At 44.8% G+C, this 115343-nt stretch carries 105 protein-coding genes (1 of these 105 running past the window's edge); 77 read left to right on the forward strand and 28 right to left on the reverse strand.

What is annotated here, in order from left to right; translation table 11 throughout:
• The coding region (locus M3636_RS29780; protein ID WP_353056303.1) for an IS3 family transposase at positions 1–131 on the forward strand (131 nt) is incomplete at its 5' end.
• Between the two features lie 457 nt (positions 132–588).
• Here the strand turns inward: M3636_RS29780 and M3636_RS18535 are convergent.
• The 3 genes from M3636_RS18535 to M3636_RS18545 form a co-directional block, all read right to left on the reverse strand.
• Positions 589–1935 (reverse strand): DNA cytosine methyltransferase, encoded by a 1347-nt coding sequence (locus M3636_RS18535; protein WP_251383553.1) that lies wholly within the window; start codon positions 1933–1935, stop codon positions 589–591.
• A gap of 614 nt (positions 1936–2549) precedes the next feature.
• Positions 2550–2954, reverse strand: a complete 405-nt coding sequence (locus M3636_RS18540; protein WP_128100469.1) for a hypothetical protein — start codon at positions 2952–2954, stop codon at positions 2550–2552.
• 199 nt (positions 2955–3153) lie between these two features.
• Positions 3154–3531: a hypothetical protein gene (locus M3636_RS18545; RefSeq protein ID WP_251383554.1), complete on the reverse strand. Its 378-nt coding sequence runs from the start codon at positions 3529–3531 to the stop codon at positions 3154–3156.
• A gap of 389 nt (positions 3532–3920) precedes the next feature.
• Here M3636_RS18545 and M3636_RS18550 point away from each other — a divergent pair, with 389 nt between their 5' ends.
• Positions 3921–4655 (forward strand): restriction endonuclease, encoded by a 735-nt coding sequence (locus M3636_RS18550; RefSeq protein ID WP_128100471.1) that lies wholly within the window; start codon positions 3921–3923, stop codon positions 4653–4655.
• Between the two features lie 58 nt (positions 4656–4713).
• On the opposite strand, the gene M3636_RS18555 is transcribed toward M3636_RS18550, so the two are convergent.
• Complete coding sequence (locus tag M3636_RS18555; protein ID WP_128100472.1) at positions 4714–5073, reverse strand: helix-turn-helix domain-containing protein; 360 nt, start codon at positions 5071–5073, stop codon at positions 4714–4716.
• Between the two features lie 144 nt (positions 5074–5217).
• On the opposite strand from M3636_RS18555, the gene M3636_RS18560 reads away from it, so the two are divergent.
• From M3636_RS18560 to M3636_RS18600, 10 genes are all read left to right on the forward strand, one after another.
• A complete protein-coding gene (locus M3636_RS18560; protein ID WP_128100473.1) occupies positions 5218–5739 on the forward strand; it encodes a hypothetical protein in 522 nt (173 codons plus the stop codon).
• Positions 5740–5919: 180 nt separating this feature from the next.
• Positions 5920–6357 (forward strand): WXG100 family type VII secretion target, encoded by a 438-nt coding sequence (locus M3636_RS18565; RefSeq protein ID WP_251383555.1) that lies wholly within the window; start codon positions 5920–5922, stop codon positions 6355–6357.
• Positions 6358–6390: 33 nt separating this feature from the next.
• A complete protein-coding gene (locus tag M3636_RS18570) occupies positions 6391–6744 on the forward strand; it encodes a hypothetical protein (protein WP_251383556.1) in 354 nt (117 codons plus the stop codon).
• Positions 6745–6762: 18 nt separating this feature from the next.
• Complete coding sequence (locus M3636_RS29785) at positions 6763–6939, forward strand: EndoU domain-containing protein (protein WP_353056304.1); 177 nt, start codon at positions 6763–6765, stop codon at positions 6937–6939.
• A gap of 110 nt (positions 6940–7049) precedes the next feature.
• Entirely contained in the window at positions 7050–7361 is a 312-nt protein-coding gene (locus M3636_RS18575) for a hypothetical protein (protein ID WP_251383557.1), read from the forward strand.
• A gap of 219 nt (positions 7362–7580) precedes the next feature.
• Entirely contained in the window at positions 7581–7910 is a 330-nt protein-coding gene (locus M3636_RS18580) for a hypothetical protein (protein WP_251383558.1), read from the forward strand.
• A 62-nt stretch (positions 7911–7972) separates the two neighbouring features.
• Positions 7973–8608 carry a hypothetical protein gene (locus M3636_RS18585; protein ID WP_251383559.1) on the forward strand — a complete coding sequence of 212 codons (636 nt, stop codon included), beginning with the start codon at positions 7973–7975 and terminating at the stop codon, positions 8606–8608.
• 17 nt (positions 8609–8625) lie between these two features.
• Complete coding sequence (locus M3636_RS18590) at positions 8626–9003, forward strand: hypothetical protein (RefSeq protein WP_251383560.1); 378 nt, start codon at positions 8626–8628, stop codon at positions 9001–9003.
• A gap of 191 nt (positions 9004–9194) precedes the next feature.
• A complete protein-coding gene (locus M3636_RS18595) occupies positions 9195–9521 on the forward strand; it encodes a nucleoside triphosphate pyrophosphohydrolase (RefSeq protein ID WP_251383561.1) in 327 nt (108 codons plus the stop codon).
• Positions 9505–11958, forward strand: a complete 2454-nt coding sequence (locus M3636_RS18600) for a DEAD/DEAH box helicase family protein (RefSeq protein WP_251383562.1) — start codon at positions 9505–9507, stop codon at positions 11956–11958. The genes M3636_RS18595 and M3636_RS18600 overlap by 17 nt, the downstream gene beginning before the upstream one ends.
• Positions 11959–12118: 160 nt before the next feature.
• On the opposite strand, the gene M3636_RS18605 is transcribed toward M3636_RS18600, so the two are convergent.
• Both M3636_RS18605 and M3636_RS18610 read right to left on the reverse strand, forming a co-directional pair.
• Positions 12119–12463 (reverse strand): outer membrane protein assembly factor BamD, encoded by a 345-nt coding sequence (locus M3636_RS18605; RefSeq protein ID WP_145410465.1) that lies wholly within the window; start codon positions 12461–12463, stop codon positions 12119–12121.
• 22 nt (positions 12464–12485) lie between these two features.
• Positions 12486–12848 (reverse strand): hypothetical protein, encoded by a 363-nt coding sequence (locus tag M3636_RS18610; RefSeq protein WP_251383563.1) that lies wholly within the window; start codon positions 12846–12848, stop codon positions 12486–12488.
• Positions 12849–13047: 199 nt separating this feature from the next.
• On the opposite strand from M3636_RS18610, the gene M3636_RS18615 reads away from it, so the two are divergent.
• Positions 13048–13530 (forward strand): copper amine oxidase N-terminal domain-containing protein, encoded by a 483-nt coding sequence (locus tag M3636_RS18615; RefSeq protein ID WP_251383564.1) that lies wholly within the window; start codon positions 13048–13050, stop codon positions 13528–13530.
• A gap of 182 nt (positions 13531–13712) precedes the next feature.
• Here the strand turns inward: M3636_RS18615 and M3636_RS18620 are convergent, their stop codons facing one another.
• Entirely contained in the window at positions 13713–14189 is a 477-nt protein-coding gene (locus M3636_RS18620) for a hypothetical protein (RefSeq protein ID WP_251383565.1), read from the reverse strand.
• A gap of 183 nt (positions 14190–14372) precedes the next feature.
• Here M3636_RS18620 and M3636_RS18625 point away from each other — a divergent pair, with 183 nt between their 5' ends.
• The gene (locus tag M3636_RS18625; protein WP_251383566.1) at positions 14373–15179 is read left to right on the forward strand and encodes a hypothetical protein; all 807 of its coding nucleotides are present in this window, start codon (positions 14373–14375) and stop codon (positions 15177–15179) included.
• A gap of 93 nt (positions 15180–15272) precedes the next feature.
• A complete protein-coding gene (locus M3636_RS18630; RefSeq protein WP_251383567.1) occupies positions 15273–16568 on the forward strand; it encodes a galactokinase in 1296 nt (431 codons plus the stop codon).
• A gap of 94 nt (positions 16569–16662) precedes the next feature.
• Here M3636_RS18630 and M3636_RS18635 read toward each other — a convergent pair whose 3' ends face one another.
• Complete coding sequence (locus M3636_RS18635) at positions 16663–16926, reverse strand: hypothetical protein (RefSeq protein ID WP_251383568.1); 264 nt, start codon at positions 16924–16926, stop codon at positions 16663–16665.
• Positions 16927–17465: 539 nt separating this feature from the next.
• On the opposite strand from M3636_RS18635, the gene M3636_RS18640 reads away from it, so the two are divergent.
• The 4 genes from M3636_RS18640 (at position 17466) to M3636_RS18655 (ending at position 21132) form a co-directional block, all read left to right on the forward strand.
• Positions 17466–19124, forward strand: coding sequence for an AraC family transcriptional regulator (locus M3636_RS18640; protein ID WP_251383569.1), 1659 nt, complete (start codon positions 17466–17468; stop codon positions 19122–19124).
• A 61-nt stretch (positions 19125–19185) separates the two neighbouring features.
• A complete protein-coding gene (locus M3636_RS18645) occupies positions 19186–20229 on the forward strand; it encodes an ABC transporter substrate-binding protein (protein ID WP_251383570.1) in 1044 nt (347 codons plus the stop codon).
• 258 nt (positions 20230–20487) lie between these two features.
• Entirely contained in the window at positions 20488–20694 is a 207-nt protein-coding gene (locus M3636_RS18650) for a hypothetical protein (protein ID WP_251383571.1), read from the forward strand.
• A gap of 156 nt (positions 20695–20850) precedes the next feature.
• Positions 20851–21132 carry a hypothetical protein gene (locus tag M3636_RS18655; RefSeq protein ID WP_251383572.1) on the forward strand — a complete coding sequence of 94 codons (282 nt, stop codon included), beginning with the start codon at positions 20851–20853 and terminating at the stop codon, positions 21130–21132.
• A 98-nt stretch (positions 21133–21230) separates the two neighbouring features.
• Here M3636_RS18655 and M3636_RS18660 read toward each other — a convergent pair whose 3' ends face one another.
• Entirely contained in the window at positions 21231–21767 is a 537-nt protein-coding gene (locus M3636_RS18660) for a hypothetical protein (RefSeq protein WP_251383573.1), read from the reverse strand.
• A 140-nt stretch (positions 21768–21907) separates the two neighbouring features.
• Between M3636_RS18660 and M3636_RS18665 the strand changes: the two genes are divergently transcribed.
• The 11 genes from M3636_RS18665 to M3636_RS18715 all read left to right on the forward strand — a co-directional run bounded on the left by M3636_RS18665 (position 21908) and on the right by M3636_RS18715 (position 33559).
• The gene (locus M3636_RS18665; RefSeq protein ID WP_251383574.1) at positions 21908–22270 is read left to right on the forward strand and encodes a hypothetical protein; all 363 of its coding nucleotides are present in this window, start codon (positions 21908–21910) and stop codon (positions 22268–22270) included.
• A 31-nt stretch (positions 22271–22301) separates the two neighbouring features.
• Positions 22302–22646: a hypothetical protein gene (locus M3636_RS18670; RefSeq protein WP_251383575.1), complete on the forward strand. Its 345-nt coding sequence runs from the start codon at positions 22302–22304 to the stop codon at positions 22644–22646.
• A 15-nt stretch (positions 22647–22661) separates the two neighbouring features.
• Complete coding sequence (locus M3636_RS18675) at positions 22662–23243, forward strand: hypothetical protein (protein WP_251383576.1); 582 nt, start codon at positions 22662–22664, stop codon at positions 23241–23243.
• Between the two features lie 235 nt (positions 23244–23478).
• Positions 23479–24369, forward strand: coding sequence for an NAD(P)-dependent oxidoreductase (locus tag M3636_RS18680; RefSeq protein ID WP_251383577.1), 891 nt, complete (start codon positions 23479–23481; stop codon positions 24367–24369).
• 293 nt (positions 24370–24662) lie between these two features.
• Positions 24663–25388, forward strand: a complete 726-nt coding sequence (locus tag M3636_RS18685) for a nuclease-related domain-containing protein (protein ID WP_251383578.1) — start codon at positions 24663–24665, stop codon at positions 25386–25388.
• Between the two features lie 356 nt (positions 25389–25744).
• Positions 25745–26626, forward strand: a complete 882-nt coding sequence (locus M3636_RS18690) for a hypothetical protein (protein ID WP_251383579.1) — start codon at positions 25745–25747, stop codon at positions 26624–26626.
• A gap of 200 nt (positions 26627–26826) precedes the next feature.
• Positions 26827–28647, forward strand: a complete 1821-nt coding sequence (locus M3636_RS18695) for a cache domain-containing sensor histidine kinase (RefSeq protein WP_251383580.1) — start codon at positions 26827–26829, stop codon at positions 28645–28647.
• A gap of 5 nt (positions 28648–28652) precedes the next feature.
• Positions 28653–29729 carry a response regulator gene (locus M3636_RS18700; RefSeq protein WP_251383581.1) on the forward strand — a complete coding sequence of 359 codons (1077 nt, stop codon included), beginning with the start codon at positions 28653–28655 and terminating at the stop codon, positions 29727–29729.
• 308 nt (positions 29730–30037) lie between these two features.
• Positions 30038–30955: an ABC transporter permease gene (locus M3636_RS18705; RefSeq protein ID WP_251383754.1), complete on the forward strand. Its 918-nt coding sequence runs from the start codon at positions 30038–30040 to the stop codon at positions 30953–30955.
• A gap of 19 nt (positions 30956–30974) precedes the next feature.
• Positions 30975–31844, forward strand: a complete 870-nt coding sequence (locus M3636_RS18710; protein WP_128100506.1) for a carbohydrate ABC transporter permease — start codon at positions 30975–30977, stop codon at positions 31842–31844.
• A 59-nt stretch (positions 31845–31903) separates the two neighbouring features.
• Positions 31904–33559, forward strand: coding sequence for an extracellular solute-binding protein (locus M3636_RS18715; RefSeq protein ID WP_251383582.1), 1656 nt, complete (start codon positions 31904–31906; stop codon positions 33557–33559).
• Between the two features lie 204 nt (positions 33560–33763).
• On the opposite strand, the gene M3636_RS18720 is transcribed toward M3636_RS18715, so the two are convergent.
• From M3636_RS18720 to M3636_RS18735, 4 genes are read right to left on the reverse strand one after another with little or no spacing between them, the layout of a single operon-like run.
• Positions 33764–34426, reverse strand: coding sequence for a DUF2642 domain-containing protein (locus tag M3636_RS18720; RefSeq protein WP_251383583.1), 663 nt, complete (start codon positions 34424–34426; stop codon positions 33764–33766).
• 13 nt (positions 34427–34439) lie between these two features.
• Positions 34440–35786, reverse strand: a complete 1347-nt coding sequence (locus tag M3636_RS18725; protein WP_128100509.1) for an arsenic transporter — start codon at positions 35784–35786, stop codon at positions 34440–34442.
• A complete protein-coding gene (locus M3636_RS18730; RefSeq protein ID WP_251383584.1) occupies positions 35787–35927 on the reverse strand; it encodes a hypothetical protein in 141 nt (46 codons plus the stop codon).
• A 53-nt stretch (positions 35928–35980) separates the two neighbouring features.
• Positions 35981–36637, reverse strand: a complete 657-nt coding sequence (locus tag M3636_RS18735) for a hypothetical protein (protein WP_251383585.1) — start codon at positions 36635–36637, stop codon at positions 35981–35983.
• 357 nt (positions 36638–36994) lie between these two features.
• Here M3636_RS18735 and M3636_RS18740 point away from each other — a divergent pair, with 357 nt between their 5' ends.
• The 6 genes from M3636_RS18740 to M3636_RS18765 all read left to right on the forward strand — a co-directional run bounded on the left by M3636_RS18740 (position 36995) and on the right by M3636_RS18765 (position 44766).
• Positions 36995–38047, forward strand: a complete 1053-nt coding sequence (locus tag M3636_RS18740) for a CotH kinase family protein (protein WP_251383586.1) — start codon at positions 36995–36997, stop codon at positions 38045–38047.
• Between the two features lie 247 nt (positions 38048–38294).
• Positions 38295–40100, forward strand: coding sequence for an ABC transporter ATP-binding protein (locus tag M3636_RS18745; RefSeq protein ID WP_251383587.1), 1806 nt, complete (start codon positions 38295–38297; stop codon positions 40098–40100).
• The gene (locus M3636_RS18750; RefSeq protein ID WP_251383588.1) at positions 40081–41919 is read left to right on the forward strand and encodes an ABC transporter ATP-binding protein; all 1839 of its coding nucleotides are present in this window, start codon (positions 40081–40083) and stop codon (positions 41917–41919) included. Before M3636_RS18745 ends, M3636_RS18750 begins: the two co-directional genes overlap by 20 nt.
• A 316-nt stretch (positions 41920–42235) precedes the next feature.
• Positions 42236–42658: a MarR family winged helix-turn-helix transcriptional regulator gene (locus M3636_RS18755; protein ID WP_251383589.1), complete on the forward strand. Its 423-nt coding sequence runs from the start codon at positions 42236–42238 to the stop codon at positions 42656–42658.
• Positions 42659–42889: 231 nt separating this feature from the next.
• Positions 42890–44197 carry an MATE family efflux transporter gene (locus M3636_RS18760; RefSeq protein WP_174715330.1) on the forward strand — a complete coding sequence of 436 codons (1308 nt, stop codon included), beginning with the start codon at positions 42890–42892 and terminating at the stop codon, positions 44195–44197.
• A gap of 254 nt (positions 44198–44451) precedes the next feature.
• A complete protein-coding gene (locus M3636_RS18765; protein ID WP_128100515.1) occupies positions 44452–44766 on the forward strand; it encodes a hypothetical protein in 315 nt (104 codons plus the stop codon).
• Between the two features lie 112 nt (positions 44767–44878).
• Here M3636_RS18765 and M3636_RS18770 read toward each other — a convergent pair whose 3' ends face one another.
• Positions 44879–46627, reverse strand: a complete 1749-nt coding sequence (locus M3636_RS18770) for a bifunctional metallophosphatase/5'-nucleotidase (RefSeq protein WP_251383590.1) — start codon at positions 46625–46627, stop codon at positions 44879–44881.
• Between the two features lie 285 nt (positions 46628–46912).
• On the opposite strand from M3636_RS18770, the gene M3636_RS18775 reads away from it, so the two are divergent.
• The 6 genes from M3636_RS18775 to M3636_RS18800 all read left to right on the forward strand — a co-directional run bounded on the left by M3636_RS18775 (position 46913) and on the right by M3636_RS18800 (position 51523).
• A complete protein-coding gene (locus tag M3636_RS18775; RefSeq protein WP_128100517.1) occupies positions 46913–47899 on the forward strand; it encodes a phosphate/phosphite/phosphonate ABC transporter substrate-binding protein in 987 nt (328 codons plus the stop codon).
• 195 nt (positions 47900–48094) lie between these two features.
• Positions 48095–48892: a phosphonate ABC transporter ATP-binding protein gene (gene phnC / locus M3636_RS18780; protein WP_128100518.1), complete on the forward strand. Its 798-nt coding sequence runs from the start codon at positions 48095–48097 to the stop codon at positions 48890–48892.
• Positions 48889–49746, forward strand: coding sequence for a phosphonate ABC transporter, permease protein PhnE (gene phnE / locus M3636_RS18785; protein WP_251383591.1), 858 nt, complete (start codon positions 48889–48891; stop codon positions 49744–49746). Before phnC ends, phnE (M3636_RS18785) begins: the two co-directional genes overlap by 4 nt.
• A complete protein-coding gene (gene phnE / locus M3636_RS18790) occupies positions 49743–50549 on the forward strand; it encodes a phosphonate ABC transporter, permease protein PhnE (protein ID WP_128100520.1) in 807 nt (268 codons plus the stop codon). Before phnE (M3636_RS18785) ends, phnE (M3636_RS18790) begins: the two co-directional genes overlap by 4 nt.
• A 240-nt stretch (positions 50550–50789) precedes the next feature.
• Positions 50790–51209 carry a hypothetical protein gene (locus M3636_RS18795; protein ID WP_251383592.1) on the forward strand — a complete coding sequence of 140 codons (420 nt, stop codon included), beginning with the start codon at positions 50790–50792 and terminating at the stop codon, positions 51207–51209.
• A 53-nt stretch (positions 51210–51262) separates the two neighbouring features.
• Positions 51263–51523 (forward strand): hypothetical protein, encoded by a 261-nt coding sequence (locus tag M3636_RS18800; protein ID WP_251383593.1) that lies wholly within the window; start codon positions 51263–51265, stop codon positions 51521–51523.
• A 125-nt stretch (positions 51524–51648) separates the two neighbouring features.
• Here M3636_RS18800 and M3636_RS18805 read toward each other — a convergent pair whose 3' ends face one another.
• On the reverse strand, positions 51649–54399 hold the full coding sequence (locus M3636_RS18805) for a chitinase N-terminal domain-containing protein (RefSeq protein WP_251383755.1): 2751 nt from the start codon (positions 54397–54399) through the stop codon (positions 51649–51651).
• A 263-nt stretch (positions 54400–54662) separates the two neighbouring features.
• Complete coding sequence (locus M3636_RS18810) at positions 54663–55139, reverse strand: RNA polymerase sigma factor (RefSeq protein ID WP_251383594.1); 477 nt, start codon at positions 55137–55139, stop codon at positions 54663–54665.
• A gap of 214 nt (positions 55140–55353) precedes the next feature.
• Here M3636_RS18810 and M3636_RS18815 point away from each other — a divergent pair, with 214 nt between their 5' ends.
• From M3636_RS18815 to M3636_RS18850, 8 genes are all read left to right on the forward strand, one after another.
• Positions 55354–56067, forward strand: coding sequence for a response regulator transcription factor (locus tag M3636_RS18815; RefSeq protein WP_128100525.1), 714 nt, complete (start codon positions 55354–55356; stop codon positions 56065–56067).
• On the forward strand, positions 56064–57530 hold the full coding sequence (locus M3636_RS18820; protein WP_251383595.1) for a sensor histidine kinase: 1467 nt from the start codon (positions 56064–56066) through the stop codon (positions 57528–57530). The genes M3636_RS18815 and M3636_RS18820 overlap by 4 nt, the downstream gene beginning before the upstream one ends.
• On the forward strand, positions 57527–58684 hold the full coding sequence (locus M3636_RS18825) for a hypothetical protein (RefSeq protein ID WP_251383596.1): 1158 nt from the start codon (positions 57527–57529) through the stop codon (positions 58682–58684). Before M3636_RS18820 ends, M3636_RS18825 begins: the two co-directional genes overlap by 4 nt.
• Positions 58685–59156: 472 nt before the next feature.
• On the forward strand, positions 59157–59840 hold the full coding sequence (locus tag M3636_RS18830; RefSeq protein ID WP_251383597.1) for an ABC transporter ATP-binding protein: 684 nt from the start codon (positions 59157–59159) through the stop codon (positions 59838–59840).
• A gap of 17 nt (positions 59841–59857) precedes the next feature.
• The gene (locus tag M3636_RS18835) at positions 59858–61225 is read left to right on the forward strand and encodes an ABC transporter permease (RefSeq protein ID WP_251383598.1); all 1368 of its coding nucleotides are present in this window, start codon (positions 59858–59860) and stop codon (positions 61223–61225) included.
• A 66-nt stretch (positions 61226–61291) separates the two neighbouring features.
• Positions 61292–62368, forward strand: a complete 1077-nt coding sequence (locus M3636_RS18840) for an efflux RND transporter periplasmic adaptor subunit (RefSeq protein WP_145407224.1) — start codon at positions 61292–61294, stop codon at positions 62366–62368.
• Between the two features lie 625 nt (positions 62369–62993).
• On the forward strand, positions 62994–65441 hold the full coding sequence (locus M3636_RS18845) for a glycoside hydrolase family 6 protein (RefSeq protein WP_251383599.1): 2448 nt from the start codon (positions 62994–62996) through the stop codon (positions 65439–65441).
• A gap of 448 nt (positions 65442–65889) precedes the next feature.
• Positions 65890–68226 carry a rhamnogalacturonan lyase gene (locus M3636_RS18850; RefSeq protein ID WP_251383756.1) on the forward strand — a complete coding sequence of 779 codons (2337 nt, stop codon included), beginning with the start codon at positions 65890–65892 and terminating at the stop codon, positions 68224–68226.
• Between the two features lie 368 nt (positions 68227–68594).
• Here the strand turns inward: M3636_RS18850 and M3636_RS18855 are convergent, their stop codons facing one another.
• The gene (locus M3636_RS18855) at positions 68595–69236 is read right to left on the reverse strand and encodes a histidine phosphatase family protein (protein ID WP_251383600.1); all 642 of its coding nucleotides are present in this window, start codon (positions 69234–69236) and stop codon (positions 68595–68597) included.
• A gap of 455 nt (positions 69237–69691) precedes the next feature.
• Between M3636_RS18855 and M3636_RS18860 the strand changes: the two genes are divergently transcribed.
• The 9 genes from M3636_RS18860 to M3636_RS18900 all read left to right on the forward strand — a co-directional run bounded on the left by M3636_RS18860 (position 69692) and on the right by M3636_RS18900 (position 77494).
• Positions 69692–70705: an AraC family transcriptional regulator gene (locus M3636_RS18860; protein ID WP_251383757.1), complete on the forward strand. Its 1014-nt coding sequence runs from the start codon at positions 69692–69694 to the stop codon at positions 70703–70705.
• A 186-nt stretch (positions 70706–70891) separates the two neighbouring features.
• On the forward strand, positions 70892–72397 hold the full coding sequence (melA, locus tag M3636_RS18865; RefSeq protein WP_251383601.1) for an alpha-glucosidase/alpha-galactosidase: 1506 nt from the start codon (positions 70892–70894) through the stop codon (positions 72395–72397).
• Positions 72398–72720: 323 nt separating this feature from the next.
• Positions 72721–73080 (forward strand): PadR family transcriptional regulator, encoded by a 360-nt coding sequence (locus tag M3636_RS18870; RefSeq protein WP_145407228.1) that lies wholly within the window; start codon positions 72721–72723, stop codon positions 73078–73080.
• Positions 73081–73082: 2 nt separating this feature from the next.
• A complete protein-coding gene (locus tag M3636_RS18875) occupies positions 73083–73778 on the forward strand; it encodes a permease prefix domain 1-containing protein (RefSeq protein WP_251383602.1) in 696 nt (231 codons plus the stop codon).
• Complete coding sequence (locus M3636_RS18880) at positions 73775–74329, forward strand: DUF4825 domain-containing protein (protein WP_251383603.1); 555 nt, start codon at positions 73775–73777, stop codon at positions 74327–74329. The genes M3636_RS18875 and M3636_RS18880 overlap by 4 nt, the downstream gene beginning before the upstream one ends.
• A 131-nt stretch (positions 74330–74460) precedes the next feature.
• Positions 74461–75231 (forward strand): amino acid ABC transporter substrate-binding protein, encoded by a 771-nt coding sequence (locus M3636_RS18885; protein ID WP_145407231.1) that lies wholly within the window; start codon positions 74461–74463, stop codon positions 75229–75231.
• A 141-nt stretch (positions 75232–75372) separates the two neighbouring features.
• Complete coding sequence (locus M3636_RS18890) at positions 75373–76032, forward strand: amino acid ABC transporter permease (RefSeq protein ID WP_145407232.1); 660 nt, start codon at positions 75373–75375, stop codon at positions 76030–76032.
• Positions 76033–76140: 108 nt separating this feature from the next.
• Complete coding sequence (locus tag M3636_RS18895; RefSeq protein WP_285859049.1) at positions 76141–76896, forward strand: amino acid ABC transporter ATP-binding protein; 756 nt, start codon at positions 76141–76143, stop codon at positions 76894–76896.
• 166 nt (positions 76897–77062) lie between these two features.
• Positions 77063–77494 (forward strand): P-loop NTPase family protein, encoded by a 432-nt coding sequence (locus M3636_RS18900; RefSeq protein ID WP_251383604.1) that lies wholly within the window; start codon positions 77063–77065, stop codon positions 77492–77494.
• 83 nt (positions 77495–77577) lie between these two features.
• Here the strand turns inward: M3636_RS18900 and M3636_RS18905 are convergent, their stop codons facing one another.
• Positions 77578–78129, reverse strand: a complete 552-nt coding sequence (locus tag M3636_RS18905) for a DUF2570 domain-containing protein (protein WP_251383605.1) — start codon at positions 78127–78129, stop codon at positions 77578–77580.
• A 270-nt stretch (positions 78130–78399) separates the two neighbouring features.
• Here M3636_RS18905 and M3636_RS18910 point away from each other — a divergent pair, with 270 nt between their 5' ends.
• Positions 78400–79065, forward strand: coding sequence for a DUF6709 family protein (locus tag M3636_RS18910; RefSeq protein ID WP_353056301.1), 666 nt, complete (start codon positions 78400–78402; stop codon positions 79063–79065).
• Between the two features lie 180 nt (positions 79066–79245).
• The gene (locus tag M3636_RS18915) at positions 79246–79665 is read left to right on the forward strand and encodes a DUF4190 domain-containing protein (RefSeq protein ID WP_483311528.1); all 420 of its coding nucleotides are present in this window, start codon (positions 79246–79248) and stop codon (positions 79663–79665) included.
• Between the two features lie 279 nt (positions 79666–79944).
• On the opposite strand, the gene M3636_RS18920 is transcribed toward M3636_RS18915, so the two are convergent.
• Positions 79945–82131 (reverse strand): YhgE/Pip domain-containing protein, encoded by a 2187-nt coding sequence (locus M3636_RS18920; protein WP_251383606.1) that lies wholly within the window; start codon positions 82129–82131, stop codon positions 79945–79947.
• A gap of 72 nt (positions 82132–82203) precedes the next feature.
• Complete coding sequence (locus M3636_RS18925; RefSeq protein ID WP_145407236.1) at positions 82204–82782, reverse strand: TetR/AcrR family transcriptional regulator; 579 nt, start codon at positions 82780–82782, stop codon at positions 82204–82206.
• Between the two features lie 313 nt (positions 82783–83095).
• Here M3636_RS18925 and M3636_RS18930 point away from each other — a divergent pair, with 313 nt between their 5' ends.
• The 3 genes from M3636_RS18930 to M3636_RS29790 all read left to right on the forward strand — a co-directional run bounded on the left by M3636_RS18930 (position 83096) and on the right by M3636_RS29790 (position 87160).
• A complete protein-coding gene (locus M3636_RS18930; RefSeq protein WP_251383607.1) occupies positions 83096–83617 on the forward strand; it encodes a hypothetical protein in 522 nt (173 codons plus the stop codon).
• Between the two features lie 342 nt (positions 83618–83959).
• On the forward strand, positions 83960–84187 hold the full coding sequence (locus tag M3636_RS18935; RefSeq protein WP_251383608.1) for a hypothetical protein: 228 nt from the start codon (positions 83960–83962) through the stop codon (positions 84185–84187).
• A gap of 204 nt (positions 84188–84391) precedes the next feature.
• Positions 84392–87160, forward strand: a complete 2769-nt coding sequence (locus M3636_RS29790) for an S-layer homology domain-containing protein (RefSeq protein ID WP_251383609.1) — start codon at positions 84392–84394, stop codon at positions 87158–87160.
• A 204-nt stretch (positions 87161–87364) separates the two neighbouring features.
• Here M3636_RS29790 and M3636_RS18945 read toward each other — a convergent pair whose 3' ends face one another.
• Positions 87365–89101, reverse strand: a complete 1737-nt coding sequence (locus M3636_RS18945) for a methyl-accepting chemotaxis protein (protein WP_128104327.1) — start codon at positions 89099–89101, stop codon at positions 87365–87367.
• Between the two features lie 489 nt (positions 89102–89590).
• On the opposite strand from M3636_RS18945, the gene M3636_RS18950 reads away from it, so the two are divergent.
• Positions 89591–91603: a CotH kinase family protein gene (locus M3636_RS18950; RefSeq protein WP_251383610.1), complete on the forward strand. Its 2013-nt coding sequence runs from the start codon at positions 89591–89593 to the stop codon at positions 91601–91603.
• A 375-nt stretch (positions 91604–91978) separates the two neighbouring features.
• Positions 91979–93667, forward strand: a complete 1689-nt coding sequence (locus M3636_RS18955) for a methyl-accepting chemotaxis protein (RefSeq protein ID WP_128100548.1) — start codon at positions 91979–91981, stop codon at positions 93665–93667.
• A gap of 409 nt (positions 93668–94076) precedes the next feature.
• Here M3636_RS18955 and M3636_RS18960 read toward each other — a convergent pair whose 3' ends face one another.
• Positions 94077–94277 carry a cold-shock protein gene (locus M3636_RS18960; RefSeq protein WP_128100549.1) on the reverse strand — a complete coding sequence of 67 codons (201 nt, stop codon included), beginning with the start codon at positions 94275–94277 and terminating at the stop codon, positions 94077–94079.
• Positions 94278–94572: 295 nt separating this feature from the next.
• On the opposite strand from M3636_RS18960, the gene M3636_RS18965 reads away from it, so the two are divergent.
• The 6 genes from M3636_RS18965 (at position 94573) to mglC (ending at position 103171) form a co-directional block, all read left to right on the forward strand.
• Positions 94573–96219, forward strand: a complete 1647-nt coding sequence (locus M3636_RS18965) for a response regulator transcription factor (protein WP_251383611.1) — start codon at positions 94573–94575, stop codon at positions 96217–96219.
• Entirely contained in the window at positions 96216–98027 is a 1812-nt protein-coding gene (locus M3636_RS18970; RefSeq protein WP_251383612.1) for a cache domain-containing sensor histidine kinase, read from the forward strand. Before M3636_RS18965 ends, M3636_RS18970 begins: the two co-directional genes overlap by 4 nt.
• Position 98028: 1 nt before the next feature.
• Positions 98029–99153, forward strand: coding sequence for a substrate-binding domain-containing protein (locus M3636_RS18975; protein ID WP_251383613.1), 1125 nt, complete (start codon positions 98029–98031; stop codon positions 99151–99153).
• Between the two features lie 335 nt (positions 99154–99488).
• On the forward strand, positions 99489–100550 hold the full coding sequence (locus M3636_RS18980; RefSeq protein ID WP_251383614.1) for a galactose ABC transporter substrate-binding protein: 1062 nt from the start codon (positions 99489–99491) through the stop codon (positions 100548–100550).
• An 80-nt stretch (positions 100551–100630) separates the two neighbouring features.
• Entirely contained in the window at positions 100631–102136 is a 1506-nt protein-coding gene (locus M3636_RS18985; RefSeq protein WP_251383615.1) for a sugar ABC transporter ATP-binding protein, read from the forward strand.
• Positions 102137–102151: 15 nt separating this feature from the next.
• Positions 102152–103171 carry a galactose/methyl galactoside ABC transporter permease MglC gene (gene mglC / locus M3636_RS18990; RefSeq protein WP_128100554.1) on the forward strand — a complete coding sequence of 340 codons (1020 nt, stop codon included), beginning with the start codon at positions 102152–102154 and terminating at the stop codon, positions 103169–103171.
• A gap of 60 nt (positions 103172–103231) precedes the next feature.
• Here mglC and M3636_RS18995 read toward each other — a convergent pair whose 3' ends face one another.
• Positions 103232–103570: a hypothetical protein gene (locus tag M3636_RS18995; protein ID WP_145407253.1), complete on the reverse strand. Its 339-nt coding sequence runs from the start codon at positions 103568–103570 to the stop codon at positions 103232–103234.
• Positions 103571–103828: 258 nt separating this feature from the next.
• Between M3636_RS18995 and M3636_RS19000 the strand changes: the two genes are divergently transcribed.
• Positions 103829–105400: an ATP-binding protein gene (locus M3636_RS19000; RefSeq protein WP_251383616.1), complete on the forward strand. Its 1572-nt coding sequence runs from the start codon at positions 103829–103831 to the stop codon at positions 105398–105400.
• A 145-nt stretch (positions 105401–105545) separates the two neighbouring features.
• Here the strand turns inward: M3636_RS19000 and M3636_RS19005 are convergent, their stop codons facing one another.
• From M3636_RS19005 to M3636_RS19015, 3 genes are all read right to left on the reverse strand, one after another.
• Positions 105546–107372 carry an ABC transporter ATP-binding protein gene (locus M3636_RS19005; protein WP_251383617.1) on the reverse strand — a complete coding sequence of 609 codons (1827 nt, stop codon included), beginning with the start codon at positions 107370–107372 and terminating at the stop codon, positions 105546–105548.
• On the reverse strand, positions 107365–109116 hold the full coding sequence (locus M3636_RS19010) for an ABC transporter ATP-binding protein (protein ID WP_251383618.1): 1752 nt from the start codon (positions 109114–109116) through the stop codon (positions 107365–107367). Before M3636_RS19010 ends, M3636_RS19005 begins: the two co-directional genes overlap by 8 nt.
• A 64-nt stretch (positions 109117–109180) precedes the next feature.
• Positions 109181–109615, reverse strand: a complete 435-nt coding sequence (locus M3636_RS19015) for a MarR family winged helix-turn-helix transcriptional regulator (RefSeq protein WP_251383619.1) — start codon at positions 109613–109615, stop codon at positions 109181–109183.
• Between the two features lie 375 nt (positions 109616–109990).
• Between M3636_RS19015 and M3636_RS19020 the strand changes: the two genes are divergently transcribed.
• The 4 genes from M3636_RS19020 to M3636_RS19035 all read left to right on the forward strand — a co-directional run bounded on the left by M3636_RS19020 (position 109991) and on the right by M3636_RS19035 (position 112847).
• On the forward strand, positions 109991–110863 hold the full coding sequence (locus M3636_RS19020) for an NUDIX hydrolase (RefSeq protein WP_128104329.1): 873 nt from the start codon (positions 109991–109993) through the stop codon (positions 110861–110863).
• A gap of 84 nt (positions 110864–110947) precedes the next feature.
• Positions 110948–111439 carry a riboflavin biosynthesis intermediates N-glycosidase gene (locus M3636_RS19025; RefSeq protein WP_128100559.1) on the forward strand — a complete coding sequence of 164 codons (492 nt, stop codon included), beginning with the start codon at positions 110948–110950 and terminating at the stop codon, positions 111437–111439.
• On the forward strand, positions 111432–112397 hold the full coding sequence (locus tag M3636_RS19030) for a TIGR02452 family protein (protein ID WP_251383620.1): 966 nt from the start codon (positions 111432–111434) through the stop codon (positions 112395–112397). The genes M3636_RS19025 and M3636_RS19030 overlap by 8 nt, the downstream gene beginning before the upstream one ends.
• A gap of 27 nt (positions 112398–112424) precedes the next feature.
• Complete coding sequence (locus M3636_RS19035) at positions 112425–112847, forward strand: macro domain-containing protein (protein WP_128100560.1); 423 nt, start codon at positions 112425–112427, stop codon at positions 112845–112847.
• A gap of 392 nt (positions 112848–113239) precedes the next feature.
• Here the strand turns inward: M3636_RS19035 and M3636_RS19040 are convergent, their stop codons facing one another.
• On the reverse strand, positions 113240–114193 hold the full coding sequence (locus M3636_RS19040; protein WP_128100561.1) for an iron-hydroxamate ABC transporter substrate-binding protein: 954 nt from the start codon (positions 114191–114193) through the stop codon (positions 113240–113242).
• A gap of 147 nt (positions 114194–114340) precedes the next feature.
• Positions 114341–115343, reverse strand: the 3' portion of a protein-coding gene (locus M3636_RS19045; RefSeq protein WP_483311529.1) for a FecCD family ABC transporter permease. 23 nt of this gene lie beyond the right edge of the window; 1003 of the gene's 1026 nt are visible here — the last part of the coding sequence; its start codon lies beyond the right edge, outside the window — the gene reads right to left on this strand; its stop codon occupies positions 114341–114343.

The raw sequence follows: 115343 nt of genomic DNA on the forward strand, positions 1-115343 counted from the left end.
CAGAAGAGGCTTATAACGCCATTTACCAGTACATTGAGTTCTATTACAACCGCAAGCGAATGCATGGTGCGCTAGGTTATCTTTCCCCTACTCGTTTTGCGAAGAAATTTACGGACAAATCCGTCGCATAAGTGTCTACTTTCTTGACATAGGTCCATACGATGTGTTAAACGAAATATTGTGTGGAACGAGTTTTCTTGTGGCAGCAGTCATGTTTGGAAAAAAAGATTAAGTGGGGAGTCTAGTCCTCCTTCATGTATATCAAAAGGGGATGTTCCATCAGTCATGAATATGACGAGAGACATCCCCTTTAGTATTGTGCTGATGTAATGAACCTGATACACGCTATTGGCTCCTATTTTCCCGGATCTCAGATCTAACGAATCGCAGAGGTGTTATTTCGCCGATTCAGTCGATTTTTTAGGTCTCGTCACCGTTTTATGACGGAATAGCGTTAATGAGGTTCGTAACATTTTGCTAAACGTAGCTAATCCACTGTTTAAGATGTGTTAGGTTCGTTAGCGCTAGGAGCGAAGCGGAATTCCTTTTGAAAAGAGCCTCTCTGAAAAGAATTCCTCTATGATGTACTTAGTTCATCTGATTCAATACATTAACAATGGACAAGCCTACTGCCTTTGCCATGTTCACTGGAACGGCATTACCGATCTGTTTATAGGCATTGTTCATGGAACAATCGAACACCCAGTCATCAGGGAAGCTTTGGATTCTAGCATATTCTCTAACGTTGAATGGTCTAGTTTCGTCAGGATGACAGCGCTCCGTCTGTTTCTGAGCTGGGGAACACGTTAGCGTGAGTGAAGGCTCATCCCAAGATAATCTGCGAGCCATGCCTGTTCTGCCTCCGCCGGAGTAATAACTTTTGCCCATATACTGCATCGCGATGTTATCAGGTAGATCTCTCCAGTATCCGCCAGGAGGCACGAGATCAAGCACTGTGCGTTTGGATTCGGGGTACTTTGCACCTTCGGATTCAGGAACGTTCTGCAGCACATCTTTCAAGGTCAACTGGTAACCATAAGGTTGAGGAAGTTCATATTTCAGATCATATTGTTCAACAAGATCATTCCGAATACCGATCATGACAATGCGTTCTCTTTTTTGAGCGACATCATAATCCAGTGCCCGTAAGACTTTCCATGTTACCGTGTAACCGATCTCGGAGAATACTTTGAGCATAAGCGCGAATGTTCTGCCTTCATCGTGACTAATGAGTCCTCTTACATTTTCAGCTAAGAAGGTCTTTGGTAGAAGCTGCTTAAGGAGCTGTGCATAATAATAGAACATCGTACCGCGCGCATCGGATAAACCCATTTTCTTACCTGCATAACTGAACGCCTGACAAGGGTATCCTCCTGAAAGCAGATCGAGTTCTCCGATCCCAATGTCTTTTACAAAGTTCTTAATACCTTGCTCTGTAACCTCGATAATATCCTTCTCGATGACATTCCAGTCTGGTCGATTCTTTCTCAGCGTCTTACAAGCGTATTTATCAAACTCCACGAGACCTTTGGATTCAAAACCGGCCTGTTCCAGCCCCAGCGCCAGCCCGCCGGCACCTGCGAATAGTTCGATAGCTGAGTATTTTCGATTAGCAGTAATGTTATGGATATCAATGAAATCTTGACCCTCAAAGTCATCCACATTCACTTCTAAATCCTCATCATGGGATTGTTCCACTAGCGTATCCGCTTCAAAAGGAAATTCGATCTGTTCAGACATTAGAATCTCTTCGAGTTCCACATCCAATACTTCACATAAACGCATCGCGTTCGTTTTAATCGGGTTAAAGTTCGGCGAAAGCAGCATCGAAAGCTGATTCTTACTGATGCCTAATTGATCGGCTAACTCCTTCTGTGTGCTAATGCCGTGTTTATTCATATGTTGTCTTACTTTTTCTTTGCTGAGTGTATACAATCGATAACCCTCCAATAGAGTTAAAAAAATATTTAACTTTAATAGGGTTATTATATTGGAGCGAATCGGGATAGTCAATGAAATGATAGAACATTCGTTTGGTTGTTCAACTTGAAAACTAAGGTCAACAGGGGGGGGATTTACACTGGTCACTCCGATGACAGAACAACCTACAGATCGCTGTTACCCCCGGATTTCTCTGATTCCCTTTTACAAAGGGTGAAATCCGGGGATAAAGGCGACCGCTTCGCTTCTTCCGGTTATTTCTGCCCTCTCCGTTAACGTGTAAATGTTAGGGTTGAACAGATTTGTAAGTTGAACTGGATGTGGGAGTAGGGAATTATACGGGTCACCCCGAGGACAGAACAACCTCCAGATCGCTGTTATCCCCAGATTTCTTTGAATTCCTTTGTCAAAGGGGAAATCGGGGGATAAGCTTAAGCTTCCAATGTAGCTTTCTTTCAGAAAGCTTTCAGGCGACCGCTTCGTTTCTTCCGGTTATTTCTGTCCTCTCCGTAAACGTGTAAATGTTAGGGTTGAACAGATTGGTAAGTTGAACTGGAGGTGGGTAATAGATAAGGGGCTTGTAAGGGAGCAATAGGGCAGTGTATCTATCAGTGTACTCTCTTACTAATCGTTGTCCGATTTTCGGATATGATTTTCTTACCTGTGGCGAACTCGAGCAGACCAATCAGCAAGAACACAATTAAGAAGTACCATGATTTAGAGAAATCTGGGATGAAAGCGAGTAAGGATTGAATCACAACAAAGAGACTATCTGCCATGAGACAGATGCCAAAAGCTACGCCTGCTTGAGCACGTTTCCTCAAAAAGGATAGAAACCCGGTTAACACTGCTGCTACTGCAAGAATGACTGAGGGAAGGTACCACAATGTGCTTAATTGCTGATTGTAGAAGGCAAAATAATCGTCCTTAATGAAGTGCATCAGGTCATTATATCCTCTACTAACCACCAAGATCATGACAATAATTTTTGCGAAGAGCCAATCATTCTTCATAGGTATGTACCTCTGCATTAGTTATAATGTTGAGCTGTCTATATTATGCAATGGACTTTAATTAGCGTAACATATGGTGTACAGAGAAACTACCGTTATCCATACATTTTGTTAAAATAATACAAATGGACTAGAGGGTTTATAATTCTACTTTGTCAGTGATAAGCATTAGGATGAGTATCTGATGGAGATGCATGGATCAACCCTCAGGAACAGATTGATACAACGTATACGCACCTCCGTCATCGGAATAGACATACTCAGGTTGTTCGATAGAGCGATATATTTGGGTGCCTTTGGGTAATATAGATGCCATGCCAGACTGGAAGGTTTTGTTCTGTTCATAACTGGAAGTAATACTTCCATAGGGTGCAGTTCGCACAGAGCTGAATTGTTCTTCATTAATTGTCTCGATTTTCTTATACAGGATCGACTCCATTATAAATATGTCATTGCTCTGATCCTCTTTCATAATAGTGCGAGCCATTTCTTTAGTAGCGCTAGTCTCTGTTGTGCAGCCGATCATAACTAATAGGGTAGAGGATATTATGAGAGAATAAAATACTCTGATTAGCATCTGGAGCCCTCCTTTTTAAAATTAAGTAACACATCTGTTTCGGATCTTCCGGCATAGATCGAGAGATAGACAGGATTTTTCAGTAATTTAAAGTGGAAATAAGTGGATTTATGTTAGATAATGATTTTAGGCACATTAATCTTTCTACAGTCCTCTATTTGTTTACTAGAAACACGAGTAATACTGTACATATTAATTGAATGGAGTCAAAGAAGAAATCTTTATCATTATGAGTTGTTAATTGAAATTATAGGTTGTGATGCGAATACGAAGAATGAGAGCAGAATTGAAACGAGAAGATTACTACTCACAATAGCAAAAAGACTTAGATTATTTCTAGTTAGTAGATTAGATTTACCTACAATATTTGAGAAACAGGGAGATTATTAATGAATGAAATTATTTGGTTTGTAATTGGCATTTTAGCTCTATCAGTTATTGCTGGACTACTGCAACCTTCTAAGAAGAAAAAAGGAAGAAGGTCTGGTACCCGAAAGAAACAAGTTCCAAAAAAAGCAGTGAATAGTGGGTTTAATCGAGCCTCTCCTACATGCAGAGCTGACGAAGTAATTCTAACATTGCCATTAGATAAAATGACCGGGGCAGAATTTGAGCGGTTACTTACACTCTATTTTAGGGACAATGGCTATACAGTAAAAGAAGTTGGCGTTGGTGGTAGAGACGGTGGGGTTGATCTAGTTATTACAGATAAGCGTGGTGAAAAAACAGCGGTTCAAGCAAAATGTTATGCAGATCATAACAAGGTTCAAGTGATGACTGTTCGTGAATTGGTAGGTGCTAAGAGAAATCATGACTGTATTTTGTCACTACTTATAACCACCTCAGATCTTACGGGTCCAGCTAGAAAAGAAGCAGATCAATTCAAAGTGGATTATTGGCACGGTGGTTTAGTAGACAGCAAGCTGCGAAGCTGGGGGAAATGGAATCCTTCCAATAAAAAAGCGAAGGCTGTTTCGGTGAGAAAAGAACAACCTTCATCTAAAACAGTATCTTCTATACAGTGTAGCTGTGGTGCTCCAATGATCAAACGTAAAAATAAGGCAGGAGCTGCATTTTGGGGCTGTAGTAATTTTCCGAATTGTCGTAAAACGAAAGCTATCTGAGTATGTCAAATTGACGGAAAAACAAAGGCAAAGCAACCAGTTAAACAGTTGCTTTGCCTTATTTATGATTTGTTCTGTCACTCTTTAATATCTCTTTTAGAATGTTTCTAGATAATTGAATATTATCTAAAGATGCATCTCTCAACATGTCCACTACTTCTTGAATCATAATATCCGTCTCAGTTAAATCAATTTCATCATTCACATAAGCAAAAAGTTGAGAAACATTAACGTCCAAAGCTTCTGCAATTTTGCCAAGATTAATTAAAGAAACATTTTTCTCTCCACGTTCAACTTGTCCAATGTATGTAAAATGGAATCCGCCTCTTTCTCCCAGTGCCTCCTGCGATAGTCCCTTATCTTTCCTTAAAACCTTAATTCGTGCACCGACTAATTTTAGAATTTTTCTATCTTCCACACTATGCACCCCCTATATGTAAAAGTGTAGACAAGATTTTAGGGGGTAAACACAACCATTTAAATCGTATAATTTGTAAAAATTATATCTTTGAGTATTCAATTCAATGTATAATATTGGTATTAACTCTTTGGAGGGATGACAATGGCAAGAAATTGGTTCACCACCGAAGCACATTGTAATCACCAAGTAGATTTTACTCCACGTTCTCAAGACAGTGATAGCTTCATCCTGTCGAAATCACAAGGTATCCCGGAGTATCATACAATACTTACTACCACTGTGGATTATCACCAACTTGCTCAGCATCACCTGAAGCTTGCTGTTATCATGCGTAATCACAATCAGTTCACGACCTGTCTAATCCTCTGTGATTGGGCGCTTATTTCAATGGTTAAGGCATTATATATCCATAGGTATCAAACCGTGCATCCACTTAAGGAACTTACGATGAATGAAATTTTACCTTTAGTGCATACGGACACAGAATCAGGACTAGATATCGCACTATTTATCGGTACGATGCAACATATGTCCTCATTAGAGGAGTGCCCGCAGAATCAGTCATTAAAGCCAAACAACATTGAGAAGCTTCTACAACGAACGGAAGAAATAATAGAGGAGTTAAACAACCGATTGAAGCATGTTCCACCCGATTTGCGATAAAATTGTTTTTTAAAATTTGTTTTTCTGATGTGTGGCTCATTTAATAGGGATGGGACCAGAGAATTATATGTGATGTAATAAAGTTTTTTGCAGGAACGAAAATTCAGGAACATGGGCGGATGTATACAGTATAAACTTCTGCTAACATAGTGAAATTCTATTTTTATGGCGGAGAATGATATGAGTACAATTAAAGTAACACCAGAACAACTACTGCATGTATCTAAACAGATTGAGCAGGGTAGGCAGCAGTTGGAAAGTATCCGCAATGACCTAACTGCACGAATTGGGTTTATTGAATCTCAATGGTCGGGAGCAACACAGGAACGATTTTTCTATGATTTTCAGCAGTCCCGTCCTGTATTGGATCGAGCACTGGAAAGTATGGTAAAGTCCTCTCAGAACCTCGGCACCATTGCCGAGAGGTTTCAACAGGCAGACCAGGAACAAGTGAGCTTAGGAGCTATTGCTGGACAGGTTGCTACAAATGTAAATATAAATCAGGGTACAGGGAATCCAGAAGAGCAACAGCGAAGAATGGTGTGGAATTCTTTGTTGGGAGCTTACATGCCTGCCAGTGAAGCGAAAGATGGAATGCCAGGACAAAAGGAACTTTAGAAATACTGGGAAAACGGTGGATCCTATGAGGAAATGAAGGGTGGCTCGAAAAAACCAGAGTCTAGTGGTGGGGATTTTTATGATGAACAGTCTAATGCATTTATGGCCGGTTATCATCCCACAACTGGGGAGCCCGTACCTGCATGGCAAGCAGGAATTTCTATCGCAGGTCTGCAATTCAGCAAAATCGCGCTAGCTTTTACAGGGTTGTATAATAGAGGGTATAAGGTTCCAAAAGAGGGTTTAGGATTTCCGAAAGGTATGATCGGTGCGAGATTCACAGTGAGTAATGAAAGAATTCACCACGCTTCAGTTGGAGATTTTAATTCAAATAACAGATTGATTAACGGTGGTCATGGTCAAGATAATATTAATTACTTATTTTAAAATAAGGTTCCGTTTAACATCACTAAAGAATATCCAAATGGTGTGCGAGTTGGTAACATTCCAAACCACAAAAACAAAGCAAAGCGAAGCGGAGAGAACCAAGCTTGGTTTCCCAAGGATTGGACAGTAGAAGATATTAAAAAGTCAGGTGAGTATGTAGCAAATCTCCTCAACAACAGAGTTAAATGTGAGTGAGAATGGATGTTTGGAAATTATAAAAATGTCAGAGTAGGAGTCATAAAGAACGATGGTCAGATCAGGACAAGACTCCAGATAACTCAAGAATGCCGTGAGGAAGATTAAGCATGGTAGACTATAGTGAAAAGTTGATTTTATTAGTAGAAAAGAGAACAAAACTACATCCCGATGATCCAGCAATTCAGATGATATGGCATGAGATGGTAGATATTTTGAAGGAGAATGAGCAAAGGACGATTGCATTTTTCAATCAATGTGAAGAAAAAGATTTATATTGGCTAAGCGAGATATTTGAGGATTTATCTTCTGAGTTACAAAGTCGATCATTTATAGATTGTCTCCTTCAACTGCAAGAGAAGTATCCTAACTTGGATATGGAGCACGATATAGAATATGCGATTCAATCAATTCAGGAATAAATACTAACAATATTCATCACGGATAACTTGGCAGATGAACGTATTACCCGGATACAACATGCATCCGGGATTTAATTATGACATCTTTTATTGAAATCGGGTGTAAGGCAGGGGATTGGGTATGCCTCGTTAAATGACTCTTTTCTTGATTCTAAACAAGAACCATTAAATCTTGCGATTCTAAAATTAAATTTACTTTTTGTAGTAGGAGAGATTCTCTTGGCACAGAGTGCGATTCGTTATGCTCAGCGTACACGTTATATACAGGATGCTCACTTAGGTACGGTAATACAGAGCCTTTTCAAAATTGTAAATCAAAATACAACTAAAGTTTCCACCGAAAGTGAGTGGTTATTCAAAGCAATAAGTGAATGGTGGAGTGACTTTGAAGATATGCCACCAGGCCTAAAAGATGTTGAGTTAGACAAATGGTTGACAGTTGCAAGTCGTAAAGAACTTTTTATAGGGTTGTTAGGTGAGGCTTATAAACAATGCGATGAAAATTTAAAGGGTGAACTATTAAAAATTATTGAGATACTACAAGATTAATCTAGCAGCATGAACATAAGAAGAGATATAGACGCTGAGTTTAACTTAATTGGAGTGAGATAATGAGAGTACAGCTTAAAGATACAATTACATTACAAACTAATTTAGCATTAGGTCAAAGATATTTTGTATATGAAATAGAGTATACACCTTCAGGGAATACGTATTACAGGATTGAAAATGATGCTAAGCAGGTTGTTCCGTATGATTCGGCTTTATTTAATGTAGTTTCAGATAAGCTGTATGGTGACTGGACTGACTTAAATAAACCTAATCAATCATCTGTAAAAGTACCTGAAGATGTAGCTTATATAACATTTTGGGAAGAGTTTTATAATGATGATCCTAAAGCTCTACGAGCATTTAGAAAAGTTAAGGCTAGATTGTATCTTGAAGAATTAGAGGAGTCCGAGATCAGAGATATATTGGAAAGTAACAACGAAGATGAAATTTACTTTGTGTTAAATACTTTAATCAGCGTAAAGAGGGACACGTTTACTAACGAAATAATTCAGTTGTCTCAAACGAAACTGGTAGAAAACAACTATCCTGAGGATGATGTGTTGACAGCTTCATTTCAGTATTTGAGTTTATTTCAAGAAGAACATATCAATGAATTTTTTATACACTACTTGACTAACATTGAACTTGGAAATGATAAATTAACAGAAATCGTGAACGATTACTTTGCTTCATAGCAGAAATGGAGATTGAAATGGGAAAGTATGTATCTATTAGAGGTTGGTTAGAGTGTGATGAGAGCACGATTAATGAAGTGAAAAAGATACGGGATGACTTCACAGCCAATTACAATGAAGGTTTGATGGATAAAGATAAATTGGAATTGTATCAGTCGGGTTGGACATCCCCAGAGAAACAAATTAATTGGACAGCTTATGTATTTTATGGGGCAGATATCAGAGAGTATCATCTTGATTTTATGAAGAAACAACTTTCTGAAATGGCTGGTATTCAAGATATATCTGGGTATTTTTTGATAGATAATCATGATGGAGATTATCATTTGTGCTGGCAAATATGCGAGAATAAAATTATTGAAAGTGAACAGCAGAATATCTTGTTCAACAAATAAATAAGATTATGATTGAAAGCCCATATCTACTCCTGTACGAGTAGCCATGGGTTCTATTTTTATTTCCTCGACTTAATCCACCACTTTACAAAATAATCCCATTCCTCTCCAAAGCAAATGGTATAATGGCAAAAAGGGAGATTCTGGCGCGAGGCTTGAAGGCTCGCACAGCAGAAAGGATGTTATACCACATGCCTACATATAACAAGTTAGTACGGGATAAGATTCCGCACATCATTACATCTAGCGGGAAAGAATGCCGTACACGTATTCTTGATCCTGAGGAATATAAGCAAGAACTGAGAACGAAATTGCGTGAAGAAACGGACGAGTATGCAGAGGCAGGTAACGATCAAGACGCACTCGAAGAGTTGGCAGATATGCTGGAAGTGATTCGCGCATTGGCTGAAATGCATGGGGTGAATGTCGCACAACTGGACAAGCTGCGAGCAGATAAGGCAGAGGCACGTGGTGGATTCCAAGAACGGGTGTATCTAATCGATGTCGACGAAGCTTAACGTTAAACTCATCACAGATAACTTGGCAGATGAACTCATTGCCCGGATGCAGCATGCGTCCGGGATTTATATTATGACGTCCTTTATTATGCAATCGGGTGTAAGGCTGCTTGCACCACATTTGAAAAGCGCGGTTGAACGTGGTGCCGAGGTGCGAATGCTTGCTGGAGACTACCTATACATTACTCAACCCGAAGGGCTACAGGCATTATGCGATGTAGATGAACGGATTGAGGTACGACTGTGGCGAAGTATGGGAACATCTTTTCACCCCAAGGCTTATTTGTTTGACTACGATAACGGGGAAGGATTGCTTATTGTAGGCTCGTCCAACTTTTCGCTCTCTGCACTTAAGACAGGTTATGAATGGAATCTAGCAATGAATGCTGAGGCTGAACCGTATACATTCCAGATGGCACTGGATAAATTCATGCAGAGTTTCTATCACGAAACAACCTTACCTGTTAACTCGGATTCTATCTCTCTGTACGAAGGAGAGTACCGTAAATATCATCAAAAGAATCCTGAACTAATTCAGCGGATTACGGAGCTAGAGGAAGCAGAGTTCGGGAATCGACTGCCGGAGGATACGGAGGAAATAACGGCCGAATTATCTTCGGAGATCATTGAACCGAGAGCCGCACAATCAGCAGCTCTGGAAGCACTCGAAGGCATTGTGGAAGAGCAGTATGATAAGGCGATGGTTGTGATGGCGACAGGACTTGGTAAAACGTATCTGGCTGGCTTCTTTGCACGTCGCTTTAAAAGGGTACTGTTCATTGCACATCGGGAAGAGATTTTGTTCCAAGCGAAAAAGTCTTTTGCACGCATCATGCCAGAACGTAGTTTCGGCATTTATAACGGTCAGTATAAAGATGGAGAGGCAGATTGTGTATTTGCTTCGATCTATACGCTTAGTTTACAGAGACATCGGGATGTGTTTGCATCTGATGCATTCGATCTCATTATCGTAGATGAGTTTCATCATGCGGCTGCAAAGTCGTATCTGTCTGTCATTAAGCATTTTCAGCCCCAGTTCCTACTTGGCATTACAGCTACGCCGGATCGACTGGATGGTAAGGATGTATACGCCTTGTGTGATGGGAACGTAGCGTACCAAATGCATTTTATTGATGCAATTCGGCGAGGCTGGCTTGCCCCATTCCAATATTACGGTGTATTTGATGACACGGATTATTCGCAGATTCGCTGGATGGGCACGAAATATGATGAAGAACAGCTCATGGCAGCACAGTTGCATGAGGAGCATGTGGAGAAAATTTATTCGGCATGGCTTCAGCATAAGCAGACACGTACGATTGGCTTCTGCTCATCCATCCGCCAGTCAGATTATCTGGCTGCGTATTTTCGTAGTCAGGGAGTGAAGGTGCTAAGTCTACATTCGCGTACATCGGAGATGTCTCGTGAAGAAGCAATTCGGCGGCTTGATGAGGGAGAACTGGAGATTATTTTAACGGTGGATCTGTTCAACGAAGGTACCGATATCCCGCGTGTGGATACGTTGTTGTTCGCGCGTCCAACCGAATCTCTTACGGTGTTCACCCAACAGTTAGGACGTGGCCTTCGGTTAGCGGAAGGTAAATCTCATTGTGTCATCATCGACCTCATCGGGAATTATCGGAATGCGGATATCAAGCTGAGTTTACTGGATATGCGTGACCATGACGAAACAGGTGGGAAAAGAAACGATCCTTCTGTGCCTGAGGTTCCCGCTAACTGTGCTATTCATCTGGATACCCAGGTAATAAACCTGCTACAGGAGTTAAGCCGGAAGAGAATGCCTCGTCGAGAGAAGCTGCATCAGGATTTTCTGGATTTGAAGAGAGAATTAGGACGTATTCCGACATATCTGGAGTTGCATCTGATGGGACGTTCCAAAAGCATTGGGTATCGAAGCGACTTTGGATCGTACGTTGGTTTTCTATACTGGGCAGAGTTACTGTCACCGTATGAGAGCGAAGTTTATATTCGTCAGGAAGCATGGCTGCGAGATGTGGAGAAGACGATCATGAACAAAAGCTACAAGATGGTTGTGCTACTCTACATGCTGGAACGTGGAGAGGATCACTGGATGGAGCCAGTAACACCAAGCGAGATGGCGAGCTTTTTCCATACATACCTGACAGAGAAGGCATATCGGAAACGCAAAGACTTTTCGGATAAAGGTAAGCTCAAACTCTGGGACTGGAACGAGAAGACGGCATCTGAGATTGAAAAGTTGATTATCGACATGCCGATGTCCATGTGGAGCGGGGCGAAGGGCGGTATGACTCGTTTCGTGGACGGAGTGTTTTCACTGAATGTACAAGTGCAGGATGCAGAGGAACGATCGCTGTTATATCGTTGGACAAAAGAAATCTGTCTGTACAGATTGCATGCATATTTCGAGCGGGGGAATTCTAGTATAAAAGCTTAAGGATAGAAAAAAATCCTATCTAGAATGTAATTGAATATACCAACTAGGATGATCTAAACGAAAACCAGACTACTCACACGAATCTGTGACATGTAGTCTGGTTTCTATTTTTTTATTATTTCTCGAGTTCCATAGCGTGTAAACATATTGTACTTGTATCTCAATAGGAACTAACCTCTTCCTCGCTCTTACGTTTGTTAATAAAATCTCCAGGTCCCCCGGCTGTCTCAACTTCTAGGGAAGGTAGGGAAAAAGACAAAGTGAGAGAAGTATAGGGATCATCTTTAACATGACCATGCAATACCATTGTAGATGACATGGGTAAATGAATTTCGTAACCTTCAAATTCCACATCAGCATCGTAATACTTTTTGAAGTATTCTTGTCCAATAGGAATGGCCTTCTCATATAATTCTTGTCTGTCAGCTTTAGAGAGGCTACTGCAACCAGTTATAATAACTATAACTCCGAAAATCAACAATATTAAACGAATGCTTTTGATCAAGTACTCACCTCTCTTCATTTATCTAATAGCTATAAAAACTTGACTGCAAAAGGATATTACCTTTATTGACTTCTTTTTTTATAAAATCCTCTGGACCTTTAGCAGATCGTATTTCCATAGATGGAATATCTAATGATAGAGATATATTGATCGTTTGATCGTTTTTTACATAACCATAGAGGAACATAGTAGAAGAGTTAGGTAAGTTAATGTCATAGACCGTAAATATGATTTCTGCATCATAATGTTCTTGGAAGTATTTTTGTCCAATAGGAACTGCTTTTTTAAAATATTCTCTTTTTTCCTCATCTGATAATCCATTACAACCGGTTAGTAAGCAAATAACGGAAGGAATTAAAAGGATCATTCGTAAATATTTTAACAATCTATAATTCCCCTTTGTAAAAATATACCTTATTGTTAGACTATATATTAATTCAATGTGGGAGTGAAGTATGAAGTTTATTCTAAAATCATAGAAACCAAGTTGTGGTAAAATTTAAATAGTTGAGGAACATTAACAGCACTGACGACGTCTGAAAAGAAGAATATATCCAATCTCTATACGAAAGGAAGACGCTCCAATGAAAAAGGTGGTTATGTTCATCACTGCGCTGTGCGTAGTCACGGTGGCGGGGGCTTTATATGCTTCGGCAGGCAAAGTGAGCGCAGCGGCTCCGGCGTATACGTTAACCGTGAATGGAAAACCGATGCAAGTAAGTAAATCTGAGCTGATGCCTTACGAGCAAAAAGGAACCGTCTTGGTGCCATTACGTGCTACGGCGGAAGCACTGGGCTACAAAGTCAGCTGGGTGGCTGCTGAAAAGGCCGTATCTGTCGAAGACAGCATACAGTCAGCTCTGGTGAAGAACGGCAGTACCCAAGTGAAGTTTACAGGCAAGCTGAAAATCATCAACTTGAGTCAGAATATGGAGCTATCGGTTCCTGCACAGACTAAGAAAGGCACGATGTATGTGCCAGCTTCGTTCTTCGAAACTTTCTTCAATGAAGTTGTGGTGAACGAGGGCAACGTTTCGATCTCGGCTCAGATGTCGTCAATTCAGTAGAATTGACGTCTTCACTACATATGCCATGAATAGTAAGACCTTTAATGATCTGCGATCCCTCACAGGGAAGCGAGCCTTAAAGGTCTTTTATCGTTGTATAAACGATCTTAATCGTTGCATGAGCTTCTCATAGAGATGAACTTTTATCTATATTTGTATCTGTATACGTATCTCGTGTCAGTCTATCGTGTTGTACGATTACGGCTTGATCGCAAGTTGCCCCATAATTGATACAAGAATAGTGCGGCGAGTACACTCGCTGGTAATAAAAGGGGCTGCAACAAATTACCAATTGCCAAGGCGGAGAATTGAGATACGATATAACCGGCAACTCCAATGGTGGCGATTAGTACGGTATTCCAAATAAGGAAAGACTTTAGCGTCGAACCCAATCGCCGAGAGAGGTATACACTAAAAATGAATGCACAACCAAATAACGCGTAGAACACCAATTCGGTCGTCGTTGACCAAGTACCTACAAGTTGAATGGGTATCACATCTTCCTGCGATAGTTGCCTAGAGGCGAGCCAGTATTGAGCCTGATCTAGGCGGTACTGTTCAATCCAGATATATGCACCGTAGACGAACGCCATTAGAATGAGATAAACCAGAGATAAGAAGGAAACTGCCTTTGGAGTGGTTTTGCTTGTTTTCATCATTTCGTTGAACGACCTCCTAATATGACGTAAACGTTCTTAAGATTAGAGAGTGGATTGTAACCAAAAATGGATATCCTTGTAGTATAATTCATCTCGAACTGAATCGAAACCATAAATTGTATATTCAGAGATGAAGTTGTCTTATATGAGCTCGTCAAAAATAGAAGGTGGTGAGCTAACCTTATGAGTAAACGTATACTGCATTTAGTTCTTTTATCCATTGGTATGACTATACTACTCACTTTTGTCGAGGATAATAATTCTCCAGCGAATGAGCGTGGGAGGTTGAATGAAACTTCTCTATCCGAGCTACATACACAACGAAATAAGCAAAGATTTTCCTCTGTTCCTGACCGTATCGAGTTGTATGAAGAGATGGAAACCCTCATGTTGCAGGTCGAAGATATTCCTATATATAAGGACTACCTAACCGAATCAGAGAATGTGGCGTTGGAGATTGAACGTACTCAGTTCGTGAAGATCCAGTCAGATTCCTCTGATTTGACCCACGCTCTGTTGCAGTATGGCTGTGGTACTAAAGCATGTTCTACCCTTTTGCTGGAGACAAATGGGATACAGAGCCGAAGCATGATCATGCCTTATGGTACATTTCAAGATTATAAACGATCTCCTGATCAAAACCGGCTGTTACTGCGTTATGCGTACGATGAGGGTGGTAGTGTAAAAAGACAGATTATTGTGGCAGTAGATCTAAATTCTATGCAAGTCATTCCTTATGCATCGGATTCTCTTGAGAATGAATACATGTTGAACCCAACTTGGCCGATATTATCGTATCAATGGCTAGATGAGAGTAGGTTTAGTTTGAAGACAGCCGAGATTAGCGCGAGTGATTGGGATGCTTTACAGCAATGGTTTTCCTCTACAGATCGTAAAGTAAAGCGGGTGGAGATCCAATTAGAAAATACTGCTTTCAAAAAACGCTTACAAAATTTCAATTCTGCCCTACCTTTTCGTCTCGGAAGCTGAGATAATGGGGAAGGCTAAATCAATGAAGACATTTAGGCTATATCAGAGATAGCGGTTACTACACCGCTTACATATGAAATGGGAGGAATAGAGATGACCACACAGGTAACAGAACTCATTCAATCAAAACAGGGACAGGCATTGCTCGCGCAAATGTACGGGCCACAGCATGTCGAAGAGCAGGGTGCTCGTTATGTGAAGCTGGATGCTTCATTCCGTGAGCACTTTGGTGAGCAGGAGCAAGTTCAATTGTTCAGCTCCCCGGGACGTAGCGAGATCGGTGGTAACCATACAGATCATAACCATGGTAAAGTTTTGGCGGGTAGCATCACGCTCGACACCATTGCGGTGGCTGTACCAACAGACGATAATGTGATTACGTTTTATTCCGAAGGATACGACAAACAGTATGTTATCGATCTCGCTAACTTGAAGCCAAATACAGAGGATGACGGTACAACTGGACTAATCCGTGGTATCGCTGCTGGACTCGTGGAATTGGGACACAACATCGGTGGATTCAAGGCAGACATCTCCAGTAACGTATTTGCAGCTTCTGGCGTGAGCTCTTCTGCATCCTTTGAGATGCTGATCAGTGCGATCCTGAACCATTTCTACAATGATGGTAAGCTGGATGTGGTGACGCTGGCGAAGATTGGACAATATGCGGAAAATCACTTCTGGAATAAACCATCCGGTCTTCTGGATCAGATGGCTTGTGCCTACGGTGGACTGATCTCCATCGATTTTGCCAATCCGGCTGAACCTGTGATTGAGCCTGTGGAATGGAACTTCCAAGAAAACGGATATTCCTTGGTCATCGTGAATACAGGTGGTAACCATGCGGATCTGACTGAAGACTATGCTTCGGTGCCGAACGAGATGAAAGCAGTCGCACAGGCGCTTGGTAAGGAGTATGTTCGTGAAATTACGGAAGAAGATATTTATGCGAAGCTGCCAGCGATCCGCGAAGCGGCTGGAGATCGTGCGGTACTGCGTGCACTTCATTTCTTGTCCGAGAACCAGCGTGTAGATGGACAGGTGCAGGCACTGCGTGATGGACGTTTTGCTGATTTCCTATCCCTGATTACGGCATCTGGTAACTCATCATGGAAATGGCTCCAGAACGTATATCAGAGCGGAGCTTCCCGTGCACAGGAAATTTCGGTGGCTCTCGCGTTAACAGAAAATTACCTCAGCAAGCTCGGCGATGGCGCATGTCGTGTACACGGCGGTGGATTCGCTGGCGTAATTCTGGCGATTGTACCAAACGAGAAAGCAGAAGAATACATGAACTGGATGCGTGGTATGCTGGATACACCAGTAATCGTGGTTAACGTACGTCAGCATGGCTCCATCTGCCTGAATGCGGAATTGAACAAGGCTTAAGAGAGCATTTGTCATTAATATAAAAGCAGCGATACACCTGAACATGATGTTTGGTGTGTACGCTGCTTTTTTTGTGTAGGCCAATAAAGTGGATTTAGTCCTCATACATTGAGTTAAGAGGTTGGATATCATCTGGTACTGAGCCTGTTTTGACTTCATACGTATCATAGTCGACCATTGCAAATATTTCTTGAAACTTGTTCCCTTTAACATGCCCCGTCAGTGATACCGTATGGGATAAGTCAGACGGAATGAATCGGTGGCCTGTGAACTCCACATCAATTCCATAGGTTTCTTTGAAATAGGTTAGGCTGGCGATCTCAGCTTTTTCAACAATTTCTTTTTGCTCGCCGGACATGCAAGCAATAATAAAACGATGATTAAACTAAACGTGAATAACACGGCTAGAGGTGACCGTCTTTTATGATCAAGCATATCTACTACTCCTTGCTGGAAATCACTTGATTTTTTTATCCAATAATAATTTCGGTACAATACTTAATAATTAATATACGTTAACTTTTTAACTCAGTAAACGTTGCTCATAAGTGTGAAGCGTGTCTGCATTCGGGCCATTAGTTTGCCTATGGTTGGTGCCCTTCAGGATAATGCACACAACGATATTCATGCAGGCAGCGGTTCTTTGACCAATCCAGGGTCATGACAGAACCGCTGTTTGTGATGTCCTTGATTAGATCCGTCAGATAGTCGATTGAACCTGCATGTGATATGCTCAAGGAGATATATTGCATCAGGGATTGCTGTGGATGTACGTGTTAAGGATCTCTTCAACCGTACTTGATACATACATAATTACCCGTTGCCTGTGCGCAGGTGGCGGGTCTTTTAGATATAACTTTGGATTGCAGATTAGCGTGGAAGGAGAAGTGAAATAGAATGTTGTCTACGTTATATGAATGTCAGGAGGTTCGTAAAGTAGCTGATGATGGAACGGTATTTCCGATTCGTCTGCATGTGTCCAATCCTACGTTGGTGATTCCCTTATCGGGAATTCGTCTTCGCACGGATGAGCGTGAATACACGCTGGGGAGTGGGAAATGCATTTTTCTTCAGTCCATGTCTGACGAACTTGAGTTTGAGCCCATTGAGCTGGAAGCGATGCATTCCGTATATATCATTTCGTTTCAGCGTTATCAGCTTGTGGAGCAGACGGGAGACAATGTTCAATATCAGCTCAGTGATGAGCAATTGCCGGAGAATGGCAGGGTGATGAAGTTTGCTCGGCATCTACAGGGCAGTCTCCAAGAGCTGGTAGAGCGTGTTATGCATGCGGCCAACCCTAAGCGTAATCCTCAAGTGAATCTAATGTTAAATGAATTACTTCAACAGGTGTTTATTCATTGGGATGATGCAGAGGGGAATTATGTGCGGGAACGATCTATCAAACAAGTATGTACTTATATGCAGCACAATCTGGACACCAATCTGACCCGGTTACAGCTTGCACAGATGTCGGGATTTAATCCAAGCTACTTCTCGTCTTTGTTTCGTAAGGAAACAGGGTGGAGCTTCGGGGATTACCTCAATCGTCTTCGTCTGGACGAGGCCAAACGTCTCTTACTCACCACATCTGATTCACTCCAGACGATTGCACTTAGGACAGGCTTTTCGGATAGTTCATACCTGAGCAAAACCTTCAAAAAACATGTGCATATCACGCCAGGAGCCTTTCGTAGTTTGCAGCAGACGAAACAGATTGCAGCTTTGCAGTTTGTAGGGGCATTACTTGCGATCGGCATCACACCCATTCTGACCACAAATGAAATATATGATTCATCCGACCTGCTTCATGATGAACTGCAACAAACGGTCGTTACCGACAACGCCAAGTTGATTGAACGAATGAGAGAAGTGCGTCCTGAGCTTATTTTAGCGCCAACGTATTTTTATCATTTTCCAGATGTGCTGACAGCGTTAGAAGAAATTGCTCCGGTAGTTACGCTCGAATGGGGAAAGCTGGATAAGATCGAAGAGGTGGAGAAGGTTGGAGCATTGTTCGCCAGAGAACAAGCATCTCGGGAGTGGCTCTCTCAGTACCAATCCAACGTGAACGAGACACGTCGTTTATTGAAAAGTGTTATTTTGCCGCAACAAACAGTGGGCATCTATGAACTGAATTATGATCAGCGATGGTTGATCCCGCATACGAAGGTGCGTTCCGCCTACAATCTATATCAGGCTTTGCAATGTGCTGCCCCTGATCGGATTCAGAAGGAGGTATTGGACACGGACAGACCTTTATTTATTCAGGAAGAAGAAATGATAGAATATGCGGCGGATCATATGTTGGTCATTATACCTACTTCCCCTCATGAGAATGGGCCCGAGAAGTTAACTTCCAGACAGGTGTGGCAGCGATTGATCACAGAGTTGGGATGTCGTGTATATCCTCTGGTGCTTAATGAATTCTGGATGGATGATGGGCTGTCACTGGATAAACAACTGGAAAAGATACGACATGCGTTACTTTCTACGAGTGAATCCAACGATTGTACAGGCATGAAACCCGACCATAACACATCGACGATCCGTTAACCTGATCGTTATAATAATGATTGTTATAGAGAATGATAATCATTATTAATTGGAGGGTGTTATGCAGACACAGAGAAGAGGTTTACATATTTTCAAAATCGTTATACTCATGATGCTAGTCTTGATGCTCGCTGCTTGCGGTTCTACAACGAATACTGCAGCGACGGAGCAGGGAACTGAGGCGGATACAAGCACGGTGGCAGCAAGTGGAGAACAGACAGATGGAGAAGCCAACAGCTCCGAAGAAGCTGGCAAGGAAACACATATCATCGATACGCCGAATGGAAAGTTGGAGTTACCTGTTCATCCGCAGCGTATTGTCGTAGATGGCTATCTGCCCAACATGCTGGCACTTGGGATCAAGCCAGTAGGTGCAACGAGATGGGAATTGGAGAACAAAGTCATTCAAGATCAGATTGAGGGGATTGCCGATATTGGTGAACGTTCGCTGGAGAGCATTTTGAAGCTGGAACCAGACCTCATTATTACTTGGGTGAATCCGGCGGCAGATGCTCAGATCATTGAGCAGTATGAGAAGATAGCGCCAACGCTTGTTATACCGTATAACCATTTTCCGGATATCCATGAGAATATGCGCTATTTCGGAAGTGTTTTTGACAAAGAAGTGGAAGCTGAAGAATGGCTTACAGGACTGGATCAGGTCGCTGCAGATGCACGTGAACAGATTAGCCCTTACATCACGCCAGAAGATACATTTGCTTTGATGGGTGTATTTGTTGCTGATAAAAATTTCTATGTCTACGGTAATGGTGGCTACCGGGGTGGCGAAGCGATCTACACACATCTTAAGCTGAATCCACCAGAGAAGCAGCGTAATGAGATTATCGGCAAAGAAACGAACAGACAGATCTCATACGAGGTCGTTGGCGAGTATGCTGGCGATTTCATTTTCCTGGATCAAGGGGAGATGCTTCCAGAGGTGTGGGGCAGTAACGAAGGTGTATGGAAGACGTTAGATGCGGTTAAAAATAATCGAGTGTTCCAACTCGATCCAGACTTGTTCTGGGGTAATGATCCGATCTCATTAAAACTACAGATTCAAGAGATTGCGAAGATGATTGTGGAACGAGAGCAATCCAAATAAACGCTAACGAAGAGCAGCCTGGACAATGTGTCCGGGCTTTTTTTGATAATAGAATGTATAAGTTTTCACCGGAGCTGAACCATTCGATTATCGCAAGAGAAATGAGTATATTTTCCAAATTTAGGTTGTGCGGTCTTAGTAAAAAAGATAAACTTTCCTTTCAAAGGATTTAGGCAATTGCAGCTTAAGATAGAAGCATATACACCGCATTCAGCATGTCGCATCCATTTTACAATCGTGATAAGGAGAGTGAGTTTCTTGTCTATTACGACACCGATTTTGCAAAACATGAATATGATCGGAATCCTTTTGATGTTAGTGGGTAACGCGTTTTACTTGATGCATCTTCGTAAGGTCAGAAGAGAAAGAGCGTTAACAATAAGGGAGTCGTTGCTGGTTGTTGTGGCGCAAGCAGGTTATTTACTGTGGGCAGGGAGCCATTTCCTTGAGATGCTATCTACTTAAGTGCAGGTAAGTATGTAGAAAAAAAGCAAACTTCCTCCACTTTGGAAGTGTTGATGAAGTAGGGTCTATGAGTAGATGTGAATAGATGGCATCGTCGTGTTATATAAGGTTGGCTAATTTTGTGTTTATTTTCAATACGAGGGGAGAAAACGCAGAATGAGTACAAGCACTTCATGGGATCAGGAAGAGGAACGAATGTACAACGAGCTAAGGGCTCTGGTGGAGGAAGTTGAGGGACAGGAGCAACGGAGAAAGATGTTGAATCGTATGATCAAACAGCTCCTAAACGCCAGGTGGCGGAAGAAAATTCTGAACATGGACAATCATCCGTTCTCCAATCTGAGACCTGCGCAACTGGGAATTATGATTACGACTGGAGCACTTGCTCCTATTGTATTGTTTTGCATTTTTATATGGTTATCGCTATGGGTAGAATGATGTCGTTATTAAAAGAGCAACCGATAGCAGGGAAAGAAGCTTTCCGAGCTAACGATTGCTCTGATATCGAGTGGCTCGCTATCCTCTATGGAAATAGGTTAATGTGATTCTTGGCTATGGTCTTTATCTTGAGACTGGATATAGTTTTGCATATATTGGTGATATTCACGGAAGCTGCCGATGTGATGCAGGGCATCTGATTTGGAAGCAGATTGAAGCTTGATCTTCCCATCACTAGGATGGTCTTTCATCTGAGCTACCACGGATTTGGAGCCTTGGATGTCAATCGACATCTCTTGGATTCGTTGTAAAAGTGCCGGATGTCCGCCATATTGAAGCATCTCAGCAAGGGGTCTCATCTCCTCCAGTTTCTGACTGGAGCGCTCAAGTGTAGTCATCACTTTATCCCCATCGGTACTTGCACTCAGGGAAACCATGCGATGAATATGGTCTTTTTCCATCCGCTCCAAGGCTTCTAGGTGAGATGCTTCCAGCCGTTTGGGATCACCGAAGCCTTGTGATTGAACGGTGTTATTAGTCTCGGCGGTATGATTATTATTTCCGTTCCCGCATCCCCATAACAGAGATGAGCAGGCGAGAACTGCTCCAACGGCAACGATGCTTTTTAAACGCATATTGTCACTCCTTCAACATTTTCCTGAAGGTAGTATGAGCCAGAAGAATGAAAATAATGCCTTTTTATTTTACTTTTAGAGGATGTTCAAAAAAAGTTTTTTGAACACATACTTTTATTACAGAGAACCAAGGAGACATCATGAACATATATACGAATCCGATCTGGAAATGGGCGATTACAGTCCTGTATCCGATTTTTTGGTTTAGCGCTATGACTTGGGGATCGCCAATGAATTCATGGTTTATGACCATACTTATACTTATTCTCTTTTGTATGGCATGGGCAGGTGTGAAGGAAATGCTTATCTCTACAGGGCTAACCTGGCTCGTTGCTATTCCAAGCTGGTGGTTTTGGGTCGCGCGTCCAGATCCATCTGCCACTGCTGCCAATTTTGCCGCACATGTATGGATCATTCTTGTTATTTATATGTGCGTTGTGTTTCTACCTCAGATGCTTATTCTCACAACACGAATGCGGGTGATGCTGTATTATTCCAAATGATCAGGGAGTCTACATCTGGGGAGGAGTACAATTGAAGAAACAGATCTTGAATAACAAAGAAACGAGTCATACATATATTGTTGTATTTACCTTCTTATACGGCATGACGTTGCTAGCATGGCCTTTCGTTGCATTTGCTATTGGTATGTCTCTCGGGGCACCAACGCCAGTAGAATTTCAAGTTGCATCGGATTGGATGGGTAAAATTGTAGTCTCATATCCAATAAGTGTGATCGGGGCTATCATCGGAGGATGGGCTTCATATCGATCTGAACGTTATATCTTTCCTTATTGGATGATGCAATTGCCTTTGTTGTGGATTATTGCATTCTTTACAGTCGACAGATTTGGAAAGTATCTACACTTTTTGGGTTAACAAGGGGAGACGCACATGACTCATATGAGAAAGCGTGGAATACGAATAGGTTTAGGAGTGTTCGTTGCAGTAGTTGTTGCAATACTATTGCTACTACTGAATACATATGGATTTTCCAGAGATTTGGATGCGATGCTTACGAAATATAATATTCAGCCTGAGCAAGTGAAGGTCGTGGCAGATATTGATTCCAGAACTCAACTCGTTTTTTATGAAGACTATGCTACAGAAGGACTTTCCCTTGCCTTTGCACAGCAGAAACGATGGTCCTCTGAGTTAAGGTTAACTGGAGGTTCTCTCTATGACGACCCTAGCGAAAGGGTAAATACCCGAATCTCTGCATTAAAGTGGTCGGATACGGACTATAACACCATCCTGTATGGAAAAATTCATGATCCGGACATTACACAGTTAAAAGTGAGCTATGATATAGCCTCTGCCTCAACTCTAATTGAAGCGAACATTGCCCCTTTAGCGAATGAGGACAGGCTCTGGTACGTTATCCTTACAAAACCTTTAACAGATGTGAAATTAAACATGGTTGGTTTAAACGAAGCTGGAGCTATAATCTATACGTATGCAGATTCTGAGATCTAGAGCGTATCTAAGTAGATTCAATTGAGCTACCGCACAGAGCTGAATCATCAGCATGTCTGTTTCACCTTTATAGCTACATCTATATAAATGTTTATTTTTTAGTATTTTTCATAGAAAGCTGCAATCGAGATGGACGAACCCGTCGGAAAGGATTAACATGAAACGTATCACTATCCTTGAGATAGCACTAGACAGCACTAGAAGAAATAGAGATCGTTAAGGGAGGAAACCTACGATGGCAATATCTAAGGTACCAGGAGAAGTACATGTTGGCTTTATCGGAACAGGCGTAATGGGCAAAAGCATGGCAGGGCATATCCAGCAAGCAGGTTATCCATTACATGTTTATACTCGGACAGCTGCCAAAGCAGAAGCTTTGGTAAAGGAAGGTGCGGTATGGCATGATTCACCTGCCAAACTCGCGGCTGCCTGTGATGTAGTTATCACCATGGTTGGATATCCGAAAGACGTGGAAGAAATCTATCTCGGTCAGGACGGACTAGTAGCCAATGCCAAACCGGGCTCCTACTTGATCGATATGACTACATCTAGCCCATTGCTGGCTGCACGGATCTATGAAGCGGCTGAAGCGAAAGGGCTGCATGCTCTGGATGCACCTGTATCAGGCGGTGACATTGGCGCTCGTGATGGCAAGCTCTCCATTATGGTTGGTGGATCTGCGGAGGCATTCGAAGCTGTGCGTCCTCTGTTTGAGCAGATGGGTACAAATATCGTACTGCAAGGCAAAGCCGGAGCTGGTCAGCATACCAAAATGTGCAACCAGATTGCGATTGCTTCCGGCATGATGGGTGTATGCGAAGCACTCGCCTACGCGAAGACTTCGGGATTGGACGCGGAGAGTGTGTTGAAAAGCATTGCCACCGGTGCAGCCGGCAGTTGGTCGCTTAGTAATCTCGGACCGCGGATGATCGCTGGCGATTTCGAGCCAGGATTCTATGTGAAACATTTTATCAAAGACATGGGAATTGCCTTAGAATCGGCGAAAGCCATGGGCATGAAGACACCAGGGTTAGCACTGGCAGAGTCGCTGTATCAAGAGATTGCCCAGAATGGATTCGATGAGAAAGGTACGCAAGTACTCTACACATATTATCTTCAAGCATAATAACGATGATGACAAAGGTCGTGTGTTCTTTTTTTCTTCCGATTGGAGAAAGGCACACGGCCTTTTTTCATTCCCCCTTATATTTATGCGTCTAAAGTCACAGTATTGGTTAAATATCCATGTATAATGGAAGTGAAACTTGAATTTTTGGCGTATATCCCTTTAATTCTCCTGCCTTTTATCCGACATAAGTAATAGAAGTTTACATAATCAAGTTCATCATCCTCCAATGGATATTGTTCCGCTTCCCGCAAAGAACCGTAAACCTACACTAAATAGAACGGAGCTTGCCCATGTTTAAAAAAATTATGTCTCTGTTCAAGTCACAGCCAGAGCTAGCCAATTCGATTACTGCTTCAGCCCCTCCGATGTCTGCATCAATCCCAAGTCGGACACGGACGGCTCGTAGTCGTCGCAAAACGGAAGGGGACTGGACTGAGCAACCAGTGGAACCAAGCACGGCAGAGCAGCTGTACCGTCTCCCCTCAGCGTACAAATGTTTGCATGATTTACTTGTAACTAATCCCAAATCCCGCTCAGGTTACTCGCAGATTGATCATGTGGTCATCGGGCCAAGAGGGATCTTCGTCATTGAGACTCGTAATTTAACCACAGGAGAGATTCGTGGGGGAAGAAGAGAGGCCAATTGGACGGTTAGCAGCAGCCGAATTAAGATGTACAATCCGTTAATGCAGCATCGTGGACATGTGGAGGCGATTCAGGCACATCTTGGAGATTACAAAAGGGTTCGCCTTATCTCCATGGTAACATTCACCAATCGCTGCCGAATTAGCGTGGATCCTGCTGTGCGTTATGTTCAATCGGATGAACTGATCATCTATGATCATGAACTCGTAGAGACGATCCTTCGTAAGACAGAGAGACTTGAGTCAGAGGTCCCGGAGACGGTATATAAGGAACAGGACATTCAAGCCATCTTCGAGATGTTATCCTCCGCGAATTCGACAGATCCGCAGATTCGAGCAGAGCATATGGAGAAGGCAAAAGGCATCAAGTAGATTCAAGCCAGCTGTATAAGTTGTACAAGTAACAAGTGATTGACCTTAATTCAATCGGTTTTCATGAACACCGTTATCTTCTAATAGATGACGGTGTTTCTTTATTTTCGGCGCGATATTGGTAGGTGAGTTGAAGACCCACATGGCACAGGTATATCGACGTATACACCCAAGATTTAACTTATGCTAAAATACAAACCATATGTAATTGTGAACTATGCATGTTATGTGAATCAAATTCGTGCGCTATGTAATTAATCCATACGAATGGATTATGTTCGGAAGTTCTATTCATACCTTCATGTACAGGTTAATGAATCTCAGAGACAATCACAAGATAAGGGGAAGATCACACAATGAGTTGGAATCGTTCAATTAAAATGTTCGTTGCACTGTTTAGCTTGGCGGCTGTGTTGACCGCCTGTGGCGGAGGAGCTAAGGAAGCGAAGACGGCGGAGCCGACCGAGGACTCCTCTCAAGTAACGGCGGCAACGGAAAAGCCAGCAGATCAGACAGCAGCTAGTTCGGATGCCGACACTTCATCTGATTCCAACACAAACGAGACAGATTCTTCGGTAAAAGAGGGGCAGATCGGTCTTGATTCAACGATGGATGAACTCGTTGAGAAGTATGCGGACAACGTCGGATATATCCGCATTCCGTTAGATGACCATCCGGTGCGCCGTGTAAGTGAGAAAGATTCCAAGAACGTGAATATTGCCAACTATAGTGATGCTGTAGTTGATGTGAATACGGGCAGACCTATTCATACAGATTCACAGCCATTAATTGATGATGCATTTCCTTTTTTCACAACCGTTCAAGCACCGAATGAATCCTATATAACATGGGAGGAAGCGACCAACCTGGAGCGTGCTATGGTTAAGACGCTATTTATCGCTCGAGAAGGTCTGTTAATTACCGAGGAGGCGATGAATAACAAGGATTACAGCAATGCATCCTTCGTTAATACATTGCGTTTCTTCCAACAGTCCTCCGAGTTTGAATCGATGGCACCTGTTGCACAGACGACGGATGACATCACACTGACCACTTTGTATGACAAGGCTCGTACATCATGGGCCAAGCTAGCGGAGATTGACCCTGCGCAGGATGAAGCAGCGTTTGCCGAGGTGTACAAGACAGCGAGAACGGATGCAAACAATGCGATGGGATTCCTGAATGTCCTGTTGTCGACGAACAAGGAAGAGCGAATCAAAGAAATTTACGGGGAATAATGAGAGCTCGATCCAGAGTTAAGCTGGTTCGCGCAATTTCCACCACACTATTTTAGTATTCAACGGATTCAACGGATACAAATGCGTTCAAACTCTGATTGCCGCTTCTGTGGTTGTCAGAGTTTTTCTGTTTTTTCGCATAGGGGTATGATATGTTTTTACAAGAAACTGGTAAGGAAGTAAGAGTGAGGTGCGTGTATGTGAAGTGGTGGGATGAAATTTGTAAACGCTTTAAATTCAGAACGAAGCTCATTTTGTTTTTGTCGGCAGCCACGGTAGTCATCTCAGGTATTACGGGGCTAATCACCTATCGCATACATATCGACCTATTTAATGAAGAAGTGAGTCGCCAGTACAGCCTTACCGCAGAGCAGATTCTTGCACGTCTAGATTCACGGGTCAATGATATGTATAAAGTCACCGATTATATCACCTTGAATCCCTCCGTCAAAAATGCCATTAAGGCACAAGAAGCAGGTATCTCCTCCTATGATCAGATGAAGCTGGAAGATGAATTGGATGATCAGTTATACCAGGTACGATTGGATGCACCTGAGATTATGGGTCTCCGTATTTATGATTTGAAAGAAAATGTGTTTAATCTCGGAGCCTTTGCGGGTTCATTTCAACAGATGAATCCCTCCTATCTGGCAGAGATGGTTCATAGATTAGAAGGAACAGGCGGTGAATATGTTTGGAATCGTCTGGAATCGGATGCATTTATACAAGAAGAGAAGACCAATTGGATCTTAGCAGGACGATTAATGCGCTCTGTTGATCTGGAGACGTATGGTGTGATGTTAATACTGTTTAACACCTCGCTGTTTGAATCGTATCTCAAAGACCTGCGGCTAAATGATGAAGTTGCGGTGTATCTATTCGACACCAATGGTGAGCTTCTATATGCCTTTCATAATCAAGATGCTGATCCACCGCCCTTGAAGGAGTTGAGTATAGGGGCAACCGAGATTAGGGATGAACAGGGCACGACGCATTTGTATACCAAACAAACCTCAGACAAGGCTAATTTCACCTTGGTCAGCAAAGTATCACTAGCTCAGATTCAGAATAAAGGCAAGATCATCGTAAAAGTCGCCGTCTTCTCTGCGGTTGCTAGCATAGTATGCTCCTGGCTTATTATCACAATCATTAGTGGTAGGTTGTTGCGTCCGCTGGCGAGTATAGTCAATGCGATGAAAAGAGTGCGTGATGGACAGTTCAATACACGGGTACAGATTGAGACCCGGGATGAGCTAGGTTTCATCGGTGAACGATTCAATGCGATGGCTTCCCGGATCGATACATTGATTCATGAAGTGTATGAGCGGGAGCTCAGTGAGAAAGAAGCCGAGCTCAAAGCCATTCAAGCACAACTGAACCCTCATTTCTTGTATAACACACTCACTATGTTTTTCTGGAAATTCTATATGCTTGGTGACGAGAAATCAGCCCGCCTTGTCACTGCCCTGTCCGAAATGTTGCAATATACACTTGAACCCGTACAACGATTAACGACCCTGCAAGACGAGATGAACCAGATCGAACATTACTTGCAGATCCAGCAAGCACGTTACCAGGAAGCGTTGTCGATTGAAATTTCCGTTCCTTCAGAATTGCTCCGTTGCCAGGTGATTCGCTTGCTGCTTCAACCGATCGTGGAGAATGTGTTTGTTCATGCCTTTGCAGACAAGAGAGATAACCGTCATCTGCATATTCGTTGCTCACACCAAGATGGACAGGACGCGGTACCAGACATGCTTATCATAGAAGTCTCAGATAATGGCTGCGGCATGAACACATCGGTGATGGAACGCATTATGGAACCTATGGCACCTGCGGATGAGGAGCGTCAACATATAGGGATGCAGAGCGTTCTTCGAAGAATTGAGCTCATTCATGGCGATCCCTATGGTGTGCAGATCGAGTCGAAGGTAAATGAAGGCACTCTTGTACGGCTTCGCTTACCTTATCAGATAGGTGAAAATTCCCGTTCGGAACATTCAGATAACAGAGAGGAGTAGGTTCTGTGAATGGACGTTTGCTTGTGGTGGATGATGAAACGTTATTTCGTCAAGGACTGATCCATCTGATTCGGAATAATCCCCTTGGCTGGGAAGTTGTTGGGGAAGCGGCAGATGGAGAAGAAGCGATACAAGTCGTAGACCATTGCACACCTGATCTGATTATTACGGATATCAACATGCCTATAATGGACGGTCTGGACTTGGCTGAACGTATACACGAGAGTGGACGCGACATCATGATTATTATTTTGACAGGGTATCGTGAATTCGAATATGCGCAGCGCGCTATCCGTTACGGAGCGATTGAATTTCTACTGAAGCCGTTCTCCCTCGATGAAGCCTGTCAGGTGCTACGTAAGGCACATGAACGATATCGCCAGAGACAGTCCGACAATCGAATCAGGGCACAATACAGTCAGGTTGACCGAACCGAAAGACTGAAAGAGGAACTGAACTCGCTATTGCTCCACCATCAATTCGCAGCGATCATTCAACGCATAGATGGACTCTTGGAAGAAGCGTCCCAAATGACTTTGCCACGAGCCAAAGAAGAGGTACATATGCTGATGAAGGTGATGACTGAATTGCTGGCACAGCAGCTTCAACTCCAGGAATCAGGTGGCACGGAACAATTTGGTGCAGAGCCATTGCTGTGGGTTCATAACGTACCGGAAGTCATCACCTGGGCTCGATCTAAGAGTGAAGAGTGGTTGGATATGCTGAGAAGGTTAACTCAGGAACATCAGGATCATGTCATTACACGAGTGATGCAGTATGTTGAGATGAATTATTCCAGAAGTTGCACCTTGCAATCAGTCTCCACGCATGTTCATGTGACACCCAACTATCTAAGTCATTTGTTCAAAAAAGAGACGGGACAAGGCTTTAGTCAATATGTTAGCAGGCGCCGAATTGAGAAAGCCAAATTGCTGCTTCACCGTACGCGGCAGAGCATGGCGGAGATCGCGGAACAAACCGGGTTCGATAATTCCAGTTATTTCACGACGGTATTCAAACAAATGACAGGTGTCTCGCCCCGGGAATACCGCAAGCAAACAGGTGAACATGTGAACAGGTAGACAGGTATATTAACGCAATTCCTCACAAGTAGCTGCCAATGTACAGTCTGTTTATTATCTAATGTATATCATTTCATACGCAGCTCGTTTTCCATAGCAACTTAATATCAGGGATGGCCCCACGATGGCATGTGGGGTTATTTTTGTGTAGAAATTTAAAAAAGAATCGTTAAATATCAAATGTTTACGCTTTCATTTTTATCTAAAATACAACTATAGTACATCAGCAGTAGCAGAAGGGAGTGATGCAAATGAAGGGGGAACTGACCGCAGGTTCACCATCTGGTTTCCAACCACCTGACAATGAAATGAAGCAGCGGATTCGCCAGCAACGGTTGCGAAGATTCAAGATGAATATTCCGTTAATCGTAATGTTTGTTCCAGTAATTTTGTTCTATCTGACCTTTCGTTATGCACCCATCGGGGGATTGGTCATGGCGTTCAAGGATTACAATTTTTACGACGGTTTATGGAACAGTCCGTGGGTCGGTTTGCAGCATTTTCAGACACTATTCAGTGATCCGCGTACGGTGGAGATTATACGTAACACGTTATTTCTCAGTTTATTAAGTATCATCATTGGATTTCCGATCCCGATTATTCTAGCCATCATGCTGAATGAAGTACGGAATATGGCTTTCAAGCGGACGGTGCAGACGGTGGTCTATATGCCGCATTTCTTCTCCTGGGTCATTATTGCGATGATGATCATGACGGTATTCTCCTTGGAGAATGGAATCGTGAACCGTTGGGTCGAAGCCTGGACGGGAGAACCTTATCCATTTATGTATAACAAGGGTTCATGGATTGCGGTATTTGTTGGATCCGGCATCTGGAAGGACATGGGGTTCAATGCCATCATATTTCTCGCGGCGTTAACAACCATTGATCCGAGTCAGTATGAGGCTGCGCAGATGGATGGAGCCAGCAAGCTGCGTCAGATCTGGCATGTAACTCTTCCAGGGATACGCCCCACAATTATTCTTCTGCTTATATTGTCGATGGGTCGAGTTATGGAGGTTGGATTCGACCAGGTGTATATGCTCCAGAACTCTAATGTCAACGAGGTGGCGGATGTAATTAGTACATACATCTATCGTACAGGTCTTCAGGGGGCGCAGTTCAGTCTGACAACAGCCATGGGACTATTTGAATCCTTGGTCGCATTTATCCTTATTTTCAGCGCGAACTCAATTGCACGTCGATTTAACGAAGGCTTGTGGTAAGGAGGGAGATCAGAACAGCATGAGGAAAACCAGAGGAGAAAAAGTATTTTATCTGATGAATTATGTCTTGTTATCATTGGTGGCGATTAGCTGTATTCTGCCCCTGCTGAATATCATCGCCCTGTCATTCAGTGATGCAAGAGCTGTTGTATCCGGTGAAGTGGGGCTGTGGCCCGTCGATTTTACCTGGTTCTCCTATCATAGTCTGATTACGGGGACGCCGATTCTGAATGCATTTTGGAACAGTGTCGAGATTACGTTGATTGGCACCGGGCTCAGTATGGCCGTAACGATTATGGCGGCTTATCCGCTGTCACGTAGACACTTTTATCACAGACGGTTTTTTACGATGGCGATGGTGTTTACGATGATTTTTAACGGTGGACTCATTCCAACGTATCTAGTTGTGCAGAATCTCGGTCTCGTGAACAGTTATGGCGCGCTCTGGTTACCGGGTCTTGTGAGTACGTATAACATGTTGATCATGCGATCTTATTTTGAAAATCTGCCGGGGGAAGTGGACGAGGCCGCACGCATCGACGGGTGTGGGGAGCTTGGGCTCTTGTTCCGAATCGTGCTGCCGTTATCCAAGCCATTGCTGGCGACGATTGCTCTCTTTTATGGCGTAGGCTATTGGAACTCATTCATGAGCGTAATGATTTATATCAATGATACGTCGAAATACAACATGACCGTGCTTGTCCAAAACATGATTATGTCCAATCTGAATGTACAGGATTTTACCGATCCAACGATGATTTCGAATCTGACTCCAGAAGGTATCCGAGCAGCCGCTGTCATCGTGATGGTCATACCTATTCTGGCAGTATATCCATTCTTGCAGAAGTACTTTGTCAAAGGGGTCATGCTTGGCTCAATTAAAGGGTAAGGCAGCCTGTCGGTCACATCGCATCAGTTCATAATATAGGGAGAAAGAGGGTCTTATCTATGGCGTTAACGATGAAGGCATGGATGAAGTCGAGTCTCGTTCTGGGCTTAATTGGCGGGTTATTGGCTGGATGCACTGGGGGAGGTTCAAGTGAACAGGCTGAAGGGGAGAACAGCAGGGGAAATATCACGTCAACGATTTATGATCGGGGAGCCGTCCCTAGCGGTATGGGTACGATTGAAGATAATATGTGGTCGAAGTGGATTAATGAGAATGGCCCGGCAAATGTAAAATATACAGCAGTTCCCCGCTGGGAATCGCAATCCAAACTGAATGTATTGTTTGCTTCTGGTAGCGCGCCCGATCTTATCTTTGAATTCGGTACACCGATCCGAAATACACTGTTTAATCAGAAACAGTTGATGCCGCTAGATGACCTGATCGAGAACTCCAGTGTGGAATACAAGGCACTGATGGAGAAATATCCGCAGCTTAAGAAAGCGGGCATCAAAAGTGATGGCAAATTATACGAAGTGGGTCGTATGAATGAGGTTTTTCCACTGACGAGCTTTTTCATTCGTGAAGATTGGCTGGAGAAGCTGAATCTGGAGGTGCCGACTAATGAGGAAGAGATGCTGGCGGTTGCCAAGGCGTTTACAGAAAATGACCCTGACGGCAACGGAGTCAACGACACCTACGGTATAGGTGGATTTCAGTTCGGCGATACGGCAGGTCTGTTCCGGTATATGTATAATGCGAACTTTGTGAACATGGAGGACGGGGAGGTTGTGGTTGGCCCTAACCATTTGAAGGAAGCAACTTCATTCAAACGTGCGCTATATGAAGCAGGTGTAGTCGATAAAGATTTTCTGACCGATAAGGATGGAGCGAAGGCGAAACAGGATTTCTTAAATGGAAAAATTGGTATGTATGCCGCCATGACCTCCGATTATACGGGGTTTGCAGCCAAGGAACTGGATACATTAATGCAGAATGTTCCAGAGGCAAAATTAAAGGTTATCCCGTTACCATCTACGTCGGTAGGACATTATACGATGGTGTGGAATAACCCAGTTCAGATGACCGCAGCCATCAATGCTCGTGCTAAAAATCCGGAAGCGGCCATGCAGTATATTGATTTTCTAACCAAAACAGAAAACGGTCGCACCTTCAAAAACGGATTTGAAGGCACACATTATACATTGAACGATCAAGGTTGTCCGCGCATCTCGGATCAGGAGAAATACAAGCAGGAGATAAGCTGGGCAGGCGATTATGCGATGCTGTACAGTCGCTTGGAGGAAGGTAAGTGCGGTTATACCGAAATGCTGTTCAGTGAAGAGATTCCATCGCAGAAGGAAGGGCTACGTCTCTTCAAGGAAGCGAGGGAGGTCTATATGACAGATCTTCCTGTGGGAGAAGGTGTTACCCATTCGGAGCATATGCCGCAATTGCCGAAGGAACTCCAAGTGAAGTTTACAAATGTGAGCACAGCCATCAATGATATTTATACCCGTTCCATAATTGGTGGCAGCAAATATACGGTTGAGCAGGCTGCTATCGATGCACAGAAGCAGTGGGAACAGGGAGGCGGTTCAGAGATCGAAGCGTGGTACAAGGACTGGTGGAGCAAGGAGAAGGATAACGTATTAGTATGGGAAGATTTCTATGAAATCTATGAACAGCAACAGGCGGACTTTGAGAAATCAGAGTGAAATTATTGCTTTGAACAAAGCATATCTGGAGGGGCTAGATTACAGTGAAAAGCACTGGTCTACTTCAAATCAAAAGAACCAGGACATCATGTCCTGGTTCTTTTGATTTGAAGGTTAGCTCTAAACTAAAGGGATGGTAGGATGGAAGTATTAGGTTAGGTTCATCAGATATAGACTGATGAACCTTTGTATTTTTTGTGATACTCAGGGGAGATGAATGGTCTGAATATGATCGGTGTGCATAATTAATGAAGTCCCTTCCGCTTCTACAAGTGTAAGCAAATGACCGTTTGTACTCTTCAATAATCCTGCATGGTAAGGCTTGGAATCAAGGTTGATAATTACAAGTTCACCTATCATTTTATGCAGTTGCTGATCGAATGTACGGGAGAGTGGCATGGACGAGGGCTGAATAGGGAAATGTTGCTGACTAAGAGAGTATGGTGTGCTGTTGGTAGGGGATGGAATGATATACTTCAGATGATTGATTGAAACGTATAGAGAAGAGTGATATAAGGGAGAGTAGAACATAAAATAGTCATTCATAATGTTCGTAATATAACCATGCAGTGTTCGTCCTGCGATCGATATCTCGCTGAATCGTCCACGGGCGTTCATCAGCATTTTTCGATACGAAATGTTGTCGTGGTCAATCTCGGGGTCAGGCTTCGGAATAACCGCACTTAAATCTGAGGTGTTGGCATGCATGGTTTGAACATGATGAAGTGGAATATAGATAAAACGATGGTTTTCATAGACTACAATCAGATCCTGACCTACATCAATGATCTCTCCTTGAATTGGAAGTTTACAGCCAGCCAGTTCCAATTCAATTGATTTACCCAGCCAATGCGTAACGAGTTCCACAGTATTCCTCCTCTCAATAGATTATAGATGTCCAAATAAATAATGAAATTAGGCTAACAATTAGACTGATGGGTACCACAATGATAGTAACTTTCATATACTGTTTCCAGGAGACTCGAATATGATGGGTCTTTAATATATACATCCAAATTAATGTTGCTAAGGTACCTATTGGTGTCAGCAAGGCTCCGATATCACTTCCCAGAATATTTGCAAGATACGCAAGATGCAGTTGAGATTCACTCAGTTGAAGATCAGTAACGGCAAAGGTTCCAATCATGACAGAAGGCAAATTGTTGAACAGATTGGAAAGCAGAGTGAGCATCAGCCCTGACACAGCGATAATACTGGCATTTCCTCCTTCTATCATAGGTTTCATCCACTGAATAATGGATGCTGTCATTCCTGCTCGGTGAAGACTATCCACAATAACATAAATGCTGAAGGCAAAGAGTAGAATGTGCCAAGGTGTTTGTGTTATCACATCTTTGAGTCCAGTACGGGTACGGTACCAACGCACAATGAGCATGAGAATAACACCGGTGAGTGCGACAACTTCCATGCGTATACCGACTTGCTCAGCTAGAAAGTATCCTGCTCGGATAAATACAACGATGCCTATACAGACACGGAACAGCCACCAGTCTACTTTATTCTCCGTTTCATCGGTCTGTAGTGGATGATATCCTGAACCTGATGAAGATTGCAGGGATACAGGGAAGTGATGAATGACTTTGGGAATACTCCTGCGAAAATAATAGAATAAAAGTACGGTCATCACTATGATCGCAAGCATAGAAGGCACAAACATCATCTGAGTATACGTATTCAGATTTAAGCCTACCATTTGCAGAGCAATCAGATTAGCTAGATTACTAAGTCCAATTGGCGCACTTGAAGCCGTAGCGATGAGCGCACCGGAGATCAGGTAGGGCAACTGTTGATGCATTTTCAAACGAAGGATGAAACAGATTCGAATAATAATCGGAGTTGTAATTAGAATACTGCCATCATTATTGAAGAAGATGGTCATGAGAAAACAAAGTAATAGAACTAGCCAGAACAATCGAAAGCCAGAACCTCTCGCTTTCTCAATCATATTCAAGGCGATCCAGCGAAAAAAACCGATGCTATCCAGGATAATTGACATTACAATGGTAGAGAGAATCGTTACGGCTGCACCAGATACGATTCCAAAGATTCCAACAATATGAGCATAGCTGCTCACTCCAGTTAAAATAAGAAGAAGGGCGCCAAGTGAGGTGGGGATGGATTCATTTAATCCACCAGGACGCCACATCAGGAAAATGACAGTGATGATAAATACCCCAAAGGTTAACCACATCTGGTAGTCCGACATTTACTGTGATTCACCTCCCAGGGGGAGAAGTCCGGACGAAGCTTGGATTAGATGTTCATGGGATGGAGTGGTAGGTCTTCCGGGCGCAACGATCCAGTAAAAAGGCACACCAATTAGGACTAATGCAATGAAGATCAACATGATAATTCCCCCCTTTAAGCTAGTAGATAACTTAAGAGATTAGTTTAGTTTGTTTAATTCTTTTTACCGCCTGACTTGTTGCCATGGGCTTGGTTCTCTTGAGCCCGTCGCCCCTGAGAGCGATTGCCTTGATTACTCCGAGACTTGTTGCCACTGGATTTATTCCCGCCAGACTTATTACTCTGGGCTTGGTTTCCTTGGGAACGATTTCCACGGGACTGGTTGCCTTGAGCCGCCTGATTACCTTGAGCGGTTTGGTTTCCTTGACTTGTATTGTTATTGTTGTTGCCGCCACCACGTATGACGGATACAGATTTCACATGTTGTATCGGAATACGCACAATCTCCTGATTTTTCAAAGTTATGATCAATTGGTTCTGGTTGGCATCAGCCAGGATACCTTCGACTTTCTCAGGCCCTCCACGGTTGATCTGGACACGGCGGAAGCGGAGTGCCTGCATAACGCCCAGAAACGTGTTGGCGGGAATAGGGTTACCCATGCCTGCACTTCTGTTCCCAACGGAACGACCTGTATCTGTTATGCTTTTGACATGTGTTTCATTAACGTAGACGATCCCTTCTTTACATTTTATTGCCATATAGTCCCAGCGTACGTCCGTCAGTGTACCTTGTACTGAATCAGGTCCTCCCCGGTTAACCTTAATTTCTCTTCCCAACAAACCTCTCATTCCTTCACCATTCATAGACATTGTGTTTTACCCCTTCCATGATATAAGTTCAGATGGACAAAAATGGTGGATGTGATCGTGATCCCTTCCATTTGTCATTCGTGTCTGTCTGTAGTTTAAGCATATGTGACATGCTTCTTGGAGGGACTAGCCGGGAATCTATTTTTATACTATTTTGGCTATAATCTATGAAATTGAATGTATACTTATAGAATAATATCACCTCTAACTTCACAGTCTTAGATGTGATGCTGGAGGTGAAGCTGGAGGTAATACATACAGGACTATGCATTCGCCCGTACGATTTTCTGTTTTTCTGCATAGGATGAGATAAAGACCTACGGGCGAATCTCACAGGTACTCGAAAGGCGGATGGAAATGGCTTTACCTGTCTACCATATCAGCTTGTCTACAACCGAATATCAACAGTTAACCTCCAATATATGGTCAGATACGTTTGTGAACAGCACGATGAAGATGGATGGCAAGCAGATTCCGATCCGGATTCGTTACCGAGGGGGGCATACACGCGGTTATGCCAAAAAATCATTTGAGATTCGCACTGCTAGCCGAACGTATCACTTTAATGCAGAGTACGATGACCCTTCGCTCATTCGCAATGCGCTTTCTTTTCGCTTTTTTGAGTCGATCCGGGTGCCTGCTCCATCTACCAAGCACTGCGTTTTATACTTGAACGGACAGCTTCTGGGAGTATACCTAAGAATCGAAGGTGTAAAATCCTTCTTTTTTCGCCAACGGAAAATTCCCGTACGTAGTATCTTTTACGCGGTGAATGACCATGCTGGTTTTACATTAAATTCGGATTCCTCTTCAACAAGCACCGATCTATTATCCGGATATAGCTTAATTCGGGGCAAGGATGTGGATCGCACAAGGTTAAGTACCTTTGTTCGACAGTTGAACACAAAGTCCAGACTGGAATTGTATCGTTTTTTACAGTCGAGGGTGGATACGGACAACTATTTGCGCTGGTTAAGTGGAGCTGTGCTTACTGGGAACTTTGACGGATTTCATCAAAATTACACATGGTATGAGAAAATCAAAAGCGGGAAATATGGTATCTTACCTTGGGATTATGAGGGTACTTGGGGGAGGAACTGTTATGGAACGCGAGTTGACTCCAATCTTGTTCGTATTCAAGGCTATAACAAACTTACCGGACGACTGCTGGCATTCCGCAGTTTCCGTCAACAATACAAGAAACTGATGCAGCAACACCTATCGAGTGTTTTTACAGAGCAGAAAATTATGCCCATCGTGAATCGACTACACCATGAAATTTCCGAAGAAGTCGAGCAAGACCCTTATATGAAATGGCCTATGGATGTGTTTGCTGATGAACCCGAGAGAATTCGTACCTACGTGGCAGAACGCCGGGAATATCTCCATGAGAAGCTACATCAGTTGTGAGCATCCGAACTGCTTGGGAAGGGCATACCTTCCTTTTTTTTGCGTTAAAAAAGAGGGGAAGACTATTTCTTGCAGAAAAGTAGGGTAATAAGAATAGAAGCAGGATTGTAAAATACGTTATAATAACCATATATGTACATAGGAAATGATTACATAGTGGGCAAAGTGGAGAAAACAACATGTCTAAGGGAGGCTCTGAACTGGAATAGGATAGCGGTTTAGAGCGCTCCGAGCCGGAGGAATGCTTATGATCAAGCTGTTGTACTACTTGAAGAAGTACCGAGTTGCCGCCATTGCTGCCTTGGTCATGATGTTGATTGAGCTTGCAGTGGAGCTGGCTCAGCCGTATCTCATCTCGAAGATTATCGATAACGGCATACAGGAAGGGAATCTGTCCGTCGTCTGGTTTTGGGGCGGAGTGCTCGTGGCGAGTGCGGTTGTGGCTTTTGCTGCCGGAATTGCCAGTTCGTTTTTTGCATCCCATGCGAGCTTGGGATTCGGATACGATCTGCGGGAGAAGCTGTATGATAAAGTGCAAGCGTTCTCTTACGCCGTATTCAATCGTTTCGCCACCTCATCGCTCATTACCCGCTTAACAGGGGACGTTACCCAGGTTCAGGATACCGTCTTCATGAGTCTACGCTTCATGACGCGTGTGCCTCTGGTCGTGATTGGTAGCATGATTATGGCCGTAGTTGTTAATCCGCGATTGGGTTTGTTGTTGGTCGTTATGGTGCCTGTGTTGCTTGTTGTCGTGGTTTGGATGATCAAAAAGGCAGCGCTGCTGTTCCGAAATGTGCAGCGCAGACTGGATGCCGTCAACGGAGTCATCCAGGAGAATCTGACAGGCATTCGGCTGATCCGTGTCTTCGTGCGGATGGGCCATGAGATTGAACGCTTTGCCGGCTTCAGCGGCAAGCTGATGAAAGGCACGATCTCCGCCCTACGCCTGACGGAGACGACGATGCCGTTCATGTTGCTCATGATGAACGGCTGCATTATCGCTGTACTATGGTTCGGGCGAGCAGATATTAACTCGGGCAGTGCAACGGTGGGTGAAGTGGTCGCTGTCATTAACTACCTGCTTCGTACCATTGGAGCGATGTCTGCTTTATCTTGGATTCTCGTGACATTCTCCCGAGCAAGCGCTTCAGCACAGCGGCTGAATGAAGTCTTTGAAACGGAGGACGATTCAGAATCGGCTCAGAAGACAGCGAATTTATTTTCTACAGAATCAGGACAGTCTGCATCATCAGTAGAACAGGGAACATCCATGCTGACTCCCAAACAACAGTTAATACAAGGTGCGGTTGAGTTCAAAAATGTTGGCTTTCATTATCCGAACAGTGATATTACTGTACTTGAAAATATCTCGTTCTCTGCTCGCCAAGGTGAGCGCATTGCCATTATGGGAGCGACAGGCTCAGGCAAGTCTTCACTTGTACAGCTAATTCCAAGACTATACACGGAGGACACAGGTCAGATCCGGATTGATGGTACCAACGCCGAACGTCTGGATACCTCGTTGCTGCGTGGGGCAATCGGTTATGTTCCACAGGAGGTTGTACTATTCACCGGGTCTGTCCGTGATAATATCGCTTGGGGCAGAGAGGATGCTACGCTCGCTGAGATTCAAGAAGCCGCGAAGCGTGCTCAAATTCATGAAACGATTGAGAAGTTACCGAATGGTTATGATACACAGTTAGGTCAACGCGGCGTTAACCTGTCGGGTGGACAGAAGCAACGTTTATCCATTGCAAGGGCATTAATTCGTCGTCCAAGTATTCTGATCCTGGATGACAGTACAAGTGCACTGGATGTGGCAACAGAAGCAAGGTTATTGGATGCACTGGAGGAGCTATCGTGCACAACCTTTATCATTACACAGAAGATTAGCTCCACAACCTCGGCCGATCTAATTCTGCTGCTGGATGATGGACGTCTAATCGGGCAAGGTAAACATGAAGATCTGATGGATTCATCGGAATTGTATCGTCGCATCTATCAATCACAATATGGGGAGGGCACGCCGCATGTTCAAAGCATTCATTGAACCCTTCCGTCAACCGCCACCACCGCTTGATCCTGCAACGCTCAAAGGCGGCGGTTCTAAGCCGAAGGCAAGGGCAAAGAATTGGTCAGGCACATTGGGGCGGATCTGGACGTATCTTGCACGCCGCAAAGTGAAGCTTTCACTCGTGCTACTGATGGTTTTTGCAAGCTCAGCACTTGCACTACTTGGGCCGTATATGGTGGGCGTCGCAGTAGATAGCTTTATGGATGGAGAATCAACCAGCGCTAGTTGGACCAGGTTCCTGCTTGGACTGGTTGCGGTGTATGTATTGTTCTCCCTAACATCTTGGCTGCAAAACATATGGATGATCGAAATCGCACAGGAAACGGTATATCGTATGCGGTACGACTTGTTCTCCCACCTGCACAAATTGCCTATTCCATTCTTCGGCAAGCGTCAGCAGGGTGAGATTATGAGCCGGGTTACGAATGATATCGAGAATGTTAGCGGTACATTGAACAGCTCGGCCATCCAGATTTTTTCCAGCATATTAACCCTGCTTGGAACGTTCGGTGTCATGCTCTGGCTGAGTCCATTGCTGACCTTGCTAACGTTCATCGTTGTACCACTTATGGCTCTTGGCATGCGCTGGATTACGCGTAGAACAGGGCCACTCTTCAAGGAGCGGCAGCGTAACCTGGGTGAACTGAATGGATATATAGAAGAGACGTTATCTGGTCAGCGCATCATTAAGGCGTTTTCTCAAGAGGAACGGGTTATTCGTGGGTTTGAGGAGCGAAATACTCGAATCCGGATTTCCGGTTTCTGGGCGCAGACCATCTCGGGTTTTATACCAAAGCTGATGAACGGACTCAATAACCTGAGCTTCGCCATTGTAGCAGGGATCGGCGGTATTCTGGCGATTCAGGGTACGGTTACCGTGGGGATCATTATCATTTTCGTCGAGTATGCTCGTCAATTCACACGTCCGCTGAACGATCTAGCGAATCAGTGGAATACGTTATTGTCGGCAATAGCCGGAGCGGAGCGTGTATTTGAAGTGCTGGATGAAGATGAAGAAGCGAAGGATGAGGGTGCAGCGGTATCGCTTGAGAAGGTAGAGGGAGCGGTGCGCTTTGACCGGGTCTCCTTTGGATACGATGAAGGTCGTGACATTTTGCATGAGATTAGTTTTGAGGCGAAGCCGGGAGAGATGATTGCGTTAGTAGGCCCAACTGGGGCAGGCAAAACGACGCTAATTCAGCTATTGTCCCGCTTCTATGATCCAACGGCGGGTAAGCTGACTGTGGATGGACGGGATCTTACAACCATTCGCCGAGAGAATTTGCGTTCTCATATGGCATTTGTTCTTCAGGATTCATTCCTGTTTCAAGGGACGATTCGGGAAAATATCCGCTTCGGCCGTCTGGATGCATCAGACGAAGAGGTGGAGATTGCCTCCAAACTAGCCAATGCGCATTCCTTTATTACACGAATGAAGGGTGGTTATGACAAAGTATTGCAAGCCGATGGCAGTGGCATCAGTCAAGGACAGAAGCAACTGCTTGCCATCGCACGTGCGATTCTGGCCGACCCGTCCATTCTTGTACTTGATGAGGCGACAAGTAGTATTGATACCGTTACAGAGATCAAAATTCAGGAAGGGCTGCAACGTCTGATGCAGGGGCGTACCAGCTTTGTCATTGCTCACAGGCTGAACACGATCCGCCAAGCCGACCGGATTCTAGTGCTGAAGGATGGACATCTGCTGGAACAAGGCTCGCATGACGTCTTGCTAGAGCAAGGTGGCTTTTACAGCGAGCTGTATTACAGTCAACTACGTAAGAAGGCGCAGTGACGGTTGGGTGAGTCATTGGCATTCTCGGATACGTCTCCTTGGTACCACAGGAGCTCAACGGGATGACTTATGATTACAGTAGGTGCAACCGAATAAAGGGATATACAGAAACGGACATCTATATGGGTGTCCGTTTTTCTTATTGGATCGTATGGCCGTATTCTGCGTGAATAATTATTTTATAACCCAACATACGCTTGCTCATATGATTGAATAACTATGATGCTTGACAGCAAAACGGAGTGGATGTATATTTAGCTCACGAACACTTAGATATCTAACTTTAAGATGTTATACAAAGGGGAGGAGAGTTCTCTTGCGGAAAGATACGCCATATTCGGATCTATTTCAAACGATTGGAATCAAGATCAAACGCAAAGCCGATGATCAAGTGAACGAGTTAGGGCTTAATGCTCAACAAGGTCGAATCATCGGATATATCTATGAACATCAGGATAACGGGTTGATTCAGAAAAACCTAGCTGAGACATTCAACCGGCGGGATGCAACGATTACGAGTATGCTGAAAGGCTTGGAGAAGAACGGGTATATTGAGCGGAAGATTCCTTCAGATAATGAGCGACAGAAGAACTTATACGTCTTGCCTAAGGGCGAGCAAGTCATTCAAGATGTAACCCAGATGTTTGCCAAAGTTGAGCACGAGATTGTGGCAAGTTTGACCGAGGAAGAACAGGCAACATTGATGCAGTTATTGACCAAGGTTAATCAGAACCTCTAAGAGGGCTGATGTACTGAGCAGGATTAACTGCTCATATTCAAATAGTTAGAATTCTAACAGTTTAGGTTCTATTGGTCAATGTGCCAACGTTGGTTGGTAACACTTGAGTATCTTTTTTGCTGTAAAACTTAGAAGTCTAATTGTTATAATTAAAAGAGAGGCGGAATTCCTTTGAAAGAAAAACATTCAAACTCCTATTATCTGAGCACAGCTCCTGTCCACAAGTCTATTATGCATCTGTCTATTCCTATGATGTTAGGCATGTCAGCGGGAACGCTGTACAACCTCATCAATGCCTTTTTCATTGGTCTAGTACATGATACAGGCATGTTCAGTGCGATTACCCTCGGCTTACCAATCTTCACTGTGTTGATGGCATTTGGCAATATGTTTGGAGTCGGTGGCGGCACCTTCATTACGCGTCTAACGGCTAAGGGTGAAGCGGAGAAGGCGAAGAAAGTTGCAGGTTACTCGCTTTACTTCAGCTTAGCTGCTGGTATATTCATTGCCCTTATCTCTTGGTTGTTCATCACCCCGATTGTTCATGGACTTGGCGCCAATCAGGCTGTATATGCATACACGAGTCAGTACGCCATTACGTTATTGGCAGGTGGAGCGATTGTCATTGTGAACTTTGCGCTGGAACAGTTGGTTCGGTCAGAAGGTGCATCGAAGGAATCGATGTATGGTATGTTCATTAGCATTGTTGCCAGCATTTTATTGGATGTACTATTTATTCTTATCTTCGATTGGCATGTATTTGGTGCTGCGCTGTCCATCGTACTAGCGAATGCTTGCTCAGCAGCCTATTATATCTGGTATTTATCATATCGCAGTGAGAATCTGAGAGGCTTCTTAAAGCACTGGAAGCTGAACCTGCAGGATCAGTTAGAGGTATATAAGATTGGCGTATCCGAACTGCTGCAAACGTCATTCCTGATCGTATCGACTCTGCTGTTGAACCACTATGCAATGACATTTGGTGATCATATTGTCGCTGGCTTCGGTATTGCGCTACGGATTGTGCAGTTGCCTGAGTTTCTAACGATGGGGGTTTTCATGGGGATTATTCCGCTCGTGGCGCATAATTTTGCAAGTGGAAATTTTGCTCGATTAAAAACTACGTATAAACAAGCTACGCTATATATTACGGGGATTGCGGTAATTTTTATTGGCATCGTCTATGTGTTCAAGGAACAAGTCATTCGCCTGTTCTCATCCGATGCATCGGTGCTTGAGGCTGGAACTGCTATCCTGATCGCGATGCTGATCTCTGCCTTGTTCACCGGTCTTACTGGACTGTTTACCGGTATTTTCAAAGCTGCAGGAGAGGGGATTCCAACGAATGTGATGGCAATCTGCCAAGGAACCTTGTTCATTCCAGTGATCATTATTTTCCATCAGTACTTTGGTCTTACAGGCGTGATCTGGTCTATGACCGTAACTGAAATCATCACAAGTGTGCTTGGGCTAATCCTGTTTGTATTCCACTACAGACGTATTAGTCAAAAAAACAATCAGCTTGTAGTGAATGCTTAAACTTAGCTTAGGCTGGATATTAGAGCAGGATGGAGGGAGAAATTCACTCTGATCCTGCTTTTTCTATTGTTCAATCCTCATTTGTATAGGGATTGCATGCTGTCAACATTTATTCTAAACCAACAAACATTTCACAGGGTAAATATGGAAGTCGTAACCATGACGTTATGTCACAAAGTGGATATAATAGGGCTTATTCACAAAGCTCTTATACTCGTATAGGGAAAGCTAGGTTATGGAGGTCGTCTGGAAAATTGAAAAACTCAACAATTGCAACATGGCTTTTTTTATTTAATGGCTTGTACTTATTAACACTATTAGCGTATCCCATTGTGCTGATGATGAGTGTATTTATGTTTGATGCTCCGACTTCATATGACTATGCATCGAACTATGCTGCCGTTTCTTTACTGATCTCTTATCCAATTGCTGTGCTAGGATCACTATCTTGTTGGGGATTCTACCATAAAGGGAAGTACAAGTGGGCTATCGCTATGGCTAACCTGTTGTTGGTATGGATTGCGTTGTTTATACTCGTGCTCATTGTGAACAGTATTTTACCTTTTTAGAAGTCCAGGCGAATGACTGGCCGATCATAAAATAAAATAGCCTATGAGAGATTCTTAATCGAGAACCTTTCATAGGCTATATTTATTTGGTAGAGGTTTTCTAACCTCTGTCCTAGTTCATAACCTTCCAATTATTCGCAGGCTGCACCGTCAACGGCTGATGTCTACGAATGTAATCCTCCACCAATGTCGCCATATCCGTGGCGCCTTCATGCAGCACCTTTTTACCTGGATACATGGCATAATCGCCTCCCCCTGCTGCACGGTAGCTATTCATCACCACAGAATATGTGCTATCCATCGCAATTGGTATACCATTACGCTCTAGCTTCACCACACGACTACCTACAGGCTGAGAGATATCAAGCTCGTACTCAATGCCTGCCCACATATCATAATTATAATGCTGTGGTTTAGGTTCGATGTAGGCCGGGTTAACGATAACATTTCCTGAGGAATCCAGTTCGAAGTAGCGTGCGCTTTGCTCCAACGCCTCTCGAACATCCTCACCATTCAGCTCTAATACGGTAAGCGTGTTAGGATAGATGAAATTCGATAACACATCCCGAACCGTGATCTGACTTCCGAATCCGCGAGCTTCTTCACTAAGCATGGCTGTATTTGAGAGCTGTGCTCCCGTTGCTTCCATCTGTACCTGATGAACAAAATCAATGAATGGATGAGCTTGAAGCCGGAGCGTTGTCGCATCGGAAATCGACAAGTCACCAGATACCTCACCAATCGGTTGATCTAACCAGGCTTGAGCCTGAGTCTCCAGTTCATCCGTAAGTCTCATGACCACGGTATCGGGTTCAAACTCATGCTGTTCATCCAAGCGCAGAAGCTTAGCTTGTTTATCTGTAATTTGCCATGCTCCATCTGAATTTTGCTGTAACTGAACCGATACATGCCCTATGCCGCTTCCACTGAATCCAGGCTGAATGACGGTTACACCATGGATTACTGTAGCGAGCTGGCGATGCTGATGTCCTGTAAGAAGTACATCAATCCCTTCAATATCTCGACAGATGGCATACCCTTGATTCTCTCCAGTTAACCGTTCAGCTGGTTCCCCGGTCTCTAGATCACTTTCGAATCCACCATGATAACTAACCACAAGAACATCTGGCTTCTCCACTTCGCGAATGTAATTAACCCATGCACGGATGGTCTCTAACGCATCAAGGAAATGTAATCCTTCAATATTTTTGGGATGCTCCCAGTTTGGGATATAGTGTGTAGTTGCACCTAATAAAGCAATTTTGGCACCCGAAGACAATGTCTTAATTAGATACGGAGGGCCAAATGCAGGAATGCCAGCTTCCAATGGTGCAATGGGATGATTCCCTTTTTCAGAATCTGTTCCATAAGAATGAATCACAATGGAGTCATCCCCATAAGTCATGTAGCTCGGCTGATTTCCTGCAGCATTTTGCTCGCTTTCTAGTAATCTTTCATGGTCTTCTTGCGGGCGAGTCCGCACAATGTTAGCCGATAACCATGGGAATGTGGAGTCTTCAACGGCTCCAGAGAGCAGCTCCTGCCCATAATTAAACTCGTGATTTCCCATGACTGCCGCATCATAGCCGAGTTCATTCAACACGGTAATGAACGGATGAATATCATGTTTGGATACGTTGGCAGCCGCGTAGGAGGCCAAGGGAGAGCCTTGTAGTAAATCACCATTATCCACCAGCAGCAGTTCAGGCGAGCGTTCACGTTCCTTCCGAATGAGTGTAGCTACCATAGCAAGCCCGGCTGGGCGATAGGCATTGGTGTTGTAATGAATCGGACGGATGGCCCCATGCAGATCACTGGTGAACAAAATATCGAAGGTTGTCGTCGGTTGAGTAGGCTTCATTTTACAATCTCCTCTAATATATAAGTTTATATATATGGAATGACCCCAAAAAATGGAACGATAGAAAGAATGGAAGAAAGAGATGCATGCCTGATATTCGTGCCTTTTCCATGCTTTTCTTCTCCAATTCTCATCCATAATGAGCCTATTCTAACAGATGAAATCGTCCCTGACAGCATGACAAGAAACTTTACAAAACTCCAAATTTCGTTTCACATGGCGCAAATATTTGCCAATTATAGTAGATAAGTATTGAAAAATAGAAACTCTTTGGAGGGTGTTCGCTTGAAGAAGTCCGCTTTATTTTTACCATTGTTGATTTTGGTTCTGTTTCTGAGTGCTTGTGGGTCTAATGCTACGACAGGTTCGTCTAACGGGGCTGATACGAGTTCGAACGCATCTGGTGCATCTACTGATACGGCAGAAACAGAAAAAGAAGCCGAAGGTTATGTACCAACAGAACTAACGGTTCAATTCGTTCCTTCCCAGAATGCAGACACGCTTGAAGCCAAAGCAAAGCCGCTGGAAAAGCTGCTTGGTGACAAATTGGGTATTCCGGTAAAAGTCAGCGTATCCACAGACTACAACACAATTATTGAAGCAATGGCTTCCAACAAAGTAGACGTAGGTTTCCTGCCTCCAACAGCATATGTGCTGGCTAAAGAAAAAGGCGCAGCTCAAGTTATTTTACAAGCTCAACGTTTTGGCGTAAATGATGAAACAGGTGCTCCAACAGAGGAATTGGCTGATTCTTATAAATCGATGTTTATCGTGAAGAAAGATTCACCGATCCAAACGATTGAAGATCTCAAAGGTAAGAAAATTGCTTACCAAAACGTAACGTCTTCCGCTGGTTATGTATGGCCGGCAGGTTTGTTGCTCGACAATGGCATTGACCCATTGAAAGATGTAACTCCTGTAACATTGAAAGGTCATGACCAAGGTGTTATTGCTGTACTGAACGGTGACGTTGATGCAGCAGCGATTTTCCAAGATGCTCGTAACACTGTAGCTAAAGATTACCCAACGGTATTTGAAGATACACGTGTACTGGCGTTCACTGAGCCAATTCCTAACGATACCATTGCTGTTCGTACAGATATGAATGCAGATTGGACTGCGAAGATCAAACAAGCTTTCATCGATATCGGTAAAGACACAGAGGGCCACCAAATCATTAAAGAAATCTACACGCATGAAGGTTATGTAGAGTCCGATGATAGCAAGTTCGAGATCGTTCGTCAGTATGGCGAAAAAGTAAAAGGCGAGTAATTGTAGCTTAGAAGTGCTACAACTCTAAAAGTCGTTTTACAATCGTGTTGCTTCACGTATCTCTCTTGATGGGACTAGCTATATCGGTTCAGAGTGGTCAGGCCAGTTCAGCGTGCTCTACGCTGCGCTGGCTTGTGCCATTATAGCAAGGCTTCGATCAGTATGATCATTACAAATGAAAGAAGGATTATTGCGATGATTGAGCTTCATAACGTCACCAAAACGTATGCAAACGGCACAAAAGGCCTGGATAATATTAATCTGAAGTTTGAACAAGGCGAATTTATTGCGGTCGTTGGTTTGTCTGGGGCAGGTAAATCAACCCTCCTACGTTCCATTAATCGACTGCACGATATTAGTGAAGGTGAGATCAAGATCAACGGAAGTTCGATTACGAAGGCACAGGGCAAACGCCTACGTATGATCAGACGTGATATCGGCATGATCTTCCAGAGTTTTAACCTGGTGAAACGCTCCAGTGTACTCCGTAATGTGCTCTGTGGACGAGTCGGATATCATTCGACGATGCGTACTATCCTGGGTCGTTTTCCAAAAGAGGATGTTGAATTGGCGTTCACCGCGTTGGAACGGGTTAACATCTCGGAGAAAGCTTACTCCCGTGCAGATCAGTTGTCTGGTGGACAACAGCAACGTGTGGCGATTGCTCGTGTACTTGCCCAAGAAGCTAAAATCATTCTGGCCGATGAGCCGGTGGCATCACTAGATCCACTTACAACAAAGCAGGTTATGGATGATCTGAAACACATTAATCAGGAGCTAGGCATTACAACCATCGTCAATCTTCACTTTATCGACCTTGCAAGAGAGTATGCGACCCGTATTGTGGGATTGCGGGCAGGTAAAGTTGTATTCGACGGTCCGGTTGAAGAAGCAACGGATGAGCGATTTGCCGAGATTTACGGCAGACCGATTCTAGCTGATGAATTACTGGACAAGCAGGCTGTGCATGAGCAGGGAGAAGTTCTGGTATGAAGGGGCAAACCAATGTTTCACTTCAGAATTCAGGCAAGCCAGGCATAGGTAAGGAACCTGGTTCCAGCCCGAATCAGGTCGTTAGTCGTCCCAAACCACCTGGACGCACGAAGCATCTACTCACGTTAGCCATTATTTTGCTTCTTCTCTGGGCGAGTGCGAAGCAGACCGATGCAAGCTTTACGGAGCTGTTTGAAGGCTTGCCGAACATGTGGGATCTGCTAAAAGAAATGTTTCCACCCCGGTGGAGTTACTTTGATAATATCGTTCAAGGCATGCTGGAAACCATTCGTATGGCGTTGATTGGTACAACCATTGGTGCCATCATTGCCATTCCGGTGGCGATTATCTGTGCGGGTAACCTGATGCCTAGCCGCTGGATTTACTATCCGGCACGTTTTGTACTTAACCTGATTCGGACAGTACCCGATCTGTTGCTTGCTGCTTTGTTTGTTGCAGTGTTTGGTCTAGGGCCGATTCCGGGTATCCTGGCACTGGCTGTATTCTCTGTAGGTCTAATTGCCAAGCTCACCTATGAGACGCTGGAAACGATTGATCGAGGGCCGCTGGAAGCAATGACGGCTGTCGGTATGAACCGTATTCAGCTCATTGTGTATGGCGTTGTCCCACAACTGGCCGCTCAATTCACATCCTATGTGTTGTATGCCTTTGAGATTAATGTACGTGCTGCAGCCATTTTGGGATTGGTGGGAGCCGGAGGGATTGGACTTTATTATGAAGCTACACTGGGATTCCTGGAGTATGACAAAACCAGCGTAATCATTCTATTTACCCTTGCTATTGTCCTGATTATCGATTATGTAAGTACTAAGCTGCGGGAGAAATTGCTATGATGAAAAATGAAACAAGCCGCATCCGGCCGAAACCACGGAAGAACCCGCTTCGCTGGGTTATTGTGATCCTGCTGATTCTGGTGTATGCCTGGGCTCTTGCCGGTGTACCGTTTACCGGGTTTAAAGAAACCGCTGGACAGATTATGAAGGCCATTATCGCAGGTATATTCTCACCAGATTGGGACTTTGTTTATCTGCCTGAAGGGGAAGACTTACTTCGCGGATTGCTGGATACACTCGCCATCTCCGTACTGGGTACGGTGATCTCTGCTGTATTGTGTATTCCGTTTGCCTTCTGGTCTGCACGTAACATGAGTGGGCATCGCTCAATCTCAGGCGCAGGTAAAATGGTACTTAGCTTCATTCGTACGTTTCCTGAGATCATCATGGCATTGATGTTTATCAAGGCTGTAGGCCCTGGATCGTTCGCAGGGGTACTTGCCCTTGGTTTACACTCCATCGGTATGCTCGGTAAATTGTACGCGGATGAAGTTGAAAATATTGACTACGGTCCTTCTGAAGCGTTGCTCGCATCTGGAGCCAACCGCATGCAGCAGTTGTGGTTTGCCATCTTACCGCAAGTTATGCCTGGATTCTTGAACTATACCTTGTATCGCTTCGAGATCAATGTGCGGTCTGCAACGATCCTGGGTGTCATTGGAGCCGGGGGGATTGGTACACCGCTGATCTTTGCCCTGAGTACCCGGAACTGGCCGCGTGTAGGTATTATCCTGCTAGGCATTATTGTGATGATTACGATCATTGACTTAATCTCGGGTTATATTCGGAAGAAGCTGGTGTAATGAGGAGAAGATTATTAAGTGCTAGTATGGATACAGCGCTTAGTGGTCTTCTTTTTTTGTTAGTATCTAGGAGTTTATGTTCATTTTATTATGCAAATTGTGGTATGATTTCTTAATAAATACATGTTTGAAAAGGATGGTTCTGATTCTCACCTTTTTAGTGAGGGCTTCACTTTGAGGCCACGGGGCTTTCAATTACGAAGAGAATGTGAACATTCAAGGGAAGATGAGAGGGAATTAATGAGAACTACGACCATTTTAATCATAATTTTGCTGACATTCGTTCTAGGCTGCACAGGGCAGAATCAGCGAATTGATCCAAACAAATTTCTACATCAATTCCAAACCTCGCTTGAAGAGCAGGGACTGGAGGTTAAGGTCATGAAGCCTTCATCCAGTGTTGATATGCAGGGTCTGATTCCTCATCAATTCAGCATTTCTTACAATGGGGAGGATAGTGACACCGTATTTATTTTTTTCACGGATTCTAGTGAACAAGCAAGGCAAGCGCTGGTAAAAGCGAACTTTATGATCTCGCTAATAACCAAGGTCGGTGAATATCAACAGGATAATGTAATTATTATCCAATTCGCACATGACGGTAACCTCGATAAGTATCGTTCTCAGATTTACACAGCGATATCTAGTGATGAAGAGTGAATAAAGAAGAAAGAAGAAAGAAGAAAGAAGAAAGAAGAAAGAAGGTGAAACACATGGAGACATTTACTATCGTCTGGATTGTGTTCGTAATAGCCATATTACTATATCGAATGATTTTTCAGAAGTTTAAGGAGCATAACAGAGAGAATATCGGACTTAGTGGAATCCTGATTATTTTGACGTGGAGTAACTATTCCTCAATACAGATGAACCAGATCGTATTCTTTGCTATTATTGCCATCGCTGCGTATTCTGCTGTAGTGAACGGCATGCTGTTAACCAGAAAGATCAATGAGCCGGAGCGCTTGTCATAAACAAATGAATTGATGAATTAACGAAATAATGAATACATGTAAAAAAAAACCGAATCCAGGTAGCTCAACATGGGGATTGATCCCATCCAGGCTACTCGTGGTTTCGGTTTTTTGATTTACTTTTATTAACTTGCCAATGGCAGAGCTGCTTTACTCACTTGAACCGTAATGGTCTCAGTGCTTGTTACACCTGCTGCATTGATCAGTTCCGCACGGTACGTGTACGTTCCGTTGGCACGGCCAGACAGATCGGTTACAGCACGCTGAGATGCTGGTGTTGCAGCCTTCAATTCCTGTGTATCGATAAGTACATCATTTTCATAAAGGCGGTATTCTGTAGCATTTGTACCCCACCAGAGATTCATCGTTACGCTGTAAATGCCATCGCCATCCCAGTTATCCTGGGAAAGAGTAGCTTTACCTGGTGTTGCATTGGTTACTTGTACCGTCAGCTCGTCACTACGCGTAGTGCCTTTGCTATTAGTCAGCTCGGCTACATACGTATATGTGCCATTGGCTTTGTCAGTGATCGCTGTTTTGGTTGATTGTGCAGAAGGTGTAGCTTCAGTTAACTTTTGAGTATCAACGAGTACGCCGTTCTCATACAATTTGTATTCCGAGCCATTGTCGCCCCACCAGAGATTCATCGTAACGTTATAAGAACCGCCGAACAGCCCTGTTGTATATCCGTTATCGGAAGAAAGCACCGGTTTACCCGGTGCTCCCACAGCTGGAGTGGAAGGCACTTCGCCTCCACCTTGTTCTTCGGCAGCAACAAAATCGTTCAAGCTTCTAGGCTTCAGTTGATATACATCTCTGAAAATAGCCGATACACCTGTGATATCAATCTTGTCACCCGCAGCATAAGGGAAGGAAGTTTCAGTTACACCTGTACGTGTATCCACGCGCACATGTGTAGTTGTTCCGTCAGCAGCCACTGCATCGAATTCAAATGATCCAGCAGGCGTAGCGCTAATGATATTTTGAACCGTTACATCTTTCAGCTGTACGAGTTGACCTTGGTTAGCGTCATTAATGGCAGTAACGAGAGCCGGAGCAGGAACGGAAGCCGTACCCGTCTTCTCAATAGCTACAACATCAGTAAGCTCGAATTCGCTGTTATAGATCGTTGTTGGTGCAGTAACTTTCACTTTGTCGCCAACTTGGAAGCCACTAGTATGTTGGAATACATAGATTCCAGCTGTCTCATCTTGAAGATAGAAGGCTTGTCCGCCAAATGCACCTGGCTGTGTTGTAACTACACCTTCAATGGTTACCGTTGAACCAACTGCTTTGGTACGAGCTTCAGCAACCGTGATTGTTGCTGGGATTGGTCCTTCTTCCTCTGGCAGCGGCGTAGCTGGTACATTACCTACAGTTACGGCATTCGTGATCAAGTTGCTGCCGTTCAAGCGTAGGCGCAAGCTTGCATTGCCGTTTGTACCTGGTTTGATGCGAACGTTGAGGTCTTTGATTGCACGACCTTTGCTGTCCGAGGTTACGCTAAAGGCAGAACTATAACCGTACGACGTCGGCCATGTGCCGCTGTCATTTTGAATCATAGCCACTTGGGTTCCACCAGTCAGATAGATCCCTGCGCTATAGCCTGATACCGTTGTATTTGGAGGCATGTTCTCTACTACAACACGCACCTGGAAGTCTTCTGCATTAGGAAGTGTATCCTGTTTCACGAAGCTATAGGAAGCATTCGCACTGGATGCAGGTCCGCCGTAAGATCCAGCTTTGAACGTGGAACGATCATACCACTTGTACCCAGCAGCAGGTGCCGCCCAAGGTTCAGCTTGTGGCTCTGTAGAAGCTGCTGGTTCTTCGAATGGCAACAGGGCAGTAGCGTTATCCAGCTCCAGTCCAGCCACTTCTGTCAGACTCGTATAGTTTTCTTGCGTCGCGAGCCAGTTCACTGTGTTCACGAGCAATACCGCATCGTCAGCTTCTTTGAAGCCGTCATAGGTAGTTTTGCGTGTGCCTGTCTCTTCACGCAAGTATTTAGGCGATGCGTCTTCCACTGGGGAAGAGTCACCGATGAAGGCAGCTTTACCTGCACCCAGCTTGGATACAGCCACGTAAGGACCTTCTTCAATGCCACCACCGTTGTAGACACCTTGGTCAACAGCGTTGTTCCATTTAGCATTGGTTTTTGGCAGATACACGATCCCCTTCGCAAGCGTTGGATCTGTGATTGCCAGTGTGGAACCCGCATGCATAGCTACGGATGATACACCTTCCGTGATGCCAAAGGCTTGGTCAGCCGGAACGATAATGTTTGCGTCAATATCGCCTAATGCGTTGTAGCGGAAACGGATACCGAAGTTTTCGGACAACCAGTCTGTGCTCGTTACATTCTGCATAGCCTCGGAGTTACGTTCCTCCGTGCTCATGCCTTTGGTTGGATCTTCGAACGCCCCACGGCGATAACCGTTAATGGCTTCTGAACCGTCCCAGCGGTTTTTGTTACGATCGGCATTGTAATGATCTCCGATGAAGAAGATGCTGCCGCCTTGTTCAACATATTGTTTCATTGCTGCTTGTTCCGAAGTTTTGAAAGGAATCTGAGGTTCTGCAATAACGAATACGTTATACTCTTTCAGATCCTCATAGGTAAATGGGGTTGTCTTGCGCAGTTCTCTTACATAATATCCATCATTCGCTAACGCATTTCCGAAGTCGGAGAAACCTCCATCAATCACCCAATCTGCAGCTCCAGCTGTCTGACCGTGTGAGTTGTCGAACAATACCTTTTTGCCAGCATTTTCGTTAACGACCTTTGCCTGAATGAATGGTGCCGGATCTGTCGGCCCTTCCGCATGTACCGAAGCATCTCCGTTCCATAATCCAATCTGAAGCGGCAAAGCCATGGACAATGCCAGGAGTGATTTTAACCAAACTCCCCGCAAACCTGTCAATTTACCCAACCAAATCCCTCCCAAATATTAGTTGATTCATAAGTTCGTCCATATTCTACCACACCAAAATCTAACATAGTCATATCAAATTGTAAAAATTAACTCGATATTTGTAAAATTGGGTATTATGACATATTCATATAGGTCTTAGGTGTATATAATCACTTTTGCGTGTGATACAATATGTTCATTTTGCATAGTAAAAAAGCCATCTCCTAAGAGATGACTTTAGCTCGAATTCGATTGACCGCATGAAAGACGGATGATTTAATCATGCCTTCACTGCGGTTGACCAGCTCCGCCGTTTCTTTAATGGAATATCCATGGATCAGGCGCAGCTCTAATATTTTACGATGCTCGGTATTGTTAATATGGGAGACAAGATCGTTTACACCTTCATTGATTTCAAGATTTGGTGTGTCTACATGGTGTGTGGGAACCTCTAGTCGGCTGTCACGTCGTAATGTGCGAGTACGTCTGCGGAAGCTATCCATCGCTAGATTACGAGCAATACGCTTGAGATAGTAGAGAAGTCGATCCTCAGGTATGGGATCCATAACCTTCATGAGCCGAATGAAGCACTCCTGAGCCAGATCCTCGGCATCCTGAGGTTGTTTGACGATACGTGATAGATACCTAGTGATTTCTGATTTATAGTTGACGTAAGCGTCATTTATCTGTGTGTTGTTCATATGATGTGAATCCCCCTTGGATACAGATCAGGCTTGATTCCGGTCTGGTTCATTTTGCTTATGATGCAAGTATATCGGGCGGTTGTTTCCAAACCGTTCAGAGTTGTATCCGAGTTGTAACATTTCTCGCATCCCTCTGTTCAAGGAGCCAATTTGCGATACAAAATATAGGCAACAGAAGAAATTCATAGAGCAGGGAGATTACGAGAGGAACATGAGACAAAAAGAGATTTTGATAATTGAGGACGAAGAATCCATTCGAGATATTTTATCGTATTCATTGCGCAAAGAAGGATTTGAGATAAAGGAAGCGGCTACGGGACGGGAAGGTCTGGATTTGCTTCGTCATTCGAAGCCGGATCTGATTCTGCTGGATCTGATGCTTCCGGATATGAGCGGGTTTGATGTGTGCAGGCAGCTATCTGTGAATTCCAAAATTCCTGTAATCATGATTACCGCGAAGTCCGATATGTTAGATAAGGTGCTCGGCATGGAGCTTGGAGCAGATGATTATATTACCAAACCATTTGATATCCGTGAGGTTGTTGCACGTATTCGTGCTATCTTTCGCCGGATCGACCTAATTAGTGAAACACTGGAGAATCAGTCCTATGAGGTTGTACGGCTAGGTAGGCATATCGAGATCCGCAAGGATGAGCGAGAAGTGTGGAAGGACGGGGAACGTGCAGGCCTAACGAATAAAGAATACGATCTGCTGTTATTTCTGGTGAACCATCACCGCAAGGTGCATACACGCTCCGAGTTGTTGGACAAGGTGTGGGGATTTGAATTCGCTGGAGATACCCGAACGGTGGACATCCATGTTCAACGAATCCGTAAGAAGCTCGATAGCGGAGCACAAGGGATATCGATGATTGAAACGGTATTTGGCGTAGGATACAAGTTGAATATTCAGGTGCAGACATGAAGTGGACGATTCAGTTCAAAATGGTCGTGTTATTTTCAGCAATTGTGTTCATCGGATTCTCTGCTCTCTTGATTCTCTCAAGCAAGGTAGCCGAGGAGAACATGTATCGAGAAGTGCATGATGATATCGTTCAGTCGAAAAAAAATCTGGATATTGCACTGAATCAGTACTTCCTGATTCATAATAAACGAATGAGCAGGGATACGCTCGAAGCAGGAAGTCGCGAACTTACGGAGCAGATCGGTTCCGCAGTTGGCGGGAAGATTACGGTCTACCGTCCTGATGCATCGTTATATAGCGCCGCGAACAGTGGGGTTAACGTTGTTAAACGGACGGATATTCCTGATGTTGAGCAGGCTATGCAGTCCAAGATTGCATATACGACAGTGGTGGATCAAGGTCAAGTGACCGCAAGTTTATCTTTTCCCATTCAATCAGGTCAGCAAGTGATCGGCATTGTGCAATTGGAGAAGGATTATACCGATCTGTATAAGCGGAACCTCCGGTTCCAGAATACGATCAAGTTATTTGCGGCGGCTATTTTCGTATTTATATTTATCGCATCGATCTTTATTTCCCGGAAAATCACCCAACCGATCCGTGTCCTGACGAAACGTTCCGCTGAAGTGGCGCAAGGAAGTCTTCATGCAGATATTCAGATTACAACGAAGGATGAGATTGGTGAACTGGCCTCAAGCTTTACGGTCATGATTGACCGGGTTCGAGAGCAGATCGATGTCATTGAGCGAGAACGGGACGAAGTGAAACAAGTGCAGGCACGAAGCAAAGTTTTTTTTGATAATGTAACGCATGAATTAAAAACGCCTTTAACGACGATTCTGGGATACGCCCAGATCTTACGGGATAATGGATTTACGGATCAGGCCTTTTTCGATAAAGGGATGAATTATATCATCAATGAAAGCCGTCGTCTCAATACGATGGTTGCCGATATTCTGGAGGTGTCTGTGTCTTCAGCAGTCATGCAGGCGTACCGGTTCGAGCGCATCGAAGTATCCGATATTATTCGCGAAGCTTGTGAGGACATGTCTATTAAGGCAGGCAAGTACAACATTGGTATCCACTATGAACTGGAGGAAGAACTTTATCTTCACGGGGATCGTGACAAGCTGAAGGAGGTATTTCTCAACGTTCTGGATAACTCGGTGAAGTACAGTGATGTGAATTCGATTATTGAGGTGCACTCCTCTCGTGTAGGCGACAGTATCGATATTGTCATTCGCGATCAAGGAGAGGGGATTGGCGCGGAAGCACTCCAGTATGTATTCGAACCCTTCTATCAGGATAAAGGCATTACTCGCACGGAGAAAGGAAGCGCTGGACTAGGATTATCGATTGTGAAAAACATCGTTGAGCGTCATGGGGGAACAGTAGAGATGAAAAGCATCATACATGAAGGCACACAAGTTCATATCCGTCTTCCGGGGGAAAGCAACGCATGAGGCCTTCAGGATTTTGGCGTAATCAGCGTGACAGATTGATGCTGTCCGGGCTGTTGATCGTATTTGCCTGTGGCATCTTCGGTATTGGTAGTCTGTTTAGCATCGGAAACCTTAAGCCCAGAACGGTAATTCTGCCGAGTGCGCAATTCAATAGCGCCTTGGCACCGCCTCCGAGTAGTACAATTCAGATTGAATCTGCTACGAAGATTCCGAATGATTTTGGGATTTATGATTTTGACGTGGTGGATCGTAATACGATGGTGGTTAATGGTCCGGAGAAGTCCTATACTGGCTTGAAATTGTCTCTCTTATCTCTGGATGATAATAAGGTGAAGGATATTGGCAGCAATACCGACTATGGCGTTTTCCTAAGTCCAGACCGGAAGAAGCTAGTCTATTCACAGTACCGTTCAGGTCAGGTTCAGCGCACTACATTTGGCTATGATCTGAGTACTGGGGAGCGTAGCAAGTTTGGACAGGATAACTCGTACTACAGAACGTTTGTGGGAAACAGCACCTATATTGGTCAGGATGAGCTTGCCTTTAGCCAGATGAATATGAGTACAGGTAAGGCTCGTGTGATATACACTCATCAGGAACTGATGTCCGTGCTCAAGGATGCGAGTGATGTGAAGAATGCAAGTGACACGTTTATCGTGATGGATGTGTTTGAAGTGAGTCCGGATTTGAAGCAAGCCTATATCCTCGTTATGCTCAAAGACAGCTTCGCCATCTATCGTATTTCTCTTGAAGATGATCATGAAGTAACCATGGTTATGAAAATGAAAGACATTCAGCAATTCAGGTTGTTGAAGAATGGGGATATGATTGTCCAAGGTGAGGACAACAACGTGCAGGGATTGTATCGGTATAGCGCGGAGCAAGGGCAATTGCACCTGTTGTTAAAGGGGACGTATTGGAACTTCGATCTGGATGCAGATGAATCTCGCCTAGCCTACGTCATTCCGATGGATAATCAGAACAATGAAGTGCACATCGCTTATCTGAATGACAATGAATTAAGCTCTGATACGGTAATCTACCGTAATATTGAGAACTTTATGAAGCTGAAGTGGAATGATGATGAACTATTCGTAGTAGGCAGCTCGTTAGACAAAAGCGAGTTATATCGGTTTAGTTTCCGGGCTTGGTAGCTAAAAATAAATGGAAGGACCTTGTTCTGCACAATGGTGGTTGTAGCCATTAAGCGGACGAGGTCTTTTTTGTGCCACATTTTACAACTTAGATACATCTATGGACGGCTAAGATACATCTCCATCCTATAATTTAAAGGAAGTTCAATAAGTCGCTGCTATATGAATTAAACGAAATATTTGCACGATAACGGAGAGGACAGAAATAACATGGAGAAGCGGAGCGTTCGCCTGAAAGCTTTCTGCAAGAAAGCTACATCGAAAGCATAAGCTATCCCCGGATTTTCCCTTTGAAAAAGGGAATCAAAAAAATCTGGGGATAAGAGCGATCGGATAGTTATTCTGTCATCGGAGTGGCAAGTGTAAATATTCTTTAGTTCAACTTATACGGTACTGAAAACCGAATTTTTGAACATTTAATTTATTTCTTAAGCTATACATAATCAGCAGCTTGAAAGGAAGACAAGAAGGAATGCTACGAGTTGAACATTTATCCCACTCGTTCCGCAACGCACAAGGAAGTGTGCCGGTGCTTCAAGATATTAATCTGACGATTGGGAAAGGCAAGATGGTTGCTCTGCTGGGCAGCTCAGGTTCAGGAAAGTCCACTCTACTTAATCTAATGGCTGGGCTGATGAAGCCCGATCAAGGGAAAATACTAATTGCTGATCAGGATATCGTTCGCTTCAGCGAGAATCGTCTGGCGGAGTTCCGTCGCAGCCATATCGGTTTTATTTTTCAATCATATGAGCTGTTGTCCAATCTTACGATTCGGGAAAATGTAGAGCTGCCGCTGGTGTTTATGGGCGTGAGTCCCTCCAAGCGTAAGGTCAAAGCGTTACAGTTGCTGGAGCAGGTGGGGTTAGGTGAGAAAGTTAATCTGTTCCCCTCCCAATTATCTGGTGGTCAACAACAACGAGTCAGTATTGCACGCTCACTCATCACCGAGCCATCGGTTATTTTCGCGGATGAACCTACAGGAAATCTGGATACGGAGACCGAGGAAGAGATTATTGCGATTTTGCAGAAGCTTAATCGGGAGATGAACACAACCTTTGTCATTGTGACGCATGAAGCAGAGGTCGCTGAGCAGATGCAGGTTGTACTTACCCTACATAAGGGTGTGCTGGTTGAAGAGACTGCACAAGAAGCTTGAGGTAGAGGAGAGAAATTGTGAGATTACTGGATGTATTACGTATGGCCTGGGGACAGATCATTCGTAGGAAGATGGTAACGCTGCTCTGCATGATCGGTCTGTCCATTGGCTCGGCGGCAATGATTATTGCGCTTAGTGTAGGGCAATCCGTACAGACCTTTAGCGAGCAAACGTTAAATGCCAATTATAAGATGGATGAAATTACGATTTCGCCTAATGAAGGTATTCGTACCGGCAGCGGTAGTGGAGGGCAGAAGTCCAATTTTGAACGGGGAGCTCTGACCTTAGAGAAGATTGAGATTATTCAAAGACTTCCGCATGTGGTTGCTGTCGCACCGATGTTGAAGCTGGACACATTAGAAATGGTTCTGCCAGACGGACGCAGCACTTATGTTGAAGTCATTGGAACGGAGCTTGAAGCACTGCGAGGATTCGGATACAGCTATTCGCAAGGACGCGGGGCAGAGGATGGACGAATTGCGGTGACGAGTTATGGGGCTGCGTTTGGACTGGTGGATCCCAAGGTAACTCAGAAGTTAATCGAACAATTGAATGCCGATCCGTATAATAACGATCTCTTGCAGCAGTACACGGAGATGTCAGCGAAGCAAGATCAATTAGTACAGCAGCGGGTTCAGTTTCGATATGAAGATTATACCAATCCAGGCAAAACCAAACTGAGCGGCTCTGTGACCGTGTCTGGAGAATTGACGAAGCCTTCTAATATGGATGATTTTACTGCCCAAAATGATAAAAAAGTATATTTGCCGCTGGATACCGTTCGTGCGTTGCAGGATGAGTTAGGCATACAACAGGCAGATCGTTCGGCTGCAAAGCGCCTTAACTCGGCTCTAGTCAAGGTAGAGAATAAGCGCTATGTCTCTCAGGTTGAGGAACAGATCAAAAAACTGACATTAAATACACAGAGTAATCTGTTTCAAGAGGAAGCGATGTCGAGTCAGCTAGCGACGTATCAAAAGGCTGCTATGGGCATTGGCGGTTTTATAATGCTGCTGGCTTCCCTATCCATTATTGTAGCTATGATCATGTCTACGCATCAGCGTCGCAAACAGATCGGTGTCATGAAGGTGCTTGGTGCAAATCTATGGCAGATTCGCAACATGTTTATCACTGAAGCGGCGATGCTTGGCCTGATGGGCGGCGTGGCTGGTGTAGGCATTGCCTATGCTGCGCTGGGTGGGGTGAATAGTTTGCTGGCAAGCCAGATGGCAGATCAACAGAACGGGCCAATGACAGTCATTATTGAGCAGTCCGCTCTGCCGCTCGGCATTGTTTTTGCTGTGCTGGTTGGGGTTGTTTCCGGTATCTATCCGGCCATTAGCGCATCCCGAACGAACGCACTGAGCGTAATCAAGTCGATGTAATATACAGCTTGCATAAGGAGAGAGAGAAACTCCCCAAACTTTATCAGCGAAAGGGAATATGGGCACATGAAGAAATGGATTAAAATCATCATCACAATTGTACTATTAGCAGGCGTTGGCTATTGGTTATATGAGAAGTACAAGCCTAAGCCGGAGTTGCCAGTAGAAGTTCCCCCTCCAATTACATTTGATGTGACACAGGAAACAATGACGCAAACCATTCAGGTGAAGGGAAAGTCCGTATACACCGACCAGACGGATGTATTCTCTCCATATGCTTCGAGCATCAAGCAATGGCATGTGAAGAGTGGAGATCAGGTAAAGAAGGGAGATATTCTGTTCACATTAGATACGACAGCGCAACAAACAGAAGTTCAGCAACTGGAAAGCGATCTGGAGAAAGCTCGGTTAGATTATGAACTCAATCAGGTTAGCGTTGAGCAAGCAGGAATGACGGAAACGCTTGGTGTAACCGAGGAAGAACGCAAGAAGGCTTTTGTTGAACGGGAGGGCAAACGCCTGACAAGCGAATTGAATCAGAAAGCATTAGTTCTGAAGGAGCAGGAGATACAGAAAAAGAAAGATGTGATGAGCAAAGCCGTTGTCTACGCTTCCGCGTCTGGTATTTTCCAGATGAATGACGAGGACAGCAAAACACGTGCAGTGACAGAGGGACAAGTGATCGGGTCCATTACGAACACCAGTAAACTGAAGTTTATGACGATTGTTGGAGAAGAAGAGATGTTCAGGCTCAAGGTCGGGATGCCCGTTCAGGTACGAATGACCGCACAGAAAGATCTTAAATTTACGGGTAAGGTAAGCAAAGTGTCCAAATTTGCACGCAAGAGCACGGACACGGATCTGAAACAAGCTTCCCAATTCGATGTGGTCATTGATCTGAAGCCAGACGCAAAAATGTTTGGCGGGGTAAGTCTTGAGGGAGATATTGAGACAACGCGCAAAGACAAAGCCACAGTTGTATCCAGTATAGCCATCATGCGTGATCAGACGGAACCTTATGTGTTACTCGACAAAGGAAATGGACAGACCGAGCCACTGACGATTAAAGCCGGGATGGAGTCAGGTGATAAAACAGAGGTGCTTAGCGGTCTGAAACCGGGAGATGTTGTAGTCATCCCTTAGGGGGATTTGCTACCTATTAGACAGAGGAGTGTTCCAATGAGAGGTTCATTGTGGCAAAATAGGCCATGATGAGCCTTTTATTGGCTCTGGGAAAGGGATTCTCGAATTCCTGCCAAATTGTTGGAAAAAAATATAAATAATTTTAGTTAATTCAATTTACAGTAATATTTACATGTCGTATAATCGAGCTATGAGGAGGTGAACACGCGATGGGAGGTTTGCAGGCGAAGATCCTTTTTTATAACCTCAATAAGTAAGCGCTTACTAAAATGAAGTAGGCACGTTCGTTCGTCAATTCATCACACCATTTCATCTTCGTTTCTGTTACACACACAATCAACATCACCCACATGATTACCGCATGGTTCGACCCACACATCCTTAGTTACCCACAATTCCAGTCATTCTGACCTACGACAAGCTCCGGTGTTTAAGTGTATGGTTCTGTTGTCAGTATGTTCTTCGTTCCTTGGCTATTGTCTTGGTTATTGTTCAACATGAATGAATCCCGCATGGAGGTGTTATTTCCGCTCATCCGAACGTTCTCTACGTGCTATGCATCATGCTAACACAGAGGATCAAAAAATGAGTATAAACCAAATCTAACTAAAGGAAAGGTGGAACTATGAAGACTAAATTGAAAGCTAAATCGAGAGGTAAGAACGTGCTGCGCAAAGGTGTAAAACAAATGCTGGCAGCTACGCTGCTTGCGGCGGGTATATTCCCTGGGATGTCTTCGGGTATAGCTCAGGCGGCAGAGGCGCGTGTGGACAACCCGTTTGTTGGAGCGACGGCTTATCTGAATCAGGATTATTCCGCTCTTGTGGATACATCTATTGCGCTCACCAATGATGCAACGCTAAAAGCGAAGATGGAAACCGTCAAATCATATCCAACCGCTGTCTGGATCGACCGCATTGCTGCCATCTACGGTGGTACGGATAACGCGGGACGCAAAAGCATCGAGCAACATCTGGATGCAGTCCTTGCTCAGAAGCAACCTGGCGTACCTATAACGGCATCTTTTGTTATCTATAACCTGCCAGGTCGGGATTGTCATGCCCTTGCATCTAACGGAGAACTTCCCCTAACACAGGCTGCACTACAGACATATAAGACGGATTACATTGATGTCATTGCAGACATCTTCGCAGATCCGAAATATCAGGATATTCGGATTGTTGCGATCATTGAACCGGATAGCCTGCCGAACCTTGTAACGAACCTGAGTACACCAGCCTGTGCTCAAGCGAGCTCAACAGGTATCTATGAAGATGGCATCAAATATGCGCTGGACAAGCTGCATGCCGTTCCAAACGTATACAATTATCTGGATATCGGGCACTCCGGCTGGCTTGGATGGGATACCAATCGTGCACCTGCCATTGCTCTTTACACTAGTGTAGTACAAGATACAGCAGCAGGTCTGCAAAGTGCTGATGGTTTCATCACGAATACAGCTAATACGACTCCTCTGAATGAGCCAAATCTGCCTAATCCGGATCTGAACATTGGTGGACAACCGATTCGCTCCTCCAGTTTCTATGAATGGAACCCGTACTTTGATGAGACGGACTTCACTGCAGCGCTCTATTCTGGATTCGTTCAAGCAGGATGGCCGACCAGCACAGGCTTCCTCATTGACACCAGCCGTAACGGATGGGGCGGGGTGAACCGTCCAACATCGGCTATAGGCAGCAATATCAACGACTACGTGAATTCTGGACGGATCGATCGTCGTGATCACCGAGGCAACTGGTGTAATAACAGTGGCGCAGGTATAGGGGAAGCACCTAAAGCTGCTCCAGGTCCGGCGCATCTGGATGCGTATGTATGGGTGAAACCTCCAGGTGAATCGGATGGCTCCAGCTCCGAAATTCCGAACAATGAAGGCAAAGGCTTCGACCGGATGTGTGATCCAACCTTCATCACGCGGGATGGCGTATTAACAGGTGCATTACCTAATGCTCCAGTCTCGGGTCACTGGTTCCATGATCAATTCGTAACCTTGGTGAAAAATTCATTCCCGGTTCTGCCTGCAAATAATGGTGGAGGCAACCCTCCAGGAGGTGGTGACACAGCTCCAGCAGCGCCAACCGCATTGACTGCTTCTGCGGGTAACGCTCAGGTGTCATTGGCTTGGACGGCTTCTGCAGGTGCAACGAGTTATAGTGTGAAGCGTGCGCTAAGTCCTTCTGGACCGTTCACTACCATTGCAGCGAATGTAAGTGGAACATCATTCAACAATACTGGACTGATCAACGGCACAACGTATTATTATGTTGTGACCGCCAAGAATGCAGTAGGTGAAAGTGTTAATTCTACGACAGCCACAGCTACTCCGGTAGCGGGTGTGACAACGCCAGCAGCACCGACAGCATTAACTGCAACGGCAGGCAACGCACAGGTTAACCTGACATGGACGGCCTCGGCAGGAGCGACAAGCTACAATGTGAAACGCGCAACAAGTGCAGCAGGTCCATTCACTACCATTGCGGCCAATGTGAGCGGAACCTCGTTTACCAACACAGGGCTGACGAATGGCACAACGTATCATTATGTAGTAACGGCTGTGAATACAGCAGGTGAAAGTGTTAACTCTGCTGCTGCTTCTGCTACACCTCAGAGTGTAGTTGTGCCAACGAGTGACCTCGTATTGCAGTATCGTGCAGGGGATACTAACGCAACAGATAGTCAGATCAAGCCATATTTTAATATCAAAAATGTGGGTACAACCGCTGTGAACTTGAGTGATCTGAAGATTCGTTATTACTTTTCAAAAGAGGGCACAGCCGCAATGGATTCCGCGATTGACTGGGCACAGATCGGTGCGTCCAACATTCAACGCACCTTCACGGATTCCTACGTGGAGCTCAGCTTCACATCAGGAGCTGGAAGTATCCAGCCTGGTGGACAATCCGGAGAGATTCAGCTTCGGATGTATAAGACGGATTGGTCGAGCTTTGACGAGTCTAACGATTATTCCTATGATCCAACCAAAACATCGTATCAGGACTGGAGCAAGGTAACGCTCTATCAAGGTGGAAACCTAGTATGGGGAATCGAGCCATAAAAGGTTGTTCAAAAAAGAAACAAATCGTTTTGAACACGAATTGTAAGCGATAATTGAATCACAGTAACCGCAATTCTCCAAGTGGTGGAGGATTGCGGTTTTTACTATGTCATACGGGAACGGTTCATACATATGTCGAGCTAATTGGCAACAAACACTGAATATTAATCATTTTCAACGGATAATTACCTATGGTGGAAACGGGAGGATGTCTATAATAATACCCGATGGCAGGATCTTACTGCTCCTGACTGCTGAGATCGAAGGGGGACAGTGCTGAATTAAGTCAGATAAGGGCTAGGTTGATCCGATTTATTGTAAGCGCAATCATTTCTTTGGCGTCACTATTCTGTCTTAAGGAGAGTGAAGGTGGATGAACTCAGAAACAACAACACAGGTGCAACAGAGAGCGGCTTCTCGTCAGTATGGTAATCGTAAAAAAACGGGGATGCCACTCGCAGCAAAGGTGCTCTCTTCTGCACTTAGTGTGGCATTGCTCTTTGCTGGAACAGCTGGAATCGGCGGGGCAACCGCCGCTGCAAACGGAGCAGGTTCAGCAGAGGTAGGTCTGCAATCCAGTAAGGGAGGCGGGCATGTGAAAGACATTCAATTGGAATATCTGGATCGCGGACTTGTGGCGGCGTCGACTTCAGAAGGTGTCTTTCTCAGTTGGCGTTTGCTTGGAGATGAAGCTACTGGTTACAGTGACCAAGGACTGACCGGTACTAATTTCAACGTCTATCGGGATGGGAAGAAAATCGCTACAGTTACGGACAGCACCAATTATGTAGATAAATCAGGCAAAGCTTCCTCTCGTTATGAAGTTGCTGCAGTGAATGCGAAAGGCAAAGAAAGCAAACGCAGTTCATCGGTCAAACCTTGGGCGAATGGTTATGTTGATCTACCTTTGCAAAAACCAGCTGATGGCGTTACTCCTGCTGGAGAAAAATACACGTACTCGGCGAATGATATGAGCGTTGGTGATGTAGACGGGGATGGGCAGTATGAGTTTTTTGTGAAATGGGACCCTTCCAACTCCAAGGATGTATCCCAAAAAGGCTATACAGGTAATACTTACGTAGATTGTTACACGCTCGATGGACAGTTGTTATATCGAATCGACCTCGGGGTTAACATCCGTTCAGGTGCCCATTATACACAGATGCTGGTTTATGATTTTGATGGGGATGGCAAGGCTGAATTGATGTTCAAGACGGCACCAGGTACCAAAATCGTGAAGTATAACAAAAAAGGAAAAGTAACGTCCGAGAAATATATTACGTTACCCAAAGAGGATCGCAAAGCAGGATATTCTCATGAGGATGACTACCGCATGAGTGCAACGGACTACTACAACCATGTTGTAGATATGTTCAAGAACTGGCACAAGCACGAAGAAGTGGTTAAAGGCAACTGGCCTGCTACGCTGGAAGAAGCATTTGGTATAGAGAAAAAGTATAACTATCCGCTCTCTGAAGCCGATGCGAAGAGTCTGGCTGACTACTTCATTGATGTATATGCGCCAAGCCGTAGTGACCGTAATGAGCTGCGCAAATTTGAAGGATTCGTAGTGGATGGCCCCGAGTATGTAACGGTGTTTGAAGGGAAATCAGGCAAGGAACTGGAAACGATCCCATATGAACCGGAACGTCACGATGATGGTCTGATGTGGGGAGATTATGCGATGAACCGGATCGAACCGGCAAACCGTGTAGACCGCTTCCTGGCAGGGGTGGCGTATCTGGATGGGAAGAAGCCATCTGCGATCTTCGCGCGTGGGTATTATACCCGCACGACGATGGTTGCTTATAACTGGGATGGCAAGAAGCTCAAACGTGAGTGGAAGGTAGATAGCGGCTGGACGCCAATGAAAAATCCATTCAATGATGGACCTCATGGCGTAGACGGTACAGATCCAACGTATGGTGAGATTACAACACAAGGTGCACACTATTTCAGTGTGGCTGATGTGGATGGGGACGGTAAACAAGAGATTGTATACGGCTCTGTTACGATAGATCATGACGGTAGCGTGCTATATAACTCGAAGGATGTCATGCCTGCTGAAAGTGCAGCGCCAGGAACGATAGCGCGATTGGGACACGGCGATGCTCTGCATGTAGCAGATATTGACCCGGATCGTCCAGGGCTTGAGATCTTCATGGTGCATGAAGGTGGGCCATGGGCTCCGTATGGATACTCTCTGCGTGATGCGAAGACTGGTGAAGTGATCTACGGTGGCTACACTGGTAAAGACACAGGACGCGGAATGATTGGAGATGTTGATCCAACTCGCCGTGGACTGGAGACGTGGGCAGTAGGATTGTGGACAGCCCAAGGTGAGAAAATAAGTGATACAGCACCAGGTACGAATATGAACATTCGCTGGGCTGGAGATATGACGACACAGATCGTGGATGGCGCTATTGATGTCACACCTACCATCAAGGATTGGAACCGGGGTACGTTGCTAACCGCAACAGGGACGCTGACCAATAACTACACCAAAGGTACACCTGGTCTCGTAGCAGATATTTTCGGGGATTGGCGAGAAGAGATGCTGGTGAGAACAGCGGACAGCTCTGCAATCCGCATCTACTTGAGCACCGAGGAGACGGATCGGAAGCTGTACACGCTCATGCATGATCCGATGTATCGTGTAGGTATTGCTGGACAGAACAGCGGGTACAACCAGCCTTCTTATCCATCCTTCTATATGGCTTCGGATATAGACTGGTCAAAAGTACCACTGCCTAAACTCCATACGGGTAAGGGCGGTAAGTAAGCTGAACCACAAGTGAATCCGGATTGAAGTATGGATATGCGGAATGAATGATAGTAAACACCTATGAAGTTAATGAAAAAAGCTAAAGTTGAAGGTTAATGTTGCAAACTAACCAGTGAACGATGAAGTTTAGATGGGCAAATTATGCTCTGCATCAGTTATTAGTTAGGCACGTTAACTGCTTTCATTCAGATGAAGGCAGCATTTGGAATAGGCTCTGACAGAGTCCCATGGTTCAACACATGAGGCAGTCAGAGCTTTTTTCGTATGTTTAGAGGTTCGTATGGTCAGGTCAGCCACTCATTATAGGTTTTTCTTTTACACGGAGGAAGTGACTTGGATGCTAGGATGAATGACATGATTGCTGTTCAATTCTTCTGCTCTTGCTCACGAACATCAGAATGTAAATGCTGCACAGAGGCGAGATCCTGAAGCACAACCTGTCCCTGCTCATAGGCGAGTGTAGTGATGGAGCATTCGGGGATGAGTGTATGTTGTACAGCAACGAAATCAGGAACCCATGTGTGAAGCTCTTGCGTGGGCAGGGTGTGAACGAGGAAATCCGTAATTAACCCGCCATGTGTGACAAGGATATAATGATTAGTCGTAGTCTGCTCAGGTTCAGACAGCGCTAACTCAGATAGAAAATGGGCTAAATGTTCCCCAGCCTGTCTGGCTGAATCACCTACTGGTGGGATATAGTCGGGTTCACGCGTACAACGATTCCACATCTCGACGAATTGTTCGAAGGTCTGGTCAGGGGCATCTCCCCAATTAGCACGCTCACGGAGTCGTTGATCCTTCTCTACAGGAATTGCATTAATAAGACTGATGTGACTAGCCGTATCTATTGCTCTTCGAAGAGGGCTGGAGAAGATACGGGCATTCGGCAATTTTTTGAAATATTCCGCGGTCTGTTCAGCTTGAACCGTCCCTTTCTCCGTTAGTCCGACATCTCCTATATGCTGTTCCTTGATTCCATGTCTAACAAGATAAATCATCATGCTCATGATCATAGACCTCCTAGATAATTTAAATATGGAGTTACTTTTTCTCATTGAAGAGTAGTTTTTGCATCTATCTAATTAGATTATCATCTAATTTAACAGTATTATATCAGTTTTTTAATTAAGCTACATAGATTGATCTAGACATTTACACTTTAACGGAGAGGACAGAAAAAAACCTGAAAAAGCGGAGCGTTCGCCTGAAAGCTTTCTGAAAGAAAGCTACATCGGAAGCATAAGCTATCCCCGGATTTTCCCCTTTGGAAAAGGGAATTCGAAAAATCTGAGGATAACAGCGATTGGAAGGTTGTTCTGTCATTGGAGTGGACTGTGTAAATATTTGTAGTTCAATTTATATAGGTAGTTTAATTTAGGCAAGGGCTATTGGTACAATAGGGGAAGTGAGGATTACTGCAGCGAGGAAGGTGTGCAGAATGAACCAAGAGCAAGACGTACCTATGACAGGCAGTTTGTTTCAGGAGCAATTACGAAGCGAGAACTGTGAACCTCGTTTCTACGCCTATTATTACAAGCAGTGGAATAACTACCGGATGAACTATCATGATCATGATTCTACAGAAATTATGTACATTATCTCGGGAATGTGTCGTGTCGATGTGCAGATGCCAGATGGGAGCGAGGAGCAGACTTTGTTGAAAAAAGGTCAGTTTATCCTGATCGATGCCGGTGTCCCGCACCGCTTGTTAGTCGAGGATGGTGCTGCCTGCCGCATGCTGAACGTTGAATTTGGCTTTGCCGTCTCCGCGTCGTCGGCATCGGTTCAACCTTCTATTCGCCACTTGGCAATGGAGGAAGAAGAGGTGCAGCAATTCCTTCAGCATGCTTGTGCCTATCTGGTACTGCCTGACCCCGAAGAGGTGTATTACATTATGAAAAGCCTCGTATTAGAGCTGGATCAGCGCGGATTATCAGAGCAAGGCCGAAGCTTCCAGCCGATCGGGGTGATTCCTCAGGAAGAACGGTGGGAGCATCGAGAGGCACGAAATTTAAAAGCCTTGGATCAAGGCATTCTGGTGCGTACCCTATTTATTCAACTGTTGATTCGTGTGGCGCGTCTGCGTGGGGAGATGAGTCGGAGTGCCTCGGATCAGACGGAGCTGTATGTGAAACGAACGGTGGAATTCATGCATCAGAACATGGATCGTAGCATTCAGATGAAGGATATTGCGGCGGCTGTGAATTTACATCCAGGGTATTTGCATCGTATTTTCCGTCAGCACACGCAGCGAACACCAACAGACTATCTGACGATGCTTCGGATGGAGAAGGCTAAGATGCTGCTGCAACAGACCGATATTCCTATATCCGAAATTTCCGATTATGTCGGGGTAGGGAGCCGGCAATATTTTCATATGTTATTCAAAAAGTATACGTCTCTTACTCCAGTAGCTTTTCGTTCTTCGAAAGACCGTCATGTCAGTCACTACCCAATACATTCAATGGAAGAGTGAAGAGACATGCAGAGCTTGCGGACAATCTTCAAAGGTTAGGATTTTTGACAATCTCAACCTGAAACAAGTCATGATTTTGATAACGCTTCCTTCACCTCCGTTGTTACAATGATTTCACGAAGTACATCCATATGAGATGAGATCATGACCGAAGCACAAATTTCGGATCACGGGGAGGAATTAGCAATGTCTTTTAAAGTGGCATTTATCGGTGCGGGAAGTATTGGGTTTACACGAGGGCTGTTGCGCGATTTGTTAACTGTTCCAGAGTTCCGCGATATTGAGATCGCGTTCTGTGATATTAATAAGCATAACCTGGACATGGTTACAGAGCTATGTCAGCGGGACATTCGTGAGAATGGACTGAATATTACAATCCAGCCAACGACAGATCGCAGAGAAGCGCTCAAGGATGCAAAGTATGTGCTTTGCACCATTCGTGTAGGTGGACTGGAAGCTTTTGCAACCGACGTGGATATCCCGCTCAAATATGGTGTTGACCAATGTGTAGGCGATACGCTCTGTGCGGGTGGCATCATGTATGGGCAACGTGGGATCGCCGAGATGCTGGACATATGTAAGGATATTCGTGAGCACAGTGCACCAGATGTATTGCTCTTGAACTACTCCAACCCGATGGCGATGTTAACTTGGGCATGTAATAAGCATGGAGGCGTGAGAACGATTGGGTTGTGTCATGGTGTGCAGCACGGGCATCATCAGATTGCGGAAGCATTTGGACTGCAAAAGAGTGAAGTCGATATTATCTGTGCCGGAATTAATCATCAGACTTGGTATATTCAGGCCTCTCACGAGGGACGGGATCTCACGGGTGATCTGCTTGAAGCCTTCGAGAAGCATCCAGAGTTTAGTCGTACGGAGAAAGTGCGAATTGATATGTTACGCCGGTTTGGCTACTATAGCACGGAATCGAATGGTCATCTTAGCGAGTATGTGTCTTGGTATCGCAAGCGTCCTGAAGAGATCACAGACTGGATTGATCTAGGTAACTGGATTAATGGTGAGACGGGTGGATACTTGCGTGTATGTACAGAGGGAAGAAACTGGTTTGAGACGGATTTCCCGAACTGGATGAAGGATGAGCCGATGCGGTTTGTTCCAGAAAAGCGTGGGGAGGAACATGGTTCCTATATTATCGAAGGACTTGAGACAGGGCGGGTGTATCGTGGACACTTTAACACTGTGAATCATGGAGTCATTTCCAACTTGCCGGATGATGCGATAATCGAAGCTCCGGGGTATGTGGATCGTAATGGAATTTCAATGCCGCATGTAGGTGATCTTCCACTCGGGCCAGCAGCTGTATGTAATGTGAGCATTTCAGTCCAACGGCTTGCCGTTGAGGCGGCTGTCCATGGAGATGACACGTTGCTCCGCCAAGCCTTCATGATGGACCCGCTCGTTGGTGCGGTATGTAATCCGAAGGAAATCTGGCAAATGGTTGATGAGATGCTGGTTGCTCAGGCACAATGGCTGCCGCAGTATGGAGAAGCGATTGCTGCCGCTGAAGCGAGACTGGCTGCGGGTAATCTCATTCCAACGAAGGAATATGAGGGTGCTGCGCGTCTCAAGGTGAAAACGGTGGAAGAAATGCAGCAGGATCGGGATGCAGCGAACAAAAATGCAGGTGAGTCCGATAAAGGGAAAGATCGTGAGAAAGTACAGCAATAGTGTAGGCGTCGGATAAGGGATTCAGCCGAAATAAGTGGAGGCTTACAAGTTTGTTTCCTTCGGAAACAATGTAGTTGCTCACGTAGGTTTGCCTACTCTCCACTACTTCATTTCAAGTTTCATCCTATCTTCTCGGTACTGAAAACCGTCCTTATTAATATACACTCCTAGTTATAAATAGTGATGTGCCCCAGTTTTCGTGCTGGTGTGTATCACTATTTTTTTTATTTTCGATGTTTGTTATGATAAACATATTACCTTTACAGACATAGTAATATGTCTTATAGTATACCCAGGTTAAGGAAAGTCGGTGAGTCGGTCAGATGCAAGAGCAAACCATTAATAGTGATTTGATTCGAGGAAATATTGATCCCATGATTCTGAGTGTGCTTCTGGCGACAGATCATTATGGGTACGGCATTATTAAGGAAATCTACCGCAAGAGTGGGGAACGGTTCGAATTGAAAGAACCAACGCTCTATTCTAGCTTGAAGCGGTTGGAGTCGAATGGATATGTAGAATCGTACTGGGGAGAACAGACGCAGGGCGGTAGACGCAAATATTATCGAGTCACTTCGGAGGGTCGGATAGCCTATGAGAGACAGCTTCAGGATTGGCAAGCAGCCAAGACGCTGATTGACAGCATGATCATTATATCTAGAGCAGAGGGAGATGAAGGATAGATATGAATCTAGAAGAACGTATTTCAAGGCATATAGAACGACTGTTTGAACATGCGCAGGATACAAAAGCGAACAGAGAATTGAAGGAGGAGATACATAGCAACCTTACAGCCCGAGTGGAGGATTATATCGATCAGGGAATGAGTGAGGAACAAGCTTTTGAGAAGGCTATTCAGCATATTGCCGGTCTGGATCAGATTATGAGTGATCATCATCAGGTACAACGATTCCCTTATTGGACTGCGGTATTGCAGTCTGCATTAATCTACTGTTTGATTGCGTGGATCATTACCATTCCGATGAGAGTTCTGATGGAGGGTAAGATCGTTAACTTTTGGCTTATGATTGCAAGTGCACTTGTGGGAGGGGCATACCTGTTATATATGTTGGGCAATCGAGAACGTCAACGGGATGCAGAAGCGACGACTGTCATTCGATCAACAGCATTAAGGAAGTGGACGCGCATCGCCTGGTGGATGTGGGGTGCATTGATCTTGGTTATGTGGGGAACACAGGCTGCATTAAGATTCGGAAGTAACATTTGGTATAGTCGCCCTGTTCAGGTGGAGGGACCTTATCAATTTGCTGTACTAGTTATTGCTTTTGTGATCCCTTTGCTGACCATTATCGTGCCGTTGGTTGTGCAGAAGGCAGGGCGTTTAGTAAGGGAATTTGAGGTAGGTGAGATCAGAGGATGAGGGAGAATCGTTGGATCATCGTGTTAGTGCTTGTCGGACTCGTAGCTCTTACCGTGGTTGAAGGGATTATTAATCCTAGAATTGAAGCGAAGCAGCAGGCTTATGCTGCCGAGCAGCAGAACCCTTTAACTCATGATTTTACCGCCTTACAGAAATATCGGAGTGCATATATGGGAGACTTCTCTAATCTGAGCCATCTGAATCAGGGGTTACCTTTGGCTGAATATTTGAATGGTTATCAGCTATATCCCGATACATTTACGGCGGAAGTGAAGTACAGTTTACGTTCGGATGAGTTGCAGGAGGAAGAACTGAAGCGGATGCTTGTTTACAATGCAACTGCCAATTTTGTACTGATTGATAATTTGGAGCACATTGTGTACCAGTTGGAGGATACGCGGTATTCTTTAAGTCGAGAGGCTACAAAACAATGGGCTGGACTTGAATTAGATGCGCTTCAGATCACAGATGAGTGGGATTCACATGTACGTAAACAGCTCGTGTCAACCGAGCAAGTGAAGGTCGCTTTTTCACAAATTATTGACAATTAAGCGGTATGAACTGAACGGAAATGGACAACATACTCGACTCTTCTCCCATGCTATGTTATTATAAGTCTCTGATAACGTGGTAACGAACTAAAGCGTTTGGCTTGGTTTATAGACATGGAGGGGTAAGAGAGATGAGAAAAAAAGCGATTTTACTATTATTCATCAGTATATGTATGATTATTGTGGCTGGATGCTCCAGTTCCGGAAGCAAGGACGATAACACCATTATTGTGGGAATTGATGATAAGTTTGCACCGATGGGGTTCCGGGATGAACAGAATGAAATTGTTGGCTTCGATATTGATTATGCGCGGGCAGCAGCGGAGAAAATGGGTAAAGAGGTTACTTTCCAGCCGATTGATTGGTCTTCCAAAGAGTCTGAGCTGAACAGTGGCCGGATCGATATGATCTGGAACGGATATACGATTACGGATGAGCGTAAAGAGAAAGTGCTGTTTACGAAGCCGTATCTTGAAAATAGTCAGGTTGTCATTACGCTTGCAGGTTCACCGATCACTAAGCTAGATGAATTGGACGGTAAAAACGTAGGTTTGCAAGCACTGTCCTCTGCGGCAGATGCACTGGCGGCAAGTCCACTGAACGACAAAGTAAAAGCTTCCGAGTTCAAAGATAACGTACTGGCTCTGACAGATCTGAAAACGACTCGTCTTGACGCGGTCATTATCGATGAGGTTGTTGCTAGGTACTACATGGCGAAGGAAGAGGGAACTTATAAACTACTGGATGAGTCCCTTGCTCCAGAGCAATATGGTATTGGTATCAAAAAAGGAAATGAGACTTTGCTGAACGATCTGCAAAAGGCGCTTGATGAGCTGAATGCGGATGGCACAGCAGCTGAAATCTCAACCAAATGGTTGGGTGAAGATAAGGTTTTGAAATAGACAGGCGATGGCCTGACATACCGATGTGAATGGAGCTGGCTTGTCCAGATGTTCGCTACCATAATGACCCCGTATTCCGCAATGGAGCATGTGATGCTTCCGCGAGGAGTGCGGGGTTAACAGATTAGAGGAGACATATTCATGAGCTGGGATTATATATTAACGGTGATGAAGCCTATGCTTGAAGGGGCTCAGACAACGATTTTGATGTTTTTATTGGCAATTGTTCTATCTATACCGCTTGGTTTTGGTATTACGTTAATGATGCGTAGCCGGTTTAAACCACTTGCTTGGATTGCACACACTTACGTCTATGTGATGCGAGGAACACCACTATTACTGCAAATTTTGTTCTTCTGCTTCGGTCTTCCGCTGTTGCCAGTTATCGGAGAATATCTAGTGTTTGATCGTCTCGTTGCAGCGGCGATGGCATTTGTGCTGAATTATGCAGCATACTTTGCAGAGATCTTCCGGGGCGGCTTGCTCTCCATTGACAAGGGGCAACATGAGGCAGCGAAGGTACTTGGACTGTCTAAGACCCAGACGATGGTAAAAGTTATTATTCCACAGATGATCCGTGTGGTGTTGCCCGCAACGGCGAACGAGTCGATTACGTTGATCAAGGATACTGCACTGTTATATGCTGTCGCTGTGCCTGAATTGCTGTATTATGCTCAAGCTGCGGTGAACAGAGATATTCAGTTGATTCCATTTTTTATTGCTGCAGTTATGTATTTATTGATGACGCTTGTGCTTACCTTGCTATTTAAGGCATTGGAGAAGCGTTTCTCGTTCGAGTAATAGCTGAACTAGACGGATATTTACACCTGTTACTTCAATAACAGATCAATCTTCTGACATGGTGTCGGAATGAATTTTCAAATTATTTAATCAAAGGACTGTGTATGGATGACACATATAATAGAAGTAACTCAGTTAAAAAAATCATTTGGTGCACTGGATGTGCTCAAACAGGTGTCGTTTAACGTTGCACCCGGCGAAGTCATCGCTGTCATTGGCCCGTCTGGTTCGGGTAAAAGTACGATGCTACGTAGCCTCATTCATCTCGAAGAGATCACAGGAGGCACGGTTCGCATTCAGGGGCAGAAGCTGGCGGAGAACGGGAGTTATGCAAATGCTGCGGAGATTCGGAAGATCACTGACCGGATGGGCATGGTATTCCAGCATTTTAACCTGTTCCCCCATCTGACTGTACGAGCGAACCTGGAGCTGGCTCCGAAGACGTTGAAAAAAGAAAGCACAGCAGTTATTCGGCAGCGTAGTCTGGAATTGCTCGGCAAAGTAGGGCTATCGGACAAGGCGGATGCTTATCCAGCGAATCTGTCTGGAGGGCAGAAGCAGCGGGTGGCGATTGCCCGTGCCTTGATGATGCAGCCGGATATTCTGCTCTTCGATGAGCCGACATCTGCACTTGATCCAGAGCTAACAGGTGAGGTGCTCCGTGTAATTAAGCAGTTAGCACAGGAGAACATAACCATGATGATCGTGACCCATGAGATGAGCTTCGCCCGTGAGGTAGCGGATCGCGTGTTCTTCATGGACAACGGAGAAATTGCCGAGGCCGGCCCACCAGAACAGATCTTTGGCGCGCCGAAACTGGATCGTACACGGACGTTTTTACAACGAGTAGAGGTGGAAGGGTAATTAAAAATATGAACACGTAATGAGGTATTTCAAGATACTGTCGTTACGTGTTTTTTTGTTGCTTTACACCGTGTGAAATGCATGGATTTAAATTGCAATGATATGGAGGAGGTAAATTAAACCAGTTGTCGAATGAAGTAGTATTACATCTAGGGAGAGATTAGGTATGCGATATGATTCAGATGTGTTGATTATTGATGAAGTATTTGATTTGGATCCTGAAGAGTTCCAGAGTGTAATCCGTTCAATTAAATATTCTATGAGAGTAGGAGATACTTTTTTTATCATGACTCCATATACTCATGAAACCTACTATGTAGAGGCGATCGAAGAATATGACGACCATTGGATTATTATTTACAATGGAGGAAGACGAGTACCTGAAAAGAACGTATTTCCTCTATTCTCAGTTGGTTCTTTAATTAATATGTTGTCGTACGACCACGATTTTGATCTTCGAACTGCTGGACGTAAATGGATTGTAATATTCGATCATTGCCATGAGTACGCATCAGATGAGGATGAGCTTCTTGTTTCGTTCTTATGGTATGTACTTAAAGATTTATGTGTACGAGGTTTTATCAGCCGCGAAGAATGAAGTTAAAATCGCTAATTGCGAGACATATGAAAAAAGCCTCTTCAGCCTATTTGGTAATTAGAGGCCTTTCTATGTTTTCTCACTTAAGAAATATATCCGTCAAACAGCCATTCTCCTTCAGACGAACGGACAAAAGAAAACTCATATGCGGCATGTCCTTCTGAACCCTCTGAATAATTGTAATGGGCTACGAAGAGCATAAAATGACCTGAATCCGTCTGATCGTAACCTCTGAATTCTAACTCATCCCACGCTAATCCGCTAATGAAGTTGACCTCATAAGAATGACTTTCCTTTGCAATGATGAATTGCTTGTTATCCTGAGATATTTCCACGTTTGGTGAAGAAATGGACTTCATGTATGCAGTATCCCCTGACTCCATGGCAGCAATGAGCTTGAATGTCATATTCAACGTTTCTCTTAGATTATTTCTAATCTCCTCACTATTTACATCTACCTGAAGTTGATTGATCTGTTCCTGAAGTTGTTGGTTTTTCTCTTCAAGTTCCTTGATCGTTTGCGCCTGATCCTGGTTCTGCTCCGCTTGCTGCAACGTATCGACAGGTGCTTCAGATGAGGTACAACCCGCCATCAAACCAATTATGGATATCAATATAAGAGCAATTTTGTACATCATATACCTCCCATTCCTTAAGTTAGAATAACATATTTTTACTATTGATACAGGCTTGATTTATTGAAAAGCGGGAGAGTTTACACTAAAGAAATTCATCTATTATGCGTCGTCACTAAACGTCAATGTCGGTACGTAGTTACGTCAATTAATCTATTCCATACAGGACTTTAGATGTGTTTGTAGTCTAATACTTCATTTAACTGCCATTTAGACCGATATACACCTAGGATAAACAGTAGTTGGAATTTAAAGAAAGGATTATAAAATATGCAAACCTTAGATAAGAGAAAGATCATACGAGGAACCGTAATATCATTCCTATTGGTAACCATAGTGTTTGGTGCCTTTCTTGTAATTGGGCTCATTAACAACAAGAAACTTGCAGAAGGATTCATCAACTTGAAGGATCTAGAACCAGAAACAATATCTGCTGGAGATTACGTTGAGATCGAGTTTGAACGAATCCATCCTGTGTTTGCAGAGTTCTACATGCAAAGAGAGGGAGATAAATCCCAAATGAACAAGCATTATTTTTATCTGTACCCGTACAAAGGAAAAGGGCTTGTGGTTAAAGTGTTGTGGCCTGATACGAAAAGATATGATTCATTGGCACAGACATCGAATAATGGTGAAAACGCAATAAACTTTCCAATTGTGAGCAATGGCAAGATCGAAAGTATGGATCCTGAATTGGTCAAATATGCTAACGAATACATGGAGGAATACGCTAGCAAGTCTGTTGGGACGGCTAATATGGAGAAAGAGATTTGGCCTTACATGGTGAATCTGAACATTCCATCAGGGCTCACTGAGGATCAGTCAGAGCAGATGTATACGATGTTTGCTGGAATCTATCTAGGAATTTTGGCGCTAATTGGCCTGATTATGATTGGAAGATTGTCACAGCTGAAGCACCAACAACGCAAGCTTTAATCAAGATTTATACATATTGTTGATTTTAGAATCGTAAAATAAATACATCTAATGCTCGAAAGCCTATAAGGTTTTAAACTTAGAATTATTTAGTGCAAAGTAATCATTCACTGATATTAACTTTCTTACATAAAAACACATATTGGATTTTCGCATAATCCAGTATAATGATAATACTTCATGAATAGGGAGGATTTACCTTTGGATTACCGACAGAATGATGTGGATCAGAATTATAATCAGAATCAGAATCAACACCCGAACTATAATGATCCACTACCACCGTTTCCGCCTTATCCACCATATATGGCACCGAAGACTAACGGCAAATCAATCGCAGCACTTGTGTTGGGGATATTGTCGATTATGATTCCATATATCGGATTTATTATCGGAATCGTAGCTATTATTTTTGCAGCACTCTCACTTAAAGAAATCAATGTTCGTATGGAGCAGGGGAAAGGGCTAGCCGTTGCCGGGCTGGTCTGCGGGATTATCGGCACACTGATTTATGCACTGATCATTTTGTTTATTATCGTAGCAGTTGTCCTCTATGGGGATGCGTACTCATCTACGTATTCACTCACGTATCTGTTCTAAGCAGATATTTCAGGCTACATGCATACCACCTGAAGGCGGAGCATGTAGTGTGATTTTATAGGGTTAATCATTAGACGGTCTGTAAGGTATGTAGTTACCTGAGGATCGTCTTTTCTGTTATCCATTTTGGTAGCCGCAAAAATAAAGAAGATACATAGCGCATAATCAACACCGCATCGTCCCAACAAAAAAAGCAAGGCAGATATCTGGCAACCACCTTCGCTCTTAAGTCGAAGAGAATGCATCAATGATATCCGCCTTGCTAGTTATCTTTTCTTTTTATATATGAAGTGCTGCTTCACCTTGAACGACTTCGCTTTTCTCAGCACGATGCACCATGAAGTAGGTGAACGAACCTGCCAATCCTACAATGGCAAAGATCAACAGAAGACCGATCTGATCCCATGCGACACCGAATTGGCCACTTGAGATTACCGCTTTATATCCAGTCACACTGTAGGTCATCGGCAACCATGGGTTGAATACTCTTAGCCAGTTCGGGATAAGTTCCAGTGGGAACGTACCTGCACTTGTCGTCAATTGGAAGATCAGCATGAGAATAGCCAGGAACCGTCCTGGATTCTCAAGCCATGTCACGAGAGCCTGGATAATGTACATGAAGCTGAGGCTGGTGACGAAGCTGAATAAGAGAAACAGTGGAACGCTTTTCACCTCAAGCCCCAGTCCTGACAGAACGAGCCACGAAGCGAGCAAAGATTGAATAGCACTCATTAATGTAAAAGCTAAGGTTCGACTGACAAAACGATTCCAACCACTCGCATCTGTGACTGAGCTATTGCGCGTAGGTACAACTAATGTTGCAATTAGAGCCCCGACGAATAAACCCAAGGAAAGGAAATAAGGGGAGAACCCTGTTCCATAGTTAGGTACCTCGTTATGCTTCTGTTCTTCGACTTGAACAGGTTCAGCATACATGGATACAAGTTCATCCGTCTTTTTCACACTGGACGTCTCTTCCGCAGCATCAATCAGTTTGCTCGCAAGTTCGCCTGATCCGTCGGTTAACTGCATGGTACCATCCTGCAACTGGGCTGCGCCTGCATCCAGCTGTCTGGAGCCGTCTGCGATTGTAGTGATGCCGCCTGAAAATTCATTCATGCCAGCCACTAATTTGTCTGCACCAGTATTCAGTTGATCTGCGCCTACGGCAAGTTTGGCTCCGCCCGCAGCGGCTTCAGATAATTTGGCATTGAACTGTTGTAAGCCTCCAGCTAATTGCTCCTGTCCAGCAGAGAGCTGGGAAGCACCTTGAAGCAATTGTTGTTCACCTTGTACAAGCTGTGTGCTGCCTTGATGTAATTGCTGTTGAGCTGCTTGTAGGTTCTGGCTACCCGTGACCAATTGTTGTCCACCTTGAACTAATTGTTCACTACCCGCAGCAACCGCCTGACTTGCAGCAAGCAATTGCTGTACGGCCGGATTACTGGCGAGCTCTGGGCTTGCCGCTGTTAACTGAGCTAATCCTTGTGCAACAGCTTGAGCTCCTTCGCTTACTTTGCTGCTACCATCAACAGAAGCCTGAATACCTGCTGTTAACTTCGCACTGCCTTCTTCGGATGCAACGAGACCAGCCTCCAGTTTAGTAGCACCATCATGAGCAGATTGGATACCTGCTTGTAGTTGCTGACCTCCAGCTTGAGCTTGTGTGGCTCCGTTCTCCAGCTTCTGACCAGCAGCGGCCAGTTGGGAGAGTCCACTGGATAGAGAGTTTGCGCCTTGATGAAGTGTGCCGATACCATCTGCGAGTGTACCTGTACCGTCTTGCAGGGTTGCTGCGCCAGCTTGCAGTTGATCTGTGCCGTCCACGAGTTTGGACAGGTTTTGTTTTAGTTTGCTAGCTCCATCATTCAGCTTCGCTGAGCCCTCATTGAGCTTGCTCGCACCATCGCCCGCGTCAGACAGACCACTGGATATCGTTGCTACCTGATCTAGCAGTGTTTCGGTGTAGGATTCAGTGACCTTCGCAGATACCTTTGCCTTAATCTGTTTGACTGCGGTACCGCCTATCTGCCCTGCCAAGAAGTTGTAACCTTCATTAGGCTCGTATATAAGCTCTGCTGGTGTAGGATGGTCATCCATTAGCGTTGTAGCTTTGGCGGAAAAATCCTCGGGAATCACAATCGTCATATAATACGTATTGTCATTCATGCCTTGATCCGCTTGCTCACGACTTACAAACTCCCAGCGGAAATCATCACTTTTTCTCAATTCATCGACGAGATTATTGCCGACTACTAAGGTTTGGTCATTAAATGTAGCACCTTGGTCGTTATTGACCACAGCTACAGGAAGCTCATTCATTTTGCCATAAGGATCCCAGAATGCGTTGAGGAACATGCCGCTGTACAGCACAGGAATAAACAACACCACGAGGATTGGAATGAATACTTTGGGTTTCTTGAAGGATGATTTTATATCTTGGAAAAATACTTGTATGGATCTCATTATGCGCTCTCTCCCCATTATCACACTATCGTTATTATTTCTTTATTGTTCTGTATGGCGTGGGGCCAGTCTCTAGGTTGGTGATAGTCCGCTTTGGAGAAACTGACTCACAAATGACTGTATCTGAGCCTTGTGTAAGGCTGGATTCGTTTTGTTCCAATCGGAGGTTAAGGTGACATACAATTTCAGGAGCACAAAAGAGACGATCTTGGGATTGTCTTGGCGAATCTGTTTCAGCTCCATAGCTCTCGTAACCTGACGCTCCATATATTCAAGAATGGCTGACTCTACCTTTTGTAAACCCTCCTTCGCTTGTGGTGTGCCGAACTCATTGACCTCTTGAAACAACTTGATTAACAATTCATGCTTCTGCCTGTACTCCAGTAGGGCATCCATGCTCTGGTGCACATTGTCGAGAAAAGGTTGATCGTCTTGCACGGTCTCTTCCGTAATGTGTTTCATGTCTCTTATGATGGAGCGTAGAATCTCCCTGAACAGTTCTTCTTTGTTATCGAAAAAGGTGTAGATCGTGCCTTTGCCTACATTCGCAATGCGGGCGACTTGTTCCATCGTTGTGGCCTTGTAACCAAATAAGGCAAACGATCGTTCTGCCGAATTCATAATTTGCTGCCTTCGATCCATAGCAGCCATAGGTTATGCATCTCCTTTATGATGTGGGATGGTGATCATAGTAGTGAATCCTGTTCAATATGACCAGTTTACTATTTCGGTCAATTGGTCGTTAACAAATGTAGCATCTTCCTGGGGGAGGAGAAAGTGATCTATATCATATTTTTAATAAATGTTTTGAGTTATGGAAGTGAAGTGTTTGGAAAATAGAGCTGAATTCTGCTATCTTAGATTTTGATTATATGGATTATTTTGTATGATAAAATAGCTTTATTCTATGAATAGGGAACAGGTGAGATTGAGATCAATCATTTCATATATGAGGGTGAATAGAGTGAGAAAAGCAGCTAGTATGCTAGTGTTGTTGTGCCTTGCTAGCGGAATGGCGGCATGCAATGACTTGAACAGAGAGGCCAGCTCGCCAGAAGATCAAAGTAAGGAGAATGTAGAAATAGAAACAGTAGCCGTACAGCAGGAGACTGAGTCGGAGGGCAGTGAGACCAATTTTGAACAAGGTGTATTTATTGATTGGGAGCAGGAGCATGATCCTCTTCTTAATGATGAGATCCAAGAGGTATTGAAAGAAGCTCTAGAAGCTAACGTGAGATCAGATCAGGCTGCCTTTCGAAGTTTGTTCTTAGTTCCAGAAGTAGCTGATCGGCATTGGGGACAATTCGGAGGGAACGTAAAGTTTACGGAGATTGGGCACGTTTCCGAGGACACAACGAAGAACCACATTCTTGTAGGTGTGCTCGGTGAAATAATGAGGGATACCAACGATATAGAGGAATATGGGATTACGTATTATTTTGCAGAAGACGAAGGTGGAAAGTGGGGCTTGGTAGCCGTTGATTGATTGTAGATTAAAGCAGGGTGACGGGGTGAAAGGTATTAAAACAAACACAACATCTTCGAAGGAATTAACGCGCTATATTAGGGAATTTGAAAAAAAGGTAATATGAGTTAGTTTTCTCTTGTTCAAGTTTCTATTACATATTATGATGGAGTAGGTCTTTTGGATTAGAGTGTAATGTGTGGTAGGTATTTAGTCTTTTGTTGAAAGGAAGGTATAAGTAGATTTAGATTTGTTTGAGTGAGAGAGAGTGTGCTCAATAAGCGTGATAGACTAGATAATAAGAATTATATAGTTAGATTGCATATCTAGAATGAACATAAATACATAGAGGTGGTTACAACCATGAGATTTAGGAAGTTTATTTATATTGTCCTATCCTTTCAGCTTATCTTGGGCAATCTGTTATTTTTGGGGAAAGATGCATCGCGAGCCTATGCAACATCTGAATCTGTTGAAACTGAGACTACTTCTACACCAACGGCTACTGAAAGTGACGAAACGACGAAGTCATATTTGCCGAAACCTAATGTAACGGTAACCACAACGGATGACTCCATAACGGTAACATGAGATGAAATTCCTGGAGCCACCAAATATGCTGTAACTGTCGGTAGAGATGCTGTACTGGATAAAAATATAAGAACATATACAATAACAAGGGCAGTACCAGATAGAACATATAGGATCACGGTTCTTGGCTATGATGGTGAAAAGTATGGAGAAGAATCGCTATTATTTGTTAGATTGAAGGGACCTGCGCCGGTTTACGATGATGTGGGTAGAATTGATTTTACAGGGAAACTTTCAGGTGAGTTAGATCAAGTTATAAAAGATGGGTTCACTTATGTAAACTGGGGTCTTGTTGATGCTAGTAGTATTGGTTTGTTCTACAAACTAAATGGAATTGACCAGGCAGAAGTATACGTCAATGATATGAAGAATACAGAATTGACAAGTAAATTGAGTTCAAGTGCTCGCATTAGTGGTCTGAAACCAGGAGAGAAAAATGTGATCAGATTAAATTGGATAAGTATTGAAAATCCTACTCAAACGGATTCATTAGAGTTTATTATCACTCCTCCGGCTCTCAATGCATATATGTTAGGTGAGTCCAAGGCGGCGTTTGGATCAGTCGTTGATCTTAAGCAATACGGTAAATGGTACCTCGTGGATAATCAAACCTTAATCTCTCAAAATACAGTTCCAAAATATATCGATATACAAGGTGAGGCTGCTGGATGGAGAGTAGACATGTCCTCCAAGTTCGCAGATAGCGTGGGCTATGAATTAAATCAAATAAAAGAAGATAAGCAGTCTCCATTTGAGAGGCAATGGTGGATAGTAAATGCATTCGATAATGGTGAGTATGTTCAAGGTTATTCGTCATCTGTAGGACTTGTTACGAAGGAAGACCTAGAAAAGTATACAGGAATTGTTTTGAGTGACTCTAGTCATCCGAATCGGATGGTTACCAGCCTTGCTTTTTCCAATCCTAATACGTATGGTGATTCATATGGAAAATCGGGGAATACAGGTCCAGTTTTTACGGAGGATGCATCCGAGGCAGATACGTTTTTGAATAGCCACATTAAGTCTGCCGCTGCAGGAACCTTACAAAACTTCAAATTCAAAGCGACGGTAAAAAATAATGTGGAATTTAAAGGACAGGGCACCCCTGAAGATCCTTACGTTATTCCGACGCTAGCTGATGGGGAACCTGTAATCACGAAACTAGATAGTCCTAGATACTCCCAGTCGAGTGCTGTGGGTGATAATGCGATCCGGTTGCAGTGGCATGCAGTGGAAGGTGCTGAACAATATATTCTCAAGCGTGGTTCTGAAATTCTATATGAGGGTCCGCTTTTAGAATATGTGCATGAAGGCGTGAATTTTAATTCAATCACCAAGTATACATTAGTAGCTCGCAAAGGCGAAATTTACAGTGAAGAATCGAAATTTACAATCGGAATTAGAAATTATATTCCATATCCACCGGATTTCCGAGCTGAAGCACTGGATTCCAGCAAAGTTAGACTGACGTGGAGTAAGGCAGACTATGCAGCTGAGTATGTGATTACCCGTAATGATCTGCCTTTGGCGGTGACCAAGTCAACCTCATACGAGGATGGGAATGTGACACCTGACACAACTTACATTTATAAAGTGATTGGCCGGGACGGAGACAACGAAGGGCCGCCTGCAGTTAAAAGTGTGAAGATTCCTAAGGTGACTGAGGACGTGGCACCGAAAGGTCAGATTAACATCAGAGTCAATCGAGTGTACGATAATAGAGTGGACCTGCAATGGAATCTGGTAGAGGGGGCAACCCAGTATGAGATCTACCAGAATCAAGTGAACAAAGTATGGTCAGGTCATTCTAATACGATGATTGCGTACACGCTCCAGCCAGGCAGAACATATACATATCGGGTTGTAGCGAGCAACAAATATGGAAAAATTGAATCGAGCACAATTGAAGTACAGACGGCAGGCATACCTCAATCGATGAATGTCGCGCCGATGAATGCTTCAAACGCAACAATTGCTTTTGAGTATCAACCTATTGAAGGAGCTGTTCATTACGTTGAACGTAATCCACAAACGAAGTACGAGCCTCTAGGAAACGGTCTTTATCGTAAGACGTATGTCAATACGGCTACTGGAGAAACCCGTGATGAGGGGATCGTAGCTACGGTGAATGGTAAACTGCAATTTAGCGAAGTAGGTGTCGAGAGAAGTAAATACTACGAGTATAATATCATCGCTGTACGTGTCAGACCTGATGGATCAGAGGAGGTTATTGGCAAACAGACAGTTGCTGTAACAACTCCTGCAGATGGCACTGGCGCTACCGTCTATGGATATAATTATCCTGTTCTTCCGTACCCCTATGTTAATTATAACCCGACCCCAAGTGTAACTACTGGCAAGAACGACAGTGTTACCATTAATACAGAGGTCATACCTTCCAATGAAGGCAACAAAGGGTTGGTTAATGTTGTATTTACGGATATAGATCGGAGTTATGCCAAGGATGCGATTAATTCCTTAGCGCAAAAAGGGATTGTAAGAGGCTATTTCGATGGTACATTTGGTGGACAGCAAAAGGTGACAAGAGCCGAATTTGCAATCTTTTTGCAAAGAGCTTTTGGATATAACTCCGTGATTCCTTATGTTAATGAGTTTACTGACGTGCATTCAGATGCTTGGTATTATTCGGAGATTGCACCAGCATTACAGCAAGGAATTCTTCAAGGCTTCCAAGATAGGACACTTAAACCCAATGCCTATATCACAAGAGAACAAGCAGCGAGTATGATTGCCAATGTGATGAAAAAGGAGGGCTATGTCCTATCATCCTTCACGCCATATGAAGATCAAAAGTCGATCTCCGAATGGGCAAGAAGCAGCATTGGTCTTGTGGCTCAGGAGTCGGTGATGAAAGGATATCCGGATCAACGGTTCTTGCCCAAAAATGAATTAACACGCCAAGAGTCAGCCATGATGATCTATAACCTGATGAAGCGTAACAATGATCTGTAATATGTAACTGTATAAATCAATAGCTATCAGCATCAAGAACTGTGTAACATGTAGCCTTGCCTACAATAACACCACGCTAACAACCCCAAAAAACCAAGACGGGAAGAGGAATACTTGCCCATCTTGGTTTTTTTCTATTACGTACCTTAACCTATTCCAAATAAAAAACGGCTGAACAGCATTTCTGCTATTCAGCCGCATTCTTTAACTCGCTCGCACTTTGAAGAACGAGATCAACTCTTGCAATTGCTCAGATACCGCTGACAGTTCATCAGAAGCGGTAACGATGGAAGCCATGGAGGATTCTTGCTCCTCGATGGATTGCTCGATCTGTTTACTGCTGCTAGCCGCTCTGCTGACACTTGAAGATAATTCATCGGCAGTAGCAGACATTTCTTGTGTACTTGCTGATATTTCCTCGGTAGAGCTGGAGATATCTTGGATTTGGTTCGCCACTTTATTCGTTGCTGTAAGAATGTTCTCGAAGAACACGCCTGTCTCTTGCGTTACCTCTAAGCCTTTCTTCACTTCCTGAGAGCCAAGTTGCATCGACTCGGAGGATTGAACGATATCCTGTTGAATCTCTTCGATCAGTTGACGTATTTGTTTGGCGGATTCTTGGGATTGTTCTGCCAGGTTACGAACTTCTCCAGCCACGACGGCGAAGCCTCGGCCTTCCTCGCCTGCACGAGCCGCTTCAATGGAAGCATTGAGCGCGAGTAGATTCGTTTGTCCAGCAATTTCCGTGATCATATTGACAATGTTGCTAATCTGATTCGAGTTATTTTCCAGTGATTGAATCGACTCGGACGTATTCTCGACAGCACCCGCGATGAGGCGCATCTGCTCAACGACCTGTTGCATGACTTCATTACCTGCACTGGAGCGTTGCTCCATACTTAAAGCTTGATCCGCTGCGTCAGATGAACTGCTGGCGATCGTCTGAATAACGGTGGACATCTCCGTCATGGCGCGTGCACTTTCAACCGTTGCTTGATCCTGGGAGCGAAGTCCACTGGAGATATCCTTCATATGGTTACTGATGCTTTGAATATTTTCATTATTTTTCTCAGAGATATGAAGTAGTTTCTTTGATGAATTCGACAGGTGATGCGATGTATTCTGTACCTTGTACATCGTATCGTTGATTCGTTGAATCATGGTATTGAATTTCATATTGATAACACCCAGATCGTCACGTCCTACTTGAATCGTTACATCCAGGTTACCTGTACTCACTTCCTCAATACCGTGCATGAGGCTACGGATCGGGGCGAGTGTTCTCTTCAGCAGAATGAACTGCAGGATCATGAATAGAAGCAGGAAACCAACCAGACATATGGAACCGTACAACAGCAGTTCATTCAGACCTTTAGGCACTGCACTTGCATCTACATCAAAATAAAGAGCAGCGTACATGGAACCATCAGCGTTTTTGATTGGATAGATCAAGGTTGTCCAAGTGCCATACTCATCCGTGTAGAAATCACTGAAGGCAGGCTCCCCGTCCACTTTCATTTGTTCCAGCACCACAACGTTATTTTGGGGCAGTGGGTACATATCGCCTGCCGCAAGATTGCTTTCCTCAAAAGGCTGTACCAGGTTCGTAGGGACAGCAATAATGGATGTTCCGTCTCCGCCCTCAAGTTCCGAACCGAAAATATAAGCCTGAGCGATGTTTGGATAGAATTCGTGAATGGAATCAAGATAGGCTTTCATTTCCTGCTGGGCAGGGCCTGTGTAGCTTTTCTCATTCATGGCTTCATTTACTTTGGCTGTGTCCAGATCGACATACCATTTCTCGGTAATAACAGTTGCTTGATCATGCAGTTGTTCAACGAGAATATTCTTTTGTAGCTGATACGCGGCAGTAATGAGGATGATACCAATCAACACAATACTACCGAATGAGATGACTAGATTTTTGGCAAAGAAAGGCATGGTACTCCAACGAAGCTTGTTTAACAAGGTGGTTCACTCCTTAGATGATGTTATAAGATGTGTGGCCTGGACGTAGTGCTACGTATGTATGTTCAGGTCATTATTAAAGGAAGTTAAATTTCTAATCCAAGTTTCTTCGGTTTCTTTCATCTGTTGATTCTATTTAATTGCTACAGATCCGTTCTATTTGTGTATCACTTATCTCATGCGCAGGACCTCCATATAAATTCTATACCTGTGATATATCGTAATATAGCCATATTTATGTTAGGTTTTGAAGTCTAATTAGTTCTTAAGAACTGGTTCTTAGGTAATATTTTGCGTTTTTTTCATCTTTTTTCTTGTACGACCATGAAAAATTCATCGGTATACATATCATTGAATGATGCATCTGTTTCACGATTTAAGATTCACTAAAGGTTCGTCCTCTACGATGGTTTCATAAGCCACAGCTGCTTAACAGAAAATCAAGAAGGAGGAATCATTATTTTGAATCATTTATTACGGAAAGTTGCAGTGACAGCCTTGTCTGTGACGATGGTTACGTCATCTTTTGCATGGGTTGGAGGGCATCAGGCATACGCCGCAGAGAATACAGCTACAACTTCAAGTGCAGGCGTGACCCAAGCATACGAGTCTTTGTTCCAAACGGATAATGTTATTGATGTGAAGATTACAATTGACGATGCAGACTGGCAAAGCATGCTTGAGAGCCCGATGGATAAGGATTATAAACAGGTTAGCGTGGAAGTGGATGGGAACAAGCTGGATAACGTAGGTTTCTCGACAAAAGGCAATATGACGTTACGTTCAGTCGCTTCCATGGAGGATTCCGACCGTTACAGCTTCAGATTGAAATTCGACAAGTATGACAAAACACAAACCTTGCTCGGTCTAGATAAAATGGTTCTGAATAATAACTATACGGATCCTTCGTATATGCGTGAGATTCTCCATTATGAAGCACTACGCAGCATTGGCATGGATGTGCCGATGACAAACTATGTCAATCTCTATGTTAACGGTGAGCTGGTTGGTTTCTATACAGGTGTTGAGGCTGTAGATGACAGCTATCTGGAGCGTAACTATGGGGAGAATTACGAAGACGGTGTCCTCTACGACACCGAGGAGAAGAGCTACCTTCAGTATGAGGAAGATGGCGAATACAGTACACTTTCCAAGGACTTAGGCTCTGATAAAGACAAAACAAAGCTTAAAAATTTCATTCAAACATTGAATGAAATGCCAGAAGGCGAAAAAGGCGATATCGAGAGTGTGCTGGACGTTGATTCTGCACTTCAATATATTGCAGGCAATACCGTATTAGGCAACTATGACAGCTATAACGGAGACAAGGGACATAACTATATGCTTTATAGTGATGCTAATGGCAAATTTACGGTTGTGCCGTGGGATTTCAATATGTCCTTTAATGGATATTCGGCTGGTGGCGGAGGTCGCGGGACAGCGACAACTGGCTCAACCACGACGAATACGAACGCAACAAATGTATCCGTAGACGAACCTGTGCTCGGCATTAGCATGGAAAATGTACCTATGATCAATAACTTGCTTGCCGTGCCAGAGTATAAGGAAAAATATTTGACCTATGTCAACGAGCTGACAGACTATTTGGAAGGTATTCAAGATCGGATTACAGAGCTTGCAGCTGAGATTCGTCCTTATGTAGAAGCAGACCCAACAAAATTCTATACAACAGAGCAATTTGAATCCAATATTGTTTACTCGGCCAATGGTGATACAGGAAGTGGTATGGGTGGTGGAATGACACCGCCAGAAGGCTTCGAAGGCATGACTCCACCTGAAGGCATGGAAGGTATGACCCCGCCGGAAGGAATGGAGGGTATGACACCGCCAGATGGTACCACACCGCCGACACGACCTAGCGGCACAGCAGATGGTGATGGAACAACAGACTCAACAGCCAATACAGGTGACAACTCGACTGGACCAGGTGGTAACTTTGGTGGAGGTCAGGGCATGGGCTCTATGGCATCGGGATCGTTAACTACGTTTGCACTCAACCGCCTAGCGAACTTGCAGGAACAACTTGGGCGCGAAGTGACACCTTTGCCAGAGACAGACGAACAACAGGATAATGCAACCTCAACCGGAACAACGGAACAAGAGGCCATCTCGGTTACCCTGGACGGACAAGCCGTGACATTCCCAGATCAGGAGCCGCTCGAAGTTAGTGGACGGGTGATGGTGCCTGTGAATGCAATCTTTGAAGCAATCGGAGCAGAGGTGACCTGGAATCCAACAGCGAAGACAGTAACCGCGGTTTTGAATGACCAGACGTTTGTCCTGAAGATTGGCAGCAGTACAGCAACTGTTAATGACACATCAGTGGAAATTGATGGCTCAGCCATCATTAAGAACAGTCGTACACTTGTGCCTGTGCGCTTCATCTCCGAAGCTTTGGGGTTGAAGGTGGACTGGGATCAATCAACGGCAACCGTTAAGATCACGAATCAATGATGATACGGGATACTTTACGAGTAACTGTACTTTAAATCTCAGGGTTTCAAACATAAAAGCATGGAGGATTCGATGATTTCATCGGATCCTTTTTGTGTGCAATGAGTGGAAAAATATGTTCTTTGGAGGATTGAAAAAGGACTTATGACCTACTTTTTAGACGTCGTATTTCCCTCGTTAGAGGTTCTTTTTACACATTTAAGTAGATTGAGTAATAGATTTGATTTTATTGAGTAATTTTTGTGATAAATATCACTGAAATATTATACACATTGCTATTATTCCTGCCGATAACTCTATATGTGATCAGTCGAGTTTGAACTTTTCACATTGTAATTCATAACAATTACTTAGGGAAATGGGTGGCGTACACACATGCGAAGCATGAGTATTGGTACTAAAATTAGTTTAATTGTGATCGGCATTTTTATTCTTTTTTCCTCCGCTGTGGCAGTAAGCGTAATCATGGAAATGAGGCAGGGGATTACGACATTTGCTACAGAGAAGGCAAAACGGGATTTGCAGATGGCGAATCATATCATTACATACAAGTATCCAGGCGAATGGGCGATTAAGGATGGACAACTGTTCAAGGGCGAAGTAACGATGGAAGGGAACTTTGATCTTGTAGATGAGCTTGGCGAAGCCTCTGGAGATACGGTTACCATTTTCAGAGGAGATGAACGGGTTGCCACCAACGTGATGGTGGATGGCGAGCGTGCGGTGGGTACGAAGGTATCGGAACAGGTCGCTCAAGCTGTTTTACAACAAGGAGAGCGGTATTACGGGGAAGCTGTTGTTGTAGGACAAACCTATCAGACAGCGTATGAGCCGATTCGTAATCAAGCGGGAGAGATTATTGGCATACTCTATGTGGGTGCCTCACAATCCTTGATTGATGTCATTATTTCATCCTTCCTGAAGACCTTCGCCATCGTATGTATTGTTGCGATGCTAATCGCGATCACTGTCATCATCTGGTACGTCCGTCGGGTCAGAATGCGAATTGGGCGAGTATCAACCGCGATCAAGTTGGCTGGAACGGGCGATTTTACACAGTCGATTGAGGATCATGTGCAGGACGAGATTGGTCAGCTCAGTACAGGATATAACGAGATGCGAAGCAGCTTGAAGCTAATCATTCAGGGTGGGCTACAGGCGGCAGAGAAAGCCGAGCATTCGACTGGGCAATTATTGACGATTGCTGAGCGAACAACGACGGAGTCCGAGCAGATATCATCTTCTGTTGAACAGGTGGCACGCGGTGCAGAGAGCCAAATGATCAGTACGGAAGAAAATCTGCAAGCGATGGAAGAAGTGGCTGTGGGTGTTCAACGGATGGCGGATAAAGCTTCAAATGTCTCAGAGTCAGCAATCTATTCACGCAAGCAGGCCGAGACTGGTGGCGAGACTGTCCATATGACGGTAGAGCAGATGTCAGCCATTCACACTTCAGTTCAGGCAACGGATGAGATCATGCGTATGTTGGAAGCGAAGTCAGCTCAGATTAGTCAGATGGCTTCTACGATTCATGAGGTCGCTAGGCAAACGAATCTACTCGCGCTTAATGCTTCCATTGAAGCAGCTCGAGCTGGGGAACATGGCAGAGGTTTTGCTGTCGTATCTTCAGAAGTACGTAAGCTGGCAGAACAGGCCGGAGATTCTTCGGAAAAGATTGATGAATTGGTGCAAGGCATGGAACAGGATATGCTGCTCTCCATCACAGCTCTATCCAAGGTCAAGGATGAAGTGCAGGAAGGGATTCGCCTGACGCGGGAGACTGAGCTCAATTTCAGTCAGATTCGAGATACGAATGAACAGATCGCCGCAGAGATTGAAGAAATGGCTGCTACAAGTGAAGAGATGTCCGCAGGTGTAGAGCAGGTTGTGGCATCCGTTCATGAGATTGCGCGTCATGCGCAGACAGCAAGTGCCAACTCACAACAGGCAGCAGGTTCTGTTCAGGAACAGCTTCAGTCTGTGGAGCAGATTAAATCCTCCGCAGCCGTCCTGTCGGATATATCAACAGAGCTCCAGACATCCTTGAGTCCGTTCAAGATCTAATACAGGTTACTATGAAATAGATAGTAGATATTAACGAGTAGATTACAAAGACCCTGACCGCTTTGAGCGAATCAGGGTCTTTTTCTTATCAAGCCCGTTTTAGCGATTAGGTAGTTGTGTTGGGTGTACAGATGTGGAAGAAGTAGGCAGGGCGGGCGAATGTTCTTTCATTGGCTGCTGGGTAGGCTGCTTGTCAGCGTAGAAATGGAGAATATCATCTACCGTTGAAAATACGATTGAATCATCTTTCGATTTAGGTTGGTTAGTTGGGATAAAAACCTCGTTTCTTAAGGTGGGTATTACCTTATAAGTTATATACATTTCAATATATGATACGTGTTCTGCTCATGAAACTTTACGATCTGGTGAATAAACAAAAGCTGCCTTGTACAAGGCAGCTTGATTATAATTAAAGTTTAGTAACGTTCTCAGCTTGTGGTCCACGATTACCTTGAGTTACTTCGAATTGGACGCGTTGCCCTTCATCCAATGATTTGTAACCGTCAGCTTGAATTGCACTGAAATGAACGAATACGTCTGTTCCTTCTTCAGTTTCAATAAAGCCAAATCCTTTTTCCGCATTGAACCATTTAACTGTACCTGTTTGCATGTAATTCCTCCACAAAATATAATTTTAACCGATCATCGTCAAGCGTGTTCAAAACAATCGATTAACACCAGTATACCATGTTTGATAATATAATCAAATATTTGGTTGTTTTTCTAATTGTTTGTTCCCGATCAAACGAAAAGAATCTCCCATTTCCTTCCGTCTCCTTCACTATAAAAGAAAGCGATTACATTTGCAAATTATTATTGTATATTATGATGGCAACCTTGATGTATTACGACATATACATTATTGCTTGGACATATGATCGGCTTAATAAAAGGAGGAATCGGCAGTGTATCGGGTATTGCTGGTGGATGATGAAGAGGACGTACGCGAAGGATTAGTGGTCGAAGTGGATTGGGAAGCGCTCGATCTGCGCATTGTTGGTTTGGCTGAGAATGGACGAGAAGCGCTGGAGATGGCGGAACGGGTGGAACCGGATATTGTGGTCACGGATATCAGTATGCCATTTATGGATGGGCTTGAGCTTGCACGAAGGTTGCGGGAGCGTAATCCGCTGGTGAAAGTCGTTATTTTGACCGGATACGATGAATTCGATTATGCCAGGCAGGCGGTCTCCATCAGTGTGGATGAATATTTGCTGAAGCCTTTCTCAGCTGGGCACCTTATGGAGCTGTTAACTCGGTTGCGTGCACAAATGGCTGCTGAGGTGGCTGAACGTGAGGATGTGCAGCATCTGCGGGAGCATTATTATACAAGCTTACCTTTACTACAAGCAGATCTGTTGGCAACCCTGCTTCACCGTCAGAAGTCTCCCGCCTATATTCATGGAAAAGCGAAGCAGTGCGGTTTGAACTTCGATGGACAGCGATACGGTGTGTCTGTGCTTGCACTGCATATGGACGGAGATCGCAGAGGCATGGGGCAGTCTTGGGGCGAATCGAGCGATGCGGAATTGAAGCAATTCGCTGCATTGAATATTGCGCAGGAGATATGGGGAGAGCACAGTGCAGGTCATGCATTTATTCATCAGGAAACGGTTGTACTGCTGTTCGTGGATCGCTGGGGTGGAGCGGATGGGGAGAAACGACAACAGATGGCACTTCAGAGTGTGCTGCGGAGCATTAACCATTATCTGCGCATTCCTGCCACAGTTGGCTCAGGTGCATTGGTGAGCACCATTACCGAGGTGAAGCATGCCTATGAGGATGCACTGCTTGCCCTCGATTATCGGCTTGTACCCGGCACGGATTCATTGATATATATTGCCGATGTGGAACGTCAGGCGGCTGGTAAACTGCGCTTTGATGAGTTGAAACAGCAGACGTTGACACGCTGCCTCAAGGCAGGAACTGAAGCAGAACTGGTCGAGGCATTGGAGATCATTTTCCGGGAAATTACGGTGGAGCATGGGCGAAGTGACATCCAATTGTACCTGATCGAGGTGCTGACTGCGGTCTGGAAGGCCGCACAGGCATCCGGGGAGTCGATGGAGGATATCTTCGGAGCAGGCTTTCAGCTATATGCGGAACTGTTCCGACTACCGGGTTTAACTGAGGCGCAGGGCAAAGTTAAAGAAGTCTGTATGCTAGTACAGCAGCGTATTGCGAGTGGTCGGCAGCATGTGTACAAAGATATCGTCGAACAGGCACTAGCCTATACGAAGGAGCATTACGCTGATCCAGAACTGTCGATCCAAAAGGTGTGTGGGCATCTGCACATTAGCTCGGGATATTTTTGCGGTATTTTCAAAAAGGAAGTACAGCTTACATTTCTTCAATATGTGATGCAGATTCGTATGGAAGCAGCAAAGGAAATGCTGCGCGGCTCCGAACTGAAGGCGTTCCAGATTGCGGAGCGGGTTGGATTTGCTGAACCTAATTATTTCAGCTTTTGTTTTAAGAAACATACGGGGATCTCGCCGAAAGAATATCGCAAACAGACGGCACTTCAGATTCGGGAGGGATCGCCGCAATGAGGTTCTTCACCGGCTGGATCAGCGGGCTCGCGGGCTGGTGTAAGAATCGGCTCCGTTCATCTAAAGTCAGCAGTATCCGGTTTATCATCACATGGTCATTTTCCGTCTTTATCGTTCTTGTGCTCACCATTATGGCGATGCTCCTGCATGATAAATTCTCTCAAGCTGCGGAGCGGAGTGCAGAGCTGACAACCAGGCAAATTGTAGATCAGGTCAGCTACAGCCTGGAGGATTATGTGCGTAGTATGTCCCATCTGTATCGGGCGATTGAGGAGCATATGCTGCGGGACGGAACGTGGGAAGGAGACCAGGTGGATAAGCAGCTTGATACACTGCTGAGCAGTCGAGAGGATATCATCTCGATTACATTGCTTGACGCGGGAGGACATTTACTTAAAAATAGACCGTCTGCCCGGCTCAAACCGAGTGCGCATGTCACACAACAGGGGTGGTTTCAATCCGCATTGCGGGTGCCAGATCACCTTAGTTTCTCATTGCCTCATATTCAGAATATGTATGATGGTCCCTACAAATGGGTTGTATCTATGAGCAAAGGCATTACCGTAAGGCAGGATGGTCAAGATCGGCAAGTGATTTTGCTCGTGGACATTAATTTTAAGCAAATGGATGAGCTAAGTCGCCGTGTAAGTCTCGGTCAACGTGGATATGTCTACATCATTGACGAGAGTGCTGGCAATATCGTGTATCATCCGCAGCAACAACTCATGTACATGGGACTCAAACGTGAAAATATTGAACAGGCCTTGGTTGCTACGGGCAGTTATGAGGATGAGTCGGAAGGACAGAAACGGCTGAATACGGTGAAGTCCGTTGCCAATATCGGTTGGAAAATCGTTGGTGTCGCTTATCTGGATGAAATGTTAACCACCCGTCAAGAAGTGAACAGTTATTTGATAAGGGTGCTTATCGTTGTACTGGTGCTGGTAATTATCGTATCCCTCATTCTGTCCTCCAGCCTGACACGTCCCATTCGCAGAATGGAACGAAAAATGAAGGCGGTAGAGCGGGGCGACTTCAGCGTAGAGCTTCCCATCGAAGGGCCACTTGAGGTTGAGCGCCTATCACGGCGGTTCAATCTCATGGTTAACAAAATCCGGGCGTTGATGAATGAAATTATTCATGAGCAGGAGCAGAAGCGACGGTATGAGCTGGAGGCATTGCAAGCGCAGATTAACCCTCATTTCCTATACAACACTTTAAATTCAGTCGTGCGTATGGTGGGTATGAGCCGTAATGAAGAAGTGGTTACGATGATCACTTCACTCTCGCGTCTGTTTCGCATTAGTCTCAGCCAGGGCAAAACGATTATCACGGTTCGCGAGGAGCTGGAGCATGCACATCATTATTTGACGATCCAACAGATGCGCTTCAAGCACAAATTCAGATTCAACATGGAAGCCGATGAGGAGACGTTGGACTGCTTGACACTGAAGCTGGTATTACAGCCTTTAATTGAGAATGCAATCGTGCACGGCATTGAGTATGACATGGATGAGGGGCAGATCGAGATTCGGGTGTATCAAGAAGAAGCCAATCTCGTATTGCGTATTACGGACAACGGCGTAGGCATGACGGAAGAGCAGGTAGCCAGTTTGTTAAATGGCAATGCAATCGTAAAAAGCGGAGCAGGTTCAGGTGTGGCTGTTCGCAATGTGCATGATCGAATTCAGCTCTATTATGGGGATGCTTATGGTCTGGAATTTGCAAGTGAGCTGGAGGAGGGTACGACAGTATGGATCCGTATTCCGATTCAGTACAAGCGTGAACGAAGCGAGGGGAAGCAATAGAATGAACAAGTCAATTAAGTTCAAGTTAAGTAAGTTCAAGTGGGCTGTCTCTATCCCGATATTCCGCACTATAGGGCTCTCCATCACATGCTGTACCTTACTATTATGTATGGCTTGTAGCATTGCAGGAGAGCCTTCGGCCGGCACTTCGCATCGTATCGCATTAATTACGCCAGCAGGAACGGGTGAACTGGCTGAAGCCATTCGACTAGGTGCAGAAGCTGCCGCCAAAGAACAAGGAGCTGACCTGGTTACAGTGGAGGCTTTCGGTAATGGATCTGTTTCTCGCACACGAGATGGATCTGGTGCAGGACTCCTTTTAAGAAAAAATGAAAGAGATCCACAATGGATTAATCTTCCTCAGCGTGAGCGTGAGCAGGCTCAGGTGGATGCGGCTGCACAGGCACTACAACAGGGGGCGACTGCTCTATTGGTTGATCCACTTAGTGAGGAGACGCTGAGTAACATCCTACACATGGCTCAAACGAAAAGCCCAACAGGGAACATTGCACCTGTCATTGTTCTGAATGATGAGTTTCCTGTGAAAGGCATCACCAGTGTCATCTCCATGGATAACCTGGAAGCTGGGCGGAAAGCGGGGCATGCCATGGCAGAATTGCTCGGAGCCAAGGGAAAGGTGGCTTTACTGGGGCCTGACCTTATGAATCCAGGTTTGGTTCACCGCGAGCAGGGCGTGAAGGAAGCACTGACCGAGTATCCTGACATGGAGATTGTCCCTTATTCAGTGTGCAGTAATCGGGAGGTCTGCTGGCAAGTGACGAAGCAGGTAATGGACCAGAGCCGGGTGGACGGCATAATAACGCTTCAGGAATCTGCGTCCCTTGGGGCAGCGGACGAATTAAATCGCCGTAAGCGCATTGGAAGCATCAAACTTGTTGGATTCGGAAGTGAGCAGCAGCAACTGGAACAACTGCAAGAAGGCGTTATCCAGCAATTGATCGTGCAGAATGGATTCAGCGCAGGCTATCTAGGTGTGAATCAGGCAGTTGCACGCCTGAATAGTAACCATGTAGAGCCAAGGGTGACATTGGAAACGAAGCTGGTGAGCACGGATAATATGTTCTGGATGGATAATCAAAAGCTGCTGTTTCCTTTTGTACAGTGAGGTGGTTATTTGTAATGACTCAAGAGAGTTTTCTTTTGATAAATACAACTTTAAATTTACACGAGAACGGAGAGGACAGAAATAACCTAGAAAAGCGGAGCGTTCGCCTTTATCACCGGATTTTTCCCTTTGAAGAAGGGAATTCAGAAAATCTGGGGATAACAGCGATTGGAAGGTTATTCTGTCATCGGAGTGGACTGTGTAAATAAATAGTTCTTCGAACTGAGGAAGATTTCGATAAAACAGGTGAAGATATTGTATTCGAATTTATTGTAAACCCTTTCATAATAAAGATATCGGTGAAGCCGAATGAACTTGGGGGAGGTCATTAGGATATGAAAAAGACTTGGATGACATTGCTGTTAACGGCATGTATGGTAGCTGCGGCGGGCTGTAGCAGTGGTGGAGACAGTGCGGGTGGGAGTACAGGAACGAACACGGGTGGTCAATCGGCATCCACTACCGATACCCCTAAAATCGGGGTAGCGATCTACAAATTCGATGATACATTCATGACCGGAGTACGGAATTCAATGACAGCTGCTGCTGAAGGGAAGGCGACACTGGATATTGTCGATAGTCAGAATGCACAGCCAACCCAGAACGAGAAAGTCGACCTGTTTGTATCCAAAAAGTATAATGCCATGGCGGTTAACCCAGTCGATCGAACTGCTGCGGGAGTTATTATTGACAAAGCCAAAGCGGCTAGCATCCCAGTGGTATTCCTGAACCGGGAACCCGTTGCGGAGGATATGAACAAGTGGGATAAGGTGTACTACGTAGGCGCAAAGGCTGAGGAGTCCGGTACAATCTCGGGTCAACTCATTGTGGACTACTGGAAGGCTCATCCGGAGGCAGACAAGAACGGAGATGGCAAACTGCAATATGTCATGCTGAAAGGAGAGCCTGGTCATCAGGATGCGGAGCTTAGAACCAAATATTCCGTGCAAGCCATTCAAGATGCTGGAATTGAAGTGGAAGCCTTAGCAGAGGATACGGCGATGTGGGATCGGGTCAAAGGACAGGAGAAAATGCAGGCATTCCTTGCCTCCCATGGAGACAAAATCGAAGCGGTATTAGCCAATAACGATGATATGGCGCTTGGGGCGATTGAAGCGTTGAAGGCGGCTGGATATTTCAAAGATGGCAAAACGATGCCGGTGGTTGGTGTGGATGCTACAGCGCCAGCGATTCAGGCGCTTCAAGATGGCACGATGCTGGGTACAGTGCTGAATGATGCCAAGAATCAGGGTGCTGCGACGGTGGCGCTGGCCTCGGTTTTGGCGAAGGGAGAAACACCTACCAAGGATAACACCGGCTATGATATCACGGATGGCAAGTACGTCTGGATTGCCTACAAAAAAATTACGAAAGACAACATTGCCGACGCCCAATAAACAACAGCAGACATAGGGACGTCCGCCCGAGCGGTGAGGGCGTCCTTTTTTCTGACGGCGTAAGGAAGGGGAGATGAAGGATGGAATCACCTTACCTATTGGAGATGGAGGGAATATCTAAGGCATTTCCGGGTGTGCAGGCATTAAGTCAGGTTACTTTGAAAGTGAAGCCGGGAACAGTTCATGCCCTTATGGGGGAAAATGGGGCTGGTAAGTCCACCTTGATGAAATGTTTGTTTGGCATGTACCGTCCAGATGAAGGGCGCATCCGAATCGAGGGGAATGAGGTCGAGATTCCAAGCTCCAAGGCTGCACTGCAGCAGGGTATCTCGATGATTCATCAGGAATTGAACCCAGTTCCCCATCGACCGGTCATGGAGAATATCTGGCTAGGACGATTCCCCATGAGTGGATTATTCGTCAACGAGAAACGGATGTATAGCGAAACATTGACGTTATTCGAGGATCTGAATCTGGACATTGATCCGAAGGTGAATGCAGGAACACTATCTGTATCCAAAATTCAATCCATGGAAATTGCCAAGGCGGTTTCTTTTCATTCAAAAGTGATTGTCATGGATGAACCAACATCCTCCCTGACGGGCAAGGAAGTGGAGCAACTCTTCGCAATCATTAACGAACTGCGCAGCCGGGGTGTATCGATCATCTACATTTCACACAAAATGGAGGAGATTCTGACCATATCCGATGAAGTCACCATTATGCGTGACGGGTTCGTCGTTGGAACATGGAATGCAGAGGATCTAACGACAGACCTGATCATCACCCGGATGGTGGGGCGAGATCTGAGTGAACGCTTCCCTGAACGAACGAATGTACCTGGAGACGTTATCTTGAAGGCAGAGGCTCTAACGTCCAGCCAGCCGAACTCTTTCCGAGATGTATCGTTTGAGCTGAGAAAAGGGGAAGTGCTCGGTGTTGGTGGACTTGTGGGGGCACAACGAACGGAGCTGATCGAGTCCTTATTCGGACTCCGTACACTTCGCTCAGGTACGATCTCCATTCATGGAAGTAAAGTGAAGATCAACTCACCTGCAGCAGCTAAACGTCACAATATTGCATTGCTGACCGAGGAACGAAGAGTGACTGGGATTTTCCCTGTGTTATCCGTGTATGAAAATACGATCATTGCTAGCCTTAGCCGATACCGTAATCGGATTGGATTGCTTGATGAGGCCAAAGGACGAGAGGTGGCTCGTGAGCAGACAGAGAAGTTCAGAACCAAAATGCCTTCAGTTAACACGTTAATTAGAAACCTCTCGGGTGGTAATCAGCAAAAGGTGCTGCTTGCCCGCTGGCTTCTGACCGATCCCGAAATCTTGCTCTTGGATGAACCTACTCGTGGCATCGACGTAGGTGCCAAATTCGAGATCTACACGATTATTACGGAACTGGCTCGTCAGGGTAAAAGCATCATTATGATCAGCTCAGAAATGCCTGAACTACTGGGGATGTCGGATCGCATTATGGTCATGAGTGAAGGGCGGCTAACGGGGATCGTAGACGGAGCGGAAGCAACGGAGCAGGATATTATGCGACTGGCCGCGCAGCAGCGAATGGCCTAGTCAGGAGGGGAACACATGAACACGCAGGTCGTCAATCAGGTGAAGCAATATGTAGCGCAGCGCGCGATCTTCATCGTACTCATTCTACTGGTCATTGGCATCGCGATAGCTGATCCGAATTTCCTTGCATTCTCTACTTTGCGGGATATATTACAGCAATCCTCTACGCGAGCGATCATAGCACTTGGAGCTGCTTTTATACTAATCACTGGCGGTGTCGATCTGTCCGCGGGTCGCGTCGTAGGTCTAACGGCTGTTGTCTCGGCCTCGATGTTGCAGATAGACGAATATGCCAATCGCTTCTTTCCCGATCTTGTGCAACTGTGGGTAGCGATACCGATTTTTGTGGGCATTTTAGCTGGTTTAGCTGTTGGCTTGGTCAATGGAATCATTGTTGCCAAATTGCATGTTCCTCCATTTATTGCGACATTAGGTACGATGGTTGCTGTATATGGATTGAACTCGATCTATTTCGACACCGAGCCTAACCAATCTCAACCGATCGGTGGTCTGAGACCAGATTTCACAGTCATTGGTTCAGGCTACATTGATCTCGGCGGTGGGTATTCAATTCCTTTTATCGTGTTAATTGCTATTTTTGTTGCACTCATCTGCTGGGTTGTCTTCAACAAGACACGTCTCGGCAAAAATATGTATGCGATTGGCGGCAACATTCAGGCGGCACATGTATCTGGTATTCATGTCGCGCGTAATCTAGTCGTATTATATGCCATTGCGGGAGCACTGTATGGTCTAGGCGGCGTGTTGGAAGCGGCACGTACAGGCGGGGCAACGAACAATTACGGTAATATGTATGAGCTGGATGCGATTGCTGCATGTGTTGTTGGTGGGGTGTCTACAGCCGGAGGAATCGGTACGGTGCCTGGGGTTATGGCTGGTGTATTGATCTTCGGGGTCATTAACTATGGTCTGACCTTTATTGGGGTAAGTCCATACTGGCAGTTAATTATCAAAGGTTTGATTATCGTAGCAGCCGTTGCTTTTGATATTCGTAAGTATATGGCCAAAAAATAAATCATAATCACCGTAGAAGCCAGCTCCTAACAATAATAGGGTGCTGGCTTCTTGATTAGCTCATCTACCGAATAGGATCCATATTACCCCGTATAGGGGGAAGATCAGCGCGCTGAATATGAGCATAAATGAACCGATCCTGTAGGCTAATTTTGCGCCATAGTTCATATGGAACTTTCGTGCAATAATCACTGTGGCTGCCCAGAAGACAATTGCAGCAACAAAGGTAAGGTGAATCCCCTGTTGACCGTTGCTGTAGATCGGCCAGTTAAAATAATCGAATAGGTAATGGCTGAATTGGAATTGTTCGTTACCCCATTGGAAATTAAAGGCGAAACCCATAGCTAGCACAAGCAGAGCCAGTGTACCTATACCTATTGGTTTGCGTCGTTGTTCCATATAGTACCTCCTTAATTAAGAATTAATATTCCAAATTAATCCATTAATGTATTATAACATATTGCGTTCGCTACGAGTTGGGAAAATAAATAGAATCATGTTGAATTTAGAAATACCTCCATTAATCGACAACATCAGCTCACGGCAATCGATATAATATATGCAAATAGGATTGTTCACTACCCGTTCTTATGCAAATGTCTAGTTCATTCGATATGGATAAGGATATGTGTAATAGGCCAAAGGGGGCGAGGCTGTTTGCTAAGTTACACAATGAAAATGATTATTTTTCCACTGGGAAGCCTGTTGATCATTGTATCCTCTCATCTGCTGGATCGTACCTCTTATCTGATGTTAGCCATAGGCTCAGGTGTGCTATTTGTAGCGAGTGTCCTTGCCGAGAGGCGATATCCTGTTTTGCGAAAGGTACACTGGATCTTCCTCGGGGTATTTCATTATTTAACAGAGCTGAACTGGTGCAATATGCTGTATTACATGCTCATTATGTCTCTAATTCAAAATAAACAGCGTGTAACACAGACATTACCCATTTCCCTCTTTCTCATTTTGCAATACACGGTCATTCGGCTCTCGTATGTGCCAATTGATACGTATACGTTACTGGTATCTTTGTTTGACATGATTACAGCAGTTGTCATCATCTTTTTGTACCATACCTTAATCAATAGTGAAGCTGAGAAGCGCAGGCTTAGGGAGAAAAATCAATTCTTAACCCTCCATGATCCGTTAACGGGGTTACTGAATTATGAAGGCTATTTGGGAGTGATCAAACAAGTCGTGGAGGAGCGTCGTTCCTTTACGTTGATTCTTCTAAGCATTCAGAACTTCAACGGCTTTAACCAGGAAGTCGAAGCGAACTGGTGTACAGTGATCAAAGACACAGGAGATCGCATACGGGAACGCTTTGTAGATGCCTACGGTATATCTCGTTATGCAGGTGATCGATTTGCGATTATACTTCCGGAAATAAAGGATGTGGATGAACAAATGGTGACGCTATTGTCCGAGAATTTACAGGGTTTACAAGTGGTATACAGCGCATCAACATACCCCACAGAAGCCGCGTCACATCAGCAATTAATGACGATCGCTGAAGACCGACTACTCCGGCAACAACGTAGCAAATGGCTCAAAAATGAAGAAGAGACTTTCCGTTCCGAAAGGTTGCGATCGGTCGGTGAACTGGCTGCAGGCATGGCACATGAAATTCGTAACCCACTGACAGCTATCCGTGGCTTCTTACAGCTATCTAAAGGACAAGCATTCAATATTGCTCCATGGTATGAAGTAATCATGGGAGAGGTGACCCGGGTGACGGATCTCACCGCTGAATTTCTGCAATTTTCTAAACCTCAGGCGAATCATATGAAGCCAGAACAACTAGCTCATTGTTTGGAGCGGGTGATGTCATTAACTGAGTCAGATGCTGTATCACGCGGACATCGAATCACGCTTGAGATGACGGAGCAGCCTGTGGTTGTGAACATGGATCGGGACAAAATCGTACAGGTGTTGATTAACCTGATACGTAATGCGTTTGAGGCTATGACTGATCCGGGGGAGGTACATATCGATCTAATACATGATGGAGATCGAGCGCTCATCTCGATTACGGATACAGGGAGCGGTATTTCAGCACAGACGATCTCCAAAATATTTAACCCATTCTATACGACGAAGGAAGAAGGTACGGGGCTAGGTTTAGCTCTATGTCAGAAAATTGTGCAGGATCATCAAGGGAAAATTATCGTTAAAAGCATAGAGGGAAGCGGTTCGACGTTTACGTTATACTTCCCGCTCGTTGCTTGAAACTGAAATACGCCGCAGCATCCTTGGAGAAGGAATGTTACGGCGTGTTTGCTGTTGTGTTTCAAGAGGTAAAGTCACTATTAGTGCGTGTTCAAGAAGGTCGGTTTTCAGTACAGAGAAAATGGGGCTTTTTGAACAACCTCTATTAGCTGAGTTGTCCCTGATGTAACTGATAATAGAAGCCTTGTTGCCGCATCAGCTGCTCGTGATTACCTCGCTCAGTGATTTCGCCTGCGTCAATAACAAGAATCTGGTCAGCTTCACGAATGGTGCTGAGCCTGTGGGCGATGACGAAGCTCGTTCGACCTTTCATCAGCGTCCGCATCGCTTGTTGAATATGCATTTCCGTCCGTGTATCTATACTACTCGTGGCTTCATCAAGAATGAGAATGGCGGGATCAGCCAAAATCGCTCTCGCGATCGTTAACAATTGGCGTTGACCTTGGCTTAGGTTGCTGCCACCAGCAATAATTGGTGTGTCGTACCCTTGCGGCAACTTGCGAATGAACGAGTGTGCATTGGCTAGCTCGGCAGCTTGCCGAATCTGCTCTAGTGTTGCATCCGGCTTACCGTAAGCAATATTGTCCCGGATGGTGCCTGAGAATAGGTAAGCATCCTGCAGTACAATGCCAAGCTCACGCCGCAGGGGATCTTTCTCCAATTCAGCAATGTCACAATCATCAATGGTGATGCGTCCTCCTGTAATATCGTAGAAGCGGGGCAGCAGATTAATAATCGTTGTTTTACCTGCACCTGTTGGACCAACCAATGCAATCATCTCGCCTGGCTGTGCGGTAAAGCTGACATCTTTCAGAATAGGTCTTTCGGGTGTATATCCGAAGGATACGTGTTCGAATACAACCTTACCTCGAATCTGCTCCAGTCGCTTTTTCTGCTCCTCCACGTATTCACTCGGTGTATCGATAATATGAAACACACGCTCGGCACCAGCAATCGCGGCTTGAATCAAATTGTACTGGTTCGCCAGATCATTAATCGGGCGTTCAATCTGACGGGAATAAGCAAGGAAGCTTACAATCAGACCGATGGATGTCAGATTATGATAGGCCATCCAACCTCCAACGGCAGCCAGAATAGCGAAGCCAATGTTGTTCATCACGTTCATGGTAGGGCCAACTAACCCTGACACACTCTGAGCCTGCGTACTGGATACACGTAGCTTCTCATTCAGTCCGACAAAATGTTTATGAGCCTCACCTTGACGATTATAGGCAGTAACGACCTTTTGCCCGGCAATCGTCTCTTGCGCATAACCATTCAGTTCACCGAGTAACTTCTGCTGTGCTGTGAAATGCTTTCGCGTTTTGGAAGCAATCAGCCGTGTGGCAATCGTAATTAACGGCACAGTAACTAAGCTTAGAAGGGTGAGCCGCACATCCAGGGCAAGCATGATGGATAATGAGCCAACGAGCAGAATGGCACTCGACATCAATTGGGTCACACTTTGGTTCAGTGTGGTGGATATGTTATCGATATCATTGGTGGCACGGCTCATCAGATCGCCGCTCTGATTTTTATCGAAAAAGCTGATTGGAAGCTGCTGCAGCCGAGAGAAGAGGTCTTGGCGTAGATCCTTCACCGTAAGCTGAGACACACCAATCATAACGAAGGATTGAGCCCACATCATGAGGGAGCCCAGTACATACACGGCCAGTAACAGAAGGCATTCCTTCAGAAGCCCCTCCGTTATTCTGGGGACAATATGTTCATTCACTGCTCGGCCGAGCAGGTAAGGTCCAGCAAGATTTAACAACGTACCAAGGGCAGTCAAGACCAGTGCAGCAATGACGCCTGCTCGATGTTGTCCCATATAAGACCAAACCCGGAGAATAGCGTGTTTTGCATTGTTCGCGCGTACCTTGGGTACTGGCCCTCTGCCTGGTGGCCCCATTCTGCCACCGATTGGAGGCAAGGCAGTTGACTGACTGGAGGACGATATAGATTTAGCCATAGTGAACATCCTCCTTCCGCTGTTGTGAATCATAGATCGACTGGTAGAGTGGCGAATGTGCCATGAGTTGATCATGTGTGCCGCTAGCTACAATGCGCCCTTCTTCAAGTACATAGATACAATCAGCATCCTGTACGGAAGAGATTCGTTGGGCAATCAATATCGTGGTGCTGTCTTTCATCAACGTGTGTAATGCCTTCTGTATGCTTGCTTCAGTTCGAAGATCTACAGCGCTTGTGCTGTCATCCAAGATGAGAACCTCCGGTTGCATGAGAAGCGCACGTGCAATAGAAATCCGCTGTTTCTGACCGCCCGAGAGGTTAACACCTCGTTGTCCTAGCTCGGTGTCATAACCGTCCTTCAGGTTCATAATAAATTCATGTGCAGCCGCTGCTTGCGCAGCTTGACGAATCTCTTCCTCTGTTGCATTGGGTTTGCCGTAACCGATATTGTCCCGAATGCTGCCACTAAACAGGATGGATTCCTGTAATACGATGGAGACGCAGCTACGAAGGTCATGCAGATCCCATTGTTTTACGTTAACTCCGTTGACGAGAACCTCGCCCTGCGAGGCATCATACAATCGAGGGATTAACTGTACTAGTGAGGTTTTGCCTGAGCCGGTAGACCCGAGTAAAGCTACTTTTTCCCCTGGTTTAGCTGTAAAGGTGATTCCAGTCAATGCAGGCTCTCCGTCATACCGGAAGGAAACGTCTCTGAATTCCACCTGTCCGGAACTACTACGATTCATACCGCTTAATGTTTTACCTTCACTAACAATAGAGCTGCCAGATTGAATATCCGGCTGCGTATGGAGCACCTCGTTGATCCGAGCAGCAGACACCTTGGCACGAGAGAAGCTCATCATCATCATTCCGATTGAGGTAAGTGATGAGAGTACAACCGTTACATAGTTAATAAAAGCAATCAGATCCCCGGCAGCGATGCTACCTCCGACCACCTGATAACCGCCAAACCATAATACCGCTACGATGGTTGCATTCAGCATGAGACTCAGAACAGGAGCATTCAAAGTTACAATGCGCCATGCCTTCACCGCTGTTTCGGTATAATCTTGATTGGATTGCTTGAAGCGTAAGCGCTCCAGGTTCGCACGGGCAAATGCTTTGACGACACGAATCCCGGCAAGATTCTCCTGCAGAACAGCATTAACCTTGTCTAATTTATCCTGAACACTTGCGAACAATGGATACGAGGCTCGGATGAGCACATATAGCAAAATAAATAGAACCGGCATCGTCAAGATCAGAATGAACGCCAGCTTAACACTAATCGTAAAAGCCATAATGACACTTCCGATGATCAGCATCGGTGAGCGGATAAACATCCGTAGAAGCATCTGTACAAAGGTCTGCATCTGTGTAATATCACTCGTAAGCCGAGTGATTAGAGAGCCCTCACGGAACGTATCCAGATTGCGGAAGGAGAAGGTCTGAATATGATCAAACAACTCCTGGCGCAGATCAGTGCCATATCCAACCGCAGCTTTACTGGAAAATAACGTGCAACCCGCTCCTCCAACCCAGCCAATTAGCGCAAATAAAAGCATAAATAAACCTGTGCGTATAATGTGGGACAGGTCTCCTGCAAGCACCCCATCATCAACGATGCTTGACATTAGCTTGGGCTGAAGTAGATCCATGGCGACCTCAAGCACCATGAGCAGCGGGGCGAGAATAGCGGCTGACTTATAAGGAGTTAGAAATCGTTTTAATGACCACAATCGGAAAATCACCTCATCTCATATTGCATTTCATGCTGCATGATTTGTAGAACTAGTAACTACATTAGATATCGCGCAAATTCTGCACCATACGCTGCGCGAGCGTGGACATCATCTGTGATTCTTCAGGGGTGAAGCCTTTCTGAGCCTGTTCCTCCAGCTCTTGAAATACCTCCCTTAAATCATGCAGTGCAGTGCGCCCCAGATCCGTGAGGTACACGCGTAGACTCCGCTGATCATTAGGATCGGGTTCCCGTCTTACATAGCCGGATGTTTCCATCCTCTTCAGCATCACGGTTACGGTAGCCGGTGTGCGCCGAAGCTGTTCAGCTAGATGTTTCTGAGTCTGTCCGTCTTCCCGTTCCAACTGAAATAGAAGAGGAGGCTGACCAGGATATAGCTCAGGGTGGTTAACAAGTTTCTCATGAATTTTGTAACGCTGGAGCTTCACTAGTTCGGATAACTGTCCCATTAGACGTTCAGTACGTGCTGGATTCATACGTTTCCATCCTTTTAGAGGTCGTTCAAAAAGCCCACTTTTGAACACGAATATTTAGTTAGTTGACTAACTAAATGATAAGTTTGATTTGACGTAAGGTCAAGGGATTTCCGTTTTCATTAGAGATGCTTATCACAACGTCAGCATCCATCAACATTCAGTTTAGATAAAATTAGAAGAGCGATTCTGGTTGTGCAATTAGGCATGGGAAATATTGACTTGAACGAGATCGATATGTTAAATTGTTATTATCTTTTTGTTAATAACAAAGTGTTAATAACAAAGCGGAATGTTTTTTTAATATGGTATATGGAGGTTCTTGTGGTGGACGGTTCAAGAGATGATGACCAAAAGCATGACCAAAAGCATGATCAAATGAGTGAGCAACAGTTTCTAGCAACCTATAACGTGGGGGATTACGAGCGTCCCTCGGTCACCGTTGATATGCTTGTATTTACGATTCGTAATGAGACACAGTCCAACTATCGTAAACTTGCCGAGCCTGCACTTCAGCTTTTGATGATTCGACGAGGAGGGCATCCCTACCTAGGGCAGTGGGCACTCCCAGGAGGGTTTGTATCCATGGATGAGTCTCTGGAAGAAGCGGCGCGCAGGGAGCTATACACAGAGACCGGGGTAGACAACATTTATTTGGAACAGCTATACACATGGGGCGATGTCCACCGAGATCCGCGCACACGTGTCATCAGTTGTTCCTACATGGCGTTAGTAGATAGCAGTGAGCTAGAGCTTGCAGCTGGTGATGATGCGAGCGAAGCAGACTGGTTTCGCATGGAACAGCGGTTAGTGGAGGAGAAGCGTCATATCCACGAGCATAGGCGAGTAACCGAGCGCCGAATTGAGTTGATTTTGACGAATGGAATTGAGCAACTATCGGCCGTGATTGAAACCAAGGAGTCGATTGAATGGCGAGTGCGAAGTAATAGCATGCGGGTGATGGAAGCGCAGGGGATTGCCTTTGACCATGCCAAGATTATTTTGTATGCGCTGGAGCGTCTGCGTTCGAAGGTTGAGTATACAGACATAGCATTTAATCTCATGCCAGATACGTTTACACTGACAGCACTGCAGAAAGTATACGAAATTATCGGTGGCAAAAAGCTGCTGGCGGCTGCTTTTCGCCGTAAGATCGCGGACTGGGTCGTAGAGACGGGGGAATATGCAGGCAGTGCAGGACATCGCCCATCCCGCTTATATCGATTGAATCCTGATCGACCTGCAACGTAAGGATACGGAAAATAACGCTATAGAGGTTGTTCCTTAAGTCCGTTTTGGAATACGAGATTTAGGTAGAGAAAGGAGGAGATCACATTGGAGAAGTTTACATTTTTCTGGCGCACAGCATCGCCCTTTTCGCAATGGCATCCCGCAGATTTTGCAGTGAATGGTGTATCTTATACCAGCGCGGAGCAATACATGATGCACCAGAAAGCACTATTGTTCGGAGATCAGGCTATTGCAGATAAAATACTGAAGTCAAGCTCCGCATCTGTGCAAAAAAAACTGGGCAGACAGGTTGCTAACTTCAACCAGACAGTCTGGGAAGCGGAGTGCAAGCGCATCGTTTATGAGGGTAATGAAGCGAAATTCACGCAGAATAACGATCTACTGGAAGCATTACTGGCTACTCGCGGCACGACCCTTGTTGAAGCAAGCCCGGATGACCGAATCTGGGGAGTCGGCTTAGCGGAAGAAGACCCACGAATTCGGAATCGCAGAACATGGAGAGGGACGAACTGGTTAGGCGAGATTCTTACCCAGTTGAGAGAAAACATAGAAAGTCGAAGTGATAAACATGAGTGAACATAAACAGAACCAGATCAGCAGCCCAAAGAATCTTAGTCAACAAGGTCACAACCGAACGAACAGAACGACTCCTAACAGAACGACTCATAACCAACCGACGAATCAACGCGCAAGCAGATCTCGGATTGCCCACGAAACGTTAGCTATTCTCGAACAGGGAAGCTATGTCAATTCATATGACCGGAACGTAAGGATCGATGAGGATGTGCAATATGCCATCCAGCATTCAGTGTTATACCGACCAACAGAGCTGCAAACGTTTAAGGATCAGCTGAATCAGTCGGCTCTATCAGCTAAACCATCCAGTACGATCATTGAAGTTACGGGAGAAACAACACTTGCGGCTGCTGCACGTCTAGTGACGGATGAGCAGCTGAAAGATGTCGTCTGCCTAAACTTTGCCTCTGCCAAAAATCCAGGCGGCGGATTTCTTGGGGGAAGTCAGGCACAGGAGGAAAGTCTGGCGCGTGCAACAGGGCTGTACCCGTGCATTGCGCAGATGACAGAGATGTACGAACATAATCGGAAACTGCGAACCTGTCTATATTCGGATCATATGATTTATTCGCCTGAGGTTCCAGTGATTCGTGATGATCAAGATCGATTATTGGTTAAGCCGTATTGTGCAGCCTTCATTACCGCTCCAGCGGTCAATGCCGGTGTTGTGAGAGCGCGAGAAGAAGCTGACGATCAGATGATTGAGTCAGTCATGAAGCAACGAATTCGGTACATTTTGCACGTAGCAATCGCACATGGACACCGAACCATTGTACTAGGTGCATTTGGATGTGGCGTATTTCAGAATGATCCGGTGCAGGTTGCGAAGTTTTTCCATGATGTCCTGATACATGAACATTATCGAGAGGCATTCGAACGTATCGTATTTGCAGTTTTCGATCGAACCAAAGATCAGTCGACATTGAATGCATTTCAGCAGCGTTTCACTGGAGCATAACTTATTAATTGGGAGGAAGTAATCAGTATGGAGTTTAGAGAGATACAGCAGGATTTATTTTCCATGGATGAAGATTATTCGCTAGCTCACTGTATTTCGGCCGATGCCCGTATGGGTGCAGGGATTGCGGTACAGTTTAGAGAACGATTCGGACTTGAGGTACTGCAGGAGCAAGCGAAGCAAGAACCTCTTGAGATCGGGACATGTTATCCGGTAGGACGAACTTTGAATTTGGTCACCAAGGCGAAGTTCTCGAATAAGCCGACATATCAGTCTTTTACCCGTGCAGTTGAATCTATGCATGACGTATGTGTGGCTCAAGGAATTGGCAAGCTAGCTATGCCGCAGATTGGATGTGGGCTGGATCGATTGAAGTGGGAGAAGGTACGGACAATCCTTCAGGATACCTTTGCTGAGACGGATATTGAGATTGTTGTGTGTACGCTATGATCACTTTATGATCCGGAATCGGAGGCTACATCATATCGTTTTTTTGAGGGGAAATGAAAATTTTATCTGCCAGAAAAATAAAAATAAAAATAAAAACAAAAACAAAAAAACCTCGCTAACGCAGGCGGAGTTCCGTTCTGATTCGAACTTCTTCCGTGCGTAGCAGAGGTTTTTCAATTTACGTTATAGAGGTTGTTCAAAAAGTCCGCTTTTGATTACGATGGATGCCTGAAGGCATCTCAGCATCGAAGATGAAATTCAGCCGAAATGTCCGTTGCTCACGTAGTTTTGCCTACGCTCCGCTACTCCATTTCTATCTTCATTCCATCTTGTCGGTACTGAAAACCGACCTTTTTGAACACGCACTTATAGATATGTGTGTTCCATTAACATTATTTACTTGAGAACATTTCCTTAGCTTCATCCAGCGCCATCTGGTTCCCCAGTGCGGAGTAGTCGAGCCAAGGCTGGGCTTTGATAGGGTAGACATGATTTGCTTTTACCGCTTTTAGCCCTTGCCAGATCGGATTATTCTGCAATTCTGTATACATATTCTCCGCGTCTGCATCCGAATTAACTACGACAAATATGGCATCCGCATCGAAGTCTGGCAACACCTCACGAGAAATGACTTGATAAGGTTTAGAGGAATCAAGGTCTTTAATTCCATTGGCTGGAGTTAATCCCAGATCATCGTATAGAATTGGCCCCATCGGACGTTTGGTACTGAATACACGTAATTCTTTAGCTGTCACTCGAATAGCCATAACGGTACCATCGCCGATCTTATCATGAATTAACGATTTTACGTCTTCTGTCTCTGTCGCATAATTCTGAATGAATTGCTCTGCTTCTTTTTCCCGATTTACGAGCTTGCCAATCGCTTTGAGGTTATCGCGCCATGTCCCGTCGTCCAAGTTAAATACATGTACAGGAGCGATTTTCTCGAACTTCGCAATATCATCACCTGAGTACTCCTCATCAAGGTAAATGACGTCCGGTTTCAAAGCAAGCAACGCTTCCATGTCAGGGTCTTTGACTGGTCCGAGTGGTGTGGTGTCCTTCAGGCGGTCAGCCACGTGAGACAAGAACGCTTTGGCTTCCCCGCCAATAACAGAACCTACGGGTGTAATACCTAGAGCGAGCAGATTGTTGGTTAAGTGAATGGACATCGATGCGATTCGCTGATCGCCAGTTGCCGCATTATTATCCTGCTGTTCCGCAGACGTATCTGTAGAGGAACCAGAAGTAGAAGCAGATGAAGATGAATTGCTGGCAGTCCCACAGGCGGCAAGCACGAGTATTAGACAGACGCTAATGAGGAGCATCATATTTTTCTTTAACATGGGTAATCACATTCTCCTTGGACATCTCATAGATGCATAATAGTTTGAAGTAACAACATTGGATATAGCAACAGCAGTTATTCTTCTTGAATTGAACTAATAGGCTAATTCAACTCGGGATGTAACAGTGTAGTACCATCCAGTAGGTTATTTGGTCCGTACCAAAAGATACAGAAAGTAGGGCGCGCCAATAGCCGCGACGACAATGCCAGCGGGTATAGCATTAGGCTGAAAGATAGTCCGCCCTATCGTATCGGCAGCAACAAGAATGACCATGCCGATCAGCCCAGCAGCCGGGATCAGATGTCTGTGCATCGGGCCGACAAGTCTGCGAGCCAGGTGAGGTGCAGCAAGCCCGATGAAACCAATGCCCCCAGCCATAGACACACTGACCGAAGATAGAGCGACTGTACATAAGAGCAGCAGTATGCGCTGGGATCGAACAGCTGTACCGATACCCGTGGCTGCGGCATCTCCAAGACCGAAGGCGTCAAGTGTCTTGGATCGACTCCAGATATAAGGAATGCATAGAATAACCCATGGAAGCAGAGCCTGCACATGCACCCAGTCACGTCCCCAGACACTTCCCGCCAGCCAGCGAGCAGCAAAGGAATACGTATCCTCATCCAGGCGAAGGGAAAGGTACAACGTTAAAGCATGAAAGCCAGCCGCAACGGCGATCCCTACAAGAATGAGCTTTATGGGAGAAACACCATTATGGCGATCATAGGCTAACAGCATAATGATAAGCGCGGCTACTATGCCTCCGGCAAAAGTAAACAATGGAATGAACAGGGCGGCCGGGCTGTCCATGGAATGTGACAAGCTTACGAATACCATTAATCCCAGTGCTGCTCCCGCATGCAATCCAAGTATGCCTGGATCGGCTAAAGGATTGCGTGTAATTCCTTGTAAAGCGGCTCCTGAGATGCCAAGTCCGGCTCCAGCTAGAACGGTAACTAAGATACGCGGCAGACGATAATCAAATAACACAATGTGATCATCCGAGCTACCATTGCCTAGCAAGGTTTGCAGTACTGCCATTGGAGACATCCGAATCGTGCCTGTGTTCAAACTGATGATGATAACAGCACAGGCGATGCAAAGTAGTGTGACACTAACGACAATGGAACGGGTTCTACGCGTCCTG

Source organism: Paenibacillus sp. MER 99-2 (assembly GCF_023714095.1).
Lineage (GTDB): Bacteria > Bacillota > Bacilli > Paenibacillales > Paenibacillaceae > Paenibacillus.

Bases quoted from the DNA above. Each gene is read 5' to 3' on its own strand.
- M3636_RS18540 (WP_128100469.1), bottom strand. From the start codon at position 2,954: ATGAAGAATGATTGGCTCTTCGCAAAAATTATTGTCATGATCTTGGTG.
- M3636_RS18545 (WP_251383554.1), bottom strand. From the start codon at position 3,531: ATGCTAATCAGAGTATTTTATTCTCTCATAATATCCTCTACCCTATTA.
- M3636_RS18550 (WP_128100471.1), top strand. From the start codon at position 3,921: ATGAATGAAATTATTTGGTTTGTAATTGGCATTTTAGCTCTATCAGTT.
- M3636_RS18560 (WP_128100473.1), top strand. From the start codon at position 5,218: ATGGCAAGAAATTGGTTCACCACCGAAGCACATTGTAATCACCAAGTA.
- M3636_RS18565 (WP_251383555.1), top strand. From the start codon at position 5,920: ATGAGTACAATTAAAGTAACACCAGAACAACTACTGCATGTATCTAAA.
- M3636_RS18570 (WP_251383556.1), top strand. From the start codon at position 6,391: ATGAAGGGTGGCTCGAAAAAACCAGAGTCTAGTGGTGGGGATTTTTAT.
- M3636_RS18575 (WP_251383557.1), top strand. From the start codon at position 7,050: ATGGTAGACTATAGTGAAAAGTTGATTTTATTAGTAGAAAAGAGAACA.
- M3636_RS18585 (WP_251383559.1), top strand. From the start codon at position 7,973: ATGAGAGTACAGCTTAAAGATACAATTACATTACAAACTAATTTAGCA.
- M3636_RS18590 (WP_251383560.1), top strand. From the start codon at position 8,626: ATGGGAAAGTATGTATCTATTAGAGGTTGGTTAGAGTGTGATGAGAGC.
- M3636_RS18595 (WP_251383561.1), top strand. From the start codon at position 9,195: ATGCCTACATATAACAAGTTAGTACGGGATAAGATTCCGCACATCATT.
- M3636_RS18600 (WP_251383562.1), top strand. From the start codon at position 9,505: ATGTCGACGAAGCTTAACGTTAAACTCATCACAGATAACTTGGCAGAT.
- M3636_RS18615 (WP_251383564.1), top strand. From the start codon at position 13,048: ATGAAAAAGGTGGTTATGTTCATCACTGCGCTGTGCGTAGTCACGGTG.
- M3636_RS18620 (WP_251383565.1), bottom strand. From the start codon at position 14,189: ATGATGAAAACAAGCAAAACCACTCCAAAGGCAGTTTCCTTCTTATCT.
- M3636_RS18625 (WP_251383566.1), top strand. From the start codon at position 14,373: ATGAGTAAACGTATACTGCATTTAGTTCTTTTATCCATTGGTATGACT.
- M3636_RS18630 (WP_251383567.1), top strand. From the start codon at position 15,273: ATGACCACACAGGTAACAGAACTCATTCAATCAAAACAGGGACAGGCA.
- M3636_RS18635 (WP_251383568.1), bottom strand. From the start codon at position 16,926: ATGTCCGGCGAGCAAAAAGAAATTGTTGAAAAAGCTGAGATCGCCAGC.
- M3636_RS18640 (WP_251383569.1), top strand. From the start codon at position 17,466: ATGTTGTCTACGTTATATGAATGTCAGGAGGTTCGTAAAGTAGCTGAT.
- M3636_RS18645 (WP_251383570.1), top strand. From the start codon at position 19,186: ATGCAGACACAGAGAAGAGGTTTACATATTTTCAAAATCGTTATACTC.
- M3636_RS18655 (WP_251383572.1), top strand. From the start codon at position 20,851: ATGAGTACAAGCACTTCATGGGATCAGGAAGAGGAACGAATGTACAAC.
- M3636_RS18660 (WP_251383573.1), bottom strand. From the start codon at position 21,767: ATGCGTTTAAAAAGCATCGTTGCCGTTGGAGCAGTTCTCGCCTGCTCA.
- M3636_RS18665 (WP_251383574.1), top strand. From the start codon at position 21,908: ATGAACATATATACGAATCCGATCTGGAAATGGGCGATTACAGTCCTG.
- M3636_RS18675 (WP_251383576.1), top strand. From the start codon at position 22,662: ATGACTCATATGAGAAAGCGTGGAATACGAATAGGTTTAGGAGTGTTC.
- M3636_RS18680 (WP_251383577.1), top strand. From the start codon at position 23,479: ATGGCAATATCTAAGGTACCAGGAGAAGTACATGTTGGCTTTATCGGA.
- M3636_RS18685 (WP_251383578.1), top strand. From the start codon at position 24,663: ATGTTTAAAAAAATTATGTCTCTGTTCAAGTCACAGCCAGAGCTAGCC.
- M3636_RS18690 (WP_251383579.1), top strand. From the start codon at position 25,745: ATGAGTTGGAATCGTTCAATTAAAATGTTCGTTGCACTGTTTAGCTTG.
- M3636_RS18705 (WP_251383754.1), top strand. From the start codon at position 30,038: ATGAAGCAGCGGATTCGCCAGCAACGGTTGCGAAGATTCAAGATGAAT.
- M3636_RS18710 (WP_128100506.1), top strand. From the start codon at position 30,975: ATGAGGAAAACCAGAGGAGAAAAAGTATTTTATCTGATGAATTATGTC.
- M3636_RS18715 (WP_251383582.1), top strand. From the start codon at position 31,904: ATGGCGTTAACGATGAAGGCATGGATGAAGTCGAGTCTCGTTCTGGGC.
- M3636_RS18725 (WP_128100509.1), bottom strand. From the start codon at position 35,786: ATGTCGGACTACCAGATGTGGTTAACCTTTGGGGTATTTATCATCACT.
- M3636_RS18730 (WP_251383584.1), bottom strand. From the start codon at position 35,927: ATGTTGATCTTCATTGCATTAGTCCTAATTGGTGTGCCTTTTTACTGG.
- M3636_RS18735 (WP_251383585.1), bottom strand. From the start codon at position 36,637: ATGTCTATGAATGGTGAAGGAATGAGAGGTTTGTTGGGAAGAGAAATT.
- M3636_RS18740 (WP_251383586.1), top strand. From the start codon at position 36,995: ATGGCTTTACCTGTCTACCATATCAGCTTGTCTACAACCGAATATCAA.
- M3636_RS18745 (WP_251383587.1), top strand. From the start codon at position 38,295: ATGATCAAGCTGTTGTACTACTTGAAGAAGTACCGAGTTGCCGCCATT.
- M3636_RS18750 (WP_251383588.1), top strand. From the start codon at position 40,081: ATGTTCAAAGCATTCATTGAACCCTTCCGTCAACCGCCACCACCGCTT.
- M3636_RS18760 (WP_174715330.1), top strand. From the start codon at position 42,890: ATGCATCTGTCTATTCCTATGATGTTAGGCATGTCAGCGGGAACGCTG.
- M3636_RS18770 (WP_251383590.1), bottom strand. From the start codon at position 46,627: ATGAAGCCTACTCAACCGACGACAACCTTCGATATTTTGTTCACCAGT.
- phnC (WP_128100518.1), top strand. From the start codon at position 48,095: ATGATTGAGCTTCATAACGTCACCAAAACGTATGCAAACGGCACAAAA.
- phnE (WP_251383591.1), top strand. From the start codon at position 48,889: ATGAAGGGGCAAACCAATGTTTCACTTCAGAATTCAGGCAAGCCAGGC.
- phnE (WP_128100520.1), top strand. From the start codon at position 49,743: ATGATGAAAAATGAAACAAGCCGCATCCGGCCGAAACCACGGAAGAAC.
- M3636_RS18795 (WP_251383592.1), top strand. From the start codon at position 50,790: ATGAGAACTACGACCATTTTAATCATAATTTTGCTGACATTCGTTCTA.
- M3636_RS18800 (WP_251383593.1), top strand. From the start codon at position 51,263: ATGGAGACATTTACTATCGTCTGGATTGTGTTCGTAATAGCCATATTA.
- M3636_RS18805 (WP_251383755.1), bottom strand. From the start codon at position 54,399: ATGGCTTTGCCGCTTCAGATTGGATTATGGAACGGAGATGCTTCGGTA.
- M3636_RS18810 (WP_251383594.1), bottom strand. From the start codon at position 55,139: ATGAACAACACACAGATAAATGACGCTTACGTCAACTATAAATCAGAA.
- M3636_RS18815 (WP_128100525.1), top strand. From the start codon at position 55,354: ATGAGACAAAAAGAGATTTTGATAATTGAGGACGAAGAATCCATTCGA.
- M3636_RS18820 (WP_251383595.1), top strand. From the start codon at position 56,064: ATGAAGTGGACGATTCAGTTCAAAATGGTCGTGTTATTTTCAGCAATT.
- M3636_RS18825 (WP_251383596.1), top strand. From the start codon at position 57,527: ATGAGGCCTTCAGGATTTTGGCGTAATCAGCGTGACAGATTGATGCTG.
- M3636_RS18830 (WP_251383597.1), top strand. From the start codon at position 59,157: ATGCTACGAGTTGAACATTTATCCCACTCGTTCCGCAACGCACAAGGA.
- M3636_RS18840 (WP_145407224.1), top strand. From the start codon at position 61,292: ATGAAGAAATGGATTAAAATCATCATCACAATTGTACTATTAGCAGGC.
- M3636_RS18845 (WP_251383599.1), top strand. From the start codon at position 62,994: ATGAAGACTAAATTGAAAGCTAAATCGAGAGGTAAGAACGTGCTGCGC.
- M3636_RS18850 (WP_251383756.1), top strand. From the start codon at position 65,890: ATGCCACTCGCAGCAAAGGTGCTCTCTTCTGCACTTAGTGTGGCATTG.
- M3636_RS18855 (WP_251383600.1), bottom strand. From the start codon at position 69,236: ATGAGCATGATGATTTATCTTGTTAGACATGGAATCAAGGAACAGCAT.
- M3636_RS18860 (WP_251383757.1), top strand. From the start codon at position 69,692: ATGACAGGCAGTTTGTTTCAGGAGCAATTACGAAGCGAGAACTGTGAA.
- melA (WP_251383601.1), top strand. From the start codon at position 70,892: ATGTCTTTTAAAGTGGCATTTATCGGTGCGGGAAGTATTGGGTTTACA.
- M3636_RS18870 (WP_145407228.1), top strand. From the start codon at position 72,721: ATGCAAGAGCAAACCATTAATAGTGATTTGATTCGAGGAAATATTGAT.
- M3636_RS18875 (WP_251383602.1), top strand. From the start codon at position 73,083: ATGAATCTAGAAGAACGTATTTCAAGGCATATAGAACGACTGTTTGAA.
- M3636_RS18880 (WP_251383603.1), top strand. From the start codon at position 73,775: ATGAGGGAGAATCGTTGGATCATCGTGTTAGTGCTTGTCGGACTCGTA.
- M3636_RS18885 (WP_145407231.1), top strand. From the start codon at position 74,461: ATGAGAAAAAAAGCGATTTTACTATTATTCATCAGTATATGTATGATT.
- M3636_RS18890 (WP_145407232.1), top strand. From the start codon at position 75,373: ATGAGCTGGGATTATATATTAACGGTGATGAAGCCTATGCTTGAAGGG.
- M3636_RS18895 (WP_285859049.1), top strand. From the start codon at position 76,141: ATGACACATATAATAGAAGTAACTCAGTTAAAAAAATCATTTGGTGCA.
- M3636_RS18900 (WP_251383604.1), top strand. From the start codon at position 77,063: ATGCGATATGATTCAGATGTGTTGATTATTGATGAAGTATTTGATTTG.
- M3636_RS18905 (WP_251383605.1), bottom strand. From the start codon at position 78,129: ATGTACAAAATTGCTCTTATATTGATATCCATAATTGGTTTGATGGCG.
- M3636_RS18910 (WP_353056301.1), top strand. From the start codon at position 78,400: ATGCAAACCTTAGATAAGAGAAAGATCATACGAGGAACCGTAATATCA.
- M3636_RS18915 (WP_483311528.1), top strand. From the start codon at position 79,246: ATGAATAGGGAGGATTTACCTTTGGATTACCGACAGAATGATGTGGAT.
- M3636_RS18920 (WP_251383606.1), bottom strand. From the start codon at position 82,131: ATGAGATCCATACAAGTATTTTTCCAAGATATAAAATCATCCTTCAAG.
- M3636_RS18925 (WP_145407236.1), bottom strand. From the start codon at position 82,782: ATGGCTGCTATGGATCGAAGGCAGCAAATTATGAATTCGGCAGAACGA.
- M3636_RS18935 (WP_251383608.1), top strand. From the start codon at position 83,960: ATGAGATTTAGGAAGTTTATTTATATTGTCCTATCCTTTCAGCTTATC.
- M3636_RS18945 (WP_128104327.1), bottom strand. From the start codon at position 89,101: ATGCCTTTCTTTGCCAAAAATCTAGTCATCTCATTCGGTAGTATTGTG.
- M3636_RS18955 (WP_128100548.1), top strand. From the start codon at position 91,979: ATGCGAAGCATGAGTATTGGTACTAAAATTAGTTTAATTGTGATCGGC.
- M3636_RS18960 (WP_128100549.1), bottom strand. From the start codon at position 94,277: ATGCAAACAGGTACAGTTAAATGGTTCAATGCGGAAAAAGGATTTGGC.
- M3636_RS18970 (WP_251383612.1), top strand. From the start codon at position 96,216: ATGAGGTTCTTCACCGGCTGGATCAGCGGGCTCGCGGGCTGGTGTAAG.
- M3636_RS18975 (WP_251383613.1), top strand. From the start codon at position 98,029: ATGAACAAGTCAATTAAGTTCAAGTTAAGTAAGTTCAAGTGGGCTGTC.
- M3636_RS18980 (WP_251383614.1), top strand. From the start codon at position 99,489: ATGAAAAAGACTTGGATGACATTGCTGTTAACGGCATGTATGGTAGCT.
- M3636_RS18985 (WP_251383615.1), top strand. From the start codon at position 100,631: ATGGAATCACCTTACCTATTGGAGATGGAGGGAATATCTAAGGCATTT.
- mglC (WP_128100554.1), top strand. From the start codon at position 102,152: ATGAACACGCAGGTCGTCAATCAGGTGAAGCAATATGTAGCGCAGCGC.
- M3636_RS18995 (WP_145407253.1), bottom strand. From the start codon at position 103,570: ATGGAACAACGACGCAAACCAATAGGTATAGGTACACTGGCTCTGCTT.
- M3636_RS19005 (WP_251383617.1), bottom strand. From the start codon at position 107,372: ATGGCTAAATCTATATCGTCCTCCAGTCAGTCAACTGCCTTGCCTCCA.
- M3636_RS19015 (WP_251383619.1), bottom strand. From the start codon at position 109,615: ATGAATCCAGCACGTACTGAACGTCTAATGGGACAGTTATCCGAACTA.
- M3636_RS19020 (WP_128104329.1), top strand. From the start codon at position 109,991: ATGAGTGAGCAACAGTTTCTAGCAACCTATAACGTGGGGGATTACGAG.
- M3636_RS19030 (WP_251383620.1), top strand. From the start codon at position 111,432: ATGAGTGAACATAAACAGAACCAGATCAGCAGCCCAAAGAATCTTAGT.
- M3636_RS19035 (WP_128100560.1), top strand. From the start codon at position 112,425: ATGGAGTTTAGAGAGATACAGCAGGATTTATTTTCCATGGATGAAGAT.
- M3636_RS19040 (WP_128100561.1), bottom strand. From the start codon at position 114,193: ATGTTAAAGAAAAATATGATGCTCCTCATTAGCGTCTGTCTAATACTC.